The 113,178-nt window shown below is 67.6% G+C and carries 109 protein-coding genes and 2 riboswitches (2 of these 111 only partly in view); of the genes, 61 read left to right on the forward strand and 48 right to left on the reverse strand.

Features of this window, described 5'->3' with window-relative positions:
* The 4 genes from sppA to GQ674_RS17070 all read right to left on the reverse strand — a co-directional run.
* A protein-coding gene (gene sppA / locus GQ674_RS17055) for a signal peptide peptidase SppA (protein ID WP_159498006.1) crosses the window boundary here: on the reverse strand, nt 1-24 show its start. The gene continues 1,881 nt to the left of window position 1, outside the view; the window shows 24 of its 1,905 coding nt (coding positions 1-24); the start codon lies at nt 22-24; its stop codon lies off the left edge, out of view.
* An 86-nt stretch (nt 25-110) separates the two neighbouring features.
* The gene (locus GQ674_RS17060; protein WP_159498007.1) at nt 111-1,481 is read right to left on the reverse strand and encodes an MATE family efflux transporter; all 1,371 of its coding nucleotides are present in this window, start codon (nt 1,479-1,481) and stop codon (nt 111-113) included.
* A gap of 173 nt (nt 1,482-1,654) precedes the next feature.
* Nucleotides 1,655-2,230 (reverse strand): DUF3106 domain-containing protein, encoded by a 576-nt coding sequence (locus GQ674_RS17065; protein ID WP_159498008.1) that lies wholly within the window; start codon nt 2,228-2,230, stop codon nt 1,655-1,657.
* A complete protein-coding gene (locus GQ674_RS17070; protein WP_159498009.1) occupies nt 2,223-3,227 on the reverse strand; it encodes a hypothetical protein in 1,005 nt (334 codons plus the stop codon). The genes GQ674_RS17065 and GQ674_RS17070 overlap by 8 nt, the downstream gene beginning before the upstream one ends.
* A 438-nt stretch (nt 3,228-3,665) precedes the next feature.
* Here GQ674_RS17070 and GQ674_RS17075 point away from each other — a divergent pair, with 438 nt between their 5' ends.
* Nucleotides 3,666-5,897, forward strand: a complete 2,232-nt coding sequence (locus tag GQ674_RS17075) for a primosomal protein N' (protein ID WP_159498010.1) — start codon at nt 3,666-3,668, stop codon at nt 5,895-5,897.
* A gap of 190 nt (nt 5,898-6,087) precedes the next feature.
* On the opposite strand, the gene GQ674_RS17080 is transcribed toward GQ674_RS17075, so the two are convergent.
* Nucleotides 6,088-6,708 carry a glutathione S-transferase gene (locus GQ674_RS17080; protein ID WP_159498011.1) on the reverse strand — a complete coding sequence of 207 codons (621 nt, stop codon included), beginning with the start codon at nt 6,706-6,708 and terminating at the stop codon, nt 6,088-6,090.
* A 102-nt stretch (nt 6,709-6,810) separates the two neighbouring features.
* Between GQ674_RS17080 and GQ674_RS17085 the strand changes: the two genes are divergently transcribed.
* Nucleotides 6,811-7,020 carry a hypothetical protein gene (locus tag GQ674_RS17085; RefSeq protein WP_159498012.1) on the forward strand — a complete coding sequence of 70 codons (210 nt, stop codon included), beginning with the start codon at nt 6,811-6,813 and terminating at the stop codon, nt 7,018-7,020.
* An 18-nt stretch (nt 7,021-7,038) separates the two neighbouring features.
* Here GQ674_RS17085 and GQ674_RS17090 read toward each other — a convergent pair whose 3' ends face one another.
* Nucleotides 7,039-7,800: an NYN domain-containing protein gene (locus GQ674_RS17090; protein WP_038685954.1), complete on the reverse strand. Its 762-nt coding sequence runs from the start codon at nt 7,798-7,800 to the stop codon at nt 7,039-7,041.
* A 162-nt stretch (nt 7,801-7,962) separates the two neighbouring features.
* On the opposite strand from GQ674_RS17090, the gene GQ674_RS17095 reads away from it, so the two are divergent.
* Together GQ674_RS17095 and GQ674_RS17100 are read left to right on the forward strand one after the other, a co-directional pair.
* On the forward strand, nt 7,963-9,273 hold the full coding sequence (locus GQ674_RS17095) for an NAD(P)/FAD-dependent oxidoreductase (RefSeq protein ID WP_159498013.1): 1,311 nt from the start codon (nt 7,963-7,965) through the stop codon (nt 9,271-9,273).
* Nucleotides 9,270-9,533, forward strand: coding sequence for a hypothetical protein (locus GQ674_RS17100; protein ID WP_159498014.1), 264 nt, complete (start codon nt 9,270-9,272; stop codon nt 9,531-9,533). Before GQ674_RS17095 ends, GQ674_RS17100 begins: the two co-directional genes overlap by 4 nt.
* A gap of 35 nt (nt 9,534-9,568) precedes the next feature.
* Here GQ674_RS17100 and GQ674_RS17105 read toward each other — a convergent pair whose 3' ends face one another.
* The 5 genes from GQ674_RS17105 to GQ674_RS17125 form a co-directional block, all read right to left on the reverse strand.
* Nucleotides 9,569-9,892, reverse strand: coding sequence for a DUF2004 domain-containing protein (locus tag GQ674_RS17105; protein WP_159498015.1), 324 nt, complete (start codon nt 9,890-9,892; stop codon nt 9,569-9,571).
* Nucleotides 9,893-10,010: 118 nt separating this feature from the next.
* Nucleotides 10,011-10,433, reverse strand: coding sequence for a DUF2750 domain-containing protein (locus tag GQ674_RS17110; protein ID WP_159498016.1), 423 nt, complete (start codon nt 10,431-10,433; stop codon nt 10,011-10,013).
* Nucleotides 10,430-10,876 carry a nuclear transport factor 2 family protein gene (locus GQ674_RS17115; RefSeq protein WP_159498017.1) on the reverse strand — a complete coding sequence of 149 codons (447 nt, stop codon included), beginning with the start codon at nt 10,874-10,876 and terminating at the stop codon, nt 10,430-10,432. The genes GQ674_RS17110 and GQ674_RS17115 overlap by 4 nt, the downstream gene beginning before the upstream one ends.
* Before the next feature lie 31 nt (nt 10,877-10,907).
* Complete coding sequence (locus tag GQ674_RS17120) at nt 10,908-11,345, reverse strand: hypothetical protein (RefSeq protein ID WP_159498018.1); 438 nt, start codon at nt 11,343-11,345, stop codon at nt 10,908-10,910.
* A 124-nt stretch (nt 11,346-11,469) separates the two neighbouring features.
* On the reverse strand, nt 11,470-11,733 hold the full coding sequence (locus GQ674_RS17125) for a GIY-YIG nuclease family protein (RefSeq protein WP_128097542.1): 264 nt from the start codon (nt 11,731-11,733) through the stop codon (nt 11,470-11,472).
* A gap of 44 nt (nt 11,734-11,777) precedes the next feature.
* Nucleotides 11,778-11,872, forward strand: a riboswitch (glycine riboswitch).
* 8 nt (nt 11,873-11,880) lie between these two features.
* Nucleotides 11,881-11,972: riboswitch (glycine riboswitch) on the forward strand.
* 90 nt (nt 11,973-12,062) lie between these two features.
* On the opposite strand from GQ674_RS17125, the gene GQ674_RS17130 reads away from it, so the two are divergent.
* The 4 genes from GQ674_RS17130 (at nt 12,063) to GQ674_RS17145 (ending at nt 20,259) form a co-directional block, all read left to right on the forward strand.
* Nucleotides 12,063-12,680 carry a trimeric intracellular cation channel family protein gene (locus GQ674_RS17130; RefSeq protein ID WP_038685940.1) on the forward strand — a complete coding sequence of 206 codons (618 nt, stop codon included), beginning with the start codon at nt 12,063-12,065 and terminating at the stop codon, nt 12,678-12,680.
* Between the two features lie 237 nt (nt 12,681-12,917).
* Nucleotides 12,918-14,093, forward strand: coding sequence for an MdtA/MuxA family multidrug efflux RND transporter periplasmic adaptor subunit (locus tag GQ674_RS17135; RefSeq protein ID WP_159498019.1), 1,176 nt, complete (start codon nt 12,918-12,920; stop codon nt 14,091-14,093).
* Nucleotides 14,090-17,197 carry an MdtB/MuxB family multidrug efflux RND transporter permease subunit gene (locus tag GQ674_RS17140; RefSeq protein ID WP_159498020.1) on the forward strand — a complete coding sequence of 1,036 codons (3,108 nt, stop codon included), beginning with the start codon at nt 14,090-14,092 and terminating at the stop codon, nt 17,195-17,197. The genes GQ674_RS17135 and GQ674_RS17140 overlap by 4 nt, the downstream gene beginning before the upstream one ends.
* Nucleotides 17,194-20,259: an efflux RND transporter permease subunit gene (locus GQ674_RS17145; RefSeq protein ID WP_159498021.1), complete on the forward strand. Its 3,066-nt coding sequence runs from the start codon at nt 17,194-17,196 to the stop codon at nt 20,257-20,259. Before GQ674_RS17140 ends, GQ674_RS17145 begins: the two co-directional genes overlap by 4 nt.
* Before the next feature lie 36 nt (nt 20,260-20,295).
* Here GQ674_RS17145 and GQ674_RS17150 read toward each other — a convergent pair whose 3' ends face one another.
* The 4 genes from GQ674_RS17150 to GQ674_RS17165 all read right to left on the reverse strand — a co-directional run bounded on the left by GQ674_RS17150 (nt 20,296) and on the right by GQ674_RS17165 (nt 23,389).
* Nucleotides 20,296-20,769, reverse strand: coding sequence for a hypothetical protein (locus tag GQ674_RS17150; protein ID WP_159498022.1), 474 nt, complete (start codon nt 20,767-20,769; stop codon nt 20,296-20,298).
* A 321-nt stretch (nt 20,770-21,090) separates the two neighbouring features.
* Nucleotides 21,091-22,164 carry a 3-deoxy-7-phosphoheptulonate synthase AroG gene (aroG, locus tag GQ674_RS17155; RefSeq protein WP_159498023.1) on the reverse strand — a complete coding sequence of 358 codons (1,074 nt, stop codon included), beginning with the start codon at nt 22,162-22,164 and terminating at the stop codon, nt 21,091-21,093.
* A 492-nt stretch (nt 22,165-22,656) separates the two neighbouring features.
* On the reverse strand, nt 22,657-22,851 hold the full coding sequence (locus tag GQ674_RS17160) for a hypothetical protein (protein WP_159498024.1): 195 nt from the start codon (nt 22,849-22,851) through the stop codon (nt 22,657-22,659).
* A 103-nt stretch (nt 22,852-22,954) separates the two neighbouring features.
* A complete protein-coding gene (locus GQ674_RS17165) occupies nt 22,955-23,389 on the reverse strand; it encodes a helix-turn-helix domain-containing protein (protein ID WP_236546115.1) in 435 nt (144 codons plus the stop codon).
* Between the two features lie 352 nt (nt 23,390-23,741).
* Between GQ674_RS17165 and GQ674_RS17170 the strand changes: the two genes are divergently transcribed.
* From GQ674_RS17170 to GQ674_RS17270, 21 genes are all read left to right on the forward strand, one after another.
* On the forward strand, nt 23,742-24,008 hold the full coding sequence (locus GQ674_RS17170; protein WP_159498026.1) for a helix-turn-helix domain-containing protein: 267 nt from the start codon (nt 23,742-23,744) through the stop codon (nt 24,006-24,008).
* A gap of 204 nt (nt 24,009-24,212) precedes the next feature.
* Nucleotides 24,213-26,216: a transposase domain-containing protein gene (locus tag GQ674_RS17175; RefSeq protein ID WP_159498027.1), complete on the forward strand. Its 2,004-nt coding sequence runs from the start codon at nt 24,213-24,215 to the stop codon at nt 26,214-26,216.
* Nucleotides 26,217-26,299: 83 nt separating this feature from the next.
* Entirely contained in the window at nt 26,300-27,283 is a 984-nt protein-coding gene (locus tag GQ674_RS17180) for an AAA family ATPase (RefSeq protein ID WP_159498028.1), read from the forward strand.
* An 89-nt stretch (nt 27,284-27,372) separates the two neighbouring features.
* Nucleotides 27,373-27,669, forward strand: coding sequence for a hypothetical protein (locus GQ674_RS17185; RefSeq protein ID WP_159498029.1), 297 nt, complete (start codon nt 27,373-27,375; stop codon nt 27,667-27,669).
* Nucleotides 27,666-28,154 carry a hypothetical protein gene (locus GQ674_RS17190; RefSeq protein WP_159498030.1) on the forward strand — a complete coding sequence of 163 codons (489 nt, stop codon included), beginning with the start codon at nt 27,666-27,668 and terminating at the stop codon, nt 28,152-28,154. The genes GQ674_RS17185 and GQ674_RS17190 overlap by 4 nt, the downstream gene beginning before the upstream one ends.
* A gap of 35 nt (nt 28,155-28,189) precedes the next feature.
* Nucleotides 28,190-28,798, forward strand: coding sequence for a DUF3164 family protein (locus GQ674_RS17195; protein WP_201290172.1), 609 nt, complete (start codon nt 28,190-28,192; stop codon nt 28,796-28,798).
* Between the two features lie 78 nt (nt 28,799-28,876).
* Nucleotides 28,877-29,299, forward strand: coding sequence for a Mor transcription activator family protein (locus GQ674_RS17200; RefSeq protein WP_159498032.1), 423 nt, complete (start codon nt 28,877-28,879; stop codon nt 29,297-29,299).
* A 185-nt stretch (nt 29,300-29,484) separates the two neighbouring features.
* Entirely contained in the window at nt 29,485-29,799 is a 315-nt protein-coding gene (locus GQ674_RS17205; RefSeq protein WP_159498033.1) for a putative holin, read from the forward strand.
* The gene (locus GQ674_RS17210; protein ID WP_159498034.1) at nt 29,796-30,482 is read left to right on the forward strand and encodes a transglycosylase SLT domain-containing protein; all 687 of its coding nucleotides are present in this window, start codon (nt 29,796-29,798) and stop codon (nt 30,480-30,482) included. Before GQ674_RS17205 ends, GQ674_RS17210 begins: the two co-directional genes overlap by 4 nt.
* 20 nt (nt 30,483-30,502) lie before the next feature.
* A complete protein-coding gene (locus GQ674_RS17215) occupies nt 30,503-30,946 on the forward strand; it encodes a hypothetical protein (protein WP_159498035.1) in 444 nt (147 codons plus the stop codon).
* Between the two features lie 206 nt (nt 30,947-31,152).
* Nucleotides 31,153-31,413 carry a hypothetical protein gene (locus GQ674_RS17220; RefSeq protein WP_159498036.1) on the forward strand — a complete coding sequence of 87 codons (261 nt, stop codon included), beginning with the start codon at nt 31,153-31,155 and terminating at the stop codon, nt 31,411-31,413.
* Nucleotides 31,410-31,715: an ArsR family transcriptional regulator gene (locus GQ674_RS17225; protein ID WP_159498037.1), complete on the forward strand. Its 306-nt coding sequence runs from the start codon at nt 31,410-31,412 to the stop codon at nt 31,713-31,715. The genes GQ674_RS17220 and GQ674_RS17225 overlap by 4 nt, the downstream gene beginning before the upstream one ends.
* Before the next feature lie 663 nt (nt 31,716-32,378).
* Nucleotides 32,379-32,828, forward strand: a complete 450-nt coding sequence (locus GQ674_RS17230) for a hypothetical protein (protein WP_159498038.1) — start codon at nt 32,379-32,381, stop codon at nt 32,826-32,828.
* Nucleotides 32,829-32,977: 149 nt separating this feature from the next.
* On the forward strand, nt 32,978-33,955 hold the full coding sequence (locus GQ674_RS17235; RefSeq protein ID WP_159498039.1) for a hypothetical protein: 978 nt from the start codon (nt 32,978-32,980) through the stop codon (nt 33,953-33,955).
* A 126-nt stretch (nt 33,956-34,081) separates the two neighbouring features.
* On the forward strand, nt 34,082-34,441 hold the full coding sequence (locus GQ674_RS17240; RefSeq protein WP_159498040.1) for a hypothetical protein: 360 nt from the start codon (nt 34,082-34,084) through the stop codon (nt 34,439-34,441).
* 185 nt (nt 34,442-34,626) lie between these two features.
* Entirely contained in the window at nt 34,627-34,782 is a 156-nt protein-coding gene (locus GQ674_RS17245; protein ID WP_328803810.1) for a hypothetical protein, read from the forward strand.
* An 11-nt stretch (nt 34,783-34,793) separates the two neighbouring features.
* Nucleotides 34,794-39,833: a tape measure protein gene (locus GQ674_RS17250; protein ID WP_159498042.1), complete on the forward strand. Its 5,040-nt coding sequence runs from the start codon at nt 34,794-34,796 to the stop codon at nt 39,831-39,833.
* Complete coding sequence (locus GQ674_RS17255; protein ID WP_159498043.1) at nt 39,830-41,326, forward strand: hypothetical protein; 1,497 nt, start codon at nt 39,830-39,832, stop codon at nt 41,324-41,326. Before GQ674_RS17250 ends, GQ674_RS17255 begins: the two co-directional genes overlap by 4 nt.
* Entirely contained in the window at nt 41,323-45,231 is a 3,909-nt protein-coding gene (locus GQ674_RS17260; RefSeq protein ID WP_159498044.1) for a hypothetical protein, read from the forward strand. The genes GQ674_RS17255 and GQ674_RS17260 overlap by 4 nt, the downstream gene beginning before the upstream one ends.
* A gap of 6 nt (nt 45,232-45,237) precedes the next feature.
* Nucleotides 45,238-47,229 (forward strand): hypothetical protein, encoded by a 1,992-nt coding sequence (locus GQ674_RS17265; RefSeq protein ID WP_159498045.1) that lies wholly within the window; start codon nt 45,238-45,240, stop codon nt 47,227-47,229.
* Entirely contained in the window at nt 47,226-48,032 is an 807-nt protein-coding gene (locus GQ674_RS17270) for a hypothetical protein (protein WP_159498046.1), read from the forward strand. Before GQ674_RS17265 ends, GQ674_RS17270 begins: the two co-directional genes overlap by 4 nt.
* Nucleotides 48,033-48,134: 102 nt before the next feature.
* Here the strand turns inward: GQ674_RS17270 and GQ674_RS17275 are convergent, their stop codons facing one another.
* The 4 genes from GQ674_RS17275 to GQ674_RS17290 all read right to left on the reverse strand — a co-directional run bounded on the left by GQ674_RS17275 (nt 48,135) and on the right by GQ674_RS17290 (nt 51,518).
* On the reverse strand, nt 48,135-48,878 hold the full coding sequence (locus tag GQ674_RS17275; RefSeq protein ID WP_159498047.1) for a DNA alkylation repair protein: 744 nt from the start codon (nt 48,876-48,878) through the stop codon (nt 48,135-48,137).
* A complete protein-coding gene (locus tag GQ674_RS17280; protein ID WP_159498048.1) occupies nt 48,875-49,369 on the reverse strand; it encodes a MarR family transcriptional regulator in 495 nt (164 codons plus the stop codon). The genes GQ674_RS17275 and GQ674_RS17280 overlap by 4 nt, the downstream gene beginning before the upstream one ends.
* Nucleotides 49,370-49,449: 80 nt before the next feature.
* The gene (locus GQ674_RS17285; RefSeq protein WP_159499538.1) at nt 49,450-50,775 is read right to left on the reverse strand and encodes a HAMP domain-containing sensor histidine kinase; all 1,326 of its coding nucleotides are present in this window, start codon (nt 50,773-50,775) and stop codon (nt 49,450-49,452) included.
* Between the two features lie 32 nt (nt 50,776-50,807).
* Complete coding sequence (locus tag GQ674_RS17290) at nt 50,808-51,518, reverse strand: response regulator transcription factor (protein WP_159498049.1); 711 nt, start codon at nt 51,516-51,518, stop codon at nt 50,808-50,810.
* A gap of 112 nt (nt 51,519-51,630) precedes the next feature.
* On the opposite strand from GQ674_RS17290, the gene GQ674_RS17295 reads away from it, so the two are divergent.
* Nucleotides 51,631-52,548: a pepsin/retropepsin-like aspartic protease family protein gene (locus GQ674_RS17295; RefSeq protein ID WP_159498050.1), complete on the forward strand. Its 918-nt coding sequence runs from the start codon at nt 51,631-51,633 to the stop codon at nt 52,546-52,548.
* Nucleotides 52,549-52,856: 308 nt separating this feature from the next.
* Here GQ674_RS17295 and groL read toward each other — a convergent pair whose 3' ends face one another.
* On the reverse strand, nt 52,857-54,506 hold the full coding sequence (gene groL / locus GQ674_RS17300; protein WP_159498051.1) for a chaperonin GroEL: 1,650 nt from the start codon (nt 54,504-54,506) through the stop codon (nt 52,857-52,859).
* A gap of 111 nt (nt 54,507-54,617) precedes the next feature.
* On the reverse strand, nt 54,618-54,902 hold the full coding sequence (locus GQ674_RS17305) for a co-chaperone GroES (RefSeq protein ID WP_159498052.1): 285 nt from the start codon (nt 54,900-54,902) through the stop codon (nt 54,618-54,620).
* 817 nt (nt 54,903-55,719) lie between these two features.
* Here GQ674_RS17305 and GQ674_RS17310 point away from each other — a divergent pair.
* The 6 genes from GQ674_RS17310 (at nt 55,720) to GQ674_RS17335 (ending at nt 65,578) form a co-directional block, all read left to right on the forward strand.
* A complete protein-coding gene (locus GQ674_RS17310; protein WP_159498053.1) occupies nt 55,720-57,525 on the forward strand; it encodes an endonuclease in 1,806 nt (601 codons plus the stop codon).
* Nucleotides 57,526-57,595: 70 nt separating this feature from the next.
* On the forward strand, nt 57,596-57,934 hold the full coding sequence (cutA, locus tag GQ674_RS17315; protein WP_159498054.1) for a divalent-cation tolerance protein CutA: 339 nt from the start codon (nt 57,596-57,598) through the stop codon (nt 57,932-57,934).
* Nucleotides 57,934-60,312 carry a protein-disulfide reductase DsbD gene (locus GQ674_RS17320; RefSeq protein ID WP_201290173.1) on the forward strand — a complete coding sequence of 793 codons (2,379 nt, stop codon included), beginning with the start codon at nt 57,934-57,936 and terminating at the stop codon, nt 60,310-60,312. The genes cutA and GQ674_RS17320 overlap by 1 nt, the downstream gene beginning before the upstream one ends.
* Entirely contained in the window at nt 60,309-60,863 is a 555-nt protein-coding gene (locus GQ674_RS17325; RefSeq protein WP_159498056.1) for a TlpA disulfide reductase family protein, read from the forward strand. Before GQ674_RS17320 ends, GQ674_RS17325 begins: the two co-directional genes overlap by 4 nt.
* Nucleotides 60,864-60,953: 90 nt before the next feature.
* Nucleotides 60,954-63,053, forward strand: coding sequence for a TonB-dependent receptor (locus tag GQ674_RS17330; protein WP_159498057.1), 2,100 nt, complete (start codon nt 60,954-60,956; stop codon nt 63,051-63,053).
* Nucleotides 63,054-63,067: 14 nt separating this feature from the next.
* Complete coding sequence (locus GQ674_RS17335; RefSeq protein ID WP_159498058.1) at nt 63,068-65,578, forward strand: sulfite reductase flavoprotein subunit alpha; 2,511 nt, start codon at nt 63,068-63,070, stop codon at nt 65,576-65,578.
* Between the two features lie 80 nt (nt 65,579-65,658).
* On the opposite strand, the gene GQ674_RS17340 is transcribed toward GQ674_RS17335, so the two are convergent.
* Nucleotides 65,659-68,292: an excinuclease ABC subunit UvrA gene (locus GQ674_RS17340; protein ID WP_159498059.1), complete on the reverse strand. Its 2,634-nt coding sequence runs from the start codon at nt 68,290-68,292 to the stop codon at nt 65,659-65,661.
* Nucleotides 68,293-68,362: 70 nt separating this feature from the next.
* Entirely contained in the window at nt 68,363-70,927 is a 2,565-nt protein-coding gene (locus GQ674_RS17345) for a methyl-accepting chemotaxis protein (protein ID WP_159498060.1), read from the reverse strand.
* 238 nt (nt 70,928-71,165) lie between these two features.
* Here GQ674_RS17345 and GQ674_RS17350 point away from each other — a divergent pair, with 238 nt between their 5' ends.
* The 4 genes from GQ674_RS17350 to GQ674_RS17365 all read left to right on the forward strand — a co-directional run bounded on the left by GQ674_RS17350 (nt 71,166) and on the right by GQ674_RS17365 (nt 76,189).
* A complete protein-coding gene (locus GQ674_RS17350) occupies nt 71,166-71,987 on the forward strand; it encodes an arylamine N-acetyltransferase (protein WP_159498061.1) in 822 nt (273 codons plus the stop codon).
* Nucleotides 71,988-72,118: 131 nt separating this feature from the next.
* On the forward strand, nt 72,119-74,170 hold the full coding sequence (locus tag GQ674_RS17355) for a TonB-dependent receptor (protein ID WP_159498062.1): 2,052 nt from the start codon (nt 72,119-72,121) through the stop codon (nt 74,168-74,170).
* 68 nt (nt 74,171-74,238) lie between these two features.
* The gene (locus GQ674_RS17360) at nt 74,239-75,069 is read left to right on the forward strand and encodes an AraC family transcriptional regulator (RefSeq protein WP_159498063.1); all 831 of its coding nucleotides are present in this window, start codon (nt 74,239-74,241) and stop codon (nt 75,067-75,069) included.
* Between the two features lie 10 nt (nt 75,070-75,079).
* Entirely contained in the window at nt 75,080-76,189 is a 1,110-nt protein-coding gene (locus GQ674_RS17365) for an alpha/beta hydrolase (RefSeq protein ID WP_159498064.1), read from the forward strand.
* Between the two features lie 13 nt (nt 76,190-76,202).
* Here GQ674_RS17365 and GQ674_RS17370 read toward each other — a convergent pair whose 3' ends face one another.
* A complete protein-coding gene (locus GQ674_RS17370) occupies nt 76,203-76,805 on the reverse strand; it encodes a M23 family metallopeptidase (protein WP_159498065.1) in 603 nt (200 codons plus the stop codon).
* 228 nt (nt 76,806-77,033) lie between these two features.
* Here GQ674_RS17370 and GQ674_RS17375 point away from each other — a divergent pair, with 228 nt between their 5' ends.
* The 6 genes from GQ674_RS17375 to GQ674_RS17400 all read left to right on the forward strand — a co-directional run bounded on the left by GQ674_RS17375 (nt 77,034) and on the right by GQ674_RS17400 (nt 83,313).
* Nucleotides 77,034-77,177: a hypothetical protein gene (locus tag GQ674_RS17375; protein ID WP_159498066.1), complete on the forward strand. Its 144-nt coding sequence runs from the start codon at nt 77,034-77,036 to the stop codon at nt 77,175-77,177.
* Nucleotides 77,174-77,353 (forward strand): hypothetical protein, encoded by a 180-nt coding sequence (locus GQ674_RS17380; RefSeq protein WP_159498067.1) that lies wholly within the window; start codon nt 77,174-77,176, stop codon nt 77,351-77,353. Before GQ674_RS17375 ends, GQ674_RS17380 begins: the two co-directional genes overlap by 4 nt.
* 105 nt (nt 77,354-77,458) lie before the next feature.
* Nucleotides 77,459-78,028: a biliverdin-producing heme oxygenase gene (locus GQ674_RS17385; RefSeq protein ID WP_159498068.1), complete on the forward strand. Its 570-nt coding sequence runs from the start codon at nt 77,459-77,461 to the stop codon at nt 78,026-78,028.
* 284 nt (nt 78,029-78,312) lie between these two features.
* Entirely contained in the window at nt 78,313-80,442 is a 2,130-nt protein-coding gene (locus GQ674_RS17390) for an ATP-binding protein (protein WP_236546116.1), read from the forward strand.
* Nucleotides 80,439-80,912: a response regulator gene (locus tag GQ674_RS17395; protein WP_159498070.1), complete on the forward strand. Its 474-nt coding sequence runs from the start codon at nt 80,439-80,441 to the stop codon at nt 80,910-80,912. The genes GQ674_RS17390 and GQ674_RS17395 overlap by 4 nt, the downstream gene beginning before the upstream one ends.
* A complete protein-coding gene (locus GQ674_RS17400; protein WP_159498071.1) occupies nt 80,905-83,313 on the forward strand; it encodes a hybrid sensor histidine kinase/response regulator in 2,409 nt (802 codons plus the stop codon). Before GQ674_RS17395 ends, GQ674_RS17400 begins: the two co-directional genes overlap by 8 nt.
* A 370-nt stretch (nt 83,314-83,683) precedes the next feature.
* On the opposite strand, the gene GQ674_RS17405 is transcribed toward GQ674_RS17400, so the two are convergent.
* Entirely contained in the window at nt 83,684-84,571 is an 888-nt protein-coding gene (locus GQ674_RS17405; RefSeq protein ID WP_159498072.1) for a LysR family transcriptional regulator, read from the reverse strand.
* A gap of 121 nt (nt 84,572-84,692) precedes the next feature.
* Here GQ674_RS17405 and GQ674_RS17410 point away from each other — a divergent pair, with 121 nt between their 5' ends.
* Nucleotides 84,693-85,727 carry an alpha/beta hydrolase gene (locus tag GQ674_RS17410; RefSeq protein ID WP_159498073.1) on the forward strand — a complete coding sequence of 345 codons (1,035 nt, stop codon included), beginning with the start codon at nt 84,693-84,695 and terminating at the stop codon, nt 85,725-85,727.
* Between the two features lie 59 nt (nt 85,728-85,786).
* Complete coding sequence (locus GQ674_RS17415) at nt 85,787-86,992, forward strand: MFS transporter (protein WP_236546117.1); 1,206 nt, start codon at nt 85,787-85,789, stop codon at nt 86,990-86,992.
* A gap of 16 nt (nt 86,993-87,008) precedes the next feature.
* On the opposite strand, the gene GQ674_RS17420 is transcribed toward GQ674_RS17415, so the two are convergent.
* A complete protein-coding gene (locus GQ674_RS17420; RefSeq protein WP_159498074.1) occupies nt 87,009-87,647 on the reverse strand; it encodes a response regulator transcription factor in 639 nt (212 codons plus the stop codon).
* Nucleotides 87,644-88,747, reverse strand: a complete 1,104-nt coding sequence (locus tag GQ674_RS17425) for a histidine kinase (protein ID WP_159498075.1) — start codon at nt 88,745-88,747, stop codon at nt 87,644-87,646. Before GQ674_RS17425 ends, GQ674_RS17420 begins: the two co-directional genes overlap by 4 nt.
* Nucleotides 88,748-88,893: 146 nt before the next feature.
* Between GQ674_RS17425 and GQ674_RS17430 the strand changes: the two genes are divergently transcribed.
* Nucleotides 88,894-89,316, forward strand: coding sequence for a DUF2141 domain-containing protein (locus GQ674_RS17430; protein WP_159498076.1), 423 nt, complete (start codon nt 88,894-88,896; stop codon nt 89,314-89,316).
* A 38-nt stretch (nt 89,317-89,354) separates the two neighbouring features.
* Nucleotides 89,355-90,878: a carotenoid oxygenase family protein gene (locus GQ674_RS17435; RefSeq protein WP_159498077.1), complete on the forward strand. Its 1,524-nt coding sequence runs from the start codon at nt 89,355-89,357 to the stop codon at nt 90,876-90,878.
* Nucleotides 90,879-90,927: 49 nt separating this feature from the next.
* Here the strand turns inward: GQ674_RS17435 and GQ674_RS17440 are convergent, their stop codons facing one another.
* From GQ674_RS17440 to GQ674_RS17455, 4 genes are all read right to left on the reverse strand, one after another.
* Nucleotides 90,928-91,686: a carbon-nitrogen hydrolase family protein gene (locus GQ674_RS17440; protein ID WP_159498078.1), complete on the reverse strand. Its 759-nt coding sequence runs from the start codon at nt 91,684-91,686 to the stop codon at nt 90,928-90,930.
* Between the two features lie 91 nt (nt 91,687-91,777).
* Nucleotides 91,778-92,452 carry a L,D-transpeptidase gene (locus GQ674_RS17445; RefSeq protein ID WP_236546118.1) on the reverse strand — a complete coding sequence of 225 codons (675 nt, stop codon included), beginning with the start codon at nt 92,450-92,452 and terminating at the stop codon, nt 91,778-91,780.
* A gap of 135 nt (nt 92,453-92,587) precedes the next feature.
* Nucleotides 92,588-92,857: a membrane protein gene (locus GQ674_RS17450; RefSeq protein ID WP_038685884.1), complete on the reverse strand. Its 270-nt coding sequence runs from the start codon at nt 92,855-92,857 to the stop codon at nt 92,588-92,590.
* A 272-nt stretch (nt 92,858-93,129) separates the two neighbouring features.
* Nucleotides 93,130-93,702: a hypothetical protein gene (locus tag GQ674_RS17455; protein ID WP_159498079.1), complete on the reverse strand. Its 573-nt coding sequence runs from the start codon at nt 93,700-93,702 to the stop codon at nt 93,130-93,132.
* Nucleotides 93,703-93,784: 82 nt separating this feature from the next.
* Between GQ674_RS17455 and GQ674_RS17460 the strand changes: the two genes are divergently transcribed.
* The 4 genes from GQ674_RS17460 (at nt 93,785) to GQ674_RS17475 (ending at nt 96,474) form a co-directional block, all read left to right on the forward strand.
* Nucleotides 93,785-94,102: a hypothetical protein gene (locus tag GQ674_RS17460; RefSeq protein ID WP_159498080.1), complete on the forward strand. Its 318-nt coding sequence runs from the start codon at nt 93,785-93,787 to the stop codon at nt 94,100-94,102.
* Between the two features lie 124 nt (nt 94,103-94,226).
* Nucleotides 94,227-94,808, forward strand: coding sequence for a TetR/AcrR family transcriptional regulator (locus tag GQ674_RS17465; protein WP_159498081.1), 582 nt, complete (start codon nt 94,227-94,229; stop codon nt 94,806-94,808).
* A gap of 50 nt (nt 94,809-94,858) precedes the next feature.
* Entirely contained in the window at nt 94,859-95,962 is a 1,104-nt protein-coding gene (locus GQ674_RS17470) for an alkene reductase (RefSeq protein WP_159498082.1), read from the forward strand.
* Between the two features lie 128 nt (nt 95,963-96,090).
* Complete coding sequence (locus tag GQ674_RS17475) at nt 96,091-96,474, forward strand: nuclear transport factor 2 family protein (RefSeq protein WP_159498083.1); 384 nt, start codon at nt 96,091-96,093, stop codon at nt 96,472-96,474.
* 93 nt (nt 96,475-96,567) lie between these two features.
* On the opposite strand, the gene GQ674_RS17480 is transcribed toward GQ674_RS17475, so the two are convergent.
* The 5 genes from GQ674_RS17480 to GQ674_RS17500 all read right to left on the reverse strand — a co-directional run bounded on the left by GQ674_RS17480 (nt 96,568) and on the right by GQ674_RS17500 (nt 99,378).
* Entirely contained in the window at nt 96,568-96,810 is a 243-nt protein-coding gene (locus GQ674_RS17480; RefSeq protein ID WP_159498084.1) for a hypothetical protein, read from the reverse strand.
* A gap of 73 nt (nt 96,811-96,883) precedes the next feature.
* Complete coding sequence (locus tag GQ674_RS17485; RefSeq protein WP_159498085.1) at nt 96,884-97,186, reverse strand: SymE family type I addiction module toxin; 303 nt, start codon at nt 97,184-97,186, stop codon at nt 96,884-96,886.
* A 261-nt stretch (nt 97,187-97,447) separates the two neighbouring features.
* Nucleotides 97,448-97,975: an SgcJ/EcaC family oxidoreductase gene (locus GQ674_RS17490; RefSeq protein ID WP_159498086.1), complete on the reverse strand. Its 528-nt coding sequence runs from the start codon at nt 97,973-97,975 to the stop codon at nt 97,448-97,450.
* Nucleotides 97,976-98,094: 119 nt separating this feature from the next.
* A complete protein-coding gene (locus tag GQ674_RS17495; protein ID WP_159498087.1) occupies nt 98,095-98,331 on the reverse strand; it encodes a cytoplasmic protein in 237 nt (78 codons plus the stop codon).
* Nucleotides 98,332-98,340: 9 nt separating this feature from the next.
* Entirely contained in the window at nt 98,341-99,378 is a 1,038-nt protein-coding gene (locus tag GQ674_RS17500) for a hypothetical protein (RefSeq protein ID WP_159498088.1), read from the reverse strand.
* Nucleotides 99,379-99,636: 258 nt separating this feature from the next.
* Here GQ674_RS17500 and GQ674_RS17505 point away from each other — a divergent pair, with 258 nt between their 5' ends.
* On the forward strand, nt 99,637-100,125 hold the full coding sequence (locus GQ674_RS17505; protein WP_159498089.1) for a hypothetical protein: 489 nt from the start codon (nt 99,637-99,639) through the stop codon (nt 100,123-100,125).
* 129 nt (nt 100,126-100,254) lie between these two features.
* Here GQ674_RS17505 and GQ674_RS17510 read toward each other — a convergent pair whose 3' ends face one another.
* The 6 genes from GQ674_RS17510 to arsH all read right to left on the reverse strand — a co-directional run bounded on the left by GQ674_RS17510 (nt 100,255) and on the right by arsH (nt 105,649).
* Nucleotides 100,255-100,548, reverse strand: coding sequence for an immunity 53 family protein (locus GQ674_RS17510; protein WP_159498090.1), 294 nt, complete (start codon nt 100,546-100,548; stop codon nt 100,255-100,257).
* Nucleotides 100,549-100,635: 87 nt separating this feature from the next.
* Entirely contained in the window at nt 100,636-101,166 is a 531-nt protein-coding gene (locus GQ674_RS17515) for a nuclear transport factor 2 family protein (protein WP_159498091.1), read from the reverse strand.
* Nucleotides 101,167-101,214: 48 nt separating this feature from the next.
* Entirely contained in the window at nt 101,215-103,194 is a 1,980-nt protein-coding gene (locus tag GQ674_RS17520) for a PEP/pyruvate-binding domain-containing protein (RefSeq protein ID WP_159498092.1), read from the reverse strand.
* Between the two features lie 101 nt (nt 103,195-103,295).
* The gene (locus GQ674_RS17525) at nt 103,296-104,384 is read right to left on the reverse strand and encodes a DUF5694 domain-containing protein (RefSeq protein WP_159498093.1); all 1,089 of its coding nucleotides are present in this window, start codon (nt 104,382-104,384) and stop codon (nt 103,296-103,298) included.
* A gap of 117 nt (nt 104,385-104,501) precedes the next feature.
* A complete protein-coding gene (gene arsC / locus GQ674_RS17530) occupies nt 104,502-104,912 on the reverse strand; it encodes an arsenate reductase (glutaredoxin) (protein WP_159498094.1) in 411 nt (136 codons plus the stop codon).
* Complete coding sequence (gene arsH, locus GQ674_RS17535) at nt 104,909-105,649, reverse strand: arsenical resistance protein ArsH (RefSeq protein WP_159498095.1); 741 nt, start codon at nt 105,647-105,649, stop codon at nt 104,909-104,911. The genes arsC and arsH overlap by 4 nt, the downstream gene beginning before the upstream one ends.
* Before the next feature lie 38 nt (nt 105,650-105,687).
* Here arsH and GQ674_RS17540 point away from each other — a divergent pair, with 38 nt between their 5' ends.
* Nucleotides 105,688-105,999 (forward strand): metalloregulator ArsR/SmtB family transcription factor, encoded by a 312-nt coding sequence (locus GQ674_RS17540; protein ID WP_159498096.1) that lies wholly within the window; start codon nt 105,688-105,690, stop codon nt 105,997-105,999.
* A gap of 9 nt (nt 106,000-106,008) precedes the next feature.
* Nucleotides 106,009-107,067: an ACR3 family arsenite efflux transporter gene (arsB, locus tag GQ674_RS17545; RefSeq protein WP_159498097.1), complete on the forward strand. Its 1,059-nt coding sequence runs from the start codon at nt 106,009-106,011 to the stop codon at nt 107,065-107,067.
* 41 nt (nt 107,068-107,108) lie between these two features.
* On the opposite strand, the gene GQ674_RS17550 is transcribed toward arsB, so the two are convergent.
* The 6 genes from GQ674_RS17550 to GQ674_RS17575 form a co-directional block, all read right to left on the reverse strand.
* Complete coding sequence (locus GQ674_RS17550; RefSeq protein WP_159498098.1) at nt 107,109-107,342, reverse strand: hypothetical protein; 234 nt, start codon at nt 107,340-107,342, stop codon at nt 107,109-107,111.
* Nucleotides 107,329-107,502 (reverse strand): hypothetical protein, encoded by a 174-nt coding sequence (locus GQ674_RS17555; protein ID WP_159498099.1) that lies wholly within the window; start codon nt 107,500-107,502, stop codon nt 107,329-107,331. The genes GQ674_RS17550 and GQ674_RS17555 overlap by 14 nt, the downstream gene beginning before the upstream one ends.
* Nucleotides 107,503-107,527: 25 nt before the next feature.
* Nucleotides 107,528-107,734, reverse strand: a complete 207-nt coding sequence (locus tag GQ674_RS17560; protein WP_159498100.1) for a heavy-metal-associated domain-containing protein — start codon at nt 107,732-107,734, stop codon at nt 107,528-107,530.
* Nucleotides 107,735-107,936: 202 nt separating this feature from the next.
* The gene (locus tag GQ674_RS17565; RefSeq protein ID WP_159498101.1) at nt 107,937-108,122 is read right to left on the reverse strand and encodes a hypothetical protein; all 186 of its coding nucleotides are present in this window, start codon (nt 108,120-108,122) and stop codon (nt 107,937-107,939) included.
* 59 nt (nt 108,123-108,181) lie between these two features.
* Nucleotides 108,182-108,448, reverse strand: a complete 267-nt coding sequence (locus GQ674_RS17570; protein WP_159498102.1) for a glutaredoxin family protein — start codon at nt 108,446-108,448, stop codon at nt 108,182-108,184.
* Between the two features lie 55 nt (nt 108,449-108,503).
* Nucleotides 108,504-111,044, reverse strand: coding sequence for a heavy metal translocating P-type ATPase (locus tag GQ674_RS17575; RefSeq protein ID WP_159498103.1), 2,541 nt, complete (start codon nt 111,042-111,044; stop codon nt 108,504-108,506).
* A gap of 209 nt (nt 111,045-111,253) precedes the next feature.
* On the opposite strand from GQ674_RS17575, the gene aroQ reads away from it, so the two are divergent.
* The 4 genes in view from aroQ to accC are tightly spaced (at most 53 nt apart) and all read left to right on the forward strand, a layout consistent with a single transcriptional unit that may run on beyond the window.
* Nucleotides 111,254-111,703: a type II 3-dehydroquinate dehydratase gene (aroQ, locus tag GQ674_RS17580; RefSeq protein ID WP_159498104.1), complete on the forward strand. Its 450-nt coding sequence runs from the start codon at nt 111,254-111,256 to the stop codon at nt 111,701-111,703.
* Nucleotides 111,703-112,125, forward strand: a complete 423-nt coding sequence (locus GQ674_RS17585) for a lysozyme inhibitor LprI family protein (RefSeq protein ID WP_159498105.1) — start codon at nt 111,703-111,705, stop codon at nt 112,123-112,125. The genes aroQ and GQ674_RS17585 overlap by 1 nt, the downstream gene beginning before the upstream one ends.
* A 53-nt stretch (nt 112,126-112,178) precedes the next feature.
* On the forward strand, nt 112,179-112,676 hold the full coding sequence (gene accB, locus GQ674_RS17590) for an acetyl-CoA carboxylase biotin carboxyl carrier protein (RefSeq protein ID WP_159498106.1): 498 nt from the start codon (nt 112,179-112,181) through the stop codon (nt 112,674-112,676).
* A gap of 10 nt (nt 112,677-112,686) precedes the next feature.
* Nucleotides 112,687-113,178, forward strand: partial view of an acetyl-CoA carboxylase biotin carboxylase subunit gene (gene accC, locus GQ674_RS17595; protein WP_128096635.1) — the beginning only. The gene runs 876 nt beyond the window's last position; 492 of the gene's 1,368 nt are visible here — the first part of the coding sequence; it begins with the start codon at nt 112,687-112,689; its stop codon lies beyond the right edge, outside the window.

The raw sequence follows: 113,178 nt of genomic DNA on the forward strand, positions 1-113,178 counted from the left end.
ATTGCGACGCGCGGGTTGGTTCATGGGGAAAACTCCAGTTGGCTTCTTGCCGTAATGCCAGCATAGCCGGTGCCGGGCAGGCCGGCATCGGACACAAGTAAGGGGGTCCGTCAGGCGGCGGGCGGGAACGCCAGGCCGACCCGGCGGCTGCTGACGCGCAGGCGCCAGGCCATCAGGATGGCGGCGGCGGTCAGGCCCAGGATCAGGCCCAGCCACATGCCCTGCGGGCCCATGCCCAGGCCAAGGCCCAGACCGGCGCCGAGCGGCATGCCCAGGCCCCAGTACGAGAACATGGCGATGAACATCGGCACGCGGGTGTCCTTGAGCCCGCGCAACGCGCCGGCCGAGAGCACCTGCACGCCATCGGGGAACTGGAACGCCGCGGCGTACAGCAGCAGCGTGGAGGCCAGCGCCGCCACGCCCATGTCGGCGGTGTACACCCCGACGATGGCGTCATGGCCGAACAGCAGCACCAGTGCGGACAGCATCTGGGTGCCCAGGATGATCACCAGCCCGGCGATCGCCGCGCGGCGCACGCCCAGCCCGTTGCCGCTGCCCACCGCATGGCCCACGCGCACGGTGGTGGCTTCGGCCACGCCCATCGGGATCATGAAGCACAGCTGCGCCACGTTGATGGCGATCTGGTGCGAGGCCGCTTCGGTAGCGCCCAGGCGACCGATCAGCAGCGCGGTGACGATGAACAGCCCGCCTTCCATCAGCACGGTGATGCCGATCGGCAGGCCGGTCCGCAGCAGGTCCCAGATCGCGGCCCAGCGCGGCAGCTCAAAATGCGAGAACAGCTGCAGGTGCGCGAACCGCTTGGTTTTCCACAGGTAGCCGGCAAAGCACAGCGCCTGGATCCACATCATCGTGGCCGAGGCGATGCCCAGCCCTTCGGCGCCCATTTCCGGCATGCCGAACTTGCCGTAGCAGAGGATGTAGCCCAGCGGTGCCAGGATCACCAGGCCGCCGAAGCCCAGGATCATGGTCGGCAGCGTCCAGTGCATGCCCTCGCTGAGGTAGCGCATGCAGAAATACAGCGTCAGCGCCGGACCGCCCCAACGCACCGCATGCAGGAACGCGGTGGCCCCGGGCACGATGTCCGGGGCGATGCCGAACGCCGGCAGCAGCGGCGGCACCACCGTAAGGAAGGTGAACATGATCAGGCCCAGCCCGAGCGCCAGCCACAGCGCCTGGCGGAACAGCGGGCCGATCTCACGCTCGCGCCCAGCGCCGTGCAGCTGCGACACCGAGGCGGTGAGCGAGATCAGGGTGCCGATCGGGATCAGCATCGGCAGCCACAGCAGCGCGGTGCCGATGGTGACGGCAGCCAGCGTCTGGGTGCCGTGGTGGCCGGCGATGACGTTGTCGACGAAGGAGATCAGGCCGGTGGAAACATGGCCCAGCACCAGCGGCAGCGCGAGCAGGCCGGTGGCGCGCACTTCCTGGGAAAGGCGCGGCGTAGGAGAAGCGATGGACATGGGGATCACGTACGGCAACTGCGGCAGCGCGCGGAGGGCACAGGCACCGGGTTGCGGCCGGTCATCTTACGCGCGTGGCACGGCAAAACCCACGACCGGGGGTGAATGTGCAGTTTGCGACACGATGACGCCGCCGCACTCGCACGCCGCGCTGCGCGGCAGCGTGCGTGCACTCAATGGCCGACGTTCTGCTTCAGCCACGCGTCGCGGGCGCCGGGGGCGAGCGCGAGGAACTGGCTGCGGACCTGGTCGCGCTCCTGCGGTGGGGTGCGCTGCGCCACCAGGCTGAGCTGGGCCAGCTGGTCCAGGCTGAGCTGGCGCAGGGTGGCCAGCGCCGGTTCGCGCTGTTCGGCCGGCAGGTAGCCGAACAAGCCCTGCAGCTTGGGGAAGGCCTGGCCCAGTTGCGGTCCCAGCAGCCAGCCGTCGCGGAAGCGCTGGTCCTGTGCGTCGAAACGCGCGCGCAGCGCCTGCTGCTGGGCCGGCGGCAACGCGGCCATGCGCTGGGCGGCGTCGCGGATGCGCGCCCGCTCCGGTTCCGGCAGTGCCTGCCAGGCGGCGTAGCGGCGGCGCAGTTCCTGCAGTTGGGCCGGGTCGAGCGCGGCGCGGGTGGCCGGAATGGCCGGCGCGGTGGCGGGCGTGGCGACGGCCGGCATTGCGTCGCGTTCGGGCAACGGCAACGGTTGGGAGGCGGCGTTGGCCAACGTGGGCACGGCCAGCAGCAGCGCCACGCGCAGGAAGAGCTTATTCATCGGTGCTGGTCTCCAGCCCGGCCGCCGCCGCTTCGGGGCGGCTGGGCTGCGGCTGTGATTCATCCACCGGCACCGGACCGCCGGCGGCCGACCAGGCATACAGGTCGGCATCGCGCGCCAGGGGCAGGTCCGGGTCGGCCAGCATGGCCGCATCGGTGGCGGCGTGGGCCGGATCGGCCGGCGCGATCACGGGCACGTCATCGGCCGGCAGGGCTTCCACCTGCACCGGGCCGGCATCGGCAACGGCGCCGTCGGGCGCACTTGCGGCCGGGTCGGTCGCGGTGCGGGCATGTTTCCACCAGGCCGCGCCGCCCAGCAGCACGCCAGCGGTGACCGCCACGATCAGCAGCCCCTTCCAGGGGAAGCGGCGCCCGCCCTGGCGGCGCGGGCGGGCACGGGCCGGCGTGGCATCGGCCTTGTGCGGGGTACGCCAGGAGGCGGCATCGTGGTTGGCCGGGGTCGGCGCGGCGACCGGCTGCTGCAGTTTCTGCAGGCGTGACAGCGGCAGGTCGCGCAGGCGCTGCTGCACCTGTTCGGCCAGTGCGCGCCAGCCGGCCGCGTCGGGATGGCCGTGCGCATCGCGCGGGCACGCGTCGGCGAGCGCCTGCTGGTAGTCGGCCACGGGCAGATCGAGGATCTGGGCCGCCGCCGCCTCGTCCAGTCCGCCGCCGATGCGCAGCAGCAGCGCCAGCCGTGCCGGCGGCGGCAGGGCCTGCAGGTGGCCAAGGCCGTCGCCCCAGCGCCCGCCCTCGGCCGGCATGCGGATGGGCGTGCGGTGGGCCAGCAGGATCCAGAATCGGTCGGGCCATTGCGCCATCGGCACATCGCTGGCGATACCGGCGAACGCCCGCATCACCGCCACCAAGGCCTGCTCGGCAACGGCCGGGTCACCGCATTGCAGCTCGGCCACCACCAGGGCGCGGCGCTCAACGCCGCGCAGGAACGCCGACAGCGCGCCGGCTGCGGTTGAAGAAAGGGGGGCCGTCGCAGCCGTCATAGCAACTCCATCATTTGCGGAAATGATAGCGATTGCGCAGCCGATCCGGCATGCCGATATAGGCAGCGTGTGAAGACGGGGCAGCCAGGTTGTGGCTGTCACGGGCGCAGGTTGTGCACAGCATCAAGGAAATGCAGGGTGCGACCGGGTGCGATAGGCACGCTATGCATGTTTCAGCTTTGTTTCACAGCTATCTTATTGAATTTTATAGATATAGTTGTGTGGCTATTTTTTGACCAAGTTGAGGGAGAGGTCGGAACTTCCTGACGCACGGCCCGGAGATCGAGAGTGGCGCACAGACTTATCCACAGAAGATGTGGATAAGCCTGAATCTCTCGACGGGACAGATATTTAGCCGCTATTTAGGTTTGCGCAGTGGACCTCACAAGCGTGTTCAGGGTCGCTGCCGGGGCGGGAACGGGCCGCTACACTGCTGCGATGCCCAGTTCCGATCCGGCCCCCACCCTGTCGCTGACCGGTGGCCCCACGCCCCAGCTGAATGCGCCAACCGTGCAGGTGGCGCTACCGCTGCCCCTGCCCCAGTGGTTCGATTACGCCCCGCCGCCGGGCGAGCCGCCGCAGGCCGGCATGGTCGGGCGCCGGCTGCGGGTGCCGTTCGGCTCGCGCGAGCTGGTCGGGGTGGTGGCGGGCATCGGCGTGGTGGCCGATGGCGGCACGCTGCGCACCGCGCTGGACTGGATCGATGCGCAACCGCTGCTGGGCGGCGAGCTATGGGCCTCGCTGCAGTGGCTGGCGCGCTACACCCACGCCCCGCTGGGCGAGGTGGTCAGCACCGCGCTGCCGGCGCCATTGCGACGTGGCGAGGCGGTACCCGACACCCACCGCTGGGGCTGGCAGCTGACCGCCGACGGCCACGCCCAGCGCGCGCGCCTGCGTGCCGGCACCCGCCCGCAGCGGTTGGGCACGCTGCTGGCCGAGGGCGTGGTGGACGAAGACGTGCTGGACGCACGCATGGAGGACTGGCGCAGCGCCGCCCGCGCCCTGGCCAAGCGCGGCGTGGTCGAGCGGATCGCGCTGGACCATCAGGTGCCGGTTGCGCAGGCCAGCGCCGGCCCACCGCCCAACCCCGAGCAGGCGGCCGCGATCGCCGCGATCACCCGCGCGACAGGCTTCGGTGCCTACCTGCTGGACGGGGTCACCGGCAGCGGCAAGACCGAGGTGTACCTGCAGGCCATCGTGGACTGCCTGGCACGCGGCCGGCAGGCGCTGGTGCTGGTGCCGGAAATCGGCCTGACCCCGCAGACGCTGGCGCGCTTCCGCACCCGCCTGGGTATTCCGGTGCACGTGCTGCATTCGGGCTTGAACGATAACGAGCGCGCACGCGTGTGGGCTGCCGCATCGCGCGGCGAAGCGCAGGTGATCGTGGGCACGCGCTCGGCGATCTTCACCCCGCTGCCCAACGCCGGGCTGATCGTGGTGGATGAAGAACACGACGGCAGCTACAAACAGCAGGATGGCATCCGCTACCACGCGCGCGATTTCGCCCTGGTGCGGGCCAAGGCGCTGGACGTGCCGGTGGTGCTGGGCAGTGCCACGCCGTCGCTGGAATCGCTGCACAACGCGCAGGCCGGCCGTTACACCCACCTGCGCCTGAAAGTGCGCGCCGGCGATGCCCGGCCGCCGCGGGTGCGAGTGCTGGACGTGCGCAAGCGACCGCTGCGCGATGGGCTGTCGCCCGAGGTGCTGCAGGGCATTGCCGAGCACCTGCAGGCCGGCCACCAGGTGCTGGTGTTCAAGAACCGGCGCGGGTATGCGCCGGTGCTGCTGTGCCACGACTGCGGCTGGACCGCGCCGTGCCAGCGCTGCGATGCGCCGATGACCGTGCACGCCGGCGGCCGCCGCCTGCAGTGCCACCACTGCGGCGCGCGCCAGTCCGCGCCATTGGCCTGCCCCGATTGCGGCAGCCTGGCGCTGCAGCCGCAGGGCATTGGTACCGAGCGATTGGAAGAACACCTGGTCGATGCGTTCGCCGATTACCCGGTGATCCGCATCGACCGCGGCACCACCAGCCGCCGCGATGCGCTGGAAACCCAGCTGGCAACGCTGGGCGACCGTGCCGGGATCCTGGTGGGCACGCAGATCCTGGCCAAGGGCCACGACCTGCCGAAGCTGACGCTGGTGGTGGTGGTGGGCATCGATGAAGGCCTGTTCTCTGCCGATTTCCGCGCCAGCGAGAAGCTGGCCCAGCAGTTGATCCAGGTGGCCGGGCGCGCCGGGCGCGCCACCGATCCGGGCGAGGTGTGGCTGCAGACCCACCACCCCGGGCACCCGTTGCTGGAGACGCTGGTCAATGGCGGTTACCACGCCTTTGCCGACGCCGAGTTGCAGCAGCGCGAAGCGGCCGGCTTTCCACCGTTCGCGCACCTGGCGCTGCTGCGCGCCGAGTCGCAGCAGGTGGAACACGCCAACGCGATGCTCAGCGCGGTGCGCGGGCTGATTCCCGACGATGCCGCAGTGGAACGTTACGGCCCGATGCCCGCACCGATGCCGCGCCGCGCCGGGTACCAGCGTACCCAGCTGTTGCTGTCCGCGCCGGCGCGCCGGCCGCTGCACGGCGTGCTGGACCTGATCACCCCGCAGATCCACGCGCTGCCGCAGGCACGCAAGGTGCGCTGGTCGCTGGATGTGGATCCGACGGATCTGTACTAGGTAGGTGCCGACCGTGGGTCGGCACACCACGTCCGCCATCGTTGCATCGCATGCGCGGGCCGTGTGCGGACCAACGGTCCGCACCTACCATGTGCCACCCATCCGGTATGTTTCATCCATCCGGTATGTTTCATCCATCCGGTAGGTGTCACCCATCCGGCAGGTGCCGACCGTTGGTCGGCACGGCGCGTCAGGTCAATGCGGTCATGACGCCGCGCTGGTACGCGGGGCGCTGCTTGAGGCGCTCGTACCAGGCCGCCAGGTGCGGCAACTGCGGGCGCTGGATCGGCATTTCGAACCAGGCATAGATGAAGGCGCCCAGCGGGATATCGCCCATGGCGAAGTCGTCGCCGGACAGCCACGGCTGCCGCGACAGCGCATCGTCGGCCATGGCCAGCAGTTCGCCCGAACGTACCAGCGCGGTGGCGATACGCGCTTCATCGCGATCGGCCGGCGCGGTGCGCAGGGTGCCCCAGAACAGGTCGCGGAACACGCCCGAGAACGCGGAGGTGGTCCAGTCCATCCATTTCTCCGACTGCGCGCGTGCCACCACGTCTTCGGGGTACAGCGTGCCCAGCGCGTAACGCGCGGCCAGGTAACGCACGATGGTGTTGGATTCCCACAGCGGCAGGCCATGGTCTTCGATCAACGGCACCAGACCGTTGGGGTTCATCGCCCGGTATTCCGGCGACTGGGTGCCGCCGAAGGCACCGCCGACCTGGATCGACTCGTAGGGCACGGCGATTTCCTCGGCACACCAGAGGACTTTGCGCACGTTGCTCGAATTGTGGCGGCCCCAGATCTTCAGCATGGTTGGTTTCCCGGTTCGGACAGAAGCGGCGCCACAGCACCGCGCGGTGGCGCTACGATACGCCGGTCGGCGGCGTGGCCGTCACCTCATGGACGAAATGCAATGTTTGCGCAGATCCTTGAAATCAGTCTGTTGTGCCTGGGTATCGTGCTGCTGGTCGTAGGCTACCGCCGTCATCATCGCAACCTGATGCTGGCCGCCGCGCTGGTGCTGATGTCGTTCGGCACGCTGCAGGATTTTGGCCGCGGTGTCATCGACGGCTACCAGCAGTCCGACGCGCGCACGCTGTCGGTATTGCACGCCACGCACTGACCGGGACCCCGCCGTGCATCACTTGGCCGCCTTGGCCGCGCCCTTCTTTGGCAGCGCGCGGACATAGGTGGATTTGCCGTCTTTCTTCATCTCGAACAAACCGGTGGCGGCCAGCAGTTCGCTGAGCTTGCCGTAGCCGTAGTTGCGCGAATCGAACGAGGCCTGGTTGCCGATCTGGCTGCCCACCGGGCCCAGGTGCGACCAGCCATCGTCGGCTTCGGCCGAGGCCACCGCACTGCGCAGCATCTGCACCAACCGGGTGTCGCTGCGCAGCTCGGGGCCACTCTTGCGCGGCCGGGTTTCCTCGTTGCCGTGCTCGACCTCCGGATCTGCCGCCAGGTCCTGCCCCAGCGCTTCCAGGTAGGTGAACTTGGAGCAGGCATTGACGAACGGCTCGGGGGTTTTCTTCTCTCCGAATCCGTACACCTTGACCCCGTCGGTAAGCAGGCGCATCACCAGCGGGGTGAAGTCGGCATCGCTGGAGACGATCGCAAACCCGTCCAGGTTGCGTGCGTATAGCAGGTCCATGCCATCGATCACCATCGCCATGTCCGAGGCGTTCTTGCCCCGGCTGTAGGCGAACTGCTGGATCGGGCGGATCGCATAGGCATGCAGCACCGATTCCCAGCCTTTCAGCGCCGGGCTCTTCCAGTTGCCGTAGGCGCGGCGCACGTTGGCCACGCCATAGCGCGCCACCTCGGCCAGCACCACGTCGATCTTCGACGACGGTGCGTTGTCGGCATCGATCAGCAGGGCGATGCGCTTTTCCGGTTCGGTCATGTCAGCCTCCAGAGCGATGCGACCACCGCCGCCTGCCAGCGCGACGGCCCCTGAACCCAGTATCTGTCATCGGCGTGAACATCGTGCTTCACGTGCGACGATATGCCGCGTCGACCATGAACCCATGGGCCGGAGGGCCGGCCCCCGCCAAGGAGTCCTTGCATGACCCGCGATACCCTGCCCCACCTGGTGATCATCGGTGGAGGCTTCGCCGGCCTCTGGGCCACCCGGGCATTGGCCAGCGCGCGTGTGCGCATCACCCTGGTAGACCGCCGCAACCACCATCTGTTCCAGCCACTGCTGTACCAGGTGGCCACCGCCGGCCTGTCGGCGCCGGATATCGCCGCGCCGCTGCGCCACATCCTGGGCGACCAGCGCAACGTGGAAGTGCGCCTGGGCGAAGTGACCTCGATCGACAAGCAGGCCCGGCAGATCACCCTGGCCGACGGCAGCGCGCTGGGCTATGACACCCTGATGCTGTGCACGGGTGCCACCCACGCCTACTTCGGCCATGACGAATGGGCCGCCGATGCGCCAGGGCTGAAGACCCTGGACGATGCCATCGCACTGCGCCGGAAGCTGCTGCTGGCCTTCGAGCGCGCCGAGGCCGAGCCCGATCCGGCCCGCAAGGCCGCCTGGCTCAGCTTCGCGGTCGTCGGCGGCGGCCCCACCGGGGTGGAACTGGCCGGCACCCTGGCCGAGATTGCCCGGCACACACTGCGCAACGAATTCCGCCACATCGACCCGGCCAGCGCCAAGGTGCGCCTGGTGGAAGCCGGCCCGCGCGTGCTGTCGACCTTCCCCGAGGTGCTGTCGTTGAAAGCGCGCCGCCAGCTCGAAAAACTGGGCGTGGAAGTGCTCACCGGTACGCCGGTCAGCGACATCAACGGCGACGGCTTCCAGCTGGGCAACCAGTTCGTGCCGGCGCGCACCGTGGTGTGGGCCGCCGGCGTGGCCGCCTCGCCGCTGGCACGGACACTGGCAGTGCCGCTGGACCGCGCCGGCCGTGTGCCGGTACAGCCCGACCTGACCATCGAAGGCCACCCGGAGATCTTCGTCGCCGGCGACCTGGCCGCGCTCAGCCAGGCCGACGGCCGGCCGGTGCCCGGCGTGGCACCGGCAGCCAAGCAGATGGGCAAGCACGTGGCGGCGATCATCCGCGCGCGGCTGGAGGACAAACCGGCGCCGGGCCCGTTCAAGTACCAGGACTTCGGCAACCTGGCCACGATCGGGCGCATGGCGGCCATCGTGCACCTGGGCAGGCTGCAGTTGTCCGGCGTGCTGGCCTGGTGGTTCTGGCTGGCCGCACACGTGTTCTTCCTGATCGGCTTCCGCAACCGCATCGTGGTGCTGCTCAACTGGGCGGTGGCGTACTGGAGCTACCAGCGCAGTGCGCGGATCATCTTCGGGGATGACCGTGAGGACCGCAGGCCGAAGCTGCCCAGCGACACCCCGCCGCCGCCCACGCCATGAGCAACCGCGAAACCTGTCCGGGCTGCGCGGCCGTGTTCGACAGCCGCAGGGCATTGGTGCGCAGCGGTGTGCCGATGTTCTTCAACGCGATCACCCCGCGCCACGTGCAGATGCAGGTGCGTTGTCCGAACTGCGGGCACCACTTCGCTGCCAGCGCGCTGCGCCTGTTCGGCGTGCTGTCACCGGCGGGGCTGCGCTGGGTGCTGGTGGGCATTCTGGTGGTGTGCGTATTCCTGATGTTCGTGCTGCCGCCGCGTTAGGGGTGAACCCATCGCGGTGACTTCGCCCCGGTGCATCAGCTTTCCATCGCGATCCCGTCGACCTCGCCGGCTTCATCGAAGTGCACCGACACCACGTAGTTGGTGACGTCCCCCGGCAGGGTGAAATCGAAATACTCGCTCTCGTTTTCGCCCCAGGCCGACTTGAATTCCAGCAGGCCGATGATGGCGGCCGACGTCGGCGCAACGTCGCCCAGGTGCTGCTGCCAATAGCTGGGCGGCAGTTCGTCGCGGTGGTGGTCGGCGAACAGATCCACGCCGTCTTCGCCGGCTTCGGTGCCCACGGCCTGCTGGATGGCGGCCAGTGCCTGCGCCTGTCGTTGTGCGGTTGTATCGGTCATGTGGCGTCCTTGTCGGCAGGGGTGCAATGCGGGCTTGCATTGTGGAAACGCGCGGGGCTCATGGCATGATCGCGATGACGTGGCGGGCGGTCAATCGCGCGCGTTCGTCTCCCGCAGACTATTCGAGTCTTTCCCGCTCTTCTTCGATATCGGCCTTCAGCGTGGCAGGCTCCACGGTGGCGCCCTGGCCGTGTTCGTCGGGCAGGACACAGACCCGCCGACCGTCACCGGCAAGGCCGGGCAGCCAGCGCTCCAGGAAGGCGTGCAGCGCGATCCTTTCCGGCCACGTGTTCGACCAGCTGCCTACCGCCGCACGTTCGGCGAACGCGCGGAACGGCCAGAACGGTGCCACCTGTTCACCCGCATCGGTGGCCGACATCACCCAGCCATCGGCGTTGCGCAATCCCCACACTTCTTCCCAGTCGGCCACGCGATTGACGAAATAGGCGTAGCGCTTCTCCGGCCGTGCACGCAGCACGGCATCGACCTCGCTCGGCCCGAACCGATACCCCGCCTCGCTATCGCCGTGCGTGGTCGTCACTTTGCTGTTGCCTTGGGTTTGCTGTACCACAGCGCATTGACGATGATCCAACGCGCGCCGAACCGGCCCATGTGGAAGTAGTCCACGAACCACGGCGTTTCCAACCGCACCGAGGCGGCGTTGCCGGTGACGTCGAGCAGCGTGCAGCTGCGCTTCCACTGGTCTTTCGGGGTTTTCAATGCGCCCTGCCGGGTGAGTTCCACCAGCTCTTCCTTCGACATCCGGCGCAGGCCGAGGCGCTCATCCGGGGTGTCGCCGAGGATCGCGCGCTTGGCCAGGTCCGGGTGCAGCGAACGCGCCACGCGGGCCGGGTCGCCTTCGAGCTGGCCGTCCACGTAGTCCAGGCAGGTGGCTTCGATCGCGGCACGCGTGGCGGGATCGATGGCGGGGGTGGCCGATGGAGTAGCGCCGACAAGGGCGAGCAGCAGGGCAAGCGGGGTCATCGCAGGGGTTCATCCGGTAGAGAGAGGAGGATCAGCGCGCCTGGAACAGCCCCATCTCGTCCAGGCCCTGCTGCATGTACATGAAGGCGGCCGCCTCGTCGCTCATTGGCTCGCCCTGCGGCCAACTGTCCAACCAGGCCGTGATCGCCGCATTGTGCGGGTTGACCGCATCGGCCAGCGCCTTCTTCTTCGCCGGGCTCTCCCCCTCCTGCAGCATCTCGCGGAGGACGTCATCGCCGATGCCCCAGTATTCGGCCAGCGGCACCAGGCCACGAAGGTTGGCAGGTACCTTGCCCGGGTCGAGCGAGATGCGCGCGGCCGCTATGGCATCGGGGGCGTAGGCGGCACGGAAGGAATCGGCCGGGGCGATGTCGCCATACCGCAGTGCGTTCACGGGCGTGGCCGCCGATGCAGGCGCGGCGATCACCAGGCCGAACAGCAGTGCGGGGAACGACAGGAGCCACGCCATGCGCGGTCGTGACAGCGGCTTTCGTTGGAGATCGAACATCCTGGTTCCCTCCCTGTGGTCGGCTGATTGTGGCCTACGCCGTGACGGCGAGCCAGCGCCACGCGCAGCCGCGCAGAGCCCGGCGCTACGGGGTGGCCTGCAGCCACGCCAGCTTGCGCGCCCGCGGTTGCCGCTTGAGCTGCCATTCGGCCTTGGAGGCGGTTGCCCGGTCCGGGTAGGCGCGCATGGCCAGCAGCTTCACCGGCGGGTGGGCGCGGGTGTACTTGGCGCCCTTGCCGGCCAGATGGGCCTGGAAGCGGGCGTCCACATCGTTGCTGATGCCGGCGTAGTAACTGCCGTTGCGGCATTCCAGCAGGTACACGTACCAGGGGGCGGGTTCAGCGGGCATACCGGGATTATCCACCGGAGAGTGCCCGGCGGCTGCTAGAATCCGCCCCGGATGCAGGACAGAGGTGCCACGCTGGCACCCGCCGAAGGCGCAGGCTCCCATAATCGCTCAGGCCGGTGGCTCGGAACGCCACCAACCATGCATCCAGCACGCCGATCTGGAGAGAGGTCTTCAATGACCCGCCGAAGGGGCACGTGGCCTTGGCCACCGAACTCTCAGGCAAAAGGACAGCGGGAGCGGCAACGGAATCCCACCCTCACGACAGTGCCCCGCGCTGGCGTGCGATGTGCGTGCTTCCGTCCCCGCCTGACGTGCCCGGAGCCTCCCCCATGCTGCTCTCCCTGATCTACCTCATCGCCATTTCCGCCGAAGCCATGACCGGCGCGCTGTCCGCCGGACGGCGGCGCATGGACCTGTTCGGCGTGGTCATCATTGCCTGCGTCACCGCGCTGGGCGGTGGCTCGCTGCGCGACATCGTGCTGGGCCACTATCCGCTGGGCTGGGTGAAGCACCCCGAGTACCTGGGCTTCACCATCTGCGCGGCGTTGATCGCCACCTGGGTGGCGCGCTGGATGCACCACTTCCGCCGCACCTTCCTGGTGCTGGATGGGCTGGGGCTGATCTGTTTCACCCTGATCGGCTGCGCGGTGGCGCGCGATGCCGGCCACGCCGCGCCGATCGTGCTGATCTCGGGCATGCTGACCGGCGCCTTCGGCGGCGTGCTGCGCGACGTGCTGTGCAACGAGGTGCCGCTGATCTTCCAGAAGGAACTGTATGCGGTGATCACCCTGTTCACCGGCGCGGCCTACCTGGGCCTGCTGGAGCTGGGCGTGTCGATCAACGCGGCCACGCTGTGGTGTTTGGGCGGCGGCTTCCTGCTGCGCCTGCTGGCCATCCACTTCAAATGGGAAATGCCCAAGTTCGTCTACCGCGACGAGGTGCATTGAACGGACCGTTCAATGCACCGGTAGCACCCGACCGTCTCCGCTCCATGACCAAGGTCATGTGAGTGCAGGCACCCACACGCGGTACCATGACGCCCCCGCCCCTCCCGGGTCGGTATCCAGCCACGCTGCGGCATTCGACCAGCGGCCCCGCCAGACAACCCCACTTCGCCTCGCCTGCCCCCACGGGCCGGTAAACCATGGACGCGTTCGCCGTGTGGCGTACGCGCAGGATGCCCCATGTCTGCCCCGCTCCCCTCGCGTTCCCGTCGTCTGTTCAAACCGCTGTTGGTCGGGGCCGTGCTGGCCGCCGCCGTGATCGCCTGGCGGGTGTTGTCGCCCGCGCCGGCCGCCGAAGCCGCGCCCGCGAGCACTGCAACACCGGTGCGCGTGGCCACGGTGGTGCGCGAAGACCTGGTGGTGCGCCTGAAGGCGCTGGGCACGGTGACGCCGTTGCATACGGTGAGCCTGCGCAGCCGCGTGGACGGCGAACTGCTGCGGCTGTCGTTCCGCGAGGGCGAGCACGTCAAGGCCGGCGACCTGATCGCCGAGATCGACCCGCGTCCCTACCAGGTGGCATTGACGCGTGCGCTGGGCACCCAGCAGCAGAACCTGGCCGAACTGGACAACGCGCAGACCCAGCTCAAGCGTTACAGCGAACTACAGGCCAAGCACTTCGTCTCTGCCCAGGACCTGAGCGACCAGCAGAGCAAGGTGCGCCAGCTGCAGGGCCGTCGGCAGACCGACCAGGCCGCGGTGGACGAAGCCCGCCTGCAGCTGCAGTACACCCGCATCACCGCGCCGGTGGCCGGGCGCATGGGCCTGCGCAACGTGGACGTGGGCAACCTGGTGCGCAGCGGCGATACCGAACCGCTGGCCACCATCACCCAGACCACGCCGATCAGCGTGCTGTTCACCGTGCCCGAGCCGGACCTGCCAGCGGTGGTGGCCGCCGTGCGCGCCACGCCCGACCTCACGGTGGAAGCCTGGGATCGCGAAGAGCGTCAGGCGCTCGGCAGCGGCGTGCTGTCCAGCCTGGACAACCGCATCGACACCGCCACCGGCACGCTGAAGCTGCGCGCGCAGTTCGCCAATGCCGACGAGGCGCTGTTCCCCAACCAGTTCGTCAACATCCGCCTGCAGGTCAGCAGTGCCGATGCGGTGGTGATTCCCAACGCCGCCGTGCAGTTCGGCAGCAAGGGCAGCTATGTGTACGTGATCGCGCCGAACAACACCTCGCACCTGCGCAACGTGGTACTGGGCCCGGCCGATGGCGAGCGCGTCTCGGTGCGCGAAGGCCTCAAGGCCGGCGAGCGGGTGGTGGTAGAAGGCATCGACGGCCTGCGCGAAGGTGCGCCGGTGGAGGTGGTGCCCACGCCGACAACACAGGTGGACGCGCCGCGGACCGGCGCATGAACCTCTCGCGGCCCTTCATCGAGCGCCCGGTCGCCACCACGCTGCTGATGGTGGCGCTGCTGCTGTCCGGCATCCTGGCCTACCGGCTGCTGCCGGTGGCGGCACTGCCGCAGGTGGATTACCCGATCATCCAGGTCACCACGCTGTATACCGGTGCCAGCCCGGGGGTGACCACCCGTGCGGTGACCGCGCCGCTGGAGCGCCAGCTCGGCCAGATTCCCGGGCTGAAGCAGATGTCGTCCACCAGCTCCGGCGGCGCCTCGGTGATCACCCTGCAGTTCTCGCTGGAGGTCGCCCTCGGCGTGGCCGAGCAGGAAGTGCAGGCCGCGATCAACGCCGCCGACAGCTTCCTGCCCGACGACCTGCCGGTGCCACCGGTGTACCGCAAGGTCAACCCGGCTGATACGCCGATCCTGACCCTGGCGGTAACCTCGCAGGGGCTGTCGCTGCCGCAGGTGCACGACCTGGTGGATACGCGCATGGCCCAGCGCCTGTCGCAGCTGCCGGGCGTGGGCCTGGTCAGCCTGGCCGGCGGGCAGCGCCCGGCGGTGCGCATCCAGGTGAATCCGTCGGCGCTGGCCGCCAACGGGCTGAGCATGGCCAGCATCCGCACCGCGATCGGCGCGGCCAACGTCAACATGCCCAAGGGCAGCTTCGACGGCCCCACCCGCGCGATCATGCTCGATGCCAACGACCAGATGCGCTCGGTGGCCGAGTACCGGGCGCTGATCCTGGCTTACAAGGACGGCGCGCCGCTGCGCCTGGGCGACGTGGCCACAATCGAAGACGGCGCGGAAAACCGCCAGCTGGCCGCGTGGTCGGGCACCACGCCGGCGGTGCTGATCAACATCCAGCGCCAGCCCGGTGCCAACGTGATCGCCGTGGTGGACCAGGTGCGGGCGCTGCTGCCGCAGCTGCAGGCATCGCTGCCCAAGGGCGTGGACGTGGCGGTGCTGAGCGACCGCACCGAATCGATCCGCGCCTCCATCCGTGGCGTGCAGCACGAACTGCTGATCGCCATCGCGCTGGTGGTGATGGTCACCTTCGTGTTCCTGCGCAACATACCGGCCACGATCATTCCCAGCATCGCGGTGCCGCTGTCGCTGGTGGGCACCTTCGGGGTGATGCTGCTGGCCGGGTTCTCACTCAACAACCTCACCCTGATGGCGCTCACCATCGCCACCGGCTTCGTGGTCGACGATGCGATCGTGATGCTGGAGAACATCGCCCGCCATCTGGAGCGCGGCGCCACGCCGATGCAGGCGGCACTGAAGGGCGCCCGGCAGATCGGCTTCACCCTGATCTCGCTGACCCTGTCGCTGATCGCGGTGCTGATCCCGCTGCTGTTCATGGCCGACGTGGTGGGCAAGCTGTTCCACGAGTTCGCGATCACCCTGGCGGTGGCGATCGGCATTTCGCTGCTGGTCTCGCTGACGCTGACCCCGATGATGTGCGCGCGCCTGCTCAAGGCCGGGCATGCCACCCGCCGCGATGCCGACGGCCAGGAATCGGCGCAGCAGGGCGACCCGTTCGACCGCGTGGTGGCGATCTACGACCGCCAGCTGCACTGGGTGCTGCAGCGCCAGCCGCTGATGCTGGGCGCCACCGTGGCCACCCTGCTGCTCACCGCCGCGCTGTACGTGTGGGTGCCCAAGGGTTTCTTCCCGGTGCAGGACGCTGGCCTGATCCAGGGCATCAGCGAAGCGCCGCAGTCGATCTCGTTCCAGGCCATGGCGCAGCGCCAGCAGGCGCTTGCGTCGGCACTGCTGGACGATGAGGACGTGGCCAGCCTGTCCTCGTTCATCGGCGTGGACGGCAACAACGCCACGCTCAACAGTGGCCGGTTGCTGATCGAACTGAAACCACACGCGCAGCGCAGCAGCGACGCACAAGCGATCATCGCGCGCCTGCAGCAGCGCGTGGCGCACGTGCCCGGCATCACGCTGTACCTGCAGCCGGTGCAGGAACTGGGCATCGAGGACCGGATCAGCCGCACCCAATACCAGTTCACCCTGACCAGCCCCGACAGCGACCAGCTTGCGCAATGGACGCCCCGGTTGCTGGCCCACCTGCAGCAGTCCCCAGCCCTGGCCGACGTGGCCAGCGACCTGCAGGACCAGGGCCTGCAGGCGCACGTGCTGATCGACCGCGTCGCCGCCGCGCGCCTGGGCATCAGCGTGGACGCGGTGGCCGATGCGCTGTACGACGCGTTCGGCCAGCGCCAGATCTCCACCATCTTCACCCAGGCCAACCAGTACCGGGTGGTGCTGGAAGCGCGCCCGGACGCGGCCTTCGGGCCGGACGCCATCGCGCGCCTGCACGTGGCCGGGCCGGATGGCAGGCAGGTGGCGTTGAATGGCATCGCGCGCATCGAGCAGCGCCCCGCGCATCTATTGATCAACCACGTGGGCCAGTTCCCGGCGGTGACGTTCTCGTTCAACCTGGCACCCGGTGCGTCGCTGGGCGAAGCGGTGCAGGCCATTGAAGGCGCGCGTGCGGCGATCGGCCTGCCTACCGGGGTGGAGCTGCGCCTGCAGGGGGCGGCCGACGCGTTCCGCGCCTCGCTGTCGAGCACGCTGTGGCTGGTGCTGGCCGCGGTGGTGGTGATGTACCTGGTGCTGGGCGTGCTGTATGAGAGTTTCATCCACCCCATCACCATCCTCTCAACGCTGCCCTCGGCCACGGTGGGCGCGCTGCTGGCCCTGCTGCTGAGCGGGCGCAGCCTGGACCTGATCGCGGTGATCGGCATCGTGCTGCTGATCGGGCTGGTAAAGAAGAACGCGATCATGATGATCGACTTCGCGCTGGAGGCCGAGCGTGAGTTCGGCCTGGCCCCGCGCCAGGCGATTCACCAGGCCGCGCTGCTGCGCTTCCGTCCGATCCTGATGACCACCCTGGCCGCGCTGTTCGGCGCCATTCCGCTGATGTTCGCCAGCGGCTCGGGCGCGGAACTGCGGCAGCCGCTGGGCGTGGTGATGGTGGGCGGGCTGATCGTCAGCCAAGTGCTCACCCTGTTCACCACGCCGGTGATCTACCTGTTCTTCGACCGCTTCCGCCGGCGTCCGGCCGAACGTGCCGACGATGCGGCCGAGGCCCACGCGTGAGTCCGCTTGCGCGGGCGATCGGCTGGTTCGTGCAGCACCCGGTGGCCACCCTGCTGCTGTCGGTGGCGGTGGTGCTGGCCGGCCTGCTGGGGCTGCGGCTGCTGCCGGTGGCACCGCTGCCACAGGTGGACTACCCGGCGATCAACGTCAGCGCCAGCCTGCCCGGGGCCAGCCCCGAATCGATGGCGGCCAACGTGGCCACGCCGCTGGAACGGGCGCTGGGCACGATTCCGGGCTTGAGCCGGATTGACTCGGCCAGCACCCAGGGCTCCACCCAGATCGAGCTGCAGTTCGAGTTGGGCCGCGACGTGGACAGCGCCGCGCGCGACGTGCAGGCGGCGATCAATGCCGCCCGCGCGCAGTTGCCCAGCGGCATGCCGGGCATGCCCCAGTACAACAAGGTCAATCCCTCGCAGGCACCGATCCTGGCGCTGGCGCTGAGTTCGGACAGCCTCTCGCCCGGTCAGATCTTCGATGTGGCCTCCACGGTGATCGCGCAGAAGCTGGCGCAGATTCCCGGGGTCGGCGAAGTGCAGGTGGGCGGCAGCTCGCTGCCGGCGGTGCGCGTGTCGCTGGATCCCAATGCGCTCAACCAGCAGCGCATCGCACTGGATGATGTCGCGGCGGCCATCCGCACCGCCAACGCACTCAAGCCGCTGGGCAACGTGGCCAGCCAGAGCCGGCAATGGCAGCTGGAGGCCAGCCTGCAGCTGCGCACCGCCGCCGAGTACCGCGACCTGATCATCGCCATGCGCGAAGGCCGCCCGGTGCACCTGCGCGACGTCGCCCAGGTCAGCGAGGACGTGGAAGACCGCTATGCCAGCGGCTTCCACAACCAGCGCCCTGCGGTGCTGCTGATCGTCAGCCGCCAGCCGGACGCCAACATCATCGAGACCGTCGACGCCATCAACGCGCAGATGGACACGCTGCAGGCGCTGCTGCCGGCCAGCATCGACATGCAGGTGGTGATGGACCGCTCGCCGGTGATCCGCGCCACCCTGCACGAGGCCGAGCTGACCCTGCTGCTGGCCATCGCCCTGGTGGTGCTGGTGGTGCTGGCGTTCCTGGGTCACTGGCGCGCCGCGCTGGTGCCGACCCTGGCCATTCCGGTGTCGCTGCTGGGTGCGCTTGCGGTGATCGCGCTGCTCGGTTTCTCGCTCAACACGCTGTCGCTGATGGCGCTGATCGTGGCCGCGGTGCTGGTGGTGGACGATGCCATCGTGGTGCTGGAGAACATCGCCCGCCATCGCGAAGGAGGCGCCTCACCGATGGATGCGGCCCTGCGCGGTGCCGGTGAAGTGGGTGCCACGCTGTTGTCGATGAACATCGCGCTGGCGGTGGTCTTCGTGTCGATCCTGTTCCTGGACGACTTCGTGGAGAAGCTGTTCCGCGAGTTCTCGCTGACCCTGGTGGCGGCGATGGGCGTGTCGCTGCTGGTCTCGCTGAGCCTGACTCCGATGCTGTGCGCACGTCTGCTCGGCCGTGAGCGGCCCGGTGCGGGCAACGTGCTGCAACGGGGCGGCACGGCGTTGTTCGAGCGGCTGCGCGGTGGCTACGTGGCCAGCCTGCAGACGATGCTGCGCTGGCTGGCCGTGCCGGTGCTGCTGTTCGGCGCGGTGATCGGGCTGAACGTGTGGCTGTTCCAGCAGGTGCCCAAAGGCATCGTGCCCAAGCAGGACACGGCACAGCTGCGTGGTTTCGCGCGCGGCGACGATGGTCTGTCGTTCCAGGTGATGCAGCCCAAGATCGATGCGTATCGGAAGCTGCTGCTGGCCGACCCGGCCATCAGCGACATCATCGGGTACATCGGCGGGCGCAGCGGGGTCAACAACGCCTTCATCATGATCAAGATGAAGCCGCTGGCCGAGCGCAAGGTGTCCAGCCAGCAGGTGATCGACCGCCTGCGCAGCAACATGCCGAAGATTCCCGGCGGCGGCATGTTCCTGTGGGTGGACCAGGACATCAAGCTGGAAGGCAGCGGCGACAGCGGCCAGTACGAGTTCCAGCTGCTGTCCGGCGAGCTGGAACCTCTACGGCAATGGGCACCCAAGGTGGCCGACGCCCTGCGCGCCCTGCCCGAACTGGTGGACGTGGAATCCAAGGGCGACGAAGGCATGCGCCAGGTGGTGCTGGACATCGACCGCGACGCCGCAGCACGTTTGGGCGTGGACATGCGCATGATCGCGTCGGTGCTCAACAACGCCTTCAGCCAGCGCCAGGTGGCCACGTTGTACGACACGCTCAACCAGTACCGCGTGGTGATGGAACTGGACCCGCGCTACACCCAGGACCCGTCCACGCTGGACCAGATCCACGTGATCGGCAAGGACGGGCAGCGCCTGCCGCTGTCCTCGATTGCCAGCTGGTCCTACGGCATGGCGCCGGACCGCATTTACCACAGCCAGCAGTTCGCCTCGGTCTGGATCGAGTTCGCGCTCGCACCCGGCGTAACCCTGGACCAGGCCGTGAAAGCCGTGGACCGCGCGATGGCCGGCATCATGCTGCCCACCCATGTACAGGCCAGGCTGAGTGGCGAGGCCGGTGGCTTCGAGACGCTGCGCGAGCGCCAACTGTGGCTGATCGTGGGCGCAATGCTCGCGGTGTACCTGGTGCTGGGCGTGCTGTACGAGAGCTTCGTGCAGCCGCTGGCGATCCTGTCCACCCTGCCCTCGGCCGGTGTGGGCGCCCTGCTGGCGCTGATGGCCTTCGGCAACGAATTGAACCTGATCTCGCTGCTGGGGCTGTTCCTGCTGATAGGCGTGGTGATGAAGAACACCATCCTGATGATCGACTTCGCGCTTTCGGCCGAACGCGAGCGCGGCTTGTCGCCGTATGACGCCATCTGCGAGGCGGCACGGCTGCGCTTCCGGCCGATCCTGATGACCAGTGTGGCGGCGTTGCTGGGAACGTTGCCACTGATGCTGGCCACCGGCGAAGGCTGGGAGATGCGGCAGCCGCTGGGGATCGCGGTCGTGGGTGGGTTGCTGGTGAGCCAGTGGCTGACGTTGTATACGACGCCGGCGATCTACCTGGCCTTGGCGAAGCTGCGGCGGGCGGCCTGAACGATCGGCGACAGGATCAGACGTTCGGCACCGGGCTCACCGGTCCTGCCGCACCCTCACAAGCAGTGGCGTTCCCTGGCCCTGCTGGAGGGCATCACGGTCGACGCGATAGACCCATTCATCCCAGTCACCGAAGAGGCGGAGATAGCCGTCCAGATCGGCGATAGTCCCGCTTCCGTATCGGCATTGATCGTCTTCAGGCCAGTCCGCAACGAAGAACACGAACGTTTCGTGGCCTGCGGCCTCGCCCGACTGCACCAGCGCCTTCAGTGTTTCAACAACGTGCCTGCGCACATGGCCGAAGTCGGTCGCACCGGCCTCCACGTCCACAGGAAGCCGGCCGACCCAGCACCAGTCGAAACGAGCGGCAAGACGCTGCAAACCAGGGCGAAGTTCCGTCCAGAATCGATCCAGGCCGTGTTCGATGGATGGCGCGCTGGTTTCCATGAGGCCTGCCCACCCACAGATCTGATGCGGGGGATGCGCGAAAGCGATGCCGACTTGATACATACTGCCGTCCTGGCCCGATGTTTGCGGAGACGCTAGCACCATCGCTGGATTCCCTCAACGAAAGTGCATCCGCAGGCGGAAGAGCCAAGCTCGGCTCCTCAGGAGCGTCACCGCTCCCTTGCGAAGGGTATCCAGCAGGCACCGAGCTGCCGCGTTCTTCTTGAGCGGCGCAACCGGCAGATGCACGCCGGTTGTATCTCGCCGTGACTGGAGCAGCGGTCAATTTGCGAGCTACTTCCAACTGTTTGACTCAGGTCAAGCATCTGTACCCGCGACGTCCTTGCCCAATGCGCCCGGCACAGTGCCGGGCGCATCCGCCACTCACGCCGCCTCGCTGATCCGCGCCGCGCGCCGCGCCCGCACCGCCTGGGCCAGGCTCTCCAGCACGGCCAGCGAGCTGTCCCAACCGATGCAGCCGTCGGTGATGCTCTGGCCGTAGGTCAGCGGCTGGCCGTCGACGAGGTCCTGGCGGCCGGCGACCAGATGACTCTCGACCATGACGCCGACAATGCGCTCCTCGCCGTTGGCCAGCTGCGCGTTGATGTCGGCGATGACCTTGGGCTGGTTCTCCGGATTCTTGCTGCTGTTGGCGTGGCTGGCATCGATCATGATGCGCGCGGCCAGGTGCGACTTGGCCAGCGTCTGGCTGGTCGCCTCCACGTGGTCGGCATCGTAGTTCGGCGTCTTGCCGCCGCGCAGGATGACGTGGCAATCCGGATTGCCGGCGGTGGCCACGATCGCGGTGCCGCCTTCCTTGGTCACCGATAGGAAGTGATGCGGGTTCGAGGCCGCGCCAATCGCATCGGCGGCGATCTTGATGTTGCCATCGGTGCCGTTCTTGAAGCCCACCGGGCACGACAGGCCCGAGGCGAGCTCGCGGTGCACCTGGCTCTCGGTGGTGCGTGCGCCGATCGCGCCCCAGGCCACCAGGTCGGCGATGTACTGCGGCGAGATCACGTCGAGGAATTCCACGCCGGCCGGCAGGCCAAGCTTGTTGATGTCACGCAGCAGACCGCGCGCGACGCGCAGGCCCTTGTTGATGTTGAAGCTGCCGTCCAGGTCCGGATCGTTGATCAGGCCCTTCCAGCCCACCGTGGTGCGCGGCTTCTCGAAGTACACGCGCATGACGATTTCCAGCTCATCGGCGTAGGCATCGCGCAGCGGCTTGAGGCGCTGGGCGTACTCGATGGCGGCCACCGGGTCATGGATCGAACACGGGCCGATCACGACGGCGAGGCGGTCGTCGCGGCCGTGCAGGATCTCGTGCAGGGCCGCGCGCGAGGCGCTGACCGTATCGGAGGCTTCGTCGTCACAGGGCAGCATCGCCAGCAGCTGGGCCGGCGGGGTCAACGGTTCGATCTTGCGGATGCGCAGGTCATCGGTGTGCGGGGGCATGGGGGAAACTCCTTGGAAGTGGGGGTCCCCAGCGCGGCGGCAACAAAAAAGCCGCCAGGTGCGCTGGCGGCTTTCGGGAATGCGTCTGAAGCTTTCTTCAGGGTGAGCGCATGCCTTCCTCCGCCGGTGGCTTCGGAAAGTAATACCAAAAGTAGGAATTGGCGGGGCGTGCGTTCATTGGGGAGTATTGATAGCACAGCTTGTGTGCGGCGCAAAATGTTTCATTCGCAACTGCGGCGGCGGTGTTCAGCCACCGTGGGCGCCGGCCTCATGCCTTCGGCAGCGCCGCTGTGAGGCCCCTGATGGTTTGATCATTCCTGGGCAAATCATCGCACCTCGCCTCCAGGGCCTCACCCCTTGCACGCAAAGGGCTATTGGCAACGCGCGGGGCAGCATGCGCGAAACTCGGTCGATGCGGAAGTCCGTGCCGCACCGCTCCCGGACAGTTCAACTGCCAACCGTCGCTCGCCTGCACGTCTCGTTCAAGTCTCATTAGACCGCGTTCCAGCGCTGCTCCGGATTGACCAGCTCGTGGTCCAGATAGACGAACAGATCAATGAGGTCGTCGTCCTGGAGGTGGGCGACGCTGGACGCTCCGAGCCGCTTCAACTCGCGCGCCACCTCCTGTTCGCAGCCCCGATCGGCAGTGATTCGCACGACATCCATGACCAGCAGCGAGCGGTCCACGCGACTCAGGCTACGTGGCTCTGTAGGAGAACCGGCATCATTGTCGTTGGCCGCGTCCAAGCCGATCCCCACGCCCGTCGTCCACGGCGAGGGGGGCTTTGCCTTAGCCAGCAGCTGCCTTACCTGTTCGATCCACTGATTCACTACCCGACCCCCTGATCCCGCGTGCTGCGGGCTTTGCGAACGCCAATACCTGGGCGGACGGCAGACCACTCACCAGGGCGCCGTAGATCAGTGCAACAAGCCTGCCATAGTCCTCTGGCTCCAGCCGCGCTCCGTCTAAGGCCTCCTCGGCCAACTGGACGGCCAGTGTGATGTCCTCGGGTCGCGCAGGTTGAGACATCCCGCCGGAAGTTGAAGCCGCTGCGCCGACGCCGACCTCGGAAGCGCTCAGACGTTCGTCGCCTGCCCCGGTGAGCACCCAGTTGGCATTCCACCCGGAAGCGACCAGACCGCTGAGGAACTCCGCATCGGGCAGACGCTCGCCTCGCTCATAGTTCTGGTAGGTCCGCTTGGCAACGCCCAGACGCTGGGCCATCTCCTCCTGGGTAGATGACGCACGAATGTGCCTTATTCGAACCCCTATCAGGCTCATTTGCTCCTTTCGCACTTATCCCCCTGAACCGCGAAGCGGCGTACGGCTGCCCGTGAACACGCTTCGCACTTTTTCAAGCCATTGATCGACAAGTATTTTTTCACAAGAAGCAGGCACATCTCGACCACCATTAACTACGAAGCACGTTCGTACTTGACATAGAGCACGTTCGTTCTCATCATGGCCGCACAGATTCCGACATTGGATACCCGGAAACGTGACGGCATTACACCCACCAAAAAAAACCAGCCTTCGTAAAGACTGGCACCCAGCCGAAATCGTGGCACAGCTACACATGAAGGGGATTTCCCTTCGTCAGTTGAGCCTGCTCAACGGCTACCGCAACCAGAACAGCTTGGCCAAGGCACTTCACCGCCCCTACCCCCTGGCAGAAGCGTTGATCGCAGAAGCACTCGGTTTCCCCACTGCCGATATCTGGCCCAGCCGTTACGGACCAGACGGCAGACCCAACCGCAGGCGCGGACCCGCTGTGCTTCTTCCGCCTGATGCCAAGCCTAGCAGGCTGCGTGGACGCCGCAATCAGGAAAAGGAGGCCAGTTGATGGATCGGGTGCCCGGGATTCTGAACATACCCGCTTTCGCATGACATCCGCCGCTCGCCTGTCGCGGCATGGGCCGCACCCGGGGCGACGCGATCAACCAGCGCACGGCTGGGCCACGCGCACCGCTTGCCCGCCTGACACATCCGGTGCGCCCGCGTGATCCCCCCAATTTCGTCCACCCGCTCCCGCAGGAGGTGCCCGCGCATGTCCGATCAGCCCAACGAAGCACTGTTTGACCTGGCGACGATCGCCAGCGCCCTGTCCGTGTCCAAGCGTGCCGCGGAAATGCGTGCGGCCAAGGACGCATGGGTCTACCAGAGCCGCAGCGTCCGCGGTGGAAGCAAACGTTACTACGCCGTCTCCGCGCTTCCGGCGCAGGTGCAGGCTGCCTTGTACCTGCATATCGGAGCGCGGCCTGCAGACGTACCGATCCTACCGCCGCCGCGTGTGACCCGCTCCCGGAAAGTTGCCCCGGGCCAGGCCCATATCATGTCCGCCTGGCAGCGATACGAGGCCCTGCCGGAATCGCGCAAAGCCATCGCGCACCAGCGCCTGCGCGCCCTGCAGGCGGTCGAGAGCCTAGTCGCTGACGGTACCGCACTGATGGAAGCACGGCGCCTGGTGGTTGCCCGACTGCGAACCGAAGGGGTGCGCGGTGGGTCCATGGCCAGCCTGGGGCGCTGGGCCGCGGAGGTAAACGGGGTGGAGAAACAGCATCGCCTTGCCCTGCTGGTGCCGCACTATGTGGGACGTACCAGCATGGTCAGCATCCCGCCCGATGCGTGGGACCTGTTCAAGTCGGACTACCTGCGTGTGGAGGCGCCGACGGCCACCAGTTGCTATGAGCGCGTCCAGCGTGTCTGCGCCGCACGCGGCTGGCCGGCGATTCCGTCGCTGAAAACCTTCGAGCGCAGAATCAGGGCCGAAATGCCGCCCGCAGCACTGATTCTGGCCCGGCAAGGTCGCCAGGCGCTGGCGCGAGCATTCCCGGCACAACAGCGCGACCGTTCGATGTTCCGTGCTTTGGAAGCAGTGAACGCGGATGGCCACCGCTTCGATGTATTCGTGCGGTGGCCCGATGGAAGCATCGCGCGGCCGGTGATGATCGGCGTACAGGACCTGTACTCGGGAAAGTTGCTCGGGCACCGCGTCGCGGCAACGGAGTCGGCGGATCTGGCGCGCCTCGCTTTCCGCGATGTCGTGGCGCGCTATGGCATCCCGGAAAAGGTCTGGCTGGACAACGGTCGCGGCTTTGCCAGCAAGCTGCTGACCGGCGGCGCGCCGAATCGGTTCCGCTTCAGGATCCAGCCCGATGACCCCATCGGGGTGCTGACCAGCATGGGCTGTGAAGTGCACTGGGCCTCGCCTTATCACGGGCAAGCCAAACCCATCGAGCGTGCCTGGCGCGATCTCTGCGACCGCGTTGCCCGACATCCGGCCTGTGCCGGCGCCTACACCGGCAATACGCCCACGGCCAAGCCGGAAAACCATGGCAGCCGTGCCGTCGCGCTGGACGACTTCATCCGCCTGGTGGACACCGAAGTGCTTGCCCACAACGCACGCGAAGGCCGGCGCAGTCGTGTCTGCGGGGGGCAGCGAAGCTTCGACCAGGCCTTCGCGTCCAGCTACCAGCAGTTCCCGGTGCGACGGGCGACGGGCGAGCAGCTGCGCCAGCTGATGCTGGCTGCCGAGCGGGTCACCAGCGACCCACGCGATGGCTGCGTGCGCCTGGGTGGAAACCGGTACTGGTCCGCCTCCATCGCCCGCCATGCCGGCCAGAAGCTGATGCTGCGCTTCGATCCGGAACAGTTACACGCCAGCATAGAGGTCTATGCCCTGTCCGGCGTCCATTTGGGAACGGCCGAGTGCATTGCCGCCGTCGGCTTTGCCGACACCGACGCAGCGCGTGAACACGCCCGGGCAAAACGGCAGTTCGTGCGAGCCGCCAAGCAACAGCTCGCCGCCGAACGTCGCATGAAAGTGGCCAGCGTCGCCGCGCAGCTGCCCGGCCCGATCCCTGAAACCCTGCCACCACCAGGCGTGGTGGCCCCACTTTTCGGCCAGGCACGGGCAAGGTCCGCAGCCCCCGCTCCCCTGCGCGCCACCGGCACCGACTCCGACCGCCACCAGGCCTTCAGCAGCCTGATGGAGAGGCTGGCCAACCAACACGCGCCGCCGCAGCGCCGCCCACCCGACCAGAACGAATGAGCCCGCCGTCCGCGCACCTGCCACCCCGCGACCGACCGCGTCCGAAGGGCGCACACCTCACCGCCATACACCAAGGAGATCCCGTGGAAACCGCCCCTCCCGCCACCGCCGCCCCACCCGTGCCCACCGAGATCACCGCCGATGCGGTGTTCACGCTGCGCGAGCGTGTGCGCATGATCGCCGAAGCCGGCAATGGCTACAGCCAGGCGCGTATTGCCAAGGAAAGCGCCATTTCCGGCGCGACGCTGAGCCAGTTCCTGGCCGGCAGCTACGCCGGCAACATCCAGGCCGTCGCCCGCAAGGTGCAGGTCTGGCTGGACCATCACCAGGCCAAAGCCAACGGGGAGACCCTTCCCGCAGCCCCGCATTGGGTGGATACGCCGACAAGCCGACGCATCATCAACGATCTGCGCTACGCGCAGTTGGCCGCCGACCTGGTGCTGATCGTCGGCAGCGCCGGTGTCGGCAAGACCAAGGCCATCGCCCGGTACCAGACTCTCTCGCCCAACGTGTGGCATGTGGAGATGTCGGCAGCCACCGCCTCCCTGCTGCGCTCGCTGGAGGAGATCGCCCTGCGCGTGGGCATCAAGGAACCGCCCATCGGTGCAGCCGCCCTGCAGCGCGCCATTGCCGCGCGCATCGGCGGGTGTGGCGGCCTGCTGGTGATCGATGAAGCGCAGCACCTGACGGTACAGGCCTTGGACCAGGTCCGCTGGTTCAACGACAAGTGTGCCGTGGGAGTGGTGCTGTGCGGGAACGATCGCGTCTATACCCAGATGACAGGGGGCAACCGCGCCGCACACCTGGACCGGCTCTACTCGCGCGTGGGCAAGAAGACCCACCTCAAACGCGCCTGTGTGGGCGATGCCGATGCGTTGATCAAGGCATGGGGAATCGATGACAGCCGCTGCCACGCCTGCATCCGGCGCGTGGCAATGAGGCCCGGGGCGTTACGCGCACTGAACAAGGTCCTGCGACTGGCGGCCACCTACGCCCAAGCCAGCAGGAAGCGACTGGATGCCGAGGTGATCGATGCGGCTGCGCTGGAGCTGGGCGTATTCGAATGAGCCGCCGCCCTGAGACTGCGTCCCGCAGTCAAACACCTCTGGCGCGCAGGACTGTTGCCGCCAGCACTCCCCCTTTCGGAGACATTCGCATGGATTCCAACCCGTCATCTCTACACGCGCACGTCCTGGCCCAACTGCAGGCCTGCCACATGTCCGTCCAGGAACTTGCCAGGCAGGGCCTGTGCGCACGACGGGTGTGCATTGGCGAGCGCAGGGCGGTGATCCTGATCGACCCGCCGCTGGCCAACACGTTCCTGCATGGCGCCATGCGTCGTCGTGAAACCATCAACCACGTCACCCGCACCGTCATGGCCGCGCCCTTGCATGGCTGCCAGGTCGAATGGGAAGTGAGCGAATGCCGCGACCTTGTGACGGTACAGGCATGAACATGGCATGCCTGGAGACCGCCCAGGTGCAGACACACGCCGAGCGGGCGCTTGCCTGCGAGCTCGAGAATGCGTGCAGTGCAGCGATGAGGATCCTGACGGCGCTGGATCAGTCCAACGGAGTGGTGGCGTCTTCCGCACTGGTGCGCGTGGTACCCGACGCGACGCCCCTTGTCGGCTTCCTCGTTTCGCTTCGCCTCCACGAGGCAGGACTGGTGAAGATCGCCGGGGCCGGGCCGGCACAGCGGATCGAGCTGACCGATGCAGGTCGTCGGGCCGCCCAGGCCGCCACGCCACGCCCGATCCGCCGACCTGATGGGCTCTCGTTCGATGTGCGCCTGCACGCCGTTCTCCAGGATCTGGAGGACGCGCTCAATGATGCCTGCGATGCACGACGACCCCACGTCGCGCTCCGCCATCTGCTGGCCGCGCGATCGTCGGTTGCCAAGGCCATCACCGGCTTTTTTCCCCAGCACCATCCCTGATTCGAGATATTTCCATGAACCAACAGGAGATCCACATGAACGGCATTCCGCACGGCTATCGGCAGGACCCGCAAGGTCGTCTGGTCGATGAAAGTCGGATCAAACCCATCGACCTGCTGCGTGACCAGCTGGTCACGGAACTGGTGGCCGAAGCCAAGCAGACGCAGGCGGCGCTGCGCAGCTTCAAAGACCGTGCGTTCAACAACGTCGATGCATTCGTCCAGCTGAGCATCGAGCAGTACCGTGCACCATTGGGCGGGAAAAAGGGCAACGTCACGCTGATGTCTTTCGATGGTCGCTACAAGGTCGTCCGCCAGATCCAGGAGTCGATCCGCTTCGACGAGCGTTTGCAAGCGGCAAAGGCACTCATCGACATGTGCCTCGTGGAGTGGACCGAGGGTGCGCGCCATGAGCTGCGCGCCATCATCAACGACGCCTTTCGCGTCGATCAGCAGGGCAACATCCGCACCACCCAGGTCCTTGGCCTGCGCCGCCTGCCGATCGAAGATCCGCGCTGGCTGCGTGCGATGGCCGCGATCGGCGATGCGGTCCAGATCGTTGGCAGTAAGGCGTATGTACGCGCCTACGAACGCGACGAGCAGGGGCGGTACCAGGCCATTGCACTGGATATGGCCAGTGCCTGAGCGAGTTGGCCAAGGACGGCGGCGCCCAGTGGCTGGGCGCGGCCACACCGGCCGTTGCAGCCATTGAGAGCAGTGACGATGAATGACGGGATCCAACATACAGATGGCAACACGCCACCGGCCGCAACGGACGAGACGGCGCTTGCACCGACTGCACGACGATGGGCGCCGGCGCTGGCCGCATTCGTCGAGGTCATGAACAGTGCTCTTCAGAAACAAGGGCTGACGGAGGCGCAGGCCGCCAAGCTGGCAACAGCCGGCGTACTTGCGCTGGCTTCGTACCTGGGCGGTCGCCAGTTCTACCTGCCGCGTGGCGAGCGGCTGCGCAAGGCATTGCGCGATGCGGAGATCTACCAGCGCGCCAAGCGCGGCAACATCCAGCAACTGGCTGCCGAATACGGCCTGTCGGACATCTACATCTACAAGATCTGCCGCATCCAGCGCGCCCTCCACCGGGAAAAGATCCAGTCCCGGTTCGATTTCGACGACGCCGCTCCCTGAAGCGCTGCGGCGCTGCCTGGCCAGCGCGCGTCCCTGCACCGTTTTTCACTAGCCCAGGTTAGTTCCGCGGCAACAGCAGGCACAGAGATAGTGGACCCATGGAGTGGCGTGCCGACACCGGCCCGGCTACGTCCCACCGGCAGCGTCGTACCCGCTGCCCACCGTCCCTGCTTGGAGCCGCAACCATGTTTCCCTCCGTATCTGGATTGTTCGCCAGCCTTTGCACCCGCTTTGAGCGCGCGGGCTACATGTGGGCATGGCTGCTGTTGAGCATTCTCCTGCTGGGGGCGGTGGCCGGGCTGAACCCGGTCCTGATCGCCAGCTACGCATGGGCGGCCAGCAAGATCACGATGGCCGCCGTCATCGGCTATGGGGTGGATTGGGCTGCCTTCCGCGGCGGAGATCCCCGCCATCTGGAAGGCATCGAGAAATCGATGGCACAGTCGCGGCGGGTCATGCTGATCGCAGCGGCCATGATCGCAGCGGGTCTGATCGGATGAACACGTCGGCCGACCGCGCTGCCGTTGGACTGGGCACGGCCCTGACCACGCTGCTGGCCCTGGCATCGATCATGCCCAGCGCGGCGATCGCCGCTGCGCCTGGCAGGACCGGGACCGTCCGGATCGCACCCTCGTCAGCGCTGTACCGGCATCGCGTGGAACAGGCTGTCACCCGTGCCTGGGGCGTTGAAGGCTCCAGTGCCCGCCTGGCCGCCCAGTTGCACCAGGAGTCCGGGTTCCGGGCCGATGCCACCTCGAAGGTCGGCGCACTTGGCATTGCCCAGTTCATGCCACGAACTGCGACCTGGATAGCCAGCGTGTATCCGCAGGACCTGGCTGGGTTCGACCCATGGAATGCACAGCAGGCGATCCTGGCAGCCGCGCTTTACGACCGCTGGCTGCTGGATCGGGTCGTGCCGCTCGGACCTGGGAGGGTCTCGGCGTGCAGCCGCTGGGCATTCGCGCTACGTGCGTACAACGGCGGGGAGAAGGCCCTCGAGCGCGAACGCCAACTGGCCCGGTCAGCAGGGAGCGACCCTGATGATTGGCTGCAGGTGGCCCGCTACCGCAGCCGTCTGGAGTGGGCGCATCGGGAGAACGTCGGGTACTCCCGACGGATCCTGTTGGACCTGGAGCCGGCCTATCTGGCCGCTGGCTGGACGGGGTCATCGCCATGTTTGTAGCGCCCCCCCTCATTGCGCGCATGGCCCGGCTCGGCAGCCTGGCGCTGGTCGCCGCAGTACTCGGCTTCTGGGCCGGGACGCGCTGGAGCCAGGGCGCCAAGGCACGGCACGAACAGGCGCGGCAGCAGGCGTACATCGTCCAGCTGCAGCGTGATGTGGACCGGCTCCGCGCGAATTCGGTTCAGGCCCTGATGGACTACGCCGCTGCGGCGGGACGACTTGATGATATTGCCGATGCACTGGAGCAGGACCGTGAACAGACCCGATTGCATGCCGAACGACAGCGCACCTCGCTGGCAGCGCTGCTGGATAGCCAGCCTCGGTTACGCAGTCAGCCTGCTGGCGATGACCTCCTGCAGCACTGGAACCGCAGCAATGCAGGCAGGGCTACCGCCCCCGCCGCCCCTGCAGATCCCCTCCAGCCTGGCGCAGCCATGCCCGCCGCTGCCGGCGGCCGCCGATGATCGCTGGGCAACGCTTCTGGCTAACCACGACTTGGTGACACGCGCCTACCATGACTGCCGCGCAGGCAAACACGCGTTGGTCCAGGCCATGCACGAATGGGAGTCCACTGCCTGGCGCTGGTATTGCAGTGCGCTGCCGGCCGGTACTCGGCCGGGACAGTGCCGCAGCGGCGCGTCGACCCCATGAACGCACGCGACGCACGTCAATGATCGGGACGGATCTGGCCTTGCTGGCGGTACTGATGGTGGTGGCCTTGTTGAACCTGGGGCAGAGCCTGGTGTTGGCGTCGCGGCACAACACCCTGCAGGAGCGCATCGCACGGCTGGAGGCGTACCAGCAGACCAACCTGACCCACGCCGAAACCCGAGCCATCTACCAACGGCTGTCCTCGATGGAAGGCCAGATCGAAACCACCCATACCTTGCTCAAGACCGTGCAGGAACATTTGCTGGAGAGAGATGCATGACCACGAAGTCCTTCGCCGATCACCTGCGTGAAGATCGTCGCCTGGTGATTCTACGGATCCTGTGCGATCTGCCCGGATACCGCGCAAACAGCTCCCAACTGCATGCCGCGCTGTACCACCTGGCTGTCGCCAGTTCGCGTGACGACGTGCATACCGACCTGCACTGGCTGCAGGAACAGGGATTGCTCCGCCTGCATGAAACGATGCCCGACCTGCAGGCGGCCGAACTCACCCCGCGTGGCCATGATGTGGCCAAGGGCCTTGCCATGACACCCGGTGTGAGCCGACCAGGCCCACGCTGACAACACACCGCGCGTGGAGGTGCGCGGTCCTCGCACTTGCCGCCCGCCCCGCCTTGCCCCTGCCCCTGCCCACCAGACTGTCCTGACCGTGCCCCGCCCGCCTGCTGCCCCAGGTGGGCGCGTCCGTTGCGCAGACCATCCGCCCCTGTGTCCGCTTCCAGGGCCGCTGCACGCCTGTCTTCTTTTCCCTCCCGTCCACCCCATGCGAGCACCGCTCGCCGGGTGGGCCGACGTGCGACGACGGCGCTGACCGCGAACGCACCCGCAGCGCTGTAAGCCTTCCCACCGCCGCGCCCCGCCCGGGGTGCCCGGCCTGCCCTCGAATGGGCACCACGAGCGATTTAAACGCCTTTCAAACGCCGTTGATCCTGGCCGCCTGCGCACCGCGTGGGGGCGGCGGGCACGCATGGGCGTGCGCACCACCACGACCCACATACCTGGTCCAGCCAACGCAGCCCTGCCCCCGGTGCCGCTGGATCGCCGAACGGTCGAATTCACTAACAGCGGTTAGTCCCGGCCCGAGTGACCGGACGCCAACACTGGGCCCATGACGAAACACCTGCTACCGACACCCCGCCGCAACCCGGACCGACGCGCCTTCCAGGACGACACCGTGTGTTGCAGCCCCCACGCCCAGGGCGTGGTCCTGCCCAGGAGCATCCGATGAGCGTTGGTCCCTTTCCGCTGAGCCCGGTGATCACCCGGCTCCAGCAGCGAGCGCAGGTGCTGGAGCTGGTGGGCGACGCGGCGGGGCTGGCTGACGCCCTCGCCGCGCAGCCGGCGGTCGATGCCGCTGCCTATGTCACCGCCACCGAGCAGAGCAGGCACCTGTTCTACAGCGGCGCCGCGCCGCTGCAGCACTGCGACGTCGAACTGCTCGTGGTGATCTTCGTCCGCGTTCGGCCCGCGTCCGTCGAAGGTCCCACGGCACGCCAGCGCATGGATGCCGACCTCATTCCCGCCGTGCGCCTTGCCCTGCTGGGCTGGGCGCCGGAGGACACACAGGAACCGCTGACCCTGCTCAGCGCCCGTGAGGCGTCGCAATCCGGGCAGTGGCTTGTTTCACACCAGACCTTCGCCAGCAGCTATCGGATGACCCCGCCGCCTGCGTAGGCCACCGGCCACGGCCCGCGACGCGCATGCCAGCTGCTTCCCCACGATGGGGCGTGGCTGACCTGCGGTAACGGTCCGACCGGCCATCGCTCCACCCCGTTGAACCCGCCGGCAGGTGTCGGCACCAAATCCACCATCAAGGAATCGAAATGGCCCAGCCTGACCTCCAACAATTCAAGAAGCGCGGCCTGGCACTTGCCCTGCGCACTGCTGCCGGCGTACCGGTGAACCCCTCTGCCGTGAACAATGGCGTGCTGCTGTTCAACGGCAGCTCGGGTACCGAGTTCGACAAGATCGAACGCCCCCTGGATCGACCGCACTTCAGCGGCCAGCCGTTCGCCGTGGGTGCCAAGCGCGCCTTCATCGAAGGCGAATTCGAGCTGTACCCGCCGCTGACCCCCGGCGCCGCCGCGACCAGTGACGCCGATTGCGGTGTGCTCCTGCTGCCGGCCGGCATGGCGGTAATCAAGGATGCCGATGACAAGACCACGCGTTACCAGCCGATCAGCGCCGATATCGCCGTCGCCGATGCCAAATGGTGGCATGCCGGCACCCTCAAGAGCGTCGCTGCGGCACGCAACAACGTTACCGGCCTGACCCTGGCCATCGGTGACCGCTTCAAGGGCAATGTCCGCATCCAGGGCGATTACACCACCGTCGGTGAAGAGGACCTGCCGTCCATCACGCTGCCGACCACGGTGCCGGTGGTGGCCCGCCACGACAACACCCGCACCACCGTCGCCGTCAACGGCACCGCGCCGCTGGTGGTCTGGGGCAAGTCGCTGGCCATCGACTTCGGCAACACCATCGCTTCCAAGGAATTCAGCAGCCACAAGGAGACCGGCATCAGCGATCGCCTGGCCAGCTGGACGCTGCGGATCGCACGCACCGCGCTGACCGACTTCAATCCGTGGGCAGTCCGCGACGCGGCGCAGACCATCGAAGCCGCCATCCGCGTGAGCCAGGGCGGCAACGTCTACAGCGAGCTGGCCATCCGCGGCCAGATCGAGAACGTCAACGAAGTCGACGTCGATGGCGACTACGGCTGGGAACTGACCGGCCCCTGCGTGGCCAGCAATGCTGGTGGCGACGAGTTCCACATCGAGTTCGGCGACGCCACGCCGTAATCGACCCTGCATACGGCGCCTGCCCTCGGCAGGTGCCGTCAGGCCCCGGTGCATCGCACCCGGCGGCCTGTGCACCACCGCCCTGCGGGGCACCCATGAACCCCCTTCCCAAAAAGGATCGATCCCATGCTTCGCCTGAAGAAAACCACCACCGTTGCAATGCCCATCAAGCTCCGCCTGCCGACGGAGAACCCGGATTCCTTCAACGAAGGGACCATCACCGCGCACGTCAAGATCCTCACCAAGGACGAGATGAAGTCCCTGGCCGAGGCGGAAACCGCCGACGCGGAATACGTGGACAAGCTGCTGGTCTCCGTCGAAGGCCTGGGCGATGAAGACGGAAGCCCGATCAACGGCGACGCCGCGCTGGAACAGATGCGTCGCGGCCCGTGGTCCACCTTCCTGCAGGCCGCCTTCCTGCAGGCGTACTTCGAGCAGTACGGGGATGCCCGGGTAAAAAACTCGAAGACGTCGCGCAGGCCCTGATTGGGAAGGGTCCACGCACCGACGGCGGCGAGAGGGGAGAGCCCCTGGACCCGACCGTCGGTGCGGCGGACTTTCTGCGTGACGGCGGGGCCTCGCGCCCCGAGATCGAGGACGTCGGGGTGCTGGTCGAAAACTGGGTCGCCGTGTCGGTCTTCCGACGTTGCAAGGCGGCTTGGCTCACAGGCATGCATCCCCCCATCTATGGCGGCGTGGCCGCCCAGGAGATCGAAGCGGCCGCGCGGCTTGAACGCGTTCCCGTTGCCGACTACCCGGATCTGTTGGACGCGCTGGATGTCCTGATCTCAACCACCCGCAGTGCGCATTGCACCACTCTGAACTAAGGGACACGCCCGTGACCGACTCCGCCGTTACCTTCCGCCTTACCGCAGAGCACAGCGCCCTGGTCGCTGCGGTCACCTCTTCCAAGGATGCCTTGGCCCTGTTTGGAAGCACCACGCTGGTGGTGAGCCGACAGTCCGCCGAGGGCGCCCAGGGCATCCGCCAGATAGGCGATGCCTCCGGGAGCACGACGCAGAAGACCACGGCAATGACCGCCGTGCTTGAGCGGGCCAAGGGTCTGCTCGGTGCGGACTTCGGCAAGGATGCCGTCAAGAACCTGATCAGCATGGCGGACAGGTATGCGGAACTCTCGGCGAGGATCGCGCTGTCCACCAAGGGGCTGGCCAACGTCGCCGCGGTTCAGGCCGAGGTCTTCGCGATCTCGCAGCGTACCTCGACGGCGTTGGATGGCACGGTGGCGGTGTATGCGACGCTGGCGCGGTCGGTGGACGACTACGGTATGTCGCAGCGGCAGCAGCTGGCCATGACCGAGAGCATCAACAAGGCACTGGCGCTGTCCAACACCAGTACTGGCGGCGCAGCAAGCGCGGTGAGCGCGCTCAGCCAGGCCCTGTCGGAGGGCGTACTGAGTACCGACAAGTTCAATGCCGTCATCAATGCCTCGCCGCGCTTGGCCGAGGCGCTTGCCAATGGCCTGGGCCTGAGCGCCGATGCGATGCGCCGGATGGTCGCCGACGGGGCGGTTTCCGGCCAGATGATGATAGATGCATTGGCACACCAGGCTGGCACCCTGGACACCGAGTTCGCGCAACTACCGCTCACCGTCGGCCGTTCGATGGAACAGCTTCGCAACGCGGTCACCCAGGTGGTAGGCGAGGCGTCGGAGCAGCTGGGCGCATCGAGCACGCTGGCCAGTGGCATTGCCTTCCTGGCCAGCCATATGGGCACCCTGGCCACCGCGGTTGGCGTGGTTGCACTGGCTTACACCAGTGGCCTGGGCGTTGCCCTGGTCAAGAATGCAGCCGACAAACTGCAGGCAATCCTGCAGACCCGGCTGCTGGCCCAGGCCGAGCTGGACGCGGCGCGGGCGGCGGAAGTCCATGCGATGGGGCGGGTGAGCCTGGCCCGTGCCGGCCTGTCCAGTACGGGCGGGCTGGTTGCCGCCGAAGCACAGCTTGCCGCAGCGCAGGCACGCACCCAGGCGGCCACGGAGGCCTCCTCGCTTGCCCTGACCGCCAAAGGTGCGGCCATGCGTGCCGCAGGAACCGCGATGGCGGCGTTCGGCGGACCCGTGGGCCTGGCCATCACCGCCCTGACCACGTTTGTCATGTGGGCACGCAACAGCGAGCAGGAAGCCACGCGCCTGGCCGACTCGGTAAGCAAAGGCTTCCAGTCGACGATGGGCAAGCTGGAGGGTTTCAGCCAAGAAGGCGCGAACGTCGGGTTCGCCGGCCTGGAATCGTCGCTGGGAACCCTCAACGACGCACAGCAGCAGGTGGAGGTGCTCACCCGGCGTTACGGCGACCTGGTTCGCCAGCGCGACATGATGGTGGCGCGGACCGGCTGGGTGTCGCCGGACTTCAAGGCGCAGATGGCCGAGGCCGCCGAGAGCCTTGAGGTCGCCAAGGTCAAACAGGTTCAACTCAGCGACGCCTACCAGAATGCGATCGGCATCAGCCGCGACGCGGTGTTGCAGGCCGCCGGACTGACCGATGCGACCGATACCCAGCGCAGTTCGCTGGAGAAGCTGCTGCAGGAGCTCGCCCGTGAAGGCCAGACCCTGGACCAGATCCGCCCCCACCTGCAGCGGTGGGCCACCGAGCAGGTCAACGTGGAAGCAGCGAACCGCCTCGCCGAGTACTCGTATCGGGACATGGGCAACGCCGCCGGCACCGCCGGTGCGGCGATCAGGCGCGCGACTGGCGACGTTACCGCAGGGTTGCTGAGCCGGATCAACCAGCTGGAACTCCAGGAAATCGAGCAGACCCAGGGCAAGGCGGCCGCGATGCGTGCTGCGGTCGAGCGTGACCTGGCCGCAAAATCCTACGCGCCCAACAGCAAGGAAAGCGAGGCTGCGCGGACTGCCAATGAGTACATCATCAAGATGACCTTGGCGCAGGACCGCCGTGCCGAAGCGACCCGCCGTGCGGCCGAGGCGGACCGGGAGGCCCAGCGCGTCCTGCAGGACAACATTCGACTCGCCCAACAACGCGAGGACTCCCAGGCCAGGTATGCGAGCGATGCCGCGCGCGTGGCCGCCCAGGCGCAGGGCCCGCTGGCCCTTGTCGAAGAAGAGCGCAAGCAGCGCATCACCGAGCTGCAAGGCCTTTTCAACGAACAGAAGCTGCTGCAGGAGAGCTTCGACACATTGAAAGGCGATGCCGATCGGAAGGCAGATGGTCGCATCGCCGACCTGCTGGCCAAGCAGGCCGCCCCCCGGGCGGTGCTCGACACCATGAGCGGCGAAGTCGAACGCCTGAAGATGAGCACCAGTGAGCGCGAACGCTACAACCGGGAGCTGCGCAACGAGCAGGAGATGCGCAAGGCCATCAACGAAGCCAACGAGAGCGGCGCGGCGATCAATGCGGAAAGAACGGCCGGCCTGATCGCCGAAGCCCGGGCATGGGCCGGCGTATCGATCGAGACCGAACGACAGGTCGCGCAGCTGCAGAAGTTCACGGATATCTTCAATACCGGCATCAGCAGCATCGCCGACCTGCTGGCGGACAGCTTCAGCGGGGGCCTGGATGGCTCCAAGAGTTTCTTTGATCGTCTCAAGGACATCTTCAAGAAGGGCTGGCGCGACGTGCTGCGCACGATGCTGGACCAGAGCTTCGTGCGGCCGCTGCAGGAGGGCATGTCCAGGATGATGAACAGCATCATGTCCGGCCTCACCGGCAATACCAGCGAAGGCGGCGTCTGGTCGAGCCTCGGCAAATGGTTCGGCGGCGCGGATGGCGGCGCATCGGGCACCGGAGGGCTCAAGGGCATCTTCCAACAGGTCAAGGGTCTGTTCGGCGGGACCTCGGCGAGCCCAGCGGGCAGCAGCGTGTGGTCGGGCGCGTCGACGTTCACTCCTTCGTTGCTGTCCGGCAGCGGCAGCTGGATGGCTGGCAGCGCCGCGCCCAACACGCTGATGGGCTTTGGCAATAACGTCGGCGGCTTCATCGGTGCCGGCACGGGCACTGCCGGGGTCGGGGCGGGCGTGAGCGGTGCAGGTGCCAGTGCATCCGGGGCGATGGCCGTGCCGATCATCGGCTGGATCATCGCGGGCATGATGAAAAACGCCGAGCTGTTCGACAAGGGCTGGGACATCGCCAACGGGGAGAGCTGGGCGGGCAAGGCAGCCACGTTGGGTGCGGTAGGCCACGCCGATGACATGTTCCGCAAGATCGGCCTCAACGACAAGACCGCTTCGATCCTGTCCGGCTCGTCCATCCATGCGGCGCTGTTCGGCCGAAAGAAGCCGACGGTGGAGGCGCAGGGGTTGATCGGCAGCTACGGCTTCGATGCATTCACCGGGCAGAGCTTCACCGACATCAAGGCCAAGGGCGGCATGTTCCGCAGCGACAAGCGCTGGACCGAGTACGGCGAGCTCGACCAGGGTCTCAACGATGCGTTCGGTAGCATGATCCGCCGGACCCGCAACAGCGTGACGACGTTGGCCGACCAGCTCGGCGTGGATATCGGCGCCCAGCTGGCAACGGTTCGTGTTGACCTGGGCAAGATCAAACTGGACGCCGACCCGGAGAAGGCCAAGGCGCAGCTGGAAGAGTTGCAGGCGGGCATGGTCGACAAGCTGACCGGCACCGGCGTGGGCATGCTGGGCTTCCAGCACCTGCTCGACCGCGGTTTTGAAGCCGGAGATGTGATGAACGGCCTGGCATCGGCCATTGCACTGATGACCGGCACTGCCCAGGAACTTGGGCGGGCGCTGGATGGCTCGGAGATCGACCTGGTCAACCGCACCACCGAGATGTTCCAGCGGCTTGCCAGCACGGCCGGCACCACGATGGAGGAGCAGGTCAACGCGATTACCGCGGCCGCCTCCGGTTACGGAACGGCCGTCGGCGGCGCGCAGCAGGACATTGCCACCGCCGGCTTCAGTGGCTTTGCCACGTCCCTGCTTGCCGTCAAACAGGAGGAGCGCGAGCGCATCCGTACGTTGCAGGACCAGGCCAAGGCACTGGGTGGCCTGACGGCGCGGGAGCAGGACCTGGCCACGGTACGACAAGCCGCACAGGTCAAGACCGATGCCTTGGTGCGCACCCTGGAAGCAGACCTGGTAGACCTTGCACTGGGCCAGGTCGATGACCGGATCCAGCGTCTGGGCGGGGCCGTGGAGGGTACCTCCAGCAAGATCGAGCAGTTCCTGGACAGCCTCCAGCTGAGCGACACCCTGGGCACCGCGACGGATGCAGAACGTCGGGTCACCACCAACGACCTGATGAGTGCTGCCGCGCTGGCCGGCGACGCAGATGCCTTTGCCCAGTACGCGCAGCAGTTCCTTTCCTTGAGCCGTGAGCTCAATGCCAGCGGCGCCGGGTACCAGGCCGACTATGATCGGGTACTGCAGATGGCGCAGAACTTCGGGGGCGAGGGCAACGCCGCATCGCTGGAGCAGCTGTACGCCCAGCGCGACGCGCTCAAGGCACAGCAGGAAGCGGCCAGCCGCCTTGAGCGTGCCCAGCGCATCGCACAAGGCGTCAGCGACCTGGCCGGTGTCCGTGGGGGGGATCCGCTGGACCTGCTGCGCAGCGTAACGGGCCTGTCGCCCGAAGCGCTTGCTGGCGACCTTGGCATGTCGGTCACGGAACTAGGCCAGTACTTGTCCGAGCAGAAGACCGACATCGGCGACCTTGCAGACATCCTGTACGAACTGCCCAAACGCATCGCCTCGGAGATGGTCACCGCCCTGGTCGACCGGGAGGTCCCCGTGGCGCGTGGACAGCCACAGACACCGGCAACGCTGGCGACCGGCACTGGGGCATCGGCCGAAGACACCACCCGCCAGCTGATGTTCGTGCTGCAGAAACTCGACGTCACCCTCGCCCGCCAGAACGTCCTGGCCGAACTGGAGCAACTGAAATGACCCGTCCGGTCCTTCTGGTCGATATCGGCTCATCGCCCCTGCCGGTGGTCACCCCGGTCCAGCACATCGCGGCCAGTTGGGCGCCCTCGGTGTATGTCGCGCCACCGCCGCCGGCACCCACCGCGTTGACCGCCACGTCGGTTGCGGACGGCGTTGCCCTGGCCTGGGCAGCAGGCCCGGGCAAGGGTATCGCCTATCGGATCGAACGGGCGCCGGATGTGGCCGGCGCCCCGGGTACCTGGCTGCAGATCGGGACCGCTGACGCCACGACGTTCACGGCCACGCTCACCGACGTCGCTGGCTACTGGTTCCGGGTCCGTGCCGTGCGCAACGGACAGTACTCGAGCTATGCCTCACCGGTGTACCAATACGCGTTCGTCACCAATCCGCCGCCGCTGGTGCTGGAAATCACCGACGGCACCATCACCATCGATTGCCGATACAAGAGCTTCGTGCTCGTGCTGGACCGCGACGTGGATATCGTCCATTTCACCTTCGTCCGACCCGAAACCACGGTGGTGGTGGACGTGCAGCAGAATGGCGGGGGCAACACACTGCAGTTGCCGCCCCATGTTCGGCCGATCAACGGCGTGCCGTACCGCGCTTCCCCGGTCTCGGGCAGCATCGATGTGGTCGGATTGAAGACCGTCAACGCTGGCGAGTCGTGGTTGCTGACCGCACAGCAACCGGCAGGTGGCGGCAGCGCGTTTGCCGCCGTGGTTGCCCCATCCCCCGCCGAGGCGACTGCCTACTACGATGGCAATGGCCCGGTATCCCCGGTTATCACCGTCACCCTGGCCGAACAGAACGGCGTGGCGCCGATCAGCGTGCAGTGGCAGCGCGCGGACCTGTCCGGTGGTGAGGACTTCCTGTGTTCGGACCGCACGGCGATGGCGCCGGTGTTCAGCGTTCCAGCCGATGTCACTGCGTTCCGCCAGACCCAGCAGTGGACGGCCACTCTGAAGGATCGGGCCGCGCGCGTATTGCAGGTGCAGGTCAGCATCAAGCTGCAGCGGATCGTCACCTACGAGGACCTCTCGGCACTGCTGCAGAACCCGGATTTCGAAGCGGGCAATGCCGGCTGGGACGTGGATGCTCCGATGCTGATTTCCAATGAGGTGCCCTACAACGGACGCTACTCGATGATGCTCGGCACCGGACAGTGGGGAACGTTCGAGGCCCGCAACATGTACTCCGCGGTGGTATCGCCGGGCAACACCCTGCAGGCGCGCTGCATGGTTCACCAGGGCGCGTCGGACCGGTACGCCGCCGGCGGCTGGGTGCGGATCAAGTGGTATGACGCCAACGGGCAGTTCATGTTCAACAGCGACGGCAACAATGTCGATGATGGCAGCGGAGGTGCCTGGCACCCGTCCTCGCTGACGGTCACGGTGCCGCCTGGTGCCGCACGCGCGCGTCTGACGGCCGTGCTGTGGCGCACCCGCCAGAACAAGACCTGCCACGCCGATGCCTTCCAGTGGGCACGCCTGTGACCGCGTCCTATTACATGCTGATGGGCGGCACCAACGGGTACATGACCGGGAGCATTCCGTTCGAACGGACCCAGATCGCCCGGTTCACGCCCCGCTACTGGCGGATCGACGGGCCACGCTCGATGTCCTTCTGCCTCACCAGCGAAAGCAACGGCTTCGATGCGCTGTTCATCGCGCGCTACGCCGACGACCTGTGCGGCATCCTGTGGGATACCCGGGACAGCAAGGACCATGTCTACCTGGCCTACGCGGAGAACCCCGACTACCGCGACTGCGTGTGGGACTTCGATATCCAGGTCTCGGACACGATGCCGTTGCTCAATGATGCGCAGCGTGGCCTGACCATGACGGTCTATGGACTGGATGAGGATGGCTACGAGGCCGAATGGTATGTGGCACTGGCACGCTATGCCGACACCCCCGGTGCACGGTCGGCCCACATCACCATCGACTGGAACACGGTCAAGGCGGGTTTTGCTGCCGACGAGCCGATCAACACAGCCAGCATCAGCCGGGTCATGATCTCCGGCGCAACCTCGCAGTACGATGCTGAGGCCGGGCAGACGCCGCTGCCGCAGGCAGTGGAGGCCTGGATCAAGGTCCGCAACTCGCGCACCCGGGGCAGTGCGGGCAGCCTTGCGCTGCGGGCGCCCACCATCCCGGCACATGCGCTGGGTATCTGCACCAGCTACGACGACCACTACGACCTGACCCCGGAGCGGATCATCGAGAACTGCTACGCGCTGGGCTATCGGGACTGGGTCAACCACTACGTTGGCATGTCCACTTACCCCGAGCGGCGCTGGAGCGACGAGGTCAACCGCTTCGTCGTCGTCGATGCGCCCGGCGTAGACCCGGTCAACCCCGCCTGTCGCCGCTGGCACTCGGATTTCGCGTTGCAGTGCGCGCGGCGTGGCTTCAAGCTGATCCAGTCGGTCAGCTATGAACTGTTCAGCGAAATCTCCAGGCTGGACTGGACCCAGCGCGACTGGCAAGACAACTACGGCGCGACCGGCTGGACACCGCCGTCCTACCTGCTGAGCCACTGCAACATCCAGGCGCAGGCCTGGCTGCACCGTGTGTTCCTCAGTTTCACTGCCCTGGCCGACGCAGCTGGCCTGGACCTGTATGTCCAAGTCGGCGAACCGTGGTGGTGGTGGAACGGTGACTCCCGTCGTCCATGTGTCTATGACTATCCAACGCGACTGGCATTCAACGCGGCCACCGGGCTGTATGCGCCTGAGTTCCCGACCATCGACGCCGACCTCACCGGTACGCCGTACGACGAGTTCAAGGCATTCCTGCGTGATGCGCTCGGCAACTCGGTGCTGGCCATCCGCGATGCAGTCAAGGCCGTGCACCCGCACGCCCAGGTCACCACGCTGTTCTTCCTGCCATCGATCCTGACCCCGAAGGTCGGCATCATGCAGACGATCAACTACCCGGCCACGCACTACGCGTGGCCCAACCTCGACTTTTTCATGACCGAGGCATACGACTGGCTGATCACTGCCCAGGTATACCTGGCCGAGACCGCGATCACCCGTCCCATGGCCGAATTGGGCTATCCGGCCGACAAGATCCACTACCTCGGCGGCTTCGTCCCTGATGCCAACATGGCCGCGCTGCTGGGCTTCAACCCCACCCTGACCTATCGCCAGGAAATCTGGCAGCGCATCTTCGGCAACCTATGGAACAACGCCGAGTTCACCGGACTGACCCAGCACATCTGGAGCTATCCGCAGCTGATGGCCGATTCGATCACCTACCTGCCTGAAGATCACTTCACCCGCTTCTACGCCCGCGATGAGCTATGGCCGGCCGTACGCGACGACACCCCCTATCTGATCGGCGGCGATGGCAGCGTGCCGCCGGGCATTCCCAGTGGTCCGGGCCAGCCGGAAACCACCGTACCCAAGCGACCGGTGAATCTGCGCGCGATCCGCAGCAGTTGGGGTGACGTGCGCATCAGCTGGAGTTCCAGCGTGGATGATCCCGGCGCGATCTACGTGGTGGAGGTCTTGTCCTTCAGCAACCTGGAGGTTCTCTGGAGCGTGACCGTGTCGGACATGTTCGCCTTGTTCCCGGCGACGCAGAGTACGCCGATCTTCGGCTTCCCGCCGACCTACCTGCGCTACCGGATCCGCCGTGTCGCAGGTGCCCGTTCGCAGATCGTGGCGCAGGACATTCCACTGGACGACAGCGTATTCGTTGATCCGCGGCCACGTGCGCTGCAGGTGGTGCGCAACAGCTGGGGGGACCTGTACATGAGCTGGCAGGACGGTGACCTTGCTGAAGGCAGTGGCACGCGCCGCTATCGCGTGGACCTGTTCAACGGACCTGCGACGGCGATCATCGACACTGTGCTGGCGACCGATCGCAACCACGCCGGCTACACCGTTGAGACGCAGCTTTCGCTCATCAACGCCGAAGCGACCTACCTGACCTTCACCGTTACATTGGTGGGTGCCGATGGCAACGCACTGTCGGCACCCAGCCGCTTCTCGGGCGAAATCACGTTGGATAACACCTTCGTCAAGAAGGTGGCCGTGCTCGGGATCAACTCGCTGATCGGCGGATACTTCAACGACCTGTCCGACAGTCAGCATCCCGGCAACACTGGCGCACCGGGCGACAAGCGCTACATCGCCGCGCGCACCTTCCGCACCACGCTGGCCACGCGACTGGGACTGGAGACATGGGAGGTGATCCCGGTCATGGCCGTCATCGGTTCCTCGCCGATCAACCCCATGCCGTACCAGCCAGGCTTCCCACAGGACAACTACTGGTGGGATGCCACCACCCAATCGCCAGGCCCCAACCTGCGCATCGCAGACGGCATCGTGCGCGCCTTGGGCCGCGCGCCGGACTACTTCGTCCAGTCCGGGCCGGGTGAAACGACGGGTATCGCTTTTGCGTCGGCCTCGCAGCGACCGGCCATCCTGGATGCATGGCGCAGTTCCAACGTGGCGATGCTGGCGTGGATGCGTGCCAACTGGGGCAATGCGGCGCTGGAGATCTGGTTCCAGGGCGCCACCACCAGCTGGTGGGGTCCCACCGCGCCGCCCGACGAGGTCAACTACGAAGGCGCGAAACTGCTTCGTGATGTGCAGACGGAAATGGCGTTGAACGTCACCGGCTTCAAGATGGCCTCGTATGTCCCCGACGCGCATCGCTACAGCACCTACCTCAACGAAGCGGCCGATGGCTTGGGATGGGTCCACTACACCCCCGCCGGCTACCATGCGGCCGCCGCAGACGTCGCCGAGGCCTTGGCGCTCGGCCTGAACAGGGCCACGCAACCGCCTGCGTGGGCGCTGGTTCAGCGCCCCATCAACCCGGTGGCATCCAAACGACTGAACAACGACATCGTGCTGTCCTGGGGTTCCGCAGCGCACAGCTTCGTGCTGCGCATCCTCAGCCCGGTCACCAGCGAAGTAGTCCGCGAGAAGCGCATCAGCGGCGGGCCCAGCTATGTGTTGAGCGTGGCCGAGCAGGTGGCACTGTTCGGGTTCGAGGCGTCCTATATCGATTACCGCGTCGCCGAGTACAGCGATGCCCTGGGCGAAGGACCGTTCAACGGCTACACCGGCAGCGTGTACCGCGGCAACCTCGCCACGCCACAGAACCTGACGGCGGTGAAACGCGCCAACGGTGATATCCGGTTCACGTGGACCGCAATTCCCGGGGCCACCTACTGGTTCCGCAATTTCGACGTGGGCAACCTGAGCCTCATTGCCGAGGGTCCGCTGACCACCAACGAGTACGTGTTCTCCATTGCCGAGCAGCACGCCCACTACAACTTCTGGGTGAGCCTGGTGCGTCTGGATGTCTACCAGTACGACCCCGCAACCGACACCGTCGGCCAACCCGCCTATTGGAATGACAATGCACAGCCGGAGTGACCTGTGATGAACTTTGCACGATTTGCGACTTTCCCGATCGGGCGCGGCCTGGAGGCCACCGACGGCGGCCTGTCACTTGCCAGCACCGCGCCCACCACGCTGGACCAGTTCGCCAGGAGCGACGTCGGCTGCGCTGCCGGCGCGGCCGGCGCGGAGTTCTACTTCTGGGGCGACAGCCTGGAGAGTGGCACCTACGGAGCTGCGGTAGGCCTGGTCCCTGCCGAGGCCACCGTGGACGTCGGCATGGCGGCCGTCGGCCTGGAATGGCGGGTGGCCAGCGGCGAACTGTATCGCGGTCCGACCTTGCTGCGTGCTGACCTGCCGACGCTTGGCAAGGGCGACATAGCCGGCATCCGCGTCGTTGTCGACGGCGACGACGCACCTGTTCGGGTCCAGCTGTTCCGCAATGCGGTGCAGATCCATGCCGGCACGGTGCAACTGGAGGGGGTGCTGCATTTCGCAGTGTCGCTGATCAGCCCCGCGGCCGGCCGGCTGCGCTGCGTGGTCAACGCCGGTCAGTGGCAGGGTGCGAGCGAGGCCATCAACGGCGGGGGCTGGAAGCAGCCTTCCACCACGCTCGCCCCATTGCGCCTGTCTGTGGAGCCGTACATGTCCGCCAGCACCGATACCCCACCCAACGCTGCCTATCTGGACCTGGTCGCCGGTGATGGCCTCGACGCGGTAGCCAGCATTGCGTTCTGGCCGTGGGAAGGAATCAGCCGCGCGGGCAGCGCCTCGCTCAAGCTGCAGGACGGCGACGGGGTACTGGATGCGGTGGCCCTAAGCGACGTCCGCGACGTTCCGGTCCAGGTTCGACGGGTCGACCAGGGCCGTGCGCTGAGTACCGCTACGGCCGTCAGCCGGTATGTGCTGGAACGGATCGACATCGAGGACGATGGGCGGAAGACCGCCGTGCTGCGCGATCCGCACGATGACCTGGACGCGCCGCTGCACCGCGCCGTCTTCCTGCCGTCGATCAACGACCAGATCGCCTGGCAGCCCCAACCGGTGATCATCGGTGCGGTACGCAGCGCGCCTACGGTGCCGGTGAACCGCGACGGCAGCGTGCAGTGGGTCGCCGACGCCCCGCTGTCGAGCGTTGCCAAAGTCCTTGATCGCGGCGCGGAGATCACCGCCGGAGACGGCTATGTGCTCGTTTCCGGTGGCCAGCAGTTGGCCTTTGGCGCGCCGCCGGTAGGGCCGGTCATTGCCGATGTGTCCAGCGTCGGCCCGGACATGCGACCGGCCACGCTGGAGCGTGCCCTGCAGGAGGTGTTCCGCCGCATCGACAAGTCTGCCTGGTCCTCCCAGGACGCCCGCGCCATCGATAGCGCCAGCGGTTACGCGGGTATCGGCTTCCACGCCGGCGCCGGCAGCACCCCGCGGCAGGCGTTGGCCGCCATGCTGCCCAGCTATGGCGCCGACTGGTGGCAGGACGGCGAAGGCATCTTGCGCATCACCCGCATGATCGATCCGGATGAGGTCGCCGAGACCGACCTGAGCTTCGACCTGGACTGGCGCGAGTTGGCGGGCGATCTGGTGGTGCGGCCAGACCTGGCGCCCAACCTGACCCGTCGCATGGCTTACCAACCCAACGCCGTGCTGCTGTCCAGCGGCGACATGGTCAGCGACCTGGGCCTGCTGACGCCGACGCAGCGCCAGCAGCTCAGCGGCCCGTTCCGCGGGCAGGTCTATGCGGGAGGCCCACTGGCCAGCCGCTACGTCCGTGCCGAGGCCGCCGCACCGATGGTCTCCCGGTTCGATCGCCGCGAGGACGCGCAGGCCGAGATCGACCGGGTAATCGCCCTGTACGCGGTGCCGCGCAACTTCTACGACGGACGGCTGGCCGCCCGCACCGACATCGGTTTCCGTCCCGGCCAGGTTGGCCGGATCACTTACCCGCGCTATGGCCTGCAGGCCGGACGGCGGGTGCTTGTCACCAGTGCCCTGAGCAACCCGGTATCGGGCAGGCACGTGGTGCGTTTCTGGGGAGCATGAGCATGCTAGTTGGATATGGAGTTCCCACCGATATCATTCCCACCGTCGAGGGAGGCCTGGCGTTCAATCTCCCGGCCCTGGTGGACGGAAGACCTGCCCGCGCCGCCCGGATCGTGGCCGGCGCAGGGGGCGCGACGATCCGGCTGGATTGGCCCCAGGCCAGCAACATCCGCGTAGTAGCGGTACTCGGCCTTACCTGTGCTGCCGGCACGTTGATCTCGGTACGGGGCCGACGTGCGGGAGAGGGCGGGTATACGGTGGCACTGGGAGGAAATACGGCGGGCCAGCGCGTGGAACAGTTGCCGGATGGATCCCGGGCTGCGTGGTTCGTGCTGGAGGCGGAAAATCCTTCGCTGATCGGGCTGGCGTTGCACATCGATGCGGCGGAACTGGACATCGGTGAGGTACTAGTCATGCGCGCACTCGACCTGGCCCATGAAGTGGAGTGGTCGATGGAGCGGATCGACCCCAGTCTTGCCGAACGCACGATCGGCGGCGGCTTGAACACCGTACAGCGGCGTGGCTACCGGGTCCTGCGCGCCCGCTTTGCCCCGGCCCCACTGGCGCAGGTGCGCGGGCGCGGATTGGCCGGGAACATGGACCTGGACACCCTGGCCTGTACCGTCACCGCGTCGGGGCCGGTGGTCGCCATTCCGCGCTGGTCCACGCCCGAGGGGGGCATCGACACGATGGAACTGCACCGGACCGCGCTGTACGGCATCGCCCTGCCGGGGCCGATCACCCATCAGGGCGGAAACTACTACGGCAGCGACTGGATCTTCGAGGAAGTACCACCGATCTGATCCGCCTGGCCTGGGCCGGGTACGGGCCAGCAAGCGCCGCCGCGCAAATCAAGTGTCGGCGCTTGGCGATACAAGTGTCTACCCACAATGGCATTTCTTGGGTCAGAGCGAGCGCAGGGCGCGCTTGCGGATGTAGCTGTTGGCCGGATCATCGGCATGGCGCTGCTGCCATTGGCTGCACAGCGCGCGGACCCAGTCAGGCTGACTCTTGCCGGCATCGTTCAACCAGTTTCCGACCGAATCCTGCACGTAGCGCGCTTCATCGCAGCACAGCGCGTCCAGCAGGTTCTGTGCATGGTGGGGTTCCTGCTTGAACAGCGCGATATGCGCGGCCCATACCCCGCGTGGGCGCAGCGCTTCGCAGGCGAAGCGGCGCACGTTGGGCGACGCGTCGTGCGCCCAGGCCTGCAGGTGCGCGAGCACCCGCAACGGCTCGGCCGCGATATGCGGGCGCACGGCCAGCCAGGCCCATTCGCGCACGCCGAAGTGGGCGTCATCGGCCAGCCCGCGCAGGGCGTCCAGCTTGCGTTCCAGGGTGAGCCGCGGATCGCTACCGATGAGGTAGCAGGCCCAGCCGCGCACCGTGTCGCTGGCGTGCGCCGACCAAGGCACCGGGTCACCCAGCGCATGGGCGCGTAGCAGCGTGGCGGCGCCCTGCATGCGCAGGGTGATGCCGCTGTTGGCGGCCTTGCGCATGTTGCTGATGGCCGCTGCCGGCAGAGACGGCGCCACGCTGGCCAGCAGCCGGGCGAAATCGACCGCGAGGATCTCGGCCAGATGGGCCGCTTCGGCCTCGCCCCCATCGAGTTGACCGCGGCGTTCGCGCGTCAGTGCCTGCTTCTTCATGCCGTCCTCCCCGCATCGGTGCGCGCCCAGATGCGGCACAGCATGCCACTGAGCAGGGTGCGCTCTGCCTCATTGAGGTCGGCGAACAGATCGCGTATCCACTGGGTGTGCTGGTCGAACAGAGTGAGTGCCAAGGCCTCGCCGGCCGTGGTCAGGCGCACGTTGATGCGGCGCTTGTCGTCCGGGTCGGCATGCCGCTCCAGCAACCGGTCACGCTCCAGCCCATCCAGCAGGCCGGTGACGGTGGCGCGGGTGACCCCGGCGCGTTCGGCGAGCTGGTGAGGCGACAGCGGCGCCTCGGCGCCTTGCAGCAGGAAGAGCAGAACGAATCGGCCTTCGCTCAGCCCCAACGGGGCCAGCCGCTGCGCGCAGTCCTGATCAATCGCACTGGCCAGTGACAGCAGTTGAAAGCACTGCGCCAGGCCGTCAGGCTCCGGCTGGCCGCGGCGCTGCATCTCGGCCAGGAATGCCTGGTGCTTCAGGGCCAGCATGGGTGTTTCCGCGCGAATGATTAGGCGCCTAATCATAGCCCGGATTGTGCGTGGTGTGGGTCCTGCCTTCGGTGACCCGACTACGCAGGTGCCCGCCGGACAGGAGGCAGGGATGGCAGGCAGATGCGGGCAACCAGGCCACCGCCCTCGCGCGCCAGCAGCTGCAGCTCGCCGCCATGCTGGTGGGCCGCGCCCTGCGCCACGGCCAGTCCCAGGCCAATTCCGCCGGTGCTGCGATTGCGTGACCCTTCATGGCGCTGGAATGGCTGCAGCAGACGGGCCTTGTCGGCGTCGGCGATGCCGGGACCGCGGTCGGCCACCTCCATCAGGATCACGCCATCGCCCCTGTCCAGGCGTACCTCGGCTGCGCCGGCGTAACGGAGCGCGTTGTCGATGAGGTTGTCCACCGCGCGCCGCAGCTGCAGCGCATCGACGGGAAGGGTGACCGGGTCGGCATGCGTGAGCCGTACATCCGCGCCACGTGCCTGCGCGTGCTGGGCGCATTCCTCCAGCAGCAGGTGCAGCGCGCTGGGATGGCGCTGCGCGGCATGCAGTTCGCCGCGTGCATAGTCGAGTACCTGGTCGATCATGCTGGTCATGCGCGCGATATCGGCCACCATGCGCTCGGCCTGCGCCGGCGGTGCGCTGTCGGCGCGCAGGCGCAGGCCGGTAAGGGGCGTGCGCAGGTCGTGGGCGACCGCGGCCAACATGCGGGTCACCTCATGGGCCTGGTCGCGCAGGCGTTCGCGCGCGGCGTTCATCGCCTCGGCCATGACCTGCACTTCGCGCGGCCCCTCCACGGGCAGGCGCGCGGTGGACTGCAGCGACAGGTCCGCGCTGGCATCGGCCAGGCGGCGCAGCGGTCCGGTCACCCGCAGCGCCAGCCAGGCCGCCAGCGGCGCCAGCAGTACCGCGCCAGCCAACAGGGCCAGCAGCACCTGGCGTCGCCATTGCAGCAGCGCGCTGTAGTCGGCGCCGACCACGGTCCACTGGCCATCAGGCCGCTGCACCGCCAGCTCGAACGCCGGCCACAACAGACCGGGCAACAGCAATGCCTCTTCCACCGTGGCGCGCTGCTCGGGGCCACTGGCCAGCAGCTGCCCCTGCTTGATCACCTGTACCTGCACGGCAGTGGGATCGGTGCTGCGCTGCCAGACTGTGCGCACCCGCGCGCGCGGCACGCCCAGGCGGGCCGCCACCACGCTGCTCATCCAGTCGTTGTTGCTGCCCGCCGGCGGCTGCGCCTGCCGCCAGCGGCGCAGGCCCAGGTCGGCGGCCGCGCGCTCGCCAGCCATCACCTGGAGCGCCTGCTGCAGGTTCATCTGCGGCGCGGCCGGGCTGGGCAGCGCCCACACCACGGCGAAGCTGACCGCCTGCGCCACCAGCAGCGTGGCCAGGGTCAGCAGGGCCACCCAGGTGGCGGTACGCCAGGGGCGGCTCATCGGCGGGTAACCGGCGCTGCGAAGCGATAGCCCTCCCCGCGCAGGGTCTGCACCAACGCGTCGCCGCCCGTGGCTGCCTGGGCGAGCTTGCGGCGCAGGCGGCTGACCGCCAGGTCGATGGCGCGATCGAACGGTTCGCTGTCCTCGCCACGGGTGAGCCGCAGCAGCTGCTCGCGGCTGAGCACGCGGCCGGCGCGTTCGGCCAGCACGCGCAGCAGCGCGAACTCGCCGCGGGTGAGGGCGATTTCATTGGCCTGCGGCGTCAGCAGACGGTGCTGCTCCACCTGCAATTGCCAGCCCTCGAAGTGCAGCGTGGTGGAAGGCGCGACCATCTCCCCCTTGTGCGCGCGGCGCAGCAGCGCGCGTACGCGGGCCAGCAGCTCGCGCGGGTCGAATGGCTTGGCCAGGTAGTCGTCGGCCCCCATCTCCAACCCGATCACGCGATCGGGGGTGCTGCCCATCGCGCTGAGCATCAGGATCGGGATGCCGCTGGCCTGCAATCGTCGGCAGACCGACAGGCCGTCTTCGCCGGGCATCATCCAGTCGAGCACGATGAGGGCGGTACGCTGCTGGGCCAGCAATGCATCGAGCATGGCCGCATCGGCGGCCACACGCACCTGGTAGCCGTGCTGGCGCAGGCAGTCGGCGATGGCGTCGCGGATACTGGCGTCGTCGTCCACCACCACGATGTCGATTGCTGCAGGCATGCGCCGATTATGGCGTGGGTTTGTATCGGGAGTGTATCGACACGCGCGCCACGCCGACATCGTCCCGATACCGCCAACGGTTGTACTGGCCTCCCCTAACGGAGACCGTCCCATGCGCATCACGCCCCTGCTCGCCCTTGCCTGCCTGACCACCCTGCCCGCGCAGGCCGCCACGGCCACCCATGAGATCCCGATGTGGATGCAGGGTGGCCACCCTACCGTCGCGGTGCAGCTGGGTGACAGCGTGGAGCCGCTGCACTTCGTGATCGACAGTGCGGCCGGGGCCACGGTGATGGACCAGGCCACGGCGCGACGACTGGGGCTGGATGACCCTGAAGCGGCAGGCGTCGAGGTGGAGGGTGCCACCGATAGCAGCGCGGTGCTGCGCCGTACCCGCACCACGCGCTGGCAGGTGGGCACCCTCTCGTTCGAGGCTGCGACCATGCAGACCGACCTGAGCCAGCTGGGCAAGGATGGGCGCCGCATCGATGGCATCCTCGGCAACGATGTCACCGACCGCTTCGATACCACCTTCGATATCGCCGGCCAGCGCGTGCTGCTGCAGCCGCCAGGCCGGATGCCGGCAGATTCCGGCTGCGCACCCAACGCCGTGCCGGTCCGCGATGCGAGCATGCAACGGTTCGGTTTCATCCCGGTCCAGTTGGGTTCGCCGGCCGTGGAGGCCATCGCGGTAGTGGACACCGGCGCCGCGCAGACCGTCCTCAACAGCACCGCAGCCGGTGCGCTGGGCCTGCGCACCGATGGGAGCGATGCGCGCGTGCGGGTACGCGAAAAAGGCACCCGCGGGCTGGGCGAGCGTGTGATGGAGACCTGGCTGGCCACGTTGCCGGGCCTGCGCATGGGCCGTTGGCAGCACGCCCCGCTGGAGGTGCGGATCAGTGAGCTGCCGGTGTTCGCCTCGCTGGGATTGAAGGAGCGGCCGGCGTTGATCCTGGGGGCCGATGCGATGGCTGATACGCAGGTGCAGGTGGGCAGCGGCGCGGCGTGGGTCTGCCTGCGGCGCGGATGACCCACGCTGATGCCAGTGCCCAGGCAGCTCGATCCGCCCGGTGCGGCCGGTCCCCAACGTGTAGCCGCCAGGGAGCGGCCCGACGCATCGTGACGTGCGGTGAGGCGATCAGGCGCGCACAAAAAAAACCCCGCCTTCCGGCGGGGTTTTTCGTCGTACGTTGGCGCATGGTGGGTACCGACCATCGGCATGCCCTCCTTTCGGGCGAGCACCCTTCGGGCCGTCGCACGCGACGCTGGCAACGGTATTCGCCGTTGCCTGCGGTACCTACCGCTCCGATGTGTGCCGACCGATGGCCGGCATCTCCATCAGAAGTCCATGCCGCCCATGCCGCCCATGCCACCCATGCCGCCGCCCGCTGCGCCAGCGCCGTCATCCTTCTTCGGGGCTTCGGCAACCATCGCTTCGGTGGTGATCATCAGGCCGGCGATCGAGGCCGCGTTCTGCAGCGCCGAACGGGTCACCTTGGTCGGGTCCAGGATGCCGAATTCCAGCATGTCGCCGAATTCGCCGGTGGCCGCGTTGTAGCCGAAGCTGCCGGTGCCTTCCTTGACCTTGTTGACGATCACGGACGGCTCTTCGCCGGCGTTGGCCACGATTTCACGCAGCGGGGCTTCCATGGCGCGCAGGGCGATCTGGATGCCGTGGTTCTGGTCTTCGTTGGCACCCTTCAGGCCGCTCAGCGCGGTGACGGCACGGACCAGCGCAACGCCGCCGCCCGGGACCACGCCTTCTTCAACGGCTGCACGGGTCGCGTGCAGGGCGTCGTCGACGCGATCCTTCTTTTCCTTCATTTCGATTTCGGTCGAGGCACCGACCTTGATCACGGCAACGCCGCCGGCCAGCTTGGCCACGCGTTCCTGCAGCTTTTCACGGTCGTAATCGGACGAGGTGTCTTCGATCTGGGTCTTGATCTGGGTGACACGCGCGTCGATGTTGGCCTTCTCGCCAGCGCCATCGATGATGGTGGTGTTTTCCTTGGAGACCTGCACCTTCTTGGCGCGGCCCAGGTCCTTGATCGTCGCCTTTTCCAGCGACAGACCAATTTCCTCGGAGATCACGGTGCCGCCGGTCAGCACGGCCATGTCTTCCAGCATCGCCTTGCGACGGTCGCCGAAGCCCGGTGCCTTGACGGCCACGACCTTGACGATGCCACGGATGGTGTTGACCACCAGGGTAGCCAGCGCTTCGCCTTCGATGTCTTCGGCGATGATCAGCAGCGGCTTGCCGGCCTTGGCGACGCCTTCCAGCACGGGCAGCAGGTCGCGCACGTTGGAGATCTTCTTGTCGTGCAGCAGCACGTACGGATCGTCCAGGTCAGCGGTCTGCGACTGCTGGTTGTTGATGAAGTACGGGGACAGGTAGCCACGGTCGAACTGCATGCCTTCGACGACGTCCAACTCGTTGTCCAGGCCCGAGCCTTCTTCAACGGTGATGACGCCTTCCTTGGTCACGCGGCGCATGGCTTCGGCGATGATGTTGCCGATCGACTCGTCCGAGTTGGCCGAGATGGTGCCGACCTGGGCGATGGCCTTGTCGTCAGCGGTCGGCTTGGAGATGTTCTTCAGCTCGGCGACGGCGGCGATGACGGCCTTGTCGATACCGCGCTTGAGGTCCATCGGGTTCATGCCGGCCGCAACGGCCTTGGCGCCTTCGCGGATCAGGGCCTGGGCGAGCACGGTAGCGGTGGTGGTGCCGTCGCCGGCGTCGTCGTTGGTGCGGGAAGCAACTTCCTTCACCATCTGCGCGCCCATGTTCTCGAACTTGTCAGCCAGTTCGATTTCCTTGGCAACGGAGACGCCATCCTTGGTGATGGTCGGGGCGCCGAAGCTCTTTTCGAGCACGACGTTGCGGCCCTTCGGGCCCAGGGTGGCCTTGACGGCATTGGCGAGAACGTTGACGCCGCGAACCATGCGGGCGCGAGCGTCTTCACCGAAACGAATATCTTTGGCAGCCATTGCGATTACCTTTTTTGTAGCGCCGGGCGATGCCCGGCTGCTTGAATGGGGGATACGGTCGACCGGTCAGTCCGGCTACCGCGCAGCGGGGCAGAGCCCCGCTCTACGTCATCAGATGATGGCGAGGATGTCGTCTTCGCGCAGGACCTTGTACTCGACGCCATCGGACTTGTAGCTGCTGCCGGCGTACTGGCCGTAGATGACCTTGTCACCGACCTTCAGCGACGGCGCGCGGACGCTGCCGTTGTCCAGGGGCTTGCCCGGGCCGACGGCCACGACTTCACCCTTGGTCGACTTTTCCTTGGCGGAATCCGGAATCACGATGCCGCCGGACGAGATTTCGTCGGCTTCGATCGGCTTGACTACGACGCGGTCATGAAGCGGCTTGATGCTCATGTGAGACCCTTTTAAGTTGTTGATTGGTCTAGGAAAGTCTGGCGATGTTAGCACTCGCACAGGGCGACTGCCAGCCACGCTCACGAAAAAACCCGACGGTGCGGGTACAGAGCAGAGATGGTGCTGGGCACTTCCCTTTCAAGGGGGGGCGAGGGAGAAATTTTTCTCGCCTGCGGCCGGTGGGGGGCCCGAGGCAAGGTCAACCGCACCTCGAGTCTGCGGGCGTGGCGCGCCGGGCTGGTAGGGGTGGGGCTGCGGGACACGCTGCAAGTACGTCCCTGTAAGCTCCGTCGCCGCATCCATGCGGCTCAGGGTCCCGCATCCCCACCCCTACCACCCCTCAGACACTCTGCCGTTGCTCCCGGAGCAGCAGAACCAAGAGGCACTTGACCGCCAAGCAGATAAGGCGGCCGCTCTCCGCAGGCCCCAGCCAACTGTCTGGGGCGGGGGTGTGAGGGTTTACGGGACCCTCCACCGCATGGATGCGGTGGCGGAGCTTACAGGGGTGAGGACGCATTGCATGCGAGGCACTGCCTCGCATGCGTCCGAACGCACAGCCGCCAGCGGCTGGGCCGGGCCGCGGAGCGGGACTTGCAGCGTGTCCCGTGAACCCTCACACCCCCGCCCAGCCTGCAGGACCGGCCAACCGAGGCTCTGGCTCTGGCTCCGGCTCTTCAGCTTCGAAAAAAAAAGAACCCTCCCCCGCCAATTCCTTGACGCACGTCCCACTGCGGAAGGCCGATCCCGTCATATCGATAGATGTGTCATCTGGATTGATTAGATTCGGCCAGCAATACCCAATCACAAGGAGACGTAGATGAGGTTGCTTACACCGCTGTCCCTGGGGTGCCTGCTCGCATTGGCCGCCAACGCCGCCCAGGCAGACGTATTCATCAATGAACTGCATTACGACGACAGCACGCCCGCCGGCGATGTCGGCGAAGCCATCGAAGTCGTCGCCACCGGCGGAGAAGACCTCAGCACCTACCGCCTCTACCTCTACAACGGCAGCAACCCGTCCGCGGCCACCGTCTACGCCAACAACCCGGTCCCCGCCGGCGCTGCCGCTGGGTGCGGCAAGGCCACCCTGGCCACCGTCACCTACCCCACCAACGGCCTCCAGAACGGCGCCAACGACGGCATCGCCCTCGTCGACGCCAACGGCAAGGTCGTCCAGTTCATCAGCTACGAAGGCACCATCACCGCCAGCGGCGGCCCCGCCGCCGGACTGACCAGCCAGAACATCCCCGTCAGCGAAAGCAACAGCACCGCCCCCGGCACCTCCCTCCAGCTCACCGGCAGCGGCAGCCAGTACGCCCACTTCACCTGGGCCGAATCGGCCAAACAGACCTTCGGTGCCTGCAACAACGGCCAGACCTTCAGCGGCAGCGGCGGCACCGGTCCCAACACCCCGCCGTCGGTGCGCACCACCACCCCCGAACAGGGCGCCAGCACCTTCCCGGCCGCCGCCGACCTCCGCGTCACCTTCAGCGAAACCGTCACCCTGGCCAGCGGCGCGTTCGTGCTCAGCTGCGGCCAGTCCGGCACCGTGCCGCTCAGCCACGCCAGCAGCGGCAGCACCTTCACCGTCTCCACCAACACCGCCCTGGTGGCCGGCGAAGCCTGCCGGTTCGACATCCGCGCCACCAAGGTCAGCGACGCCCAGGGCGCCCGCCCCGCCGCCGACACCCGCATTGCCTTCACCGTGGCCAGCAGCACCGGCAACCCCGACCCGGGCAATCCCGACCCCGGCAACCCGGGCACCCCCGGCGAGTACTACTCGCGCGTCAACACCGCCAATCCCAGCCAGCTGCGCTGCTCGCTGCATGAAACCATCAAGGGCCATACCGCCTACCCGTACAGCGGCTCGGGCACCAGCACCTGGACCATCCTGGAAATCGCCGACGAAGATCCCAACAACAGCGGCAAGATCCTGGACGCCTACCGCAACCGCAGCTACACCAAGGTCAGCGGCCGCGCGGGCACCGGCAGCGGCTTGACCTACAACCGCGAGCACACCTGGCCCAACTCGCTGGGCTTTGCCAACACCACCGGCGACAAGGGCCTGCCGTATGCGCCCTACACCGACACCCACATGCTGTACCTGACCGACGCACAGTGGAACGCCGACCGCGGCAACAAGCCGTTCGGCAAGTGCGACAGCAACTGCGGCGAGCGCGCCACCGAGTCCAACAACGGCGTCGGCGGCGGCAGCGGCGGCTATCCGGGCAACTCCAACTGGGTGCGCACGCCGGACGGCAATACCGGCACCTTCGAAGTATGGGGCCACCGCAAGGGCGACATGGCGCGGGCCGTGATGTACATGGCCATCCGCTATGAAGGGGGCAAGGACGCCAAGACCGGGCAGTCCGAACCCGACCTGGAGCTCACCGACGACCGGGCCAAAATCGTCAAGACCTCGGCCTCGCCGGCGTACATGGGCCTGCTCTCGACCCTGATCGAATGGCACCTGTCCGATCCGCCGGATGCCGCCGAACGCGCCCGCAATGAAGTGATTTACAGCTTCCAGGGCAACCGCAATCCGTTCATCGACCACCCCGAATGGGCCACCCCGGCCCTGTTCACCTCGGCCAAGCCGACCAGCTGCCAGCTGCTCAACTGAGCCCCGCCGGCCGGCGCCGCAACGGCGCCGGTCGGACCATTCGGGTCCGGCAGTCCTATACTCGGCGGTCATGTCTTCCGTCGATCCCGTATTCATGCTGTTCACCACCTGCCCCGACGCGGCCACCGCGACGCGGCTGGCGCGTGCGCTGGTGGAAGAACGCCTGGCGGCGTGTGTCACCCGCCTGGACGGGGCGCACTCCACCTACCGCTGGCACGGGGAGATCAGCGAGGACCACGAGGTCCAGCTGCTGATCAAGACCACCGGCAGCCGCCTGGACGCGGCCATCGCACGGGTGCAGGCGCTGCATCCGTATGAACTCCCGGAGTGCATCGCGGTCGAAACCCGCGCCGGCCTGCCGGCGTACCTGGACTGGATTCGGGCGCAGACCCGTGAGGAAAGTGATTGATGACGCTGTTTCGTCGTGTTGCCGCGCTGTGCGCGTTGTTCGTGGTGTGCCTGCCGGCGTGGGCCGTCAGCGAGAAAGACCTGCTGCCGGTGGACGAAGCGTTCGGGCTGACCGCGCAGGCGCGTGACCGCGACCGCGTCGAGATCAGCTGGAAGATCGCGCCGGGCTATTACCTGTATCGCCACCGCACCACGGTCAAGGCCGATGCCGGCTTTGCCGCCGAGGCATTGCAGATGCCGGCCGGCAAGAAGCACCACGACGACTTCTTCGGCGAGGTGGAAACCTACCGCGATCGGCTCACCGCCGTGCTGCCGGGCAAGGCCGACGACGGCACCGACACGGTGACCCTGGAAGTGCGTTACCAGGGCTGCGCCGATGCCGGCGTGTGCTACCCGCCGCAGAAGCGCAGCATCAAAGTGAAGCTGCCCGCCGGTAGCGGCGCCGCTGCGGGCGTGGCCCCGGCCGCCGCCGCGCCTGCGGCCCTCGGCGCCTCGCCGTTCAACAACCCGTTGGCCGGCAACAGCAGTGGCGGCGGCCTGCGCCTACCGGGCACCGCCAACACCCAGGCGCTGCCGCTGCCCTCCGAACGTGCGTTCGGCTTTGACGCCATCGTCGGTGACGGCAATACCGTGCTGCTGCGTTTCAGCCCGGCGCCGGGCTACTACCTCTACCGCGACCGCACCTCGCTGAAGCTGGAAGGTGCCGCCGGGATCCGCGCCGACAAGCCGGCATGGCCGGCGGCCAAGTCGCACCGCGATGAACATTTCGGCGACGTGGCGGTGTATTTCGACCAGGTGGACGTCAAGCTGCCGCTGCGCCGCAGCCGTGCCGACGCCGACCAGGCCACCCTGGTGATCACCTTCCAGGGCTGCCAGACCGATGGCATCTGCTACCCGCCGATGACGCGCCGGGTGACGCTGGCGCTGCCGGCCGGCAAGGTCAACGCGCGTGCCGATGAAGCGGCGCACCAGAACGACGTGATTGCCCCGCTGCCGGGCAAGGACAAGGGCGCGCAGGCACGTGAGCGCGACGCCGCCGGCATCGCCACCCAGCCGATGCTGATCCACCCGAACGACACGGCCGCCACCGCGGCCGATCCGTCGATCGTGCCCGATGCCAGTGCCGACAACGCGCAGCGCACCCGCCCGCCGGGTGACGATGCCGCGCCCACCACGCTGATCGGCGCGCTGCTGCTGGCCCTGCTCGGCGGCCTGATCCTCAACCTGATGCCGTGCGTGCTGCCGATCCTGTCGCTGAAGGTGCTGGGCGTGGCGCAGAGCGGCGAAAGCCGCCAGCGCGCGCGCAGCCATGCGCTCTGGTACACCGCTGGCGTGCTGGTGGCCTTCGCCGCGATCGGCGCACTGGTGCTGACCCTGCGTGCAGCCGGCCAGGCCGCGGGCTGGGGCTTCCAGTTGCAGCACCCGTGGTTCATCGCCGCGCTGGTCTACCTGATGTTCACCGTGGGCCTGAGCCTGTCGGGCGTGTTCACGCTGGGCGGGAGCCTGGGCGGGGTGGGCCAGTCACTGGCATCGCGCAGTGGCCCGGTGGGCGACTTCTTCACCGGCGTGCTGGCTTGCGTGGTGGCCAGCCCGTGCGTGGCGCCCTTCATGGGCCTGCCGCTGGCGTATGCGTTCACCGCCAGCACCGTGCCGGCGATCCTGGTGTTCATGGCCCTGGGCCTGGGCCTGGCGCTGCCCTTCCTGCTGATCGGCTTCATTCCGTCGCTGGCCAAGCGCCTGCCGCGCCCGGGCGCCTGGATGGAAACGCTCAAGCACGTGCTGGCCTTCCCGATGTACGGCACCGCGATCTGGCTGCTGTGGGTGCTGGGCAAGCAGCGTGGCGTGGATGCCATGACGCTGGTGCTGGGTGGCCTGGTGGTGCTGGCACTGGCGCTGTGGTGGTACGAGCGCAGCCGCTGGCGCAGCCACCGCGTGGGCGGGCTGTTGGCCCTGTTGCTGCTGCTTGCCGCGCTGGTACCGGTGTGGGGCGTGACCCAGCTGGTGCCGCCGGCCAAGGCGGCGGCCGCCGCCGCCGACAACGTGGTGGCCTACTCCCCGCAGATGCTCGACCGCCTGCGCCAGGACAACCGCGTGGTGTTCGTCAACATGACCGCCGACTGGTGCGTGACCTGCAAGGCCAACGAACGCACGGTGCTGGGCACCGACGCCTTCCACGACACCCTGCGCCGCACCAACGCGGTGTACATGCGCGGCGACTACACCAATGTCGACCCGGAAATCACCGCGTTCCTGGATGAGCACAAGGCCGTGGGCGTGCCGCTGTACGTGGTGTATGGCCCGGGCGCACCGCCGACCGTGCTGCCCACGGTGCTCACCCAGGCCATCGTCGAAGAAGCCCTGCTGCGGACCGCGCGATGAGACCGCGGCCACCCCGCCAACTTGCGGTGGTGGCCGTTCTGGCGGCGGTACTGGGCGTGGCCGCCGGGGCGTGGTTCTTCAACCGCCCCGGTGCGGCAACACCGCCGCCACCGCGCGCGGTCACCCCGGGCGCCGGGATCGGCGATGCGATGCCCGCCATTACCCTGCCCGATGTGTCGGGCACGCCCGTGGACCTGGCCCGCTTCCGCGGGCGCCCGCTGCTGATCAACGTGTGGGCCAGCTGGTGCGGGCCCTGCGTGGAAGAAATGCCGGCGCTGGCGGCCTTTGCCGCTGTCCAGCCAGCCGATGGCGTCCAGGTGCTGGGGGTGGCGCTGGATACACCTGAAGGCGTGCGCGACTTCCTGGCCCGGGTGCCGGTGGGCTATCCGATCGTGCTGGACACGCCGGGGCCGGCCGATGCCAGCGTGCGGCTGGGCAACGCGCAGGGGCTGTTGCCTTACTCGGTGCTGGTGGATGCGCACGGGCGCATCGTGAAGCAGAAGCTGGGGCCGTTCGAGGCCGGCGAGATCGAGGATTGGGCCGGGTATTGACCGGGGCGACGGCCCGCCCAACAATGACGCGATCAATTCTCATTCGCTGCTGGGCTGGTGTTGCCACGTCCATGCTCCAAGGACGTGCCCGTGCGCTTATCTCCCCTGTTCATCGCCCTTTCCGCGCTGCTGGCGGCGCCCGCCATCGCCCAGCAGACCGACGCCCGCACCCTGGACACGGTCACGGTGAGCGCCTCGCGCACCGGCCAGCTGGCCGACACCGCGCCGCAGACGGTGGTGATCATCGACCGCCAGGCCATCGAACAGCAGCTGCGCATCAGCAGCAACTCGTCGGACCTGCTGTCCAGCCTGCTGCCGTCGTACACGCCCAGCCGCGGCAAGATGAACGGCAGTGGCGAGACCCTGCGCGGGCGCACGCCATTGATCCTGGTCGATGGCATTCCGCAGTCCAACCCGCTGCGCCCGACCGGTCGTGAAGCGCACACCATCGACTACGCCATGGTCGAGCGGATCGAGGTGATCCAGGGCGCCAACGCCATGAACGGGCTGGGCGCCACCGGCGGTACCATCAACCTGATCACCCGTCGTCCCGAGCCGGGCGAGATCAACCAGCACCTGGGCGTGCAGACCACCGTGCCCACCAGCGGCCTGGACGGTGACACCACCGGCTACCGCACCGATTACCGCATCAGCGGCGGCAAGGGCCGGTGGGACTACCTGCTGGGCGCCGGTTATGAAGACCAGGGCCTGTGGCTGGACGGCGACGGCACCGCGATCGGCACCGACACCACGCAGGGCGACCTGATGGCCACCCGCGCCTACGACCTGCACGCCAAGCTGGGCTACTGGTTCGACGACAACCAGGAACTGCAGTTGAGCACCAACCGCTACCGGATCAAGTCCAAGGCCGACTACCTCGCCGTGGCCGGCAACCGCAGCGCCGGCATTCCCACCACGTCGGTGCGCGGCACCCCGCCGGGCACGCCTCCGTGGAACGATGTGTGGACCACCGGGCTGTCGTATATCCATCACGACCTGGCCGGGATGGAACTGCGCGCGATGGTGTTCAACCAGGAATTCGAAGGCCTGTTCGGCGGCGACCGCTCCTCGACCTTCCAGGATCCGCTGATCGCCCCGGTAGGCACGCTGTACGACCAGTCGCGCTCGGTAGCCTCCAAGTGGGGCGCCAAGACCAGCCTGGGTCGCGACGACCTGCTGGGCGGCGCGCTCAAGCTCACCGGCGGCATCGACCTGCTGCACGACAGTGGCAAGCAGGACCTGTACGGCACCGGCCGCACCTATGTGCCGGAATCCACGTTCCGCAACGTGGCCGGTTTCGTGCAGGCCGAGTACAAGCTGCTGCCCACGCTGACCGCGCAGGCGGGTGTGCGCCGCGAAGAAGCCGACCTGCGCATCGACAGCTACCAGACCCTGTACCGCTACAACCGGGTCAACGTGGAGGGCGGCAAACTGTCCTTCGGCCAAACCCTGTACAACGCCGGTCTGGTGTTCGCGCCGACCGACACCTTCAACGTGTTCGGCAGCTACTCCGAAGGCTTCGGCATGCCTGACGTGGGCCGCGTGCTGCGCTCGATCAACACCCGCGGCACGTCGGTGGCCGACCTCGATACGCTCGAGCCGGTGCTGACCCGCAACGTTGAACTCGGCGGGCGGCTGCGCGCCGGTGCATGGGAAGCGGACGTGGCGCTGTTCCAGTCGCGCTCGGACCTGGGCACGCGGATCATCGCAGTCGATGGTGCCTTCCAGATGGCGCGCGAGAAAACCCGCATCGAAGGCCTGGATGCCAGCGTGCGCTACCGCCTCAACGAAGCGCACAAACTCGGTCTCTCGTATGCGTGGACGCGCGGGCGCTACGACAGCGATGCCGATGGCCGCCTGGATGCGCGCCTGGATGGCCTGAACATCGCGCCGAACCGGGTGATTGCCAGCTGGTCGACGCAGTGGACGCCCGCGCTGTCCACGTTCGTGCAGGGGCAGTACGCGTTCAACCGCACCTTCGATGAAGCGGCCAAGCAGTTCCAGGGCTATGCCCTGTTCGACCTGGCCGCCACGTACACCCTGCCCAAGGGCAGTGTGCAGCTGGGCGTGGCCAACCTGCTGGACCGCCAGTACATCACCTACTACTCGCAGAGCGCGCTGATCGAGCCGGACCGTTACTTCGCCGGGCGCGGGCGCACCGTCACCCTCGGCTACCAGCTCGACTTCTGACCGGACCGACCCGCATGTTCAAGTGGACCCTGTTCCAGCTGCACTGGCTGCTCGGCATCACCGCCGGCACGGTGCTGGCGGTGATGGGCCTGAGCGGGGCCACGCTGGCCTTCGAAGACGAGATCATGCGCGCGGCCAACCCGGTGTTCGCGCAGGTGGCCCGGCAGCATGAAGCCGGTGCGCAGCCGATGGCACTGACCGAGCTGGTACCGCGGCTGCAACAGGGCCAGCCGCGCGCGATGCAGCGGCTGCGCATGGACGCCACCGGCCAGCGCTTGTCGGTGGCACGTTTCGAGGGCGGCCAGGAACACTGGCGCTACTTCGATCCCTATACCGGCGCGGTATTCCACGACCTGCGCGGCCTGGGATTCTTTGCCTTCGTCGAAGACCTGCACCGGCACCTGGTGGCCGGCGAGCGCGGCGGCGTGGTTACCGGCAGCTGCGCGATCGTGCTGGTGTTCTTCTGCCTGTCGGGGCTGTACCTGCGCTGGCCGCGGCGCTGGTGGCACTGGCGCACCTGGCTGGCGGTGGAATGGACCCGCAGCGGGCGCGCGTTCCTGTGGAGCCTGCACTCGGTGGTGGGCACCTGGGTGCTGCTGGTGTACCTGCTGATCGCGCTGACCGGGCTGTGGTGGTCATTCGACTGGTATCGCGCCGGCGCTACCCAGCTGCTGGGCGGCGCCCGCGCCGAACGGGCCACCGCCACCGCCGGGCCCGGCGCGCTGGACCTGGGCAAGCTGCAGGCCACGCTGTACGCGCTGGAGGGCGTGCGCGGCAGCTACGTGGACCTGCGCTTCCCGGCAAAACCCGGTAAGGCGGTCACCGCGCGCGTGCAGGGCACCAACACCGCGCACGACCGCGCTCAGGATATCGTGCACATCGATCCGGCCAGCGGCGCACTGCTGGGCTATGAGCCGTATGCGGCCCAGGATGCGGGCGGCAAGGTGATGGTCAGCGTATTCGCATTGCACTCGGGCAGCTTCTTCGGCCTGCCCGGGCGCATCCTGGTGATGCTGAGCAGCCTGGCCATGCTGCTGTTCTTCATCACCGGCTGGATGCTGTACCTGGACCGGCGCCGCAAGAAGCGCGAGGTACGCAACGCGCGCCTGCCCATCGCCACGGCGGGAGGCAACGGCCAGGCACCGTGGCTGGTCGCCTTCGCCAGCCAGAGCGGGTTCGCCGAACAGCTGGCATGGCGCGCGGCCGCGCAGCTGCAGGCGGCGGGACTGGCGGTGCAGGTCCGTGCGCTGGGGCAGCTCGACGCTGCCAGCCTGCAGCAGGCCGACAAGGCATTGTTCGTGATCAGCACCTTCGGTGATGGCGAAGCGCCGGACGCCGCACGCGTGTTCGAGCGCCGCCTGCTCACCCGATCCCTGCCGCTGGCCGGGCTGGACTATGCGCTGCTGGGGCTGGGCGATGGCGAGTACGTGCGCTTCTGCGGCTTCTCGCGTGCGGTGGATGCGTGGCTGCACGCGCAGGGCGCGCAGCGCCTGTTCCCGACCGTGGAGGTGGACCGCGACGATGCGGCGGCACTCGCACGCTGGCAACAGCAGCTGAGTGCGATCAGCGGCATCGAAGACACGGCACCCCCGCCGGCGCCGGCCGCCCTGCAGACGTGGGTGTTGCAGAGCCGCCAGCAACTCAACGCAGGCAGCCCCGCTGGGGCGATCTGGCAGGTAGACCTGACCCCGCCGGCACACGCCAGCTGGCAGGCCGGTGACATCCTGGAAGTGGCGCCCCGGCATGCCGATGCCTACGTGCGCGCCGTGCTGGCCGTGCACGGGCTCGACCCGGCGGCACGCATCGTGGTGGACGGCCTGCCCGCCACGCTGGTCGAGGTTGCGGCTGGCCGTGTGTTGCCCGACGCCCCGCCGGCCCTGCCGGTCACCGACGCCGCCGCCTGGCTGGCCACGCTGCCCGCGTTGCCGCACCGCGAGTACTCCATTGCCTCGGTGCCCAACGATGATTGCCTGCAGCTGGTGATCCGCCTTACCCACCTGCCCGATGGCCGCCACGGGTTGGGCGCGGGCTGGCTGTGCGTGCACGCCGGCCCAGGCGCGGCAATCCAGGCCCGGGTGCGCCGCAACGCCGGTTTCCACCGTTTCCCGGAACACGCACCGATGCTGCTGATCGGCAATGGCACGGGTATCGCCGGCCTGCGCAGCCTGCTGCGCGAAGCCGCCGCGCACGGCGACCGCGGCCACTGGCTGGTGTTCGGCGAGCGCACCCGCGCGTTCGACCGGCTGTACGGCGACGAGATCGCAGCCTGGCAGGCCGAGGGCCATCTGGCCCGCGTCGACCTGATGTTCTCGCGCGACGCGGACGGGGGCGGCTATGTGCAGCACCGCCTGCGTGCGGACCCGGAGGCGCTGCGGGCCTGGGTGGCGATGGGGGGCAGCCTCTACGTGTGCGGCTCGCTGCACGGCATGGCCGAGGGAGTGGATGCGGTGCTGCGCGAGGTGCTGGGCGAGGACCAGGTGGATGCGTTGCTGGGCGAAGGACGTTACCGCCGCGACGTGTATTGAGCGGTGCAGCGACGCATGGCGTCGCTCTACCGGTGCTGGTTTGCTTCAATCGGTGGTCGGGTGGTGCAGCGACCCACGGCTCAGGGGAACCAGCGTCGCAGGTAGGGCGCGGTGGCACCGGCCTTGGCGCGGCTCACCTGCGCGGGTGTGCCGGTGGCCACGATCGTGCCGCCCTGCTCGCCCGCCCCCGGGCCGACGTCGATCACCCAGTCCGCATCGGCCACCACGCGCAGGTCGTGCTCGACCACCACCACGGTATTGCCGGCATCCACCAGGCCGTGCAACTGCGCCATCAGCTTGTCCACGTCGGCGGGGTGCAGGCCGGTGGTCGGCTCGTCCAGCACGTACAGGCTGCTGCCGTGCTGGCTGCGCTGCAGTTCGGTGGCCAGCTTGATCCGCTGCGCTTCGCCGCCGGACAACTCGGTGGCCGGCTGGCCCAGCCGCAGGTAGCCCAGGCCGATGTCGCGCAGCAGCTGCAGCGGGCGCTGCACCGGGGCCTCGTCGGCGAAGAAGGCCAGTGCCTCCTCCACGGTCATGCCCAGCACCTGGGCGATGTTGCGGCCGTTCCATTCCACTTCCAGGGTCTTGGCGTTGTAGCGCTGGCCATGGCAGGTGGGGCACGGCGCGTACACGCTGGGCATGAACAACAGTTCCACGTGCACGAAGCCTTCGCCTTCGCAGGTGTCGCAGCGGCCCTGTGCCACGTTGAAGGAAAAACGCCCGGCGCTGTAGCGCCGCGCCTTGGCAGTGCGGGTGGCGGCGAACAGGCGGCGAACGTGGTCGAACAGGCCGGTGTAGGTGGCCAGGTTGGAACGCGGGGTGCGCCCGATCGGCTTCTGGTCGACGTTGACCAGGCGCTTGATCGCCTTGGCGCCGGCCTGCAGGCGGCCGCGGGTACGCTCGATGCTGCTGGGCACCGGCAGTTCGCTGTCGGCGTCCTCCACCACCGGCTCGTGGCCCAGGTGCTCGCCGACCAGGTCCACCAGCCCCTGGCTCACCAGGCTGGACTTGCCCGAGCCGGAGACACCGGTCACCGCGGTGAATGCGCCGAGCGGGAAGCGCGCGTCCAGGCCGTGCAGGTTGTTGCGGTGGATGCCGCGCAGTTCCAGCCAGCCCGAGGGCATTCGCGGCGTGCGCCGTTCACCGCGGTCGCCGTCGAACAGGTACGGCGCGGTGACCGAGGCCTTGACCGTGCGCAGGCCGTCGGGCGGCCCGCTGTAGAGCACCTGTCCGCCATGCTGGCCGGCCCCCGGCCCCACATCCACCAGCCAGTCGGCGCGCCGCAGCATCTCCAGGTCGTGCTCGACCACGAACAGGGTATTGCCACCGGCCTTGAGCTGGTCGAGCGCGCCATACAACGCTTCGCCGTCGGCCGGGTGCAGGCCGGCGGTGGGTTCGTCGAGCACGTACACCACGCCGAACAGGCTGGAGCGGATCTGGGTGGCCAGCCGCAGCCGCTGCAGTTCGCCCGGTGACAGCGTGGGCGTGGCGCGGTCCATCGACAGGTAGCCCAGGCCCAGCGCCTCCAGCGTGCCGATGCGCTCGACCAGGTCATGCGCGATGCGCTGGGCGGCGATACGTTTTTCCTCGGACAGGTCCGGCGTGCGCCGCACGTCGCTGCCGCCCGCATGGGACGGCCCGCCTGCGGCGACGCGCGCCTGCTGCGCCTTGCGCCCGGCCGCGCGGCTACGGGTGGTGGCGGCGGCCGGGGCCTCGAAATGGCCTTCGGCGGCAGGGCGCAGGACGGCGGCCATGGCACTGAGCGACAGTTGCGACAGCGCACCGATATCCAGCCCGGCAAACGTCACCGACAGCGCTTCGCGCTTGAGTCGCTTGCCGTCGCACACCGGACACGCCGTGCCCACCATGTAGCGGGCCACGCGCTTTTTCATCATCGCGCTCTGCGTGGTGGCAAACGTATGCAGCACATACCGCCGCGCGCCGCTGAAGGTGCCCATGTAGCTGGGCTCTTCCTTGCGGCGCAGCGCAGCGCGGGTTTCGGCGGGGGTGAAGCCGGCATACACCGGCACCGCCGGCTGTTCCTCGGTGAACAGGATCCAGTCACGCTGCTTCCTGGGCAGGTCGCGCCAGGGAATGTCCACGTCGTAGCCCAGCGTGACCAGGATGTCGCGCTGGTTCTGCCCGTGCCAGGCCGGCGGCCACGCCGCGATGGCGCGTTCACGGATGCTCAGCGACGGGTCGGGCACCATCGACTGCTCGGTCACTTCATACACATGGCCCAGGCCATGGCAGTTCGGGCAGGCGCCCTGCGGGGTATTCGGCGAAAAGTCCTCCGCATACAGCATGGGCTGTTTGGCCGGGTAGGTGCCGGCGCGCGAATACAGCATGCGCAGCAGGCTGGACAGCGTGGTGACGCTGCCGACGCTGGAGCGTACGCTGGCCGTGCCGCGCTGCTGCTGCAGCGCCACCGCCGGCGGCAGGCCCTCGATGGCATCCACGTCGGGCACGCCCACCTGGTCGATCAACCGCCGTGCATACGGCGACAGCGACTCCAGGTAGCGCCGCTGTGCCTCCGCATACAGCGTGCCGAAGGCCAGCGACGACTTGCCCGACCCCGAGATGCCCGAGAACACCACCAGCGCATCGCGCGGGATGTCCACGTCGACGTCCTTGAGGTTGTGTTCGCGGGCACCGCGCACGCGCACGAAGGCGTTGCGGGTGGACGGTGACGGGGGCGTGCGACGGGTGCTCATCGGTGCAGGATAAAGAGCACCCGTCGAAGCGGCCAGTGAAGGAACGTGAGCAGGGCGTGTGGGGCCGCCGCTACACCGCGACGCGCATGGCCGCACGCGGCGTCACCGGCACCTCCAGCACGAACGCGGCCACCGCGTCGGACAACAGTGCGGCCTGGCGTTCCATCGCCTGCGCCGAGGCCGACGCTTCCTCCACCAGCGCCGCGTTCTGCTGGGTGCTGCCATCCATCTGCAGCAGCGTATGGCCCACCTGTTCGATGCCGGCGCTCTGCTGCTGCGACGCCGCCGAGATGCTGGCCATGATCGCGCTGACCTGCTGCACGCTGCCGACAATCTGGTCCATCGTCGCACCGGCCTGGTCCACCTGCCGGCTGCCGGCGGCCACGGTGTCCACCGAGGCCTCGATCAGGCCCTTGATCTGCCGTGCGGCGTCGGCACTGCGCTGGGCCAGCAGGCGCACTTCGCTGGCCACCACGGCAAAGCTGCGGCCCTGCTCGCCGGCCCGCGCCGCCTCCACCGCCGCGTTCAAGGCCAGGATGTTGGTCTGGAAGGCAATGCCGTCGATGACCCCGGTGATGTCGCCGATGCGCCGCGACGCGTCGGCGATGTCGCGCATGCTGGCCACCACCTGCGCCACCGAGGCGCCGCCCTGCTGGGCAACGCCGGTGGCCTGCAGCGCCAGCTGGTTGGCCTGCTGGGCGGCGTCGGCGTTCTGGCGCACGGTAGCGGTGAGTTCTTCCATCGACGAGGCGGTTTCTTCCAGGTGCGCGGCCTGCCGCTCGGTGCGCCCGGCCAGCTCCTGGTGGCCTGCCACGATCTCGCCCGCCGCGCCATCAATGGCAGTCGAGGCCTGCTGGATGCGGGCCACGATGTCGGTGAGCTGCTGCACGGTGGCGTTGGCATCGTCGCGCAGGTGCGCGAACACGCCTTGGAACTCGCCCTGCATGCGCACCCGCAGATCGCCCTGGGCCAACGCGGACAACACCGCCTGCAGACCGGACAGATTGCCCTGGAAGGTATCCAGCAGCCGGTTGATGCTGACCGCCAGCGTGTGCACGAAGCCGTGCTTGCCGGTGGTGTCGATGCGGCCGTGCAACTGGCCGTGCGCAGCGGCATCCACCAGCGCCGCCACCTCGGTTTCCACCGTCGTTTCCAGCGCGCGGCTGCGCCATTCCACCGCGGCGCCCAGCAGGTGGCCGTCGTCGATGATCGGCGTGGCCACCAGCTGGTAGCGCGTGCCCGCGTGCTCGATCTCATGGCTGCCCGGTTCGCGGCCTTGCAGCGCTGCCACGATGCGCGCGAACACCGGGTGCAACGCCTGCGCCGGTTGGCCACGCCACTGCGCTTCGGATGCCGCCAGTTCGGCCAACAGCGCATGGTTGAGCAGGCTGATGCGGCCATCGGGGTCGATCACCATCACCCCGGCCTGGGTGCTGTCCAGCGCCTGCCGCGCGCGGGCGTTGTCGCGCGCGGCGGCACGTTCGGCCTCGATGCGCCCACGCAGGCGCTGTTGCATGTGCACCAGCCGCTGCGCCAGCTGCCCGATCTCATCATGCGGGTTGTGCACCACCAGCACGCTGTCCAGGCGATCCTCGGCGATGTCTTCGGCAAACCGCAGGGTGTCGGCGATGGGCTGGCGCACCGCCCGCAGCACCAGCAGCAGGCTGGCGATCAGCACCGCCGCCACCAGCGCCAGCGTGAACCCGAACAGCACGGTCATCGCGCGTGCCTGCGCCTGTTGGCGGGCGCGCGCGGCGTCCAGCGCGGCCGCCTGTGCCTGGTGCAGCGCCTGTAGTGCCGGGGCAATCTGCGCGGCGGTATCGGCCAACGACTGCGCTTCCACGTCCAGCCCCACCCGGGCGGCGGTGTACGCCAGCAATGCGCCCTGGTAAGCATCCATGCCGGCGCGCAAAGTGTCCTGCGTTGCTGCCGGCAGGCCCGAGGCCGACAACGCAAGGTCGAACGGCAACTTCGCTTCGCTGGCACGATCGGTGTGCTGTGCATCACCGGTGAGCAGCAGCAGAGCTTCCTGGCGGCGCATGGCCTGCCATTGCACGGCCAACGGCAAGCGATCGGCCCCGGCAAGCAGGCTGTCCAGCGCAGCCGCGCTGGCGTCCAACTGTGCGCGCAGCCCGGCGTCGCCGCGGCCCATTTCATCGGCGCGCGCGTTCAACGCGGCAATCCCGTCGGCGAATTCCTGTGCACGGGCCGCCAGCGCGCGTAGCGCGGCCGCCGTGCCCGGCTCGTGCCGGGTACGCTGCAGCGCCTGCAGGGTTGTCTGCAACTGGGCCTGGCCCTGCTGCAGGGCGGCACGGTCGGTGTCCTCGAAGGTGATGGCGTAGCGGGTCTGCAGGCGACGCGCATCGGCCACCTGGGTGGCCAGCGTGGCGGCCAGGGCCGCGTCCTGCTGGTGGGCCGCGTAGCGGGCGGTGGCGCGTTCACTGCTGTAGCGGGTCCACGCGTACACCAACGCCACCACCAGCAGGCCGCTGCCGCAGACCAGCAGCGCGGCCTTGAGTTTGCGTGCGACACTCAGGCGGCGCGCCGACGCGGCGGCACGGGTGAACCAAGGCAGGACAACGCGCTCACCCAGGCGGGCGAACGAAGACAACGGGCGGCGGGGGACGGCCGACATCACATGCTCCAGGCGGAATGACGCATCGGTATCGGCCGGAGACGCGTGGTCTTTAGCGTATTTTTTCGCGGTGGCCGCGACCCGGTGCCCTCCCTGCCCCTTGTAGCGGGCGGAAGCGACGGCACGATGACGGTGACGGGCATTCCGCGGGCGCGATTCAGCATTCGATCGCCCGTGCTTGACCTCAACCACGGTTGAGCCACCACAGTGGCCCCACCTTCCCGCACGGCACCTGCCCATGGACCCGGAAACCTGTCGCGACTACCTGGCCCGCCTCGGCCTGGCGGCGCCACCGCCCCCTACCCTGGCCACGCTTGCACTGCTGCAGGAACGTCACAACGCTACGTTCCCGTTCGAGACGCTCACCACGCTGCTGCGCGATGCGGTGGCCATCGACCTGCCCAGCGTGGCGCACAAGCTGCTGCGCGAAGGACGCGGGGGGTATTGCTACGAGCTCAACGGACTGTTCCTGGCGCTGCTGCAGCACCTCGGCTTCGACGCCCGCGCCCTTGCCGCGCGCGTGGTCATGGGACGCACCGATGACGCCCCCACCGCGCGCACCCACATGCTGGTGCTGGTGCGGATCGACGCGGTGGACTACATCGCCGACGTCGGCTTTGGCGGCAACACCCCCACTGGCCCGCTGCGGCTGGCCCACCGGTTCGCCCAGGCCACGCCGCACGAGCACTACCGGCTGGACCCGCAGCACGACCAGTTCCTGCTGCAGGTGGACATCGCCGGCGAATGGCGGCCGCTCTACCACTTCGACCTGCAGGTGCAGGCGCTCATCGACCATGAGGTGGGCAACTGGTACGTGTGCACGCACCCGCATTCGTCCTTTCCCGGACAGCTGCGGGTTGCCCTGGCCGCGCCGGACGGACGCCGCACGCTCGGTGCCGGCGCCTACACCGTGCACCGCCGCGGGCAGCCCAGCGAGCGCCGCCTGCTCAACGACGCCGACGATGTGCTGACCGTGCTGCGCGATGCGTTCGGCATCACGGTGCCCGCGCACCCGCGCCTGCATGAGGCGATCACGGCGTGGCTGCGCGGGGCGGCGTGAGCCTGCACACGCAAACCGGCACGGGGTGACGTCGCCTTGCAGGCCCGTTGGGACGGCGGCAGACTCGCCCAGCTGCACGTAATGACATGTTATATCATTCCTTTATCGAGACTGCCTGACGTCCCTTCCCCATGAAAACCCACGCTCTGGCCTCCGCCCTGCTGGCCACGCTGTGCGCACCCGACGCGGCGGCCAGCCCGCCCTCTCCCTCGGCCGTCACGCTCGGCAGCGTGGACGCCCGCAAGGGCACCCCCGGCCCGTTGGCGTCGCGCCAGGTGCTCACCTCGGTGGATGTGCTGGCTGCCGACCGGATCGCGGACAAGAATGTCGGCAACAGCTGGGAACTGCTGGGGCAGATGCCGGGCATCCAGCTCACCGAAACCCGGCAGGGTGCCGAGTCCGGCAAGGCCAGCTTCCGTGCGATCAACGGCGAGGGCTACATCAACGGCATCAAGATCCTGATCGACGGCATTCCCAGCAACGTCAACAGCGGCAACCAGCGCTTCGTGGACATGATCTTCCCGCTGGACATCGACTACATCGAAGTAGTGCGCGGCACCAACGACCCGCGCTACGGCCTGCACAACATCGGCGGCAACATCAACTTCGGCACCCGCCAGGGGGGCACCTACACCGATGCCCGGCTCAGCTACGGCAGTTTCGAGAGCCGCGAGTTGCAGCTCGCCATCGGCCGCGAAGCCAACGGTGTGGCGCAGAACTACTTCATCGGCACCCAGGCCTCGGACGGCTATCGCGACCACGACCGGTCGCGCAAGTATTCGCTGGGCGGCAAATGGTTCATCGGCAGCGACGAGGATGTGCTCAAGGCCGGTCTGGTCGCGCGCGTGTACCACCACGTTGCCGACGAACCCGGCTTTCTCACCGCCACCGAACTGGCCAGCGCACGGCGCGCGTCGCCGCGCAAGAATGCCAACGATGGCGATGTGCGCGACATGCGCACCCTGGGCGCTCACGTGGACCTGCGCCTCACCGACACCCTGCAGCTCAGCAACCGGCTGTACCACAACCGGTACGAAGACGACCGTCAGGTGACCTTCACCGATTACCGGCCCGGCAACGCGCCGCGCCAGCGACGGCAGTGGGACGAACGGCAGACCGGGCTGTTGAGCACCCTCACCTGGCGCGCCAGCGAGCGGCTCACCGTGGCCGGCGGCATCAACGCCGAGCAGCAGGACAACGCATACCGACGGCTGCGTTACGCCTACGGCATCCCGACCGACTTCGACGCGGTACCGGCGCGCATCCAGAACGATGACCGCTATTCCCTGGACAACGTCGGCGGCAACCTGCAGGCCGTTATCCAGCCAACACCGGCGCTGAAGATCATTCCGGCGTGGCGGGTGGATCGGTTCTCCGGCGACACCCACCTGCCCGGCGGCATCCGCGCACCGTTGCAGCGCTCCGGCTGGATAGACCAACCCAAGCTCAGCGTGGCGTACGCGTTCACCCCCTCGCTCAACGTGTATGCCAACTGGGGCCGCACCTTCCAGGTGTTGACCGGGTCCACCGCCCCGGCTTACCTCACTCCCGGGCAGGCCGCCTTCCGCCCGTCGATCAACACCGGCAAGGAACTGGGCATCAACTTCAACCCGGCCGACGGCATCCAGGCAAGGATCGCCGCCTGGCAGCAGGATGCCACCGATGAAGTGGCCAACATGCCCGCCACCGGCACCACCGTTGGCCTGGGCCAGACCCGGCGACGCGGGGCGGACCTGCAGGTCAACGCCCGCGTGAGTGCGCACTGGACGCTCTGGGCATCGCACGCCATCCAGCAGGCCACGGTGATCAGCGCGTTCACTGCCGACGGCCGCTCACTGGCCGGCAACGAGGTGCTGGCCACGCCACGCCACATCACCAACATCGGGGCCGACTACCGCCCCGATGCACGCTGGCGCTTGGGCATTCAGGGCCGCCGGCAGGGCGACTATTACGTGGATGAGAGCAACCAGCACGGACGTTATGGCGGCTTTTCGGTGCTGGACGCCAGCGCCGGCTACGCGCTGTCGGACCGGCTCAGCGTGGATCTGCAGGTGAAAAATCTCACCGGTCGCACCTACGCCTACGCGTGGTACGACAATTTCTTCTGGGGCGGCGATAACCAGCCGATGTTCTCGCCGGCGCCCGGGCGCAGTCTGTTCGTGTCGTTGAACCTCACGCTGTAGCAAGAACGGCCAAGCGGCCGTGGCGGTGCTGGGCTACGCTGCGTGCCTGTCCCGATCCGGAAAGCGGCATGAGCGCGGCACGCAGGGCCCTGTGGTACATCGAAAGCCACCACGCCGCGCCGATCGCACTGGCCGACGTGGCACGCGTGGTGGGGGTGTCGCCGTTCCACCTGTCGCGCCTGTTCCAGGCCAGCACCGGCACGTCGCTGGTGCGCTACCTGCGCGGGCGCCGTCTGAGCGAGGCGGCGCGGCAACTGGCCGCCGGCGCGTCCGACATCCTGCAGGTTGCGCTGGAGGCAGGCTATGCCTCGCACCCCACCTTCACCCGTGCGTTCTCCGAGCAGTTCGGCCGCCCGCCGGAACAGGTGCGCGCGCAGGGACTGGGCAGCGTCGCGCTGGTGGAGGCGATCAAGCTGCACGACGATGCCCTGCCCTGCGCGCACCCCCCGCGCATCGTCAGCGCCGACACCCTGCTGGTGGCAGGCATCGGTGCGCGCCACCACGGCGATTCAGTGGCCTCCATTCCTTCGCAATGGCAACGGCTGGCACAGCAGTGCCCCACCGCACCGGAGGTGAGCTACGGCGTGTGCTGCAACAGCGACGAGGACGGCAGCTTCGACTACATCGCCGGCATCGGCGTGGCCGGCTTCGCGGCGCTGCCGGACGGCTGGCAGACCGTGCGCATTCCCGCCCACCGCTACGTGGTGGCGTGGCACGCCGGCCACATCTCGGCGATCCGCTCCACCTGGTACTGGTTGTTGAACCATTACCTGCCTGCGTCCGGGCTGAGCCTGGCCGATGCGCCGGAACTGGAACGCTACGACGCACGGTTTGACGCCCACAGCGGCCACGGCGGCGTGGAAATCTGGCTGCCGCTGACCGACACCAACCCTACCTGAGAGAACGCCGATGCGAGTGCCTGCCCGTTGCCTGACCCTGCTGCTCTGCCTGGCCAGTGCCGTCTCGCTGGCGGCGCCCGCGCCGAGCGTTGTCGGCGAGCGCCATGGCCAGACCCGCAGCGCCAGCGCCGCGGTGCGTGATGCCGCCCAGCACGATGGTCTGCGCTACACCGTGTGGTACCCGGCTGCGCCGGATGCCCGCGAGCGCCCCATCACCATCGGGCCTCCCGACGCGCCGTTGTTCACCGTGGGCAGCGCCGCCGTCGACGCCCCGATCGCGCCGGGCGCCCTGCCCACCCTGCTGCTGTCGCACGGCAATGGAGGCAGCGCGCGGATGATGGGATGGTTCGGCATTGCCATGGCGCGGGCCGGCTACCTGGTGATCGCGGTGGACCACCCCGGCAACAACGGCGTGGAGCCGATGACGCTTGCGGGCAGCATCCTGATCTGGGAACGGGCCGAGGACCTCAAAGCCGCGCTGGCCGCGGTGCAGGCCGACCCGCAGCTCGGCGCGCACGTGGATGCCACGCGCCTGGGAGTGGCCGGTTTCTCCGCCGGCGGCTTCACCGCGCTGGCCGCCGCCGGTGCCCGCGTGGACATGGCCCACCTGTTGGCGTTCTGCCGCGCCACTCCGGATGACGGGGTGTGCCAGCCGCAGCTGGAAATGCCTGCGTCCACCCTGCAGGCCCGCATCGACGCGGCAGCGACGCCCGCGCTGGCGCCCCACATGGCGCACGCAGGCGATGACCATGGCGTGCCGGGTGTGCGTGCCGCCTTCCTGATGGCACCGGCCATCGTGCAGGCGTTTACGCCGGCACAGCTGCGCGCACTGCCGCAGCCTGTGTCGATCCTGCTTGGCGACGCCGATGCGGTAGCCCCGCCATCGACCAATGGCGAGGTGCTGGCAGCGCTCGCACCGCAGGCGACGCTGCGCACGTTGCCCGGTGTAGGCCACTACGAATTCCTGGCCACCTGCACGCCGCTCGGCCGCCAGCGCCTGGCTGCGCTGTGCCCACCGGAGGCGCAGCAGGCCGCAGCCCACGCAGCGGCGATCGCGCAGGCGCTGCAGGTGTTTGGCGACACGTTGGCAGCGGGAACCGGCGTGCCCGCGACCCGCTAGCGCACGCCCAGCGTCATCGCCGCGCTGCCGGGGTTGTGCGCGGGGCGGGCGTCCACGCACGCAGCAAGGGCAGCGGGTCGTAAGCCCCGTCGGCCCCATAGATGCCCCAATGCAGGTGCGGCGGCGTGCCCTTGGCATTGCCGCTGTCGCCCACGTAGCCCAGCACCGTGCCGGCCGCCACCACCTCGCCGCGCACCAGGCCGTCGCGCCAGCCTTCCAGGTGGGCGTAGTAATAGCGCTCGCGGGCCGGGCCCAGTACCCACACCTGCCGACCGCCCAGCCCGCCCTCGCGGATATCGGCCACGATCCCATCGCCCACGCTGCGTACCGGCGTGCCGCGCCTGGCGAAGATGTCGATGCCCGCATGGGTGCGGTCACGGCCACGGGGCGCGCCGAACGTATCGGCAATGCGTCGGGCCGTCACCCCGTCCACGGGCACCGGCAGTGCGGTGGGCGGCGGCATCCGCGCCAGTGTCCACATCGCCCGCGGCACCTGCGCCCAGTGGCTGTTCCACAGGGCACCCACCGCGACCACGCAGGTGGCCAACAGCAGCAGGCGGACCAGCCAGCGGCGCAGCCGACGTGCCGGTGAGGGCATAGCGGCAGAAGAAGACATCGGTGTATCCGGGCGCATCGTTGCTCCAGTGGGGCGCAGGCAACGAGGGTACAAAGCGCGTGTGGGCTGGGCATGAAGTGCGCGGCTGTTGGGGCCGGCGTCACGGCATTGCCGCTTCGGATGGACAGCGGCTTCACGTGACATCTGCTGAACTGCAGCTGTCGCCTGGGAAGATCATTCCGCCTTCCCTCCGTCGGACGCCCGGCAGGCTGCTATCGAAGGCACACCATGAATACCGCATTCAAGATATTTCTGTTGGTCGGCGCCCTGCTGTACGGGCTGCCCGGGCTGGTGTGGTGGGTGAACCACCGCCGCGCCATCCGTGCCCGGCAGGGCGGTGCCGCGATCGGATCGAGCGGGCCGACCACGTGAGCCTGACAGCTGAGCAACGCCGCATCCTGGATGACATCAACGCCACCCGCCCGGTGTCGGACGCCGAGGCGAACTGGGCAGTTGCCGCGGGCTACGCCGCGCAGGCCGAGGACGGCGATATCGACCTGACCCAGGAAGGCCGCCGTCATGTCGATTCCAGCCAGTTGCAGGGCTGAGGCCCGTCGCCGGCGCGTTGCTAAGATGACGGCTGCATCCACCCGCGTCACTCCCCCGTGCCCGTGCCCGTGCCCGTACCCGACCCGTTTCCCGCACCTCGCCCCTTGCCAGGCCTGTCACGCGCGCAGCGCCTGAAGGCGGGCACCGACCACGCGCATCGGCGCCTGGACCAACGCATTCTGGACCTGGACATCTTCCGCAGCCGCGCTGCGTACGCTTCTTTCCTGCGGGTGCAGCATCGTCTGCACGCGGACGCGCATGGCCTGTACGCGTGTCCCGCGCTGGTGCAGCTACTGCCAAGCATCCAGGGACGGCAACGGCTCTCCCGGGTCGCCTGCGATCTGGCCGACCTGGACGCGCATCTCCCCGACCCTGCTCCCTGCGCACCTGACATCGGCACGCCGGCCCATGGACTGGGATGGCTGTACGTGATGGAGGGCTCGGCGCTTGGCGGCGCGGTGCTGTTGAAGCTGGCCAGCCAACTCGGTCTGCACGCGGACTTCGGCGCGCGCCACCTGGCGCCGGCGCCGGAGGGTGTTGCCGCCGCATGGAGACGGTTCGTCGCCGAACTGGACGCCATCATCCTGGACCCCCAGCAGGAAGCCGCAGCGTTGCAGGGCGCCGAGGCCGCGTTCGCGCGCGTCGCGCATCACCTCGACGCCGAACTCGGTTGAGGCCGCGTCCAGCAGGTCCCCGCCCCCGTGCGCCGGATCATCACCGGCCCGGGTGCACGCCTGTGCCAAGCTATAGGGCTGTTCCACGCCGCACTGGCGCAGGTGCTGCTGTCGGGTATTGAGACCCGCAGGGCGCCTGGAGCGGTTCTGTTACCAAGGCAATGGGTGGACTCAACAGCATGTCATCAATCAATTCCAGCGACATCCCCTTGGACCTGAGCACGTGTGCCAGCGAGCCGATACGCACGCCAGGCGCAATCCAGCCTCATGGGATGGTGCTTGTGATGGAGCACCGCACATTGGCGGTCAAGGCGCGCGCGATGGCACGCCCGGACGTGCTGGACGCGTACGGCGATCCGCTTGGGCAGCCGATCGACGCCGTACTGGGGGGAGCGCTGGCGCACTGTCGCCCGCTGCTGGCCGCACTGGCTGCGGGGACCACGCAGTTCCTGGGCGCCCATGCCATCGGCACGCACGGCGTCCACCAGGTCGTGGCGCATCGCGTGGGCGAGGATGTCATCGTCGAGCTGGAGGAGCCGGTGGCAGGCGAACCGGGCTCGCTGGAGGACCTGTACCCTGCGATCCGCCGATTCATGGAGGCTATCGAGCACGCCGCCACCCTGACCGACCTGTGCGACCTCGCGGCCACGCATGTGCGTCAGCTCACCGGGCTGGACCGTGTGCTGGTCTACCGGTTCGATGAGGACTGGAACGGGGCGGTAGTGGCCGAGAACCGCAACGAGGTGCTGCCCAGTTACCTGGACCTTCGCTTCCCCGAATCGGACATCCCGGCCCAGGCACGCGAGCTGTACCGCCAGAACCGCGTCCGGCTGATCGCCAACAACGACTACCAGCCGGTGCCGCTGGTGCGTGCCGCGGCCGACGCCGCTGAGCCGCCCATCGACCTGAGCCCGGTGTCGCTGCGCAGCGTTTCGCCGGTGCACCTCCAGTACATGCGCAACATGGGCACCGGTGCTTCGATGTCGGTGTCGCTGCTGCGCGAAGGCCAGCTGTGGGGACTGATTTCCTGCCATAGCCAGCAGCCACGGCGGGTGCCTTATCACGTGCGCACCGCGTGCGAGTTCATCGGGCAGATTCTGTCGTTGCAGATCACCTTGAAGGAGCGCGCGCTGGGCGTGGAACAGCGCATCGCGCGCCGCGCGATCCAGGTGCGCATGCTGGCCCGCATGGCCGGTGACCAGGATTTCATGGCCGCGCTGGGCCGTGACCAGGACAGCCTGCTGGCACTGACCGAGTCGGCCGGGGCGGCGATCGTGCACCGCGGCGAGTGCATCCTGCACGGCCAGTGCCCCAGCCTGGCGCAGGTGATGCAGCTGGTGCAATGGCTGGCCGCGCACCAGCGCGAGGGCGACCTGTTCTGCACCGAGCGCCTGCCGTCACTGTGGCAGGCGTCCGAGGCCTTTGCCGCGGTGGCCAGTGGCGTGCTGGCCATTTCCATCTCGCAGGTGCATGACAGCTTCGTGCTGTGGTTCCGCCCGGAGGTGGTGCGCACCGTGCGCTGGGGCGGCGATCCGCGCAAGGAGGCCACCGGCATGCTTACCCCGCGGACGTCGTTTGAAGGCTGGAAGGAAACCGTCCGCCGGCAGTCGCTGCCGTGGAGCGCGGTCGATCGCGATGCCGCGCTGGAACTGCGCGCGGCCATCGTGGACATCGTGCTGCGCAAGGCCGAGGAACTGGCCGCAATCAACGAACAGCTCCTGCGTAGCAACAAGGAGCTGGAAGCCTTCTCCTATTCGGTCAGCCACGACCTGCGTGCACCGTTCCGCCACATCGTGGGCTATTCCGAACTGCTGTGGGCCTCGGCCAGCGAAAGATTGAACGATTCAGAAAAGAGATTTCTCGACACCATCGTCGAGTCTGCACAATCTGCGGGAACACTGGTGGACGACCTGCTCAGCTTCTCGCAGATGGGCAGGTCCACGATGGGTCAGATTTCCATGGACATGACCGCTCTGGTCGAAGATGTCCGGCACAAGCTGGACATGGAGTACGCCGGTCGCTCGATCCAGTGGCAGGTGCCGCCGTTGCCGCGCGTGCAGGCAGACCCCGGCATGCTGCGGCTGGTCTGGCAGAACCTGCTGGCCAATGCCATCAAGTTCACCCGCGACACCCCGCACCCGGCCATCGAGGTGGGCCATCAGCGCACCGACAGCGAGGACGTGTTCTTCGTGCGCGATAACGGCTGTGGCTTTGACATGCGCTACGTGGACAAGCTGTTCGGCGTATTCCAGCGCCTCCACCATTCGGACGAATACGAAGGCACTGGTATCGGCCTGGCCAACGTACACCGCATCATCACCCGCCACGGCGGCCGCACCTGGGCCGAAGGCGAGGTGGGAAGCGGGGCCACCTTCTTCTTTACCATTCCCTTCGCTGCTGGAGACAACCTATGAGAGATCTGCGACCGATTCTGCTCGTGGAAGACAACCCGAAAGACGCCGAGCTGACCATGGCCGCCCTCGCACGCTGCCAGCTGCTGAACGACGTGACCCATGTCCGGGACGGCGTGGAAGCGCTTGAGTACCTGCGCTGCCAGGGCCGGTACGCCGGCGCCATGCATGGCGGCCCGGTGGTAGTGCTGCTGGACCTGAAACTGCCCAAGCTCAATGGGCTGGAAGTACTCAAGGAAATCCGCACCGACGCCGCATTGAGCAGCACGCCTGTGGTGATGCTGACCTCCTCGCGCGAAGAACAGGACCTGATCCGCAGCTACGAACTGGGCGTGAATGCGTTCGTGGTCAAGCCGGTGGACTTCAAGGAGTTCCTGGAGGCCATCCAGGGCCTGGGCATGTTCTGGGGCATCACCAATCAACCACCGCCGCACGGAACCCTGTTCGGTGCCAAGAGCAGAAAAGATGGCTGACGCTTCATCGGGTACACCGATCCGCATCCTGATGGTGGAAGACAACGCGCTGGATGCCGAGCTGATCTCCCTCCAACTCGGCCGCGCCGGTCTGCCGTTCACCGTCGAACGCACCTGGTCGCACCAGGGCATGCTGGCCGCACTGCAGGGCGACCGCTTCGACGTGATCCTGGCCGACCACGTGCTGCCCGGCTTCGATGGCGACGCCGCGTTGGCGCTGGCCTGCGAGATCGCGCCCGACATTCCCTTCATCTTCGTCTCCGGCACGCTGACCGAGGAGCTGGCCGTCAAGGCCCTGAAGCGTGGCGCGCGCGACTACGTGGTCAAGTCGCGGCTGCAACGGCTGCCCGACGCCATCGTGCGCGCCATCAGCGAGGCAGAGGAACGCCGCCGGCTGCTGAAGGTGGAAGCCGAACTGCGCGACAGCCACCAGCGGATGCGTCTGATCACCGATTCGCTGCCGGCGTTGATCGCTTATTTCGGCCGCGATCACCGCTACCGCTTCGCCAACCTGGCCTATTTCGAGTGGCACGGCCGCGAGCCACAAAGCCTGGTGGGCATGCACGCCCGCGACATTGTCGGCGACGAGGCCTTCGAGAAGATGCAGGTGCACCTGGACCAGGTGCTGCAGGGCCGGAAGGTCAGCTTTGAAACCCTGTCCAGGCGCGGTGGCGCCACGCCGCGTCATGCGCAGGTGGATTGCGTGCCCGAAGTGGGGCCGGACGGGGCGGTCATGGGCTACTACGCGATGGCCCGGGATATCAGCGAGCTCAAGCACACCCAGGCGCTGCTCACGGCCAGCAACGCGTCGCTCGAGCGACAGGTGGTGGAACGCACCTCGGCCCTGCATCGCAGCGAAAGCCGCCTGCAGGCGCTGTTCGAATCCAGCTTCCAGCACCAGAACCTGCTGACCCTGGATGGCCGGATCATCGACACCAACTCTGCCTCGCTGGCCGCCATCCTGGCCACCAAGCAGGACGTGCACGGTGCGATCTACTGCGAATCGGCGTGGTTCGCCGATACCGACGGCGTGCCCGCGATCGTTTGCCAGGCGGTGCTGGATGCAGCGGCCGGGACAGCGTCACGGCACGAGCTGGAGCTGCGCCTGCCCACCGGCAAGCGCGCTTTTGAGTTCTCCTTCCGGCCGCTGCTGGACCACCAGGGCAAGGTCACCGCCGTGGTGTCCGAAGCGGTCGAGACCACCGCGCGCCGCCAGGCGGAGGAAGCCCTGCGCCAGAGCCAGAAGATCGAGGCGGTCGGGCAGCTCACCGGTGGCATCGCGCATGACTTCAACAATATCCTGACCGTGATCGCCGGCAACGTGGAGTACGCCCAGCTCTTGATCGACCGGCTCGGCGACAGTGCCGGCAACGCCGGGCGTGCGCTGGACAACGCGCTTAAGGGCGTGATGCGTGCGGCCAACGTCACCCAGCGCCTGCTCGCCTTCTCGCGCCGCCAGCCGCTGCGTAACCTGCCGGTGGACCTCAACGCGCAGGTCAGCGACATGCAGGACATGCTCAAGCGCTCACTCGGCGAACTGGTGCAGCTGGAAATGCTGCCCAGCCCGGACATCTGGTGCGTGGAGATCGATCCCAGCCAGCTGGAAGCCTCGGTACTCAACCTGGCCGTCAATGCCCGCGACGCGATGCCCGAAGGGGGTCGGCTCACCATCGAGGTGGACAATGCCCACCTGGACGAAGATTTCAGCGCGCAGAATCCGGACGTGCCACCGGGCCAGTATGCGATGGTGCGCGTGCGCGACAGCGGCCACGGCATGTCTGCCGAGACCGTGGCACGGGTGTTCGAGCCCTTCTTCACCACCAAGGAGGTGGGCCGCGGTACGGGTCTGGGCCTGTCGATGGTGTACGGCTTCGTGAAGCAGTCCGGGGGCCATGTGCTGCTGGATTCGGCCCCGGGGGCCGGCACCACCATCACCATGCTGTTCCCGCGCTCGTCCGCACCGCTGCCCAGCAGCCGGCCGCCGGAAGAACCGCGGCGAGGCCTGTACCAGGTGCTGGAAGACACCACGGTGCTGGTGGCCGAGGACAACGACGACGTACGCGCCTACACCGTGGAGACCCTGCGCCAGCTCGGCTATCGCGTGCTGGAAGCGCACGACGGCGCCTCCGCCATGCGGCTGCTGGAACGCACCGACGTGACCGTGGACCTGCTGTTCTCGGACATCGTGATGCCCGGCATGTCCGGCTGGGAACTGGCCAAGCGCGCCTTGCAGCACAAGCCGGCGCTGCATGTGCTGTTCACCTCCGGCTACCCGCGCGACATCGATGCAAGCGGCACGGTCGGCAGGAACATCGCGATCCTGCCCAAGCCGTTCACGCGCAGTGACCTGGCCGGATCCATCCGGCTGGCGCTGCAGGATGAGGCTGCCGGCTCGCCGTAACCCGGCGACCGGCGGCCCCGCTCAGGCCACCCGCCGCGTGATCGGCCAGTAACAGGCTGGCATGACCTCGCCGAGGAGCGTCCGGCCAGCAGCACAGGATCACCGGATGCCGGGGATTGCCTTGCGCAACGCTCCGAAGCGATGGATCCGCTGGTTGAGTCGCGCTGGGACTGTTGTTCACCCATACCTATATTGCCGACGCCGTGACTGACGCGCTCACATGCGGCCATCCTGCGTCCACATCCAGCTCACCGCAGGCACGGTGCGCGTACGCGTCGACACGGCAGTACGCCCAGGCCGGACGTGGTATCTGGCGATGTCCGAGCCGCGTGGACTGTCGCCGTTGCACTGAACAGCACGGCCGGCCGCTTCAGCGCCGCAATGCCTCCACCACCAGCGCGAACGCCGGCGAATGCTGCCGGCGGCTGGGGTAGTACAGGTGATAGCCGGGGAACGGTGGGCACCAGTCCGCCAGCACCCGCACCAGCCGGCCATCTTCCAGGTGCGGCGCAAACTCGTCCTCGGGCAGGAAGGCGATGCCCAGCCCGTCCAGCGCGGCCAGCACCATGTGCGGCGAGCTGTTGAAGGTCAGCTGGCCGTCCACCCGCACGTTCACCGCACGGCCCCGACGCTCGAACTCCCATGCGTACAGCCCTCCACGGGTAGGGAAGCGCATGTTGATGCAGCGGTGCCCGGTCAGGTCCGCCGGCACCTTCGGCGGCGGCACGCTGGCGAAATAGGCCGGTGAGGCGACCGCCGCCATGCGCAGCGGTGGACCGATCGGCACAGCCACCATGTCCTTGTCGATGCTTTCGCCCAGGCGGATGCCCGCGTCGAAGCGATCAGCCACGATATCGCGCAGGCCGTAGCTCACATCGAACTCGATATTGATGTCGGGGTAGCGGTGCATCAGGGGCATCAACCGCGGCAGCAGCAGCGTACGTAGCGGGAAGTCGCCACTGGTCAGGCGCACGGTGCCGGCCGGTTTGTCGCGCAGTGCGGTCAGCGCGTCCAGCTCCGCTTCGATCTCATCGAAGCGGTTGCCAATGGCCGCCAGCAGCCGCTCACCGGCCTGGGTGGGCGAAACGCTGCGCGTGGTGCGGGTCAGCAGGCGGATCTCCAGCCGCTCTTCCAGCGCCTTCAATGCCTGGCTCAGTGCGGACGGGGTCACCCCGAGCACGCTGGCGGCACGGGTGAAGCTGCCTTCGCGGGCGACAGTGACGAAGGCCAGAAGGTCATTGAGATTGCGGCGTGCCATGGGGCAAGTCTGGCACGCCCAATTGATTAGCGCACCTAACAGCGTCATTCCCGATTGGTTAGCTAATCAAATGGTGCCCGCGCGACCACACTGGGCTGGCCCACTCACCGATGGATCCCCCATGTCCAGGTTGCTCACGCTGATCGCGCTGTTGACCCTTCCCCTCTTTGCCTCAGGAGCCGATATGAGCCAAGGCGCAGACAATTTCTATTCCAGCCCCCGGGTGACCGTGCAGAAGGTCACCTTCAAGAACCAGTACCAGATGCAGGTGGCCGGCAACCTGTTCGTGCCCAAGGATCTGGACCGCAGCGCGCCGCACGCGGCCATCGTGGTCGGCCACCCGATGGGTGCGGTGAAGGAGCAGAGCGCCAACCTTTATGCCACGCGCATGGCCGAGCAGGGCTTTGTCACGCTCTCACTGGATCTGTCGTTCTGGGGCGAAAGCGAAGGGCAGCCGCGCAACGCCGTCTCGCCGGACATCTACGCCGAGGACATCAGCGCAGCGGTCGATTTTTTGCGCACGCAACCGTTCGTGGACAAGGACCGCATCGGTGCCATCGGCATCTGTGGCAGCGGCAGTTTCGTCATCAGCGCGGCGAAGATCGACCCGCGCATCCAGGCCATCGCCACGGTCAGCATGTACGACATGGGCGCAGCCAACCGCAACGGTCTGGGTCACGCGGTGAGCGTGGCACAACGCAAGGCCGCCATTGCCGCGGCGGTGGCCCAGCGCGATGTGGAATTCGCCGGCGGGCCGGTGCAGTACACCAGCGGGACGGTGCACAGCATCGATGAAACGTCCTCGCCGATTGAACGCGAGTTCTACGATTTCTATCGCACCCCGCGTGGCGAGTACACCCCGGCCGGATCCTCGCCGACGCTGACCACACATCCCACGCTGACCAGCAACCTGAAGTTCCTCAACTTCTACCCATTTGCGGACATCGAGACCATCTCGCCGCGACCGATGCTGTTCATCACCGGCGAGACCGCCCACTCGCGTGAATTCAGCGAAGAGGCCTACCGCCTGGCCGGCCAGCCCAAACAGCTGCTGGTGGTTCCCGGCGCGGGGCATGTGGACCTGTACGACCGGGTGGAGCTGATTCCATTCGACGCGCTGACCGCGTTCTTCACCACCCACCTGCGCGCCCGCTGAGCCCGCAGAAGCGCCGGCCCACCATGGACCTGCGCCATCACTACCGAGTCGCCATATCCGTGCCTTCCTCCCCTTCCCTGCATGCCACCGCCGCCAACGAGGATGCCGCCCATCCCGCCAACTGGAGCGGCGTACTGGCCATGAGCCTGTGCGTGTTCGCCCTGATCGCATCGGAATTCATGCCGGTGAGCCTGCTCTCGCCGATCGCCACCACGCTCGGCGTGAGCGAAGGCTGGGTGGGCTACGGCATCGCCATTTCCGGCGCGTTCGCCGTGGTCACCAGCCTGCTCACCGCGCGCGTGGCCGGACGCATGGACCGCAAGGCGCTGCTGCTTCTGCTGACGGTGCTGATGTGCGTGTCCGGCGTGGTGGTGGCCACGGCCGCCAACTACGCCATGTACATGCTCGGGCGGGCGCTGATCGGCGTGGTCATCGGTGCGTTCTGGTCGATGTCGGCGGCCGTCGCCATCCGCCTGGTGCCGACGGACAAGGTGCCCAAGGCGTTGGCGCTGTTCAACGGCGGCAATGCGCTGGCAACGGTGGTGGCCGCGCCGCTGGGCAGCTACCTGGGCGGCATCATCGGCTGGCGCGGTGCCTTCTTCTGCATCGTGCCGGTGGCGGTGGTCGCGCTGGCATGGCAATGGATCGCGCTGCCGTCGATGCGGGCAGCCCCGCAGGCCACCGCACGCCCCGGCACGCTGCGGCTGCTCACCCGCCCGTTGCCCGCGCTGGGCATGCTTGCTGCCGGCCTGTTCTTCATGGGTCAGTTCACGCTGTTCACCTATGTCCGGCCCTTTCTGGAAGGCACCACCGGCGTCGCACTGCCCGCGCTGTCCAGCATCCTGCTGGCCATCGGTGTAGCCGGCCTGGTCGGCACGCTGCTGGTGGGGCACCTGCTCAAGGGCAGCCCGTACCCGGTACTGATCCTGTTCCCGCTCGTGATGGCGGTGATCGCGCTTGGCCTGACCGTATTCGGTCATTCGCCGCCGGTTACCGCCGTGCTGCTGGCGGCTTGGGGGCTGGTCGCCACCGCTGCCCCGGTGGGGTGGTGGTCATGGCTGGCCGCGAGCTTGCCGCACGACGCCGAGGCGGGCGGCGGCTTGATGGTGGCGGTGGTGCAGCTGTGCATCGCGCTGGGCTCCACCGTGGGTGGCCTGCTGTACGACGGTGCCGGCTACCGGGCCACGTTCGGCGTGAGTGCGCTCTTGTTGCTGCTGGCGTCGGCCACAGCGATCGCGGTGGCGCGCCTGCGCCGGCGCGGCTGAGTACCCGGCCTGCGGCTCAAATCACCCGCAGGGTAATCGCCTTCAACACCGCACGCGTCCGGTCGCGCGTGCCCAGCTTGTCCAGGATGGTGGAGACATAGTTCTTCACCGTGCCCTCGGCCAGGAACAGGCTACGCGCGATTTCGCGATTGGAATAGCCACCGGCCAGCAACCGCAGGATCGCCACTTCCTTCTCGTTGAAGGTCTCGCGGGGCGGCGCTTCATCGTGGAAGCGGTAGCGCGCACGGACCGGGTCGGTGCTCACCGGCAACAGCAGGGTGTGGCCGGCGGCGACGCGGCAGATCGCCTCGTGCAGGTCTTCCGGGGCGGCATCCTTGAGCATAAACCCCTGGGCGCCGGCTTGGCTGGCACGCAGTAACAAGTCGCTTTCATCGAACGTGGTCAGCAGCAGCCACGGCGTGGCGTCGCCGCGCGCACGTACCTGCTGCAGCGCCTGGATGCCATCCAGGCCGGGCATGCGGATATCACTGAGCACCACGTCCACCGGTTGGTGGGCCAGGCCATCCAGCAGTGCCTGGCCGTCGTCGGCCTCCAGTACCACCTGCACGCCCAGCCCGTGCAACAAGGCACGCAGGCCGGCCCTTACCAGGGCCTGGTCGTCGGCCAATGCGACCCGCACCGGTGCCGCGCTCATGCCGGCAACCGCGCGATCAGGTGCATGCCGCCGGCATCGGTGCGCGCCAGTTCCAGCTTCCCCTGCAGCTCGGCCAGGCGTTCGCGCATGCCGGTGATGCCGTTGCCTTCGCGGATGCGCTCGCTGCGCTGGCCGTCATCGCGGATGTCGATGCGCACGCCGTGGTCGTCGGTGTCGATGTCCAGCCATACGGTGTCGGCATCGCCATGCCGTGCCGCGTTGGTGAGCGCTTCCTGGGCCAGCCGGAGTACCGCGTCGGCCACCAGCGGATTGCCGATGCGGACCTGCGCGCCGATGCGCACGCGCAGCCCGGGCCGCGGGAATGGCGCCGCCAGCGCCTGCAGCGCGGTGGCCAAGTCGAGCCCGCGGTCGTCGCGCATGGACTGCACGACCTGGCGGATATCGCCGAGCAACTCGCCGGACAGGCGCTCGGCCAGCAGCACCTGCTCACGGCCGGCCAGCGCGGGGTCGGTGGACAACGCGCGCAGGTTCAGGCGCATCGCGGTGAGTTTGTGCCCGGCCACGTCGTGCAGCTCGCGCGCCAGGCGCAGGCGCTCGGCGTCGCGTGCGCCGTCGGCCAGCAGCGTACGCGTGGCCAGCAGATCCGCATTGACCCGGGCCAGCGCATCGCGTGCCTGCTCGGCGCTGCGTGCGTAATGCGCGGTGAGCGCGGCAAACGCCTGGAAGCCGGCGTAGATCGCCACGATCAGCAGCGGCTGGCTGAAGCCGCTGTGGCGCAGCACCAGGTACAGGGCAACGTTGAGCACCACCGTGGTGGCCAGCACCGCGCGCGGCGACCAGTGCTCGGCCAGATGGGCCACCAGCACCACCAACAGCACCGGCGCCGTACCCACGCGGGGCTCCAGCCAGCACAGCCACAACGCCAGCAGCGCCTGGAGCACGTCGCTGGCCAGGCGCAGCGGCGACCGCGGCGGCAGATGGTCGTAGGCCAGGAACAGCACGATGAACACCGCAAGCACGCCCCAGCGCAGCGCGCCATCGGTATCGGACGGCACCCCCAGCGACAGCCCCACGCCCAGGATAGTGAGCAGGCCGGCCAGGCTGAGGGGGCTGATGAGGGTGCGCAGGAAAGAAGGCATGTGCGCATGCTGCCCGCGCAGGATGCCGCCCGGCAATGGGCGCGACGCAGAAAGTGACTTCCGGCACTGCGGATCGATGACCACTGGGCATGGGGCGGCAGCAGTGCACTTGGCAGACTGGCCCCACACCCAACCGAGCCACCGCCATGATCCGCAACGCCCTGTTCTGCCTTCCGTTCGCCGGCCTGCTGATGGCCTCCACCGCCGCTGCCGGCGACCTGCAGGTGGACCTGCACGGCATCCGCGCCCACACCGGTACCGTACGCCTGGCGGTGGTGGACAGCGCCGCCGGCTGGGACGGCAAGGCGGCCCCGGTGCAGGCGCAGAGCCTGCCGGCCACGGCCGATGCAGCGCACGTGGTGTTCAAAAGCCTGCCCGCCGGTGACTACGCGGTGCTGGTTACCCATGACGAGAACGACAACGGCACGCTGGACACCAACCTGGTGGGCATCCCGGTGGAAGGCTATGGCTTCAGCAACAACCCGCGCGTGCAACGCAAGCCCACCTTCGAAGAAGCGCGGGTACACGTGCCGGCCGACGGCGCGGCCATCGACATCGCACTGCGCTGACCGCACGCCCTCTTCCGTCCCTCTTACGAGATTCCCGCATGGACCGCCGCCGTTTCCTCCGCTCGCTGCTGTCGGCCACCACCACCGCCGTGATCGGCGCCACTGCCCTGCGCAGCCTGCCGGCCATGGCCGGCGATGCCGCCACGTTCGCTGCCGCCCGCCAGCAGCACCCGTGGCTGACCGGCTGGCGCAGCGTCACCACCGAAACCCTGGGGCCGGCGACCGTGCAGCTGCAGGGCCGCCTGCCACAGGGGCTGGCCGGTACGCTGTACCGCAACGGCCCGGCCTGGACCGAACGCAACGGCTTCCGCTACGACCACTGGTTCGACGGCGACGGCATGGTGCACGGCTGGCACTTCAACGGCGATGGCACGCTGACCCATCGTGCGCGGATGGTGGCCACGCCCAAGTTCACCCGCGAGGAGAAGGCCGGCCGCTTTCTGTACCCGGCCGCAGGCACCGCCGTGCCGGATATGCAGGCCGTGCGCAACAACGATGATGCCAACGCCGCCAACACCTCGGTGATCAGCATTCATGGCCGCCTCTTCGCCCTGTGCGAAGCCGGCTCGGCGTTCGAACTGGACCCCGATGAACTGACCACGCTGGGGCCCACCACCTGGCGCCCGGACCTGGCCACCGTGCCGTTCTCCGCGCATCCGCTGGTGGACCGCGACGGCACCGTGTGGAACTTCGGCTCGCTGTCGCTGCTGGGTGGCACCGGCCTGCTGGTCTGGAAGATCGGCGCAGACGGGCAGCTGCGCTCGGCCACCGTGCTGGACACGCCGTTCATGGGCTACCTGCATGCGTTCGCGATGACCGACGACCATCTGGTCTTCATGCTGATGCCGTTCGACGTCAAGCCATCCGGCGCGGCCTTCTTCGAGCGCCTGCAGTTTGCCCCGGACCGCCCCTGCCGCATTGCCGTGGTACCCAAGGCGGCGCCGGATACCGCGCAGTGGTTCGAAGCGGACTTCACCGCGGCCTACCATTTCGGCGACGCCTACCACCGCAACGGCCGCATCGTCATGCGCACCGTGCGCCACGACGACATCAACGAAGCGCGCTCACCGATGCATGCCGCGATGGCCGGCGATGCCGCGCATGCCACCAATTCAAATGCCTCGCTGCGTGAGCTGCACCTGGACCTGCGCACCGGGAAGGCGCACTGGGAAGAGACCGGTATCCAGGGCATCGAATTCCCGCTGTTCGACCGCCGCAGCGCCGGCGGCCGAGGTGCGCGCCTGTACGCACCGGCCATGCAGGGCGAAACAACGGCGCCTTATTTCAACGCTGTGGCCAGCTACGACGTGGACCGGGGTCGGCGCGAGGTGCACCGCTACGGTCGCGATATCCTCGCCGAGGAACACGTGTTCGTCCCGCGACCGGGCAGCCGCAGCGCCGACGACGGCTGGCTGGTGGGTACGCTGCTGGATGCGGCCACCCAACGCAGCGGAATCGCGGTGCTGGATGCGCAGCGCATCGATGCGGGTCCGCTGGTACAGGCATGGCTGCCGTATGCGGTACCGCTGGGCTTCCATGGCACCTTCGCCGCGCGCGGCTGATGGCGTGAGCCGCTGAGAATCGAGCCGCACCTCCCCGGGATCGCGTGCGTCACGGCGACGGTTCCGGGGCTGCAGCGTCGTCCATCGGCAGTACCTCACCCACCTGCGTGGCCAGGTCGTACACCACCAGCGCCTCGCCCTCCGCATCGGCACTGGACACGCATTGGCCGTCATTGCGCCAGACCGCGGAGCGGCCCGCCATGACGAAATCATCGGCCGCGCCCACCCCGTTGGCCATCATTACGGTCATCCCGTGCTGCCGCGCGATGGCGGGGTAATGCCGGTAGCCGGTCTCCACGCCACGCGCGGCCTTGGCCACGCTGGCCAGGTAGACCGTTGCCCCACGCGCTGCCGCGGCCTGCGCATGCACCGCCTGCAGCGATTCGTAGCAGATGGCCGGCCCGATCACCGCACCGCGCAGCGCCACGACCATCGGCCTGTCGCCCGGATGGAAGTAAGGCCGTTCGTCGGCATGCAGCATTTGCTTGGCGTACACCGTCGGCGCCTCGTGGCAGCGGAACACGAACATGCCGATCTCGATGCCGTCTCGACCCGTGTGGGGTGCGCCGACCGCGATCAGCATCTGATGCCGGTCGCCGAGTGCCTGGAACACCTGCAGGCGCGGATCGTCCTGGGCCATCGCCAACCGCTGCGCCAGGCGGGGTTCGTAGCCAGTGAGCGAGAGTTCGGGGAACACCACCAACGCCGCGCCGTGGGACGCGGCCCGTTCAATGACCGCGATGTGCCGGTGAATGTTGCTATCGATATCACCGGCAAGCGCGCGCATCTGTGCCGCAACAAGCTTCATGGCGCTTCCTCTGCCAGGCAGGGCGGAATGCGCTGCGTGCGCCCTTCAATACACCGTCAAGCGGGCACAGGGCAACATGGCAATGCGTCCATCACTTGCGGGCGGAACGCGTGCGCTTTCCGTCGCCGTCCTGCGCAGCCGCGCGACTCTCCGCGAATGCCGGGAAGGTCTCGGCGATGCTCGCCTTGTCGGGCAGGATGTAGAACACGCCACCGCGCTCGAACGTGGTCCGCACGACCTGCTCATAAAACGGGGTCGAGACATTGATGCAGCCGTGGGTGACGCGGTTGTCGTCGGGCGACGGCGATGCCAGGCGTTCGGCGCGCTTTTCGGCCGGGGTGCCAGGCGGGGTCGGATGCAGGGAAACGGCGGACTCGTAGTCCACCCACAGCACGCGCCCGGCGTCGATGGAGGGGCCGTAGCCGCCGATGAAGCGACCGGCAGGTGTCGTGCGATCGCGTCCCGGAATGGCGCGAAGCGCAAGACCGGCAACGCCGGGGGCCGAATGATCGCCGGTGGCCGAGCCGATCAGTGCCGGCGCCGCGCCGCGGAGCTTGCCGTCACCACCGAATACCAGAATCTGGGCCGCGGCCTTGTCCAGCACCGCGAACGGATAGCCCTGGCTGTCCTTGCTTGCGACAACCCAACCCGCCAGCTCGATCACGGTGTCGGACACTTCCTGGCCTTGCGGAAGCTCATCGACGGCGGCAACCGGCTGGGCAACGGGATCTGTGGCGTGGGCGACCTGGGTGCTGCCCAATGCCACTACCAACGCCAGCGCGCCACCTACGGCCCGGAATGCAGGAGATGAATACGTAAGGATGGGACAGTTCCTTGCTATGAAAACAGTGTGATCACGGGACGCCGGTGGCCGGCAACGGCCACCGGAACCCGATTCCGGTTAACCGCGCGGGGTGCGGCGAGGTGCCTTTTCAAGCTGCTGGACGCGGCCTTCAATCTGATCCAGACGCTGGTTGGCCTGCTGTGCGGACTGGTTGGCCGATTCGGCACTCTGGGCTGCGCCCTGAACCTTCACGTCGAGCTGGTCGAGGCGTGAGTTGATCGTTGCGAATTCGTCTTTATAGGTGGCGCAGGCACTGAGACCGACGGTGGCGATGATGGCCACGGTGAGCGTACGGGCGGTGTTGATCTGTCGCTTGGTGAGGAACATTGCACTCCCTCCTTCGTCTGGGGAACCCGGACTATAGCGGCCTTTTCGCCAGAGCCATGACCGGCTTTCAGCTGCGATTGGAAGACGTAGAGGGAGCGTGAAGAGCGACCATCATCGCTTCATCTTCACTCCATCGGTCTCCATGAGAACGCGTGGTACGTGAGCGAATATCACGCCGTGCATCAGCACCAACATGGCGTGGCTGCGATACCAACGTAGGCTTCGGACAGAAGCGGCCACCTTCGCGGCGACGCGCGCAACAGCGTTCGCTGCTACCCCTGCTGCATCGCCACTGGCTCGCACGCATCGATACCGGCCAAGCCCGCGGCTCCCATTGTTTTGGCCAGTATCTCGCCGCATACCAGCAGCGGAATGGCCTCGTTGTGCGAGCCGAAATACCGGTCGGCAAAGGCCAGCTCATTGCCAGCCAAAAACGCGCCGGGAGCGAGCACGAGGGTGCCGCAGCCCACAACATCCAGGTGCCGGCCGCAGCCGGCGCACAAGCGCAGGCACTGCGTGCCCATGGCGGCATAGTCCAGCGCGACCGGGGTGATGCACGTGAGGTGATGGAAGCCCGGTGCCTTCGGCAGGTCCACGAAGCGCAGGTTGGATCCACCCAACGTTGCATACAGGGCTCGGAAGCGGTCGCTGACAATCACCGCGCCGTCGTAGCAGCAGGAGAGGTCCAGGCGGCGCCTGCGCATCCGGAATCCGGGGTTGGTGAAGTCCGGATCGGTGCGATAACCGCAGGTGGCACACGTGGGAACGCCACTGGCCGGGTCCACTTCGTCGCACGATCCGATCATGTGCGCGCCATTGCCTTTCAGACGCAGGTGGTAAAGCACGGGCGGTGACTTCGGCAGTGAGTCGATCGGACGCCGATCTTAGCAGCGCAGGCTGACCGAGCCGGTCGGTGATACTGGCGGCATGAAGATCGCCCTCGCCTCCCTGCTGCCCACCACCGACCTGCACCTGGCGGCCTTCCTGCACCGCCGGCTGGCGCTTCCGTTGGCGCACGTACGCGGGCAACTGGCGCAGGGGAGCAGCGGCAGGTTCTACACCTGCGAACTGTATGGCAACGACCATGTGCAGCGTGACAGTGAGATCCGCGACATCGTCCGCGTGTTCGCCGAACGCAACGCGCCGCTGCAGGTGTGGGAAATGGACGCAGGCCAATCGCCGGAGCCGCTTGAAGAAGCCCACCTGCTGAACGCGCTCGACACGGCTGCGGGCGCTTACCAGTAGCCAGCGCCCTGGCCGCCGGCAGCAAGGTGGCTGCCGCTGTGACCCGGAGGTGATCCTGAACACTACAGAGACCTCCCATCCGACTTACTAGACGACTGGTCAGTTTCTGCGTATCGTAGCGGCCATGAAGAAGCCCGCCCATGAAACCCGCCAGCACATCCTCGACGTAACCCGCGCGCTGATGACCCGCAAGGGTTACACCGCCGTGGGTCTGGCCGAGGTCGTGGCCGCTGCCGAGGTACCGAAGGGGTCCTTCTACTATTACTTCAAATCCAAGGAAGAGTTCGGCCTGGCGCTGCTGGATGAGTACTTCTCCGCCTATCTGGCCACGGTGGACCGCCTGTTGGGCGCAGGGGGATCCGGCGCCGAGCGCCTGATGGCCTACTTCGCCTACTGGAAGGACACCCAGGGCTCCGACTTCCCGGATGACAAGTGCCTGGTGGTCAAGCTGGGGCCGGAGATGTGCGATCTCTCCGATGACATGCGTTCGGTGCTCAGGACCGGCACCGACGCCATCATCCAGCGCATCACCCGGTGCACCGAGCACGGCCAGGCCGACGGCTCCATTCCCACCACGGTGCCGGCAACCGAGCTTGGCGAAGCGCTCTACCAGCTGTGGCTGGGCGCGTCGTTGCTGGCCAAGCTCAACGACTCCACCGCCGCGTTCGACACCGCCCTGGCCGCATCGCGCCGCCTGCTGGCGTGATGTTGTTTTGCCCATTTACTAGACGACCGGTCAATTATTAAGAGCCTCTCATGACAGACATCAGCACCCGTACCGACCTGTTCTCGCCCACTGCCCTGGGCGCCCTGCAGCTGGCCAACCGCATCGTGATGGCACCGGTCACCCGCAGCCGCTACGGCGAAGACGGCGTGCCCCACGGCCTGCACGCCACCTACTACGCGCAGCGCGCCAGCGCCGGGCTGATCGTGGCCGAAGCCACCAACATTTCCCCCCAGGGCCGTGGCTACGCCGCCACGCCGGGCATCTGGAGCGAGGCACAGGTAGCGGGCTGGAAGCAGGTCACCGACGCGGTGCACGCCGCGGGCGGAAAGATCGTCAGCCAGCTCTGGCACGTGGGTCGCTTCTCCAATGTGGCGTTGCAGCCCAATGGCCAGGCCCCGGTCGCGCCGTCTGCCATCCAGGCCGAAGGCGATACCTACACCACCGACGGCTTCGTGCCGGTATCGATGCCGCGCGCGCTGGACACCGATGAAATGCCCGGCATCGTTGCGCAGTTCGCGCTCGCTGCACGCAATGCGCAGCGCGCCGGATTCGATGGTGTCGAGGTCCATGCCGCCAACAGCTATCTGCTTGATCAGTTCCTGCGCGACTCCACCAACCAGCGCACCGACCGCTATGGCGGTTCCATCGAAAACCGCGCCCGGCTGACGCTTGAAGTCACCCAAGCGGTGGTCGACATCTGGGGCAGCGATCGGGTGGGCATCCGCCTGTCGCCGGTCACCCCGGATGCAGGCAACACCCCGCCGGACAGCACCGTCATGGCCACCTACGGCCATCTGATCCAGCAGCTCAACCGCTTCAATCTGGCCTACCTGCATTTCGTCGAAGGGGCCACGGCCACATCGCGCAGCGTTCCCGACGGCGTGGATCTGGATGCACTGCGTGCGCAGTTCAACGGCCGCTTCATCGGCAACAACAACTACAACCTGGACTTGGCCATCGCGCGCCGCGCCGAAGGCCGTATTGATGCGGTGGCGTTCGGTCGTCTGTTCATCGCCAACCCGGACCTGGTGGAACGCCTGCAGCGCGGCATGCCGCTGGCCGTCGCACCCCGCGCGTCCTACTACGGCGGCGGTGCCGCCGGCTACACCGACTGGCCACCCGCCTCACCTTGATCGCCCTACCCGCACCGGTACCTGCCGGCTGGTGCCCTGCATCCACGACGCATGCCGGCGGCGCAGGGCGCACCCTCGCCGGCCACCCGGCTCCCTCCCTGAAACTCCAACCCCGTAAAGGAATTCCCATGACCCATGCAACCTACGTGCAGGATTACACCGCCATCGTCGAGGTACTGAACCAGTACAACGAAGGCGGCAAACAAGCCAACAGCAGCATCATGAAGCCGGCCTTCAACGCGCAGGCGACGATCTTCGGCGTGGACGGGGACAACGCGCTGGTGGGCGGCCCCATCCAGGGCCTGTTCGACACCATCGACACCGCGTTCCGTCCTTCGCCCGATGCACGCGCCGCCATCGCACGCATCGACATCGTCGGTACCGCGGCCAGCGCACGCATCGATACCGATGGCATCTCCGGTTACCGCTTCACCGACTTCTTCAACCTGCTCAAGGTGGACGGTCGCTGGACCGTGGTGAGCAAGATCTACCACACCCATCCTGCAGCCTGAATCCAACGGGATACGGCGGGTCAGCCGCGCGATGCGGCTGGCCCGTCGTGGCCTCGGTTGACCCTCACCACGGGCAGGCCGGCAACCCTGTACTCACGCCCTGCCGAACGGACTGCACTGCCAGCCCTGCTGCCGGCGCGCCCACGCGTCCGGATCCGGGTCGCCGCTGTCATCGCGTGGTGCCTGCCCCTCTGCAGCCACGCTGCGGCTGATGTAGGCGTGCATGAACTGGTGCAGTAGCGTTTCGACCGGACAGTGTTCGCGTGCGGCGGCTTCGTGGAAGCGGGCGCATAGGCCGGGGTCGACCGTTACCTGCATGAAGACACGCTTGCTCATGGGGTGCTCCTGTTGCCAAGTGGCGGGGCAGCGCCCCGCGCTACGTGTAGGGACTGCGCGGCACTGCACCGCGCTACGCTGCGGCCTTGCGCTGCAGCTTTCGCGGGATCTTCGGCGGAACGATGACCGGGCGGCTTACCACGGTGAGTACGATGCGGCCGTAAGTGGCCTCCACCTTCAGGCTGGCACCGATGTCGAAACCCACATCCAGCAGCCAACGGCCGCGCAGCTTCAGGTAGGGCACCCTCTCGGTAGGCCCCTGCTCTTCGCGGTCTGGGTACGTCAGGTAGCCTACCTTGTAGCGCATGGCGGGGCGGGAATACGCTTTGCGCTTGGGCGGTTCAAAGAAGGGCGTGTCTGCCCACGGGGTACGCATGCTGGACCTCCGGTTGACGTGTCGCCCCGCCGGGATGGCGGGGCGTCGGGAGGTTAGAAACCGTCATGCTCGAACCGGCGGGCGTATTTCCACGAGGGTGTTGTATTAGCCACCCTCCCGACAAAGGACGTCCAACTTTCGAGCATGAGGAGTTTCTACGCTCCGGTGAACACCATGCGCGTTGGTGTTGAGGATGGGAAATCGCTTGTTTCTGTTGATGCGGCGGGTTTGTTTGATGGGGTCTTGATGACGTTGATTGCGTCAGGTTCCGCGCATCGAGCCGATGGTGTGTGTGGGCGCGTCCATCGGCTTGCGCGCCTGCGGCGCGGCGTTCGTGTTGTCCATGTCCGAAAAGATCATCCACCGTCCATCCGCCGCACGTTGCAGGGCAAGGGTGAACTTTCCCGCATCGCGTCGGCCACCGCCGAAGCCGTATCCGCCGATGACATAGCCGACGGTACCGGACACTGCGTGGGCGAATGCGCGCAGGCGCAGTGAACCGCCTGGCCCCTGGCCCGCGTAGGCCGCCTCGATGGCGGCGCGGCCGCGCACGGGCGGTTGGTTGCTTTGCAGTATCACGCCGTCCTCGGCAAACAGCGCGGCAAGTCCTGCTGCGTCACCGGCGTTCCATGCGCGCTCGTAGTCGCGCAGCACACGATCGAGTTCGCTCGGCAACGGCACATCGGGAAGCTCTGCCTGCGGCTCGGCCGCCGCGGTGACTTGCGCGGCCACCGGGCTTGCCGTGAGCGCCAGCCAAGGGAAGATCAAAGCGAGTACCAATGCGCGCATGGATCCGGCTCCTGTGGTCAAGGATGGCGACGGCAGCCGCCGGTGCAAGAATACGCCTGCGGCCATGCCGTTGCGGGAGGGGCACGGGTTGACCGGTCGGGTGGGCGCACGGCGGCGCTCTATGCAAAGCCCTGCTCATGGGCGTGCCGCAGCCAGGCTACATCCACGGCGCCGGTGAACCCCACAACGGCGTCCACGCCGCACTGTGGACAAAGCGCGGTTTGATCCTGCTGCTCGCCGTCGCACCACGCCGCAATGGCGCCAGGCGGAAACTCGGCGAAGCAGTAGTAACAGGCCGCCACATCGCTTGCGAGCAGCTGCTTGCGGTGCAGGGAAGAATCACAGGTCCTTGCCATGGCGTGCTCCTACCGCATCCCGCACGTCACCCCCAGGCAACGTCCGTTCTCGATGAAACGCACCTCCGAATGCCCGGGATTGCCGGTCGGTGCCGGTACGCCGGGCGCGACGAAGAACGTGGCCGAGTGGGCGCCATACAGGCCGGCGGGAAGGGCGAACGCCTTGAGCACCGTGTAGCTGCGGTACGGCACGCTTTGTTGGCGCGCTGCGCTGGCCCCCTCGATGCGCGGGACGTCCGGCGCGCCGGTGTTCTGCTGGCGGGCGGCCTCCCAAGCGCGCAGGTCGGCCGCTGTTGCGGGGCGCAGGATGCCAGTGCGCAGCGCCGCGTCGATGCCGGCCTGGCCTGCTGGCGCTGCGCCCTTCAACTGAAAGTCCTGCACCGGGGCCGCTGCGGCATCGGTCACCAATGGCGCGCCCGGCGGCAGCCTGCCGATCACCGCGCGGCCATCACGCGCCTCATAGGCCACATCCACAGCGCGCCCGAACACTTCGCGCGCCAGGGGATTGAGCTTCACTGAGCCTTCGCCGCCCACGTAGGCGTAGCCACAGGGACCGCGATTGTCGTAGGTGCTCACCAGCAGCGGCACCCCGGCGGGCAGGCCGGTCAGCTGCTGGCGGTGATAGCCGGTCAGCAGCACCGCGGCGATACGCGTGCCACGTGTCCAGCCCACACTCCAGACCGTGGGTTCGTAAGCGCCCAGCAGCAGCACCACCGGGGCGTCAGGTGCGTGCACCGCCACCTGGATGGTCGTGGCCTGGTGGCCGCTCTGGTCGATCTGGAGGTCGGTCTCCTTGCCGGCATAGGCACCCGCCGCATAGACCTTGGCGTTGGCCGGCATCACGAACCCATCGATGCGGCAGGTGGTCGGCGGGGTGTCCGCTTCGGCCGGCGCTTCGAACGCGAAGGGCTTGGTGGCCTCGGCGGGCTGCGCGGCGGGCATCGGCTCCGGCGTCGGCGCCGGGGTGGGTTCGGCCCGCGTCGCCACCTCAACGGCGGGATCGGGGGCGCGTCTCCCTGCCGTTGCCTGCACATTGGGCTCAGCCATGGGCGGTTCGGTGCACGAGGGCGATGCACAGCCTGCCCGGTCCCCTGCCCCTGTGCTTCATGTCGTGATCCTTCACTGTTGGAACCGCGATTCTACGACCTGGAGCCGCCACCGGGAGGCCGCACCCCGATGCGGCTGCGCGCACCTGCCGAAGGGTGGCCCGGTGCAGGCGCAGATCGTAGACTTGCCCCTGCCAGGGAAGCGACCACCGTGGTCCGTCGCCGTTGACACCCTGAGGCGCAACCGGAGTAACAGGGAATGATCGTTGGTCAATGGATGACGCAGGTGCGCAGTGCCCGCGTGAAGTACATCGCACCACTGCTTGCTGGCGTGCTCGCCGCGCCGGCGGCTCACGCGCTGGATGCGACGCAATGGCGTGCCGTGGCACCGGCGATCCAGGCCGCACTGGAATGCAGGACGCAACCCGACACGGACAGCGCCGCGTGGAAGGCCCTTGACCGCAGCGCGTCCGGCGAGTTCAAGCCGATCACCCCACCCGTCCCGTTTGCCGTGTTCGGCTTACCGGTGCGCGAGGTATCCATCTATATCGATCCGGACGGTGACCTGGGCGAAAGCTACACCGCCGCGTTCAACGCCAGCGCCGCTGCTGTACGCAAGGCGGCAAAGCTCGCAGCCAATGCTGGACGCACGACGACGATGGGTGAACTCATGCTGGGCGAAGGCAGTTCATCGCTGACCTGCACGGTGATGGGCAGCTACGATGAAAGCGACTACCAGGAACCCTGACCGTTCGTTGCTTCATGCATGCATTCCTGCGCGTTGAAGAGGGATTGAGCTCCCCGCAACGCACAGGCGTGCACTAAGCCGTACGTGGACGTTTGGTCATCGGCCCCAAAGGCCGGCGTGCCAACACGCTCAGTAACCTGCCCAGCAAAGGAACTGCTCCAACATGTCGGGAAGGCACGCAACGCCGCCGGCGGCTTCGAACCTGCCCGAGTCGACCTTGCAATACAGCCATTGCGCATCCGTCTCTGAGTCACCTCGGCGGATGGGGGCATAGGGCTTGTCCTGAAGCACCGTATCGATCAGGTCCACGGACACCGTCCAGCCCGGGTTGTCCAGCGTGTCGATCCTGATGCCAAAGGAATGTTCCCAGTCCCCATCGCACTGATCGGCGTACCACTTCTGAAGGCGGTCAAGCGCGCGCATCGACGTCCCCTTTGTGACCCGGACGACGGGCCGGATGGCTGCATAGTGAGAGATCACGCACGGGCTGAACTGTGCCGGCGCGAGCCATCAGTCGCCCGCATTGCTCAACCTGTCATGGATCGAATACACCACCGAGAAGATCTTCCAGCCGCGCTCGGTTCGCACCAGCTGCCACATCTCCCTGCCCCAGTTGGTCGTCGCGCCGTTGGCAAGGAAACGGTAATCGAACGACACCGACGCAACATCGCCGTCCGTGTCGATCTTCACGTTGGAGAATTCCTCGGCACGCGGCTCGGTGGTCGCCACCACCTCGTCGATCAGGGCGACAAAGGTGTTCGAGGGAAGCTGGCGCGCCTTGATCGCGTCGGGCTTGGTTTTGCGGATCGTCGCCAGGCGAACATCCTCCGACACGAACTGCCAGCCGATGTCGGCGGGCTTGTCCGAGAAGAACAGGTCCATGTAGGCCGCCTTGTCCTTGTGGATCAGCGCTGACTGGAACGCGTCCATCACGTGTTCGATCGCCTGCACATCGTCGGCCACGTTGCGTTCGGCGCGTGCCGGGGCACAGACAACCAGCGCGACGAAGAAGGCGATCAGCGGAATGCTTCGTATGGCCATGCAACGCTCCAGATAGGTGGGTTCAACCGGCGCATGCCAGCGCATCCGCTACCGCGCACTGCCATCCACGTACGGCCGCGATTGCAGGATCAGCACCTCATCCCCCACCACGGCCCACTCGATGTCCTGGTCCACGCCGCCCAGCGCCTGCTTGGTGCTGGCGCCCACCCGGGCCAACCGCGCGATGAGCGCATCGGTGAGCACCTGGCGTGAGCCGGTGATGGGCACTTCGCGCACACCGCCGGCCGCGTTGGCCACCAGCTGGGTATCTTCAGCCGACCGGCTCAGTACCTGCACCGCCTTGGACCAGGTGGAGTACATCACCTGCTCGGCCTGGCGCTTGCCTTCCACCACGCGGATACCCAGGCCGCGTTTGGCCGAGATGTAGGTGATGTGGCGGCGGGCGGCGTCGAAGGGATCACGCGTGATCATCACGCCGGAGCTGTCCGAAGGCGCGGCGCGCTGCACCAGTACCGCCATGGCCACCGCGTCCTGGCGCAGGCCGGCGGCCGTACGGGCCTCATACGCCTCGAAGTTGAAGACCGACCCCCACACCGTCTGCACGGCCTTGGCCACGTCGTCGGTGCGGGTGACATTGGGCACGGTGGTGTACAAACCGGCGCCGCTGAAGCCCGGCAGATCCTCGGAGTTGGACGAGCTGCGCACGAACACCGCGCCGCCCTGCAACTGGCTCCGCCACTGGCTGTCCAGGCTGCGCACGAAGGCCGGATCGGGCGCGGCGTTGGCGATCTCCGCACGCAGCCCCGCCAACGCGTCACGGCGGACGGCCGCGTCGGTACTGAAACCGGGGCGACGTTGCAGTTCCTGCAGGCGCTGGGGAACGCGCAGCCGCTGCATCATCGCCTGGTAGTGGGCGAACGGGATGCAGAAGCCGTCGGGCACGCGCGCGGCGGGTGGCAGCGCGGCTTTCAGCGTGCCCAGGTTGGCCGCCTTCACCCCGCAATGGCCGCTGTCGCGGGCGCGCAGCGCGGCCAGCGGCTTGAGCGCGACCACGCTCAGGTCCGGGCGTGGCAGGTTGCGCACCGTGGGGCGCGCCGCCGCGGCCGACGGCGTGCGTGCCGGGCGCGTCAGGCGGGTGACCTGGTAGTTGTTGTGGGTGACCTCCAGGGCGACCCACTGGCCGTCGTACGGGCGCAGGGCCGCCTGGGCATCGCGCAGGTAGAGGTTGGGAATGCCCCAGCCCTTGGCCAGCAGGTTCACGTGTGACAGCAGGGTGGAGGGACGCTGGGTGACCAGGCCGGCCACCGGTGCCAGCGCGATGGGCACCTCATCCAGCACCGGGATGTCGCCCGGCGACAGCGTGCGCAGCTGTGCCTCCGAGCGCACGATGCGCAGCCGCCCCTCGGCACGGCCGGTGTTCAACGGCAGGAAGCGCTGCTCACGCAGCAGCGCCTCCTGGCTGATGTAGGGCAGCCCCATGCGGGTGGCCAGCTGCTCGTGCTGGGTGGAGTTGGTCTTGAAGCGGATCGGCTCGCGGAAGGAGGCGCGCACCACCGCGTCGGTCTCCCGCAGCAGGGGCGCGGTGAGTTTGTCGCCCTCCCAGAACTCGTAGGTATAGCCGGGCAGATCGCGCTGCCAGCTGAGCGTGCCGAACAGGAAGCGCCGCTCGGGGTCACGGTACTGCGCGTTGAGCGTGGCCTTGTCCAGGCTGCGCACCAGCCGCTGGCGGCGCACGAACTGCTCGTGCAGCGCAATGCGTGGGGTGTTGATGTAGTAGATGCGTGCGGCGTTCTGCCGGTCGATCACGAAGATCAGGTGCGGCATCTCCAGCGCGGTACCGGCGTTGTAGACGCGGGCGAGCTGCATGAACTGCGCGCGGTTGTCGATGCGCGACAGATAGTCCGGCCCTTCGCTGGGCGTTGCAGCGGCCTCGTTACCTGGCCGGTACTCGTAGGGTGATGGCTTGCGTGCGGTCTGCGCCAGCGCAGCTGAGGTGCAGCACAGCAGCAGCGCAAGCAGGGCCAACACGCGCGATGACCAGGCAAGGTGCGTACGGGATCGGTCCATGATGCCGGTGCAGGAGTTGAAGTGGATGGATCATAAGCCAGTCCGGCGGCGTTGGAGGATCGGGGGCAGGCAAGATCCGGCCTGCGTTGACGATCCGGGCGTCAGCGCAGCACACCCTCGGCATCCACCAGCTGCACGTCGTGCATCAGGTTGAGGTAAGCCTCGTAGTAGGGCTTGTGCGACGCGCCGACGATGGCCAGCAGGCGCATGCCGGGGGTCTGCCCGACCACGTCGCGGATGTTGGCGACCATGCGCAGGTTGCGGGTTTCCCAGTAGCCCACGTAGTTGCGGCCAAATGCCTGCGGCGAAGGCTCCACCAGCGCCGCACCGAAATCGCTGCGGTAGGTCTGCATCGCGCCTTCCGGTGCGTTGTAGGCGCGGTAGATCGCCAGCAGGCCGTCAGGTTGTGCCACGTTGGCGTACAGCGGAATGTCCGCATCGGCGCGGGCTTTCGAATACGGGTTGTCCCATGCCTTCGTGATCGCATCAGCCGCCGCCTTCTCCACCTCCTTGGGGGTGGGGGAATCGGCGGTGTGGTCATCCACCGCCCATACCCGTTCCAGTCCCAGCCGGGCGGCGAGCGTGGCGGCTACCAGCACGGACTCGTCGCGCCGCTGCAGGCGTTTGTCCAGGAAAGCCACCAGCGCGTCGGTCATACCGTCGGCGGCAATGCGTTGCTCGGCGGGCAGGCGCAGCCATTGCACCACCGCGGAGTTGCGCTCACCGGCGGCCAGCCATACCGCGGCCAGCCGTCGCCGCTGCGCCGCACTGGGGGTGGCGGGCCACTGGGCCAGCAGGCGCTCGGCCTCGGCGTTGGCGGCCGGTACGTCCAGGCCGGTTGCGGCCTGGGCCGGCCCGGTATCCACGCAGTAGCTGCTCACGCTGTCGGCATAGCGCGCGGGATTGCGGCGCATGTAGTCGCACTGCAGGCCGGACACGGCCTCCACCGCAATCGCCTCGGGCTTCCATGCGGCCAGACGCTCGAGCAGCGGTTCCAGCTGGGCCGGTGCGAAGGTCTCCGGCATGCCCGACAGGTGCGGCGAGCCCAGCACCAGCACCTCGTTGGGCCGGCCCGCCGGCGGCCCCTTCAGCTGATCGGGGTGGAAGGGGGGCTGGTACCCCGTCCCGGCGGCCAGCGCGCTGGCGCTGCACAGCCCAAGAATGAACATACCGCCGATGCGTCCGATCATGCTGCCTCCATGCAATGGCGGGTGCCTTGCCTGGATGCGATGCTGGTCCACCGCTCACGCAGTGGAAACCCCCGATGGTCATGGCAACCCTTTGGGCGTTTGCTGCATCGGCATCGGTCAGCTCCCCTGCCGCGCTTCCACCACCTCGCCGTCTTCCTTGGTGAAAGGACGCGTCATCGGCGGCAGGATCTCCAGCACGACCTCGGAGGGACGGCACAGCCGGGTGCCCAGCGCCGTCTGCACGAACGGCCGGTTGATCAGGATCGGATGCGCCAGCATCGCGTCCAGCAGTGCGTCGTCGCCGAGCGCGGGGTCGCCCAGCCCCAGCGCGTCATAGGGCGTGCCCTTCTGCCGGATGGCATCGCGAACCCCCAGGCCCGCCGCTGTGATCAGCTCGATCAGGCGCGCGCGGCTGGGCGGGTGGGCCAGGTAGTCGATGACCTCCGGTTCGATGCCCACGTGCCGAAGCATCGCCAGCGTGTTGCGCGAGGTGCCGCAATTGGGGTTGTGGTAAATGACGGCGTTCATACGCCCTCCGTCTGGTTCAAGGCTGCGTCGACCACGCCGGCAGCGGCCGCAAGCGCGACCGCCTCCACCGCGCCCTTGCGTTCGCTGTAGCGGTCCACCAGGTAGTCGCTGCGCCCGCGCACCAGCAGGGTGAACTTGAGCAGTTCCTCCATCACGTCCACCACGCGATCGTAATAGGCCGACGGCTTCATCCGCCCCGCTTCATCGAACTCCTGCCAGGCCTTGGGCACCGACGACTGGTTGGGGATGGTCACCATGCGCATCCAGCGGCCCAGCACCCGCAGGGCGTTGACCACGTTGAACGACTGCGAGCCACCGCAGACCTGCATCACCGCCAGCGTGCGTCCCTGGGTGGGGCGCACACTGCCTTCCTCCAGCGGCAGCCAGTCAATCTGGTTCTTGAACACCGCCGTCAGCGTGCCATGCCGTTCCGGGCTGATCCACACCTGGCCTTCGGACCAGAGTGATGCCTGGCGCAGCTCCCGCACCTTGGGATGCGTGGCCGGCTCGGCATCGAGCATCGGCAGGCCATGCGGATCGAACAGCCGGGTCTCCGCCCCCAGCTGTTCCAGCAGCCGCTGCGCTTCCAGTGCCAGCTTGCGGCTGAATGATTGCGGACGGAGCGAGCCGTACAGGATGAGAATGCGCGGGCGGTGACGCGGCGCTGGGCCGTGCTCCAGCCGGGCGGTCGAAGGAAGGTCCAAAGCGCCGGGCACGATGTTGGGGAGGGGGTCCATGGGTTGTCCATCGCAGATGTTTCCATTATTCTAGAATCATGGAACATACGACCGCAACAGACGCGCTGGCCGCGCTCGGCCACGCCACCCGACTCTCCATCTTCCGCCTGCTGGTGCAGGCCGGCCGCAGCGGCAAGCTGGCGGGCGATATCGCCCAGGCGCTGGCGCTGCCCGGCGCCACGCTTTCCTTCCACTTGAAGGAACTGAGCGCGGCCGGGTTGATCAATGCCGAGCAGCGTGGCCGCACCATCTGCTACCGGGCCGAGTTCCAGGCCATGAACGCGCTGGTGGCTTACCTCACCGAAAACTGCTGCGCCGATGATCCGGCCTGTGACCGGCCCGGTTGCTGAGCACGCGCCATGACCGCTCAGCCCCCGCGTCTTTCCTTCCTGGATCGCTACCTCACGCTGTGGATCTTCCTCGCCATGGCGTTGGGGGTGGGGCTGGGCGCGATGTTCGACGGCGTACCGGCAGCGCTCGACAGCCTGTCGGTGGGCACGACCAACGTGCCCATCGCGATCGGTCTGGTCCTGATGATGTATCCGCCGCTGGCCAAGGTGAAGTACGAGGAACTGCCCCGGGTCTTCGCCGACAAGCGCGTGCTGCTGCTGTCGCTGCTGCAGAACTGGGTGGTGGGGCCGCTGCTGATGTTCGGCTTGGCCGTGCTGTTCCTGCGCGACTATCCCGACTACATGACCGGCCTGATCCTGATCGGGCTGGCGCGCTGCATCGCCATGGTGCTGGTATGGAACCAGTTGGCACGCGGCGACAGCCAGTACGTGGCCGGGCTGGTGGCGTTCAACTCGATCTTTCAGATCGCACTGTTCAGCGGCTATGCGTGGTTCTTCCTGTCGTGGCTGCCCTCGGTGCTGGGATTGCAGGGCAGCGTCATCAACGTCAGCTTCTGGACCATTGCCGAGGCGGTGCTGATCTACCTGGGCATTCCGTTCCTGGCCGGGTTTCTCACCCGGTACTGGTTGAAGGCGCGCAAGGGTGCCCGTTGGTATGAGGAGACATTCCTGCCGCGGATCAGTCCCATCACGCTGGCCGCGCTGCTGTTCACCATCGTGGCGATGTTCAGCCTGAAAGGGGGCGAGGTACTGCGCATTCCGATGGATGCGGTGCGCATCGCGATCCCGCTGACGCTGTACTTCCTGATGCAGTTCGTCATCAGCTTCCTGATGGGCCGGTTCGTCGCCCGCGACTACCCGCGCACCACGGCGATCGCGTTCACCGCGGCGGGCAACAACTTCGAGCTGGCGATCGCCGTGGCGATCGCGTCCTTCGGCCTGGCCTCACCGGTGGCCTTCGCCGCGGTGATCGGCCCGCTGGTGGAAGTGCCGGTGCTGATCCTGCTGGTCCATGTGGCGTTGCGTTTGGGGAAGCGGTGGTTCCCAGCGGACACGCATACCGGATGAGCGCTCCGCGTCGTGGCACGGCCGTGCAGGGTGCGTTTTGCTCACGCGCCCGGCGCAACATCGACAACGAACGGCACCGTTCGGATTTCACCGTCGGCCATGAACTGGATCCAGAGCGCATAGCGACCCGCGTGAGGCGGCGTTGCGTGCAACATCATCTGTGCGCTGACCGCGCCCGCCGGGTCATGCGCCGAGCCGTGGGAACCGTGCGCGGCGTTGGCTGCACCCGCCGGCATCGCATGCGCGTGGACATACGCCAGGTCATCGGTGCCCACGAACACCGCGTGCGCCGCCACGCCAAAGCTCGGCGCTGACCCGTTCGGCCGTTCCCGAAAGCGCAAATGCACCTTTCAAGGTTGCATCGGATGCCGAGGCTGGCAATGCCGCCGTACCGAGCGCAGCCACGCCGAAGGTGAGAAGCTGTTTCATGAACATGGGACGTTTCTCCGTAGGTAGGAACTTACCGGCCTGCCAGCGGCTGGTGGGGATATCCAGCCTCTGCGAGGACGGCGAGGAAGGCTGCTTCATCCAGCGCCGTTTCTACCCGCACCTGTCGCGCCGGGGTGTCGGTTTCGATCTGCGCCAGGGGGTCGACGCTCAGCAAGGCGTCTTTCACCGGCCTGGCGCAGGAACCGCACGTCATGTTTGGAATGTGGAACTGAAGCATGTTGATCTCCTGATTGAATTGAGTGGTGCGCTGGCTACGTTGGGCGTTGACAGCGTGGCAATGTCAATCAACAGGCGTGGATATCGGTCTGTCCCTCGGGTTGCGTTCACATTCTCGACGCCACAGGCACGCAACAACGCGCACATGCAGGTCCCACAACCGCGACTCGGCATGGATCACGTCACTGCGATGTCGCGTCGCCTTACGTCGTGCTTGCCGTGGCGTTGCGCACGGGCGATGAGGCAGGCGTATCCATGCCGAAGCCGGGCGTCTTGCGCGCCGCGGTGAGCCGGCTGGCGCGCTGGAGGGTCATGGCCGATTCGGCCAGCATGCCCTGCGTCGAAGGCAAGCAGCTCGGCCCGATGGCGACAAGCTGGATACGTTTCATGTCGTGTGTGAGGGTGTCGATTGCCTGCACCTGATCTTGACGTATCGGGTCATGGTCGTTCAGGCAGTGCCGGTCAGGCCGAGCGCCACGGTCAACAGCGGCTTCTGCGTCAGAAACGTGCCGTAGAAGACCGAATCACCCACCACTGTGATCGGCGCGACGCGCACGCCCGTGCGTGCCTTGGCCTCCTCCATGACCTCGCGGATGGACAGATCGCGCTCGTCGAAGATGATCCCCTCACGATCGAGCCAGGTCTTCAGCGCATGGCAGTCGGGGCATGCGGGCGTCGTGTAAAGAATGACAGGCGGTTGGGATGTGATGACCATGGCGGCCTCCTTCAGGCGGGTCTGGCGTCCGGGCGACAACTGCGCGTGCCCGGCATCAATGGCCGTTCACCGGGCTCGATGCGGTGGCCTCGATGCTCATCGGCGCGCGGAAGCGCTTGAGCCGCAGCGCGTTGCCCAGCACGAAGATGCTGGAGAGCGCCATTGCCGCAGCGGCAAAGATCGGCGACAGCAGCATGCCGTTGAGGGGATACAGCGCACCGGCCGCCACCGGAATCAGCACGGCGTTGTAGGCGAACGCCCAGAAGAGGTTCTGCTTGATGTTGCGGATGGTCGCCTGGCTCAGTGCAATCGCGTTGGTCACCCCGCGCAGGTCGCCAGACATCAGCACCACGTCGGCCGCCTCGATGGCTACGTCGGTACCGGTACCGATGGCCAGGCCAACATCCGCTTCGGCAAGCGCCGGTGCATCGTTGATGCCATCGCCGACGAAGGCCACCCGCGCGCCGTTGGCGCGGAACGTCTTGAGCGCGGCCACCTTGCCATCAGGCAGGACTTCGGCGGCCACTTCATCGATGCCCAGCTGCCGCGCGATGGCTGCCGCGGTGGCGGCGTTGTCGCCGGTGATCATGGCCACCTTCAGGCCCAGCGCGTGCAGCGCGCGGATCGCCTCCGGGGTGGTGTCCTTGATCGGGTCGGCCACCGCGATCACCGCGGCCAGGCGGCCATCGATGGCCGCATACAACGGGCTCTTGCCCTCTTCACCCAGCCGCTGCGCCGTCGGCAGGAACGTGCTGACATCGAGACCCAGCCGGGTCATGAAGCGGTCGGCACCCACCGCAACCGTTCGGCCGGACACCGTCGCGGTCACACCGTACCCCGGCGTTGCCTCGAAGCCGTCAACAGGCGCCAACGTCAGCTCACGCTGTCCAGCGGCGGCGACGATCGCTTCGGCGATCGGGTGTTCCGAACGGGTTTCCACCGCCGCCACGAGCGCCAGCACGTGGTCATACGCAAAGCCGTCGGCCGGCACCAGGTCGGTCAGTTCGGGGCGACCCTTGGTGAGCGTGCCGGTCTTGTCCAGCGCAACCACGCTGACGTCACGCAGTGCCTGCAGTGCTTCGCCCTTGCGGAACAGCACTCCCAGCTCCGCCGCGCGGCCGGTGCCCACCATGATCGAGGTGGGCGTGGCCAGCCCCATCGCGCACGGGCAGGCGATGATCAACACGGCCACTGCATTGACCAACGCAAACGTGAGCGCCGGCGAGGGGCCGAACACCAGCCAGACCAGGAACGTCAGCACGGCCGCGGCCATCACCGCCGGCACGAACCACATGGTGACCTTGTCGACCATCGCCTGGATCGGCAGCTTGGAGCCCTGCGCCTCTTCCACCAGGCGGATGATCTGCGCCAGCACCGTGTTGGCGCCCACCTGGGTGACACGGAAACTGAAGGCGCCGGTCTTGTTGAGGGTGCCGCCGACGACATCGGCGCCCACCCCCTTGGACACCGGCACCGGTTCGCCGGTGATCATGCTCTCATCGACATACGAGGCGCCCTCGACGACCTGGCCATCGACCGGAACCTTTTCACCCGGGCGCACGAGCACCACATCGCCGGTGGTCACCTGCTCCAGCGGGATCTCCACGGTGGCGCCGTTGCGCTCTACCCGTGCGGTCTTGGCTTGCAGGCCCACCAGCCGCTTGATCGCCTGCGAGGTGCGCCCCTTGGCCCGGGCTTCCAGCATGCGCCCCAGCAGGATCAGGGTAACGATCACCACGGCCGCTTCGAAATAGACGTTCGCCGTTCCCTGCGGCAGCACGCCGGGCGCGAAGGTGGCCACCACCGAATAGCCATACGCTGCCGCCGTGCCGACCGACACCAGCGAGTTCATGTCCGGGCCACCCCGCAGCAGTGCCGGAACGCCCTTGCGGAAGAAGCGCAGCCCGGGCCCGAACAGGACCAGCGTGGCCAGCGCGAACTGGATGTACCCGCTGGTCTGCAGGCCCAGCGTGTGCACTACCCAGTGATGCATGGACGGCACCAGGTGCGAGCCCATCTCAAGGATGAACACCGGCAGGGTGAGCGCTGCGGCGATCAGCAGGGAGCGCTGCAGTTCGCGCCCTTCGGCCTCGCGGCGTTCGGCGTCCTGGTCGCCCGCGCCGCCAGCTGCTGCCGCCACCCGGCGCGAGGTGTACCCGGCCTTTTCAATGGCTGCTTCCAGATCGGCGATGGTGACCACGCCCGCCAGATGCCGCACGCGGGCACGCTCGGTGGCCAGGTTCACACTCGCCTCGATGACGCCCGGCACCTGCCGGAGGCCCTTCTCCACCCGACCCACGCAGGATGCGCAGGTCATGTCCTGGATCGCCAGTTCGGTGGTTTCTTCGTGGACGGCGTAGCCTGCACGTTCGATTGCCTCGACAACCGCCTGCGGATCGGCCGCCCCGATGAAGGTGACGTCGGCACGCTCGGTGGCAAGGTTGACCGAGGTCGTTTTCACACCGGGGATGGCGCTGATGGCGCGTTCCACGCGCCCCACGCAGGAGGCACAGGTCATTCCGCTGACAGGCAGGCTGAGTCGCCCACCCTGCGGCTTGGACAGTCGGGTGTCGTTCTGGAGTGCGGTGGAAGCCATCGGGCTGCCCCTTGAAGAAGGTAGGGTGAGTAGAGCGTGGGGGTTCCAACGATGGGAAGGTCAAGACCGGGGCCTTGCACGGTGAAATGTCGGCGGGCAGGCGGATGCAGCACGTTTCAAACAATCGATTGAAACGCTCGTAACTTCGCCGAACTGGACACCATCAGCAGGTTCCGCCAGACTTCGCCCTTTCCCGCTTCGTGGCACCCATGGCGAAACTGCTGGTCCTGCATGGCCCCAACCTCAACCTGCTCGGCACACGCGAGCCGGGGGTGTATGGGCATACCACGCTGGCGCAGATCGACCAGGCCCTGCTGACCCAGGCGCAGGCCGCCGGGCACGCGGTGGAGAGCCTGCAGTCCAACGCCGAACACCTGCTGGTGGACCGCGTACAGGCCGCCCGTGACGACGGTACCGCCTTCATCCTGATCAACCCGGCCGCGTTCACCCACACCTCGGTGGCCCTGCGCGATGCGCTGGCCGCGGTGGACGTGCCCTTCATCGAAATCCACCTGTCCAACCCGCATGCGCGCGAGCCGTTCCGCCAGCACAGCTATTTCAGCGACAAGGCGGTGGGCGTGATCTGCGGCTTCGGTGCCGACAGCTACCGCTATGCGATGGATGCCGCCCTGACCCGCCTGCAGGGCGCGCGCGCCTGATGACGCTGCTGCGCGCCCTTGCCTGCGTGGCGTTGTCGGCCGGCCTGTGCGCCAGCGCCGCGGCGTTCGACCGACAGGACGAAGGCATCGACTGCGCCAAGCCGACCACCACGATGGAGAGCGACCTGTGCGCCTCGGACGTGGCCGCCGCTGCCGATGTGGAACTCAATGCCGTGTATGCGCAGGCGCGCCAGCAGCTGCGCTCCCCGGCCGACGGTGGTGCCTGCAGCTGGTGCCGCAACGCCGAGCAGCAGCTGGTGCTGGCGCAGCGTGCCTGGGTGCAACTGCGCGACCACGACTGCGACGCGGTCTACATGTTCAACTCCGACGGCACCGCGCGCAACGGTGCGCAGATGCGCTGCCTGACCACCCTCACGCGCGACCGCATCCGCCAGTTGCGCGATTTCTACGAATTGCTTTGACCCGAGCGCACCGCGCTTCCCACCACACTGACACCACGAGCCAAGAGGCCCCCATGGATCTCCGCAAAATCAAGAAGCTGATCGACCTGCTGGAAGAGTCGAACCTCGCCGAAATCGAAATCAAGGAAGGCGAAGAGTCCGTGCGCCTGTCGCGCGCCCCGGTCTCCGGCTACGGCATGATGCAGGCCGCTCCGCAGATGATGATGGCGCCCGCGCCCGCGCCGGCGCAGGCCGCGGCGGCCCCGGCGATGCCGATGCAGTCGCCCACCGAAGCCTCCACCGGCGGCACCGCCAAGGCCGGCAATGCCCTGCCCGACGGCCACGTGCTGCGCGCACCGATGGTCGGCACCTTCTATGCGTCGTCCTCGCCGGACAAGCCGGCCTTCGTATCGGTGGGCCAGGCCGTGAAGGCGGGCGAAACGCTGGCGATCATCGAAGCGATGAAGATGTTCAACCCGATCGAAGCCGATGTTTCCGGCACCATCGTCGCCATCCTGGGCGAAAACGGCCAGCCGGTCGAATTCGACCAGCCGCTGTTCGTGATCGGCTAAGGACTCGTCCATGCTCGACAAAGTCGTTATTGCCAACCGAGGGGAAATCGCGCTGCGCATCCTGCGCGCGTGCCACACCCTGGGCATCCGCACGGTGGCCGTGCATTCCACGGTCGACCGCAACCTCAAGCACGTGGCCATGGCCGACGAGTCGGTCTGCATTGGTCCGGCACCGTCGTCTGAGAGCTACCTCAACATCCCGGCGCTGATTGCCGCGGCGGAAGTCACCGACGCCCAGGCCATCCACCCGGGCTACGGCTTCCTGTCGGAGAACGCCGACTTCGCCGAGCGCGTGGAAGAGTCCGGTTTCATCTTCATCGGTCCCAAGGCCGACACCATCCGCCTGATGGGCGACAAGGTGGAAGCGATCCGCGCGATGAAGGCCGCCGGCGTGCCGTGCGTGCCCGGCTCGGGCGGCCCGCTCACCGACGACATCGTGGCCAACACCAAGATTGCCCGTGAGATCGGTTACCCGGTCATCATCAAGGCATCCGGTGGCGGC

Origin of the sequence: Stenotrophomonas sp. 364, from assembly GCF_009832905.1 — a bacterium.
In the GTDB taxonomy this organism is placed as follows: Bacteria; Pseudomonadota; Gammaproteobacteria; order Xanthomonadales; family Xanthomonadaceae; genus Stenotrophomonas; species Stenotrophomonas maltophilia_AP.

Coding starts and splice junctions, on each gene's coding strand:
- GQ674_RS17060 (WP_159498007.1), bottom strand. CDS start 1,481: ATGTCCATCGCTTCTCCTACGCCGCGCCTTTCCCAGGAAGTGCGCGCC.
- GQ674_RS17065 (WP_159498008.1), bottom strand. CDS start 2,230: ATGAATAAGCTCTTCCTGCGCGTGGCGCTGCTGCTGGCCGTGCCCACG.
- GQ674_RS17070 (WP_159498009.1), bottom strand. CDS start 3,227: ATGACGGCTGCGACGGCCCCCCTTTCTTCAACCGCAGCCGGCGCGCTG.
- GQ674_RS17075 (WP_159498010.1), top strand. CDS start 3,666: ATGCCCAGTTCCGATCCGGCCCCCACCCTGTCGCTGACCGGTGGCCCC.
- GQ674_RS17080 (WP_159498011.1), bottom strand. CDS start 6,708: ATGCTGAAGATCTGGGGCCGCCACAATTCGAGCAACGTGCGCAAAGTC.
- GQ674_RS17085 (WP_159498012.1), top strand. CDS start 6,811: ATGTTTGCGCAGATCCTTGAAATCAGTCTGTTGTGCCTGGGTATCGTG.
- GQ674_RS17090 (WP_038685954.1), bottom strand. CDS start 7,800: ATGACCGAACCGGAAAAGCGCATCGCCCTGCTGATCGATGCCGACAAC.
- GQ674_RS17095 (WP_159498013.1), top strand. CDS start 7,963: ATGACCCGCGATACCCTGCCCCACCTGGTGATCATCGGTGGAGGCTTC.
- GQ674_RS17100 (WP_159498014.1), top strand. CDS start 9,270: ATGAGCAACCGCGAAACCTGTCCGGGCTGCGCGGCCGTGTTCGACAGC.
- GQ674_RS17105 (WP_159498015.1), bottom strand. CDS start 9,892: ATGACCGATACAACCGCACAACGACAGGCGCAGGCACTGGCCGCCATC.
- GQ674_RS17115 (WP_159498017.1), bottom strand. CDS start 10,876: ATGACCCCGCTTGCCCTGCTGCTCGCCCTTGTCGGCGCTACTCCATCG.
- GQ674_RS17120 (WP_159498018.1), bottom strand. CDS start 11,345: ATGGCGTGGCTCCTGTCGTTCCCCGCACTGCTGTTCGGCCTGGTGATC.
- GQ674_RS17125 (WP_128097542.1), bottom strand. CDS start 11,733: ATGCCCGCTGAACCCGCCCCCTGGTACGTGTACCTGCTGGAATGCCGC.
- GQ674_RS17130 (WP_038685940.1), top strand. CDS start 12,063: ATGCTGCTCTCCCTGATCTACCTCATCGCCATTTCCGCCGAAGCCATG.
- GQ674_RS17135 (WP_159498019.1), top strand. CDS start 12,918: ATGTCTGCCCCGCTCCCCTCGCGTTCCCGTCGTCTGTTCAAACCGCTG.
- GQ674_RS17140 (WP_159498020.1), top strand. CDS start 14,090: ATGAACCTCTCGCGGCCCTTCATCGAGCGCCCGGTCGCCACCACGCTG.
- GQ674_RS17150 (WP_159498022.1), bottom strand. CDS start 20,769: ATGTATCAAGTCGGCATCGCTTTCGCGCATCCCCCGCATCAGATCTGT.
- aroG (WP_159498023.1), bottom strand. CDS start 22,164: ATGCCCCCGCACACCGATGACCTGCGCATCCGCAAGATCGAACCGTTG.
- GQ674_RS17165 (WP_236546115.1), bottom strand. CDS start 23,389: ATGGCCCAGCGTCTGGGCGTTGCCAAGCGGACCTACCAGAACTATGAG.
- GQ674_RS17170 (WP_159498026.1), top strand. CDS start 23,742: ATGAAGGGGATTTCCCTTCGTCAGTTGAGCCTGCTCAACGGCTACCGC.
- GQ674_RS17175 (WP_159498027.1), top strand. CDS start 24,213: ATGTCCGATCAGCCCAACGAAGCACTGTTTGACCTGGCGACGATCGCC.
- GQ674_RS17185 (WP_159498029.1), top strand. CDS start 27,373: ATGGATTCCAACCCGTCATCTCTACACGCGCACGTCCTGGCCCAACTG.
- GQ674_RS17190 (WP_159498030.1), top strand. CDS start 27,666: ATGAACATGGCATGCCTGGAGACCGCCCAGGTGCAGACACACGCCGAG.
- GQ674_RS17195 (WP_201290172.1), top strand. CDS start 28,190: ATGAACGGCATTCCGCACGGCTATCGGCAGGACCCGCAAGGTCGTCTG.
- GQ674_RS17200 (WP_159498032.1), top strand. CDS start 28,877: ATGAATGACGGGATCCAACATACAGATGGCAACACGCCACCGGCCGCA.
- GQ674_RS17205 (WP_159498033.1), top strand. CDS start 29,485: ATGTTTCCCTCCGTATCTGGATTGTTCGCCAGCCTTTGCACCCGCTTT.
- GQ674_RS17210 (WP_159498034.1), top strand. CDS start 29,796: ATGAACACGTCGGCCGACCGCGCTGCCGTTGGACTGGGCACGGCCCTG.
- GQ674_RS17215 (WP_159498035.1), top strand. CDS start 30,503: ATGGCCCGGCTCGGCAGCCTGGCGCTGGTCGCCGCAGTACTCGGCTTC.
- GQ674_RS17220 (WP_159498036.1), top strand. CDS start 31,153: ATGATCGGGACGGATCTGGCCTTGCTGGCGGTACTGATGGTGGTGGCC.
- GQ674_RS17225 (WP_159498037.1), top strand. CDS start 31,410: ATGACCACGAAGTCCTTCGCCGATCACCTGCGTGAAGATCGTCGCCTG.
- GQ674_RS17230 (WP_159498038.1), top strand. CDS start 32,379: ATGAGCGTTGGTCCCTTTCCGCTGAGCCCGGTGATCACCCGGCTCCAG.
- GQ674_RS17235 (WP_159498039.1), top strand. CDS start 32,978: ATGGCCCAGCCTGACCTCCAACAATTCAAGAAGCGCGGCCTGGCACTT.
- GQ674_RS17240 (WP_159498040.1), top strand. CDS start 34,082: ATGCTTCGCCTGAAGAAAACCACCACCGTTGCAATGCCCATCAAGCTC.
- GQ674_RS17245 (WP_328803810.1), top strand. CDS start 34,627: ATGCATCCCCCCATCTATGGCGGCGTGGCCGCCCAGGAGATCGAAGCG.
- GQ674_RS17255 (WP_159498043.1), top strand. CDS start 39,830: ATGACCCGTCCGGTCCTTCTGGTCGATATCGGCTCATCGCCCCTGCCG.
- GQ674_RS17265 (WP_159498045.1), top strand. CDS start 45,238: ATGAACTTTGCACGATTTGCGACTTTCCCGATCGGGCGCGGCCTGGAG.
- GQ674_RS17270 (WP_159498046.1), top strand. CDS start 47,226: ATGAGCATGCTAGTTGGATATGGAGTTCCCACCGATATCATTCCCACC.
- GQ674_RS17275 (WP_159498047.1), bottom strand. CDS start 48,878: ATGAAGAAGCAGGCACTGACGCGCGAACGCCGCGGTCAACTCGATGGG.
- GQ674_RS17280 (WP_159498048.1), bottom strand. CDS start 49,369: ATGCTGGCCCTGAAGCACCAGGCATTCCTGGCCGAGATGCAGCGCCGC.
- GQ674_RS17290 (WP_159498049.1), bottom strand. CDS start 51,518: ATGCCTGCAGCAATCGACATCGTGGTGGTGGACGACGACGCCAGTATC.
- GQ674_RS17295 (WP_159498050.1), top strand. CDS start 51,631: ATGCGCATCACGCCCCTGCTCGCCCTTGCCTGCCTGACCACCCTGCCC.
- groL (WP_159498051.1), bottom strand. CDS start 54,506: ATGGCTGCCAAAGATATTCGTTTCGGTGAAGACGCTCGCGCCCGCATG.
- GQ674_RS17305 (WP_159498052.1), bottom strand. CDS start 54,902: ATGAGCATCAAGCCGCTTCATGACCGCGTCGTAGTCAAGCCGATCGAA.
- GQ674_RS17310 (WP_159498053.1), top strand. CDS start 55,720: ATGAGGTTGCTTACACCGCTGTCCCTGGGGTGCCTGCTCGCATTGGCC.
- cutA (WP_159498054.1), top strand. CDS start 57,596: ATGTCTTCCGTCGATCCCGTATTCATGCTGTTCACCACCTGCCCCGAC.
- GQ674_RS17320 (WP_201290173.1), top strand. CDS start 57,934: ATGACGCTGTTTCGTCGTGTTGCCGCGCTGTGCGCGTTGTTCGTGGTG.
- GQ674_RS17325 (WP_159498056.1), top strand. CDS start 60,309: ATGAGACCGCGGCCACCCCGCCAACTTGCGGTGGTGGCCGTTCTGGCG.
- GQ674_RS17335 (WP_159498058.1), top strand. CDS start 63,068: ATGTTCAAGTGGACCCTGTTCCAGCTGCACTGGCTGCTCGGCATCACC.
- GQ674_RS17340 (WP_159498059.1), bottom strand. CDS start 68,292: ATGAGCACCCGTCGCACGCCCCCGTCACCGTCCACCCGCAACGCCTTC.
- GQ674_RS17345 (WP_159498060.1), bottom strand. CDS start 70,927: ATGTCGGCCGTCCCCCGCCGCCCGTTGTCTTCGTTCGCCCGCCTGGGT.
- GQ674_RS17350 (WP_159498061.1), top strand. CDS start 71,166: ATGGACCCGGAAACCTGTCGCGACTACCTGGCCCGCCTCGGCCTGGCG.
- GQ674_RS17355 (WP_159498062.1), top strand. CDS start 72,119: ATGAAAACCCACGCTCTGGCCTCCGCCCTGCTGGCCACGCTGTGCGCA.
- GQ674_RS17360 (WP_159498063.1), top strand. CDS start 74,239: ATGAGCGCGGCACGCAGGGCCCTGTGGTACATCGAAAGCCACCACGCC.
- GQ674_RS17365 (WP_159498064.1), top strand. CDS start 75,080: ATGCGAGTGCCTGCCCGTTGCCTGACCCTGCTGCTCTGCCTGGCCAGT.
- GQ674_RS17370 (WP_159498065.1), bottom strand. CDS start 76,805: ATGTCTTCTTCTGCCGCTATGCCCTCACCGGCACGTCGGCTGCGCCGC.
- GQ674_RS17375 (WP_159498066.1), top strand. CDS start 77,034: ATGAATACCGCATTCAAGATATTTCTGTTGGTCGGCGCCCTGCTGTAC.
- GQ674_RS17390 (WP_236546116.1), top strand. CDS start 78,313: ATGGAGCACCGCACATTGGCGGTCAAGGCGCGCGCGATGGCACGCCCG.
- GQ674_RS17395 (WP_159498070.1), top strand. CDS start 80,439: ATGAGAGATCTGCGACCGATTCTGCTCGTGGAAGACAACCCGAAAGAC.
- GQ674_RS17400 (WP_159498071.1), top strand. CDS start 80,905: ATGGCTGACGCTTCATCGGGTACACCGATCCGCATCCTGATGGTGGAA.
- GQ674_RS17405 (WP_159498072.1), bottom strand. CDS start 84,571: ATGGCACGCCGCAATCTCAATGACCTTCTGGCCTTCGTCACTGTCGCC.
- GQ674_RS17410 (WP_159498073.1), top strand. CDS start 84,693: ATGTCCAGGTTGCTCACGCTGATCGCGCTGTTGACCCTTCCCCTCTTT.
- GQ674_RS17420 (WP_159498074.1), bottom strand. CDS start 87,647: ATGAGCGCGGCACCGGTGCGGGTCGCATTGGCCGACGACCAGGCCCTG.
- GQ674_RS17425 (WP_159498075.1), bottom strand. CDS start 88,747: ATGCCTTCTTTCCTGCGCACCCTCATCAGCCCCCTCAGCCTGGCCGGC.
- GQ674_RS17430 (WP_159498076.1), top strand. CDS start 88,894: ATGATCCGCAACGCCCTGTTCTGCCTTCCGTTCGCCGGCCTGCTGATG.
- GQ674_RS17435 (WP_159498077.1), top strand. CDS start 89,355: ATGGACCGCCGCCGTTTCCTCCGCTCGCTGCTGTCGGCCACCACCACC.
- GQ674_RS17440 (WP_159498078.1), bottom strand. CDS start 91,686: ATGAAGCTTGTTGCGGCACAGATGCGCGCGCTTGCCGGTGATATCGAT.
- GQ674_RS17450 (WP_038685884.1), bottom strand. CDS start 92,857: ATGTTCCTCACCAAGCGACAGATCAACACCGCCCGTACGCTCACCGTG.
- GQ674_RS17460 (WP_159498080.1), top strand. CDS start 93,785: ATGAAGATCGCCCTCGCCTCCCTGCTGCCCACCACCGACCTGCACCTG.
- GQ674_RS17465 (WP_159498081.1), top strand. CDS start 94,227: ATGAAGAAGCCCGCCCATGAAACCCGCCAGCACATCCTCGACGTAACC.
- GQ674_RS17470 (WP_159498082.1), top strand. CDS start 94,859: ATGACAGACATCAGCACCCGTACCGACCTGTTCTCGCCCACTGCCCTG.
- GQ674_RS17475 (WP_159498083.1), top strand. CDS start 96,091: ATGACCCATGCAACCTACGTGCAGGATTACACCGCCATCGTCGAGGTA.
- GQ674_RS17480 (WP_159498084.1), bottom strand. CDS start 96,810: ATGAGCAAGCGTGTCTTCATGCAGGTAACGGTCGACCCCGGCCTATGC.
- GQ674_RS17485 (WP_159498085.1), bottom strand. CDS start 97,186: ATGCGTACCCCGTGGGCAGACACGCCCTTCTTTGAACCGCCCAAGCGC.
- GQ674_RS17490 (WP_159498086.1), bottom strand. CDS start 97,975: ATGCGCGCATTGGTACTCGCTTTGATCTTCCCTTGGCTGGCGCTCACG.
- GQ674_RS17495 (WP_159498087.1), bottom strand. CDS start 98,331: ATGGCAAGGACCTGTGATTCTTCCCTGCACCGCAAGCAGCTGCTCGCA.
- GQ674_RS17500 (WP_159498088.1), bottom strand. CDS start 99,378: ATGGCTGAGCCCAATGTGCAGGCAACGGCAGGGAGACGCGCCCCCGAT.
- GQ674_RS17505 (WP_159498089.1), top strand. CDS start 99,637: ATGATCGTTGGTCAATGGATGACGCAGGTGCGCAGTGCCCGCGTGAAG.
- GQ674_RS17510 (WP_159498090.1), bottom strand. CDS start 100,548: ATGCGCGCGCTTGACCGCCTTCAGAAGTGGTACGCCGATCAGTGCGAT.
- GQ674_RS17515 (WP_159498091.1), bottom strand. CDS start 101,166: ATGGCCATACGAAGCATTCCGCTGATCGCCTTCTTCGTCGCGCTGGTT.
- GQ674_RS17520 (WP_159498092.1), bottom strand. CDS start 103,194: ATGGACCGATCCCGTACGCACCTTGCCTGGTCATCGCGCGTGTTGGCC.
- GQ674_RS17525 (WP_159498093.1), bottom strand. CDS start 104,384: ATGATCGGACGCATCGGCGGTATGTTCATTCTTGGGCTGTGCAGCGCC.
- arsC (WP_159498094.1), bottom strand. CDS start 104,912: ATGAACGCCGTCATTTACCACAACCCCAATTGCGGCACCTCGCGCAAC.
- arsH (WP_159498095.1), bottom strand. CDS start 105,649: ATGGACCCCCTCCCCAACATCGTGCCCGGCGCTTTGGACCTTCCTTCG.
- GQ674_RS17540 (WP_159498096.1), top strand. CDS start 105,688: ATGGAACATACGACCGCAACAGACGCGCTGGCCGCGCTCGGCCACGCC.
- arsB (WP_159498097.1), top strand. CDS start 106,009: ATGACCGCTCAGCCCCCGCGTCTTTCCTTCCTGGATCGCTACCTCACG.
- GQ674_RS17555 (WP_159498099.1), bottom strand. CDS start 107,502: ATGTTCATGAAACAGCTTCTCACCTTCGGCGTGGCTGCGCTCGGTACG.
- GQ674_RS17560 (WP_159498100.1), bottom strand. CDS start 107,734: ATGCTTCAGTTCCACATTCCAAACATGACGTGCGGTTCCTGCGCCAGG.
- GQ674_RS17565 (WP_159498101.1), bottom strand. CDS start 108,122: ATGAAACGTATCCAGCTTGTCGCCATCGGGCCGAGCTGCTTGCCTTCG.
- GQ674_RS17570 (WP_159498102.1), bottom strand. CDS start 108,448: ATGGTCATCACATCCCAACCGCCTGTCATTCTTTACACGACGCCCGCA.
- GQ674_RS17575 (WP_159498103.1), bottom strand. CDS start 111,044: ATGGCTTCCACCGCACTCCAGAACGACACCCGACTGTCCAAGCCGCAG.
- aroQ (WP_159498104.1), top strand. CDS start 111,254: ATGGCGAAACTGCTGGTCCTGCATGGCCCCAACCTCAACCTGCTCGGC.
- GQ674_RS17585 (WP_159498105.1), top strand. CDS start 111,703: ATGACGCTGCTGCGCGCCCTTGCCTGCGTGGCGTTGTCGGCCGGCCTG.
- accB (WP_159498106.1), top strand. CDS start 112,179: ATGGATCTCCGCAAAATCAAGAAGCTGATCGACCTGCTGGAAGAGTCG.